This window comes from Pedobacter suwonensis, from assembly GCF_044762335.1.
Classification (GTDB): Bacteria; Bacteroidota; Bacteroidia; order Sphingobacteriales; family Sphingobacteriaceae; genus Pedobacter.
Genome location: NZ_JBIWEB010000005.1, coordinates 162,331 through 277,673, shown reverse-complemented (window position 1 = coordinate 277,673; position 115,343 = coordinate 162,331). Strand labels below are relative to the sequence as shown.

Below are 115,343 nucleotides of genomic sequence, written 5' to 3'. Positions count from 1 at the left end.
TCTTTTGTTCCATCTTTATAGGTAAACTCTACAATAATAGGCATTACCAAACCACCTTTATTGCTAAAACTCAGTTCGTATAAAAACTGGTTGGCATATTTACCTTGATCAGCTTCTGCAACCGCTTCTATAGGTGGTGTCATATCCATTTTCGTGGCAACAGTTGTATCAACCGTAACCAATCCTCTATCGTATTTATAATAAAAATCCTGAGCCGCTGTGTTTTTATCTACGTAGAAGCTGATTTTTTTGTCTTCGCGGTTTCTGATTTTAGAAATATCCTCAAAAGCATTTACGGCAGGCCTCTCAATTTTAACCATTCTCGATCTGGCAGCAGGAACTTCTTTAGGAAAATCGGCTTTTGCAAATTTCACGCTGTCTAAAGATATATCACATGGATCGGTTCCGTAAAACCATCCCCTCCAAAACCAATCTAAATCTTCGCCACTGGCATCTTCCATGGTACGGAAAAGATCAGCAGGCTGAGGATGTTTAAAGGCCCATCTTCTCGAGTATTCCTTAAATGCATAATCGAAAAGTTCTCTGCCCATAATGGTTTCGCGGAGAATATTTAATCCTGTAGCTGGTTTTGAATAGGCATTTGGACCAAAACGCGCAATATTTTCAGAGTTAGTCATAATGGGTTCCAACTCATCTTTAGGCAATTTCATGTAATCAACAATGGTATAGGCCGGTCCTTTTTTACTTGGAAATTTATTATCCCAAAGCTCCTCGGTCAAATACTCCACAAAAGAATTCAAACCTTCATCCATCCAGGTCCATTGGCGCTCGTCGCTATTTACAATCATTGGGAAAAAGTTATGCCCAACTTCATGAATAATAACCCCTAACATACCATTTTTAGTGCTTTCGCTATATGTTCCGTCTGCATCGGTACGTCCATAATTAAAACAGATCATCGGATATTCCATTCCATTTGCTGCCTCGATACTTTGCGCAACGGGATAAGGATATGGAATGGTGAAATCTGAATAGGTTTTAATGGTGTGCGCTACTGCACGCGTAGAAAATTTACTGTATAGGTTATAAGCTTCTTTTCCATAAAAACTCATGCACATTACGGTGTTGTTATTGGCCTGAATTTTTTGAGGCATGGCATCCCAGATAAATTTGCGGGAAGATGTCCACGCAAAATCACGGACATTATTAGCATTAAAAACCCAGGTTTTTTTAGCCGTAGATTTTTTGGTTTCTGCCAGTTTCGCTTCGGCCAGGGTCTGGATTTCCACAGGCGCGGCAGCCGTTTTTGCTGCATTATATCGGCTCAACTGTGTTGGGCTTAAAACGGCGCTATAATTAATACACTCTCCCGTTGAACCCACAAGATGATCTGCCGGAACAGTCATTTGTACTTTAAAATCGCCAAAGGTTAAGGCAAATTCGCCCCTGCCAGTAAACTGGTGGTTTTGCCATCCCTGAAAATCGCTGTATACGCACAAACGCGGGTACCACTGGGTCATGGTAAACAGGTAGTTTCCATCTCCCGGGAAAAATTCATAACCACCTCGTCCACCAACACTCATCCGGTCGGAAATTTTATAATTCCAATTGATGTTGAAGTTAAATTTCTGCCCGGTTCTCAATGCTACCGGCAAATCAACCCTCATCATCGTTTTGTTAACGGTGTAAGGTAAGTTTTTACCGGCCGCATCGGTTAATTTCGTAATATTGATACCATAGCCATTGTTACCAGTTGTACTTAACTGGTCTAACATTTTAGTGGTGCCTATTGCGGGCATCTTTGTCGCATCCTGATAGTTTGCATTTCTATCTGTGCTATGCTCATTCTCATCAAGCTGCAGCCAGATATAAGTTAAAGGGTCAGGAGAGTTGTTGGTGTAGGTGATGGTTTCAGTTCCTGTTAACAGCAGGTTTTTCTCGTCCAGCTCACATTTGATATTATAATCGGCACGCTGCTGCCAATATTTAACACCGGGTGCCCCGCTGGCTGTACGCTGTTCGTTAGGGGTAGGTAAAATAGTACCCAACTGCTCAAACTTATTCCCATGGTTGCTGCCAGGGTTATTCTGAATATTTTGCGCCATAGCCAAACCTCCGGAGAAGATAAGCAGGCCGGTTAAAGTAAATAGTTTATTCATTGTTATATTTCATTAAAAAGGAATTCGCTCTAAAGCCATTTTTAAAGCCAGGCTAAATACGGCTGATGATATAAATAAAACCCAACTCATTCGTTTTATGCGGGTATAATTAAAAATTAAAAAGGTAATTAAAAGAATAATAATGACCATAAAAACCTGCCCGGCCTCTAAACCTAAGTTAAAACCAAACAGGCCCCAGCCAATTTGCTGATCTTTGGCCAGCATGATTCGGATGGAATTTGCAAAACCCATTCCGTGGATAAGCCCGAAACCCAATGCCAAAAAGTAATTGATCTTGATTGATTTCAAAGAGAAATTTTTCCTGAACAGATTGCTGATTGCCGTAATGACGATGGTACAGGGAATCAGGAATTCTACCCATTTACTATCAAACCTGATGATATCCAAAACGCTTAAAAGTAAGGTGAATGAATGGCCAATGGTAAAGGCCGTAACCAATATCAGCACCTGTTTTAAATTAACATAACTATAAATAGCCACCAGGGCTAAAATAAATAGCTGGTGATCTAAAGCATCGGCACTGATAATGTGCGCCCAACCCAATTTAAAATAAAAAATAAAATCTTGTAAGGGCATGAATAATAAGCTAACTATTGGAACTAAAATAGTTTACAACAGTTAAAATTAGATTTTTTAATGATAAATCCCCAAATATCCGTCAAACAAAAGCATAAATACTAAATTTGTTACGGTCTTAGCTATTTAAATCTATTATCTTCCTTAATTTTAAGTCATAACTTTGTACTTCTTAAAAAAAACCGATGCATAAATTAAAATATCTCCTGCTGTTTTTGTGCTGTGCTTTTTTTTCTGTTAAAGCAGGCACTAAACATCCCTTGCACGTAAGCACAACCGAAGTTAACTTTAATGCAAAGGATAAGACCTTAGAAATAAGCTGTAGAATCTTTTCTGACGATTTCGAGGCCATTCTGGCCAGATTATACAAACAAAAAACTGATCTGAGTAATCCGAATATGAAAAGTGCCATGGATGTGCTGGTAAAAAAATACCTGCTTGCTCATTTACAGCTCAAAGCCAATGGCAAGGCCGTTTCAATGAATTATATCGGATTTGAGATCGATCATGAAGCCACCAATATTTACCTGGAAGTTGAAAAAGTGCCTACCTTAAAATCTGTTGAAGTTAATGACAGTATTTTATACGATATGTTCGATGATCAGATGAGTATAGTTCATGTAGTAAAGGGTAATAACCGCAAAAGCACCAAAATCCTTTATCCTGAAAAGAAATTCACGGCAAACTTTTAACTGTAATTTTTGTATTAGATAGTGTTCCGGTGTTAAATTACCGTTAATTTTTAATGGTCAATATTTTTAGGTTAATATTAGGCTAAGATATATTTCTTGTACTCTTTTTTTAAATACCGCGTTATTAAAATAAAGTTATGCACCTGATCATCTTTTCCAACATATTAACGCCCAGAATTAAATATATCTTCAATTTCATTTTTAAAGATGTTCTTAAAGCAGAAATAGAATTTACAGGCAACAGCCAATATTTTTTGCAAAGTACCCACATCAAAATCAGTTATGGCGATGAGCCTTTGGGTGAAGAACTTTTCTTTAAAAGCACCCCCTTGCTTTTCTCCAACAAATTAGAGGATATTAAACCAAAAACTTTATCATTTGGTGAATCTCAGGTACCGTTTCCTGTCGATCGGTCTGCCTTACCATTCGATGTTTTTGCGGCCTCCTTTTTTATAATCAGCCGTTACGAAGAATACCTTCATCATCGAAATACGGAAGATGCCTTTAAGGCATCAAAAAGTTACCAGCATAAATGGCGGGTGTTGGATAAGCCGATTATCGATGAGTGGGCATTGATGATTAAAAGTATCATCAGGAAAAAGCATCCGGACTTTAAATTTCAGGAAAAGAAATTTCAGCACTGGCCCACCATCCATTTTAGTATGTTAACCCATTTGCCTGAAGGTTTCCTGAACAGGACCAAATTTATTTTCAGTGCGCTTTTTAAAAAGGAAAATAATTACCTGAATGCTAAATTTGACAGGTTAACAGGAATCGGAATCAACAACGAACAAGTACTTGAGCAGGTAAACGAAATGTTTGCTTCAAAGAAAAATAGTCCCCTTTATTTCGTCGATTTTCCTGATGTTCCAATCGATTACATCAGAACAAATGATATTTCTAAAACCTTGAATAACCAATCGGTTGGTTTGTTGAGGCCCTGCGCCAGCGACAAGCAGAAAATGACTGAAATTAAAGAAGGTTTGGTGAAGCTAAAAAAGATAAACCCAAACCTCACCAAGCTAACCAGCCAGCAGCTGGATGCGTTAAGATTCCCAATATGCTATTTAAATCTCCTTAACTCCGGCATCACTTCTGATTATTCTATGGGTTACGATCATGTGATGGGGTTTCGGGCAGGAACATGTACACCATTTAACTGGTATGACCTTCAGTTGGAGAAAGTAACACCACTGGTAGTCAATTCATACTGTTTAACTGATCATATCCTGCAATTTCTAACCCGACCAGCAGCAGTAAAAGAAATGCACCAATATATTGATGCAGTTAAGGTGGTAAACGGAACTTTTTACAGTAGCTGGAACTTGAAAAGCTTGTCGGATCATCCCAAATACAGGAAGTTGAAGTCACTTTTCGAAGAAATGCTTCGTTATGCGGGGAACTGACTTTAATGAAACATAATTTAACCGGGAATTGCTACATTTAGTGATTAAACAATTTGCCGCAAATCTATAATATTTACGTAACACCATGATTTTCGATATCAGCAAGACAAAATCTATTGCCAATACTTTCATTGCAGAACTTCGTGACGAGCACATCCAGAAAGACTCGATGCGTTTTCGCAAAAACATGGAGCGGCTTGGCGAATTTTTCGCCTACGAGATCAGCAAATCATTGAAATATACCGACAAGGATATCGTAACTCCCTTAGGTGTATCAACTTGTGGTGTTTTGGCCGAGCAGCCCGTCCTGGCTACTATACTCAGGGCCGGACTTCCGCTTCAGCAGGGACTGCTCAACATCTTCGACAAAGGCGAATGCTGTTTTATCTCTGCTTATCGTAAAATGGATCAGGGAGAAGATTTTATCATTCAAATGGATTATATTTCTACTCCGGATCTGGATGGAAAAGTATTGATTATGGCTGATCCGATGCTGGCAACGGGACAAAGCATGGTGATGTGCTGTAAAGAGCTGATTAACCGCTATAAAATTGCCGAGCTTCATATTGTTGCTGCAATAGCGAGCGCCGAAGGTGTTGCCCACGTACGTGCCAACCTGCCTAAAGCAAAACTTTGGCTTGGCGCAATAGACCAGGAAATGACCAGTAAATCTTACATTGTGCCAGGCCTTGGCGACGCGGGCGATTTAGCTTATGGAGAGAAGGTTTAGGTTAGTCCTCAGTCTAGAGTCTTTAGTCCGGAGTCTGTAACGTTCAATATAAATGAATATCCTCTTTGTTTGCAGCAGAAACAAATGGCGTAGCGCAACTGCCGAAACCATGTATAAAAATCACCCCGGGCATCAGGTAAGATCAGCCGGAACGGAACCATCAGCAAGAATTAAAATCAATGCAAAACTGATTATCTGGGCTGATCTGATTTTTGTGATGGAGAAAAAACACAAACAAAGAATTACGGAACGTTTCCCTCAGGAAGTTTATGAAAAAGAAATAATTACTTTGGATATTCCAGATGATTATCAGTACATGGATGAGGCGCTTATAGAAGAAATTGATTTAAAAGTTGCCCATTATTTAGCCGAATTTGGATGATCATACTATCGGTTGCTGTCGCACCGGCCGAGATAGGGTTTGGAAATGAGCATGCAGTAATCCTTGGCGGTGGATAGCCCCGCTTTTCACTTTACTCCGTTTCACTTCGTGTTCGCTTCAATCGGGTTTGGCAACAAAGGCTACTGCACCCAATACCCCGAAAATGAAATGCAGCTGTAGCCATTTACCCCGGTTGCAGCGGTACCGTGCAAGCAACGAGGAACGAGGCAGCGAAGCGTATAAGCGGAAGGCGGGAGGAAATTTTATGTGCCGTACTGACTCTGCGCTGCTTTCAATAAGAATATTATACTATGGACTGGTGTCGCACCGACCGAGATAGGGTTTGAAAATGAGCATGCAGTAATCCTTGGCGGTGGATAGCCCCGCTTTTCACTTTACTCCGTTTCACTTCGTGTTCGCTTCAATCCGGGTTTAGCAACAAAGGCTGCTGCACCCAACACCCCGAAAATGAAATGCAGCTGTAGCCATTTATCCCCGGTTGCAGCGGTACCCTGCAAGCAACGAGGAACGAGGCAGCGAAGCGTATAAGCGGAAGACGGGAGGAAATTTTATGTGCCGTACTGGCTCTGCGCTGCTTTCAATAAGAATTAAGAATATTATACTATGGACTGGTGTCGCACCGGCCGAGATAGGGTTTGAAAATGAGCATGCAGTAATCCTCGGCGGTGGATAGCCCCGCTTTTCGCTTTACTCCGTTTCACTTCGTGTTCGCTTCAATCGGGTTTGGCAACAAAGGCTGCTGCACCCAACACCCCTAAAATGAAATGCAGGTGTAGCCAGATAGCCCCGGTTGCAGCGGTACCCTGCAGCAACGAGGAACAAGGCAGCGAAGCGTACAAGCGGAAGACGGGAGGAAACTCAGTGTTTTGTACTAAACCTGCGCTCCTTGCAATAAGAATATTATACTATAGGCTGGTGTCGCACCGACCGAAATAGGATTTGGAAATGAGCATGCAGTGGTCCTTGGTGATGTGTAGTCCCGATCATTTCAAATCCTCGCTATGTGAAGAAACTGGTTGTTTTATGAAGGTCTTCCGCTCCAATAAACAAGTTTAATGTATGCGTAATTTACTACATTAGACATGGTAGTAAATATAAAGCTTATCGAATCGGTTTAGGAACAAAGGTTGCTGCATCACAGTAGGAGAAAAAATGAAAAACGGCAATAAATAATCAAACTTAGGTTTATCTGTAAATCAGAGATCATTAAGTTACCTTTGTGAAAACATCATAAATGAAAAAACACATCTTCTTCGACCTAGACCATACTATTTGGGACTTCGACCGCAATGCAGAAGAAACACTAAATGAACTTTATCATACTTATCAGTTAGAAACACTTGGACTTAAATCCTGTGCCGATTTCATCAGTACTTACACCCAAAATAATCATCAGTTGTGGGCTGATTATCATCTAGGTAAAATCACCAAGGATTTTTTAAGGTCAGAACGCTTTAGCAAAACTTTTATTCAACTGGGTATTCATCCTGACGCAGTGCCGCATCAGTTTGAAGATGATTACGTCAGTATTTCACCTACCAAAACCAATTTATTTGAAGGTGCAGAAAATGTTTTAAGTTATCTACAGCAAAAATATACCCTTCATATTATTTCAAATGGTTTTAAGGAAACCACCTTAACCAAAATGAACCTTTCAAATCTTAATCCATATTTCGAAAATGTGATTATTTCGGAAGATGTAGGTGTAAACAAACCTAATCCCATCATTTTTGAATATGCCTTGGATAAAGCACAAGCGATCAAAGCAGAAAGCATCATGATAGGTGATAGCCTTGAAGCCGATATCTACGGCGCACTCAACTTTGGTATGGAAGCCATCTTTTTTAATCCTTTGCAAAAGGAAAAACCTGAAGATGTAAAACAGCAAATTGTTCATTTGAAAGAGTTATTAACAATTTTTTGAATACTGCTCTTTTTTGTTTTGGTTTTGGCATTTGTTTCGCATTAATTCAAAACACACACAAATGAAACCTTAATTAAAATGAAAAAAACCATCTTTTTAGGAGTGGCTGTGCTTTTTGCTACCCTAAGTTTCGCTCAAAACAACCGCAGATCTGCCGAAGTTTTCCTGGAAATCGTTAATCCGGGCAGGTACACCGTATATCTCGACGAAGAATTCGTTTCGTCTGCTACCGGCAGATTCCGTTTTTATGATGTCTATAATTCTGCACCCATACTATCTATTATTCAGGGCAATACGGTAATCTTAAAACAGCAGATCAGCGTGACCCCGGAACAAAGGCTTGTTTTAAGCTTGGATAATAGAAGTTTAATTACGCTGAAACAGCTGAATATCTTTCGAAACAGGCAGTACGCACTTGATGATTTTGATGATTACACCGGAGCTTTTAATACAGGCATTGTTCCGGCAATGCCGCCACAACCTGATCCTTACTACCGTTTATTATCTCCGGAGGCTTTTCAGGAATTTTATACCAGTTATAAAAGATCCAATTTTGACAGCGAAAGGGTAAGATTGATCAATGCGATCAGTAAAAATGCTTCGTTTTCCAGCAGTCAGAGCAAACTTATTCTTAAAACATTCACATTTGATGAAGAACGGTTAAAAATTGCCAAAAGCCTCTATCAAACCGTTGTAGATCCGCAAAATTATTTTACGATTGCCGAGATATTTGAATTTCCTTATTATAAAGATGAATTTTTAAAGTATTTGGAGAAACCGTAATTCGGCTTACCTTTATTAAATGACGGCTGCAAAAGTTAAGGCATCGATCCATAGGGTGGTCGATGCCTATAAATCGAAATTATCGCGTTACCCTGAAGATATTTTCCAGACTATTCCACCAATTTCCGGCTGGAGTTATAGCGAAGTATATTCACATATATTTGATTCGAGCCTGCTTTCGCTAATCGCCCTGGAAAATGCGGCAAACGGCAAAGGAGAAAGCAAACCCACTCATTTTATAGTAAAGCTGATATTATTGTTGGGCACATTACCTCCGGCACAAAAGTATAAAGTGCCTAAACGGCTGGAAGAGCGCGTAAAAAAAATCAGTAAAAAAGAAGCACTCGATTTTATTTTAGAATTTGAAAATGCTTTGGACGATAATTACCATTTGCTTGCACATGCAAAATTCACCAGCAAAACAAAACACCCAAGATTAGGGTATTTAAATGCTAAACACTGGCTTAGGTTTATAGAAATACATTTAAAGCATCACTTAAAACAGTTGGAAAGAATAGAAAAGAGCTTTCAGACCTAAATTAATACCTGGCTAATCCTAAAATCTGTGACCATAAATACGTTTTTTACCCTCCAATGCCTGCAATACATTTTGCCTGTTACGGTAGCAACAAAAAGAAGTGGTTAGCTTGTTATTCCTACGACTGATACTAAAAACAACTGAGACAAAGGCGCTGGAAACAAAAGAAGGGATAGTTCTAAAGACCATAAAATATTTTGAATTTTCAGCACCTTACTTAACACACATTTTTTTACATCTTTGCGTTAATGAAATTACCCACCATAAAAGGTTTTGACGAAGAAGCATTTAACAAGTATTTAAAGAATACCGGGTGGGTGATTTTCGGCAAAGGCCTGAGTTTGATTGTAAATGTTTTAATTACGCGTTATCTCGGCCCAATTCTATTTGGAGATTTAAGTTTTGGACTGTCTTTAGTTGCCATACTTGCGGCGGTGGGCGCTTTAGGCCTCGATACTTTCATTATCCGTGAAATTATTCAGGCCCCCAATAAACGCGATGAAATTCTTGGTACATCGCTATGGCTACGAATCGTGACAAATGCACTGCTCATTCCCATAGCTATTGGAATTTATCTCATCAGCCACCATCTGTCTTTTAAGCCAGGGCAACCTTTAACCTTATTGGTTGGTCTGCTCGCTTTTGCTTCTTTTTTTAAATCTTTTAATGTTATCGATGCCTATTTTCAATCGCAGGTACAGTCAAAGTATGTTGTGCAGGTTCAGAATCTATGTCTCATTATCATTTCCATTGTTAAGGTTACTATTATTGTATTGGGCCTGCCCTTAATTTATATTGTTTTTGCTTATGTTTTGGAAGGCTTAATCTTAGCATTAGGTTTGATTATCATTTACCAAAAAAGAGGGTTTAGTATTTTCGATTGGAGTTTTAACAAGGAAAGAGCAAAATCTCTGTTAAAAAAATCTTCTCCATTGATCCTTTCAGCTGTGATGGTCTCCATCTACATGAAAATCGATGTGGTAATGCTAAAAAGCATAGGTAGTAAGGCGATCGGGATCTATAGTTCTGCCCAGAATTTGAGTGAAGCCTGGTATTTCATCCCCGTTGCCATTGTCACCTCCGTATTTCCCGCATTATTAAATGCCAAAAAAACAGATTTAAACCGTTATCAAAAACGTCTTAAAAATCTCTACGATCTGCTTGTTTTTATAAGCCTGCCAGTTGCATTATTCATCAGCTTTTTTGCAGCAGACATTATCCATTTAATTTACAGGGGGAAATATGATGGAGCTGGTCCTATGCTTTCTATTCACATCTGGTCGGGTATTTTCGTGTTTCTTGGCACAGCAAGTTCCCAATATTTAGTTGCAGAAGGCTTCACCAAAATATCATTTTACAGAACTGCTGCGGGCGCAGTTGTAAATATCCTTCTAAATCTCTGGTTAATACCCAAATATGGTGGCATAGGCGCATCAGTTGCGACCCTTATAGCATGCTTTGTATCCACATTTTATCTTTTATTAATTCCAAAAACTCGGCAACAAGGCATAATGATGTTAAAATCACTATTTTTGGTCACCGCATTTCAAAAAATATTTAAACGTTGAGTACTCTTAAAGCATTAAGCACATTAATTGCAAAGCCAAGCAGGCTTAAGGCACTATTATCATACGGACATAAGGGCTACCTGAACAGCATTGGCTGGTTTACGGCCTTTGATAAAAAACAGGCTGTAGACGGAAAAGGTAAGGCTTTGCCTTGGGTAACCTATTCTTTTATCGATTTTATTAAAGAACGGATAAACAAATCACAGCATATTTTCGAATATGGTTCTGGCAGTTCAACCATTTTTTATGCTGAAAGAGCTGGCTCTGTAACTTCGGTTGAGCACGATAAAGGTTGGTTTGATAAAGTTAAAAACACAAGTCCGGGAAATGCTGAAATGATATTCTGCCAGCTGGAGAAAGATGGAGAATACGCGAAAAAAGCAACGCTGATTGGCAAAAAATTCGATATTATTATTGTTGATGGACGCGACCGTGTAAACTGTTGCAAATATAGCGTTGATGCCCTTTCAGCAAATGGCGTACTTGTTCTGGATGATAGTGAACGTGAGGTTTATCAGCCTGCCCGCACCTTATTAAAAGCCAAAGGTTTCAAAGAGATCAGCTTTAGCGGCATTTCGCCGGGGCTTTTCTATGAAAAAGCGACCTCTGTTTTTTATAAACAGGATAATTGCCTAGGTATTTAACCCATCAGAACCATGTTAAGCGAAGAAGTAAAAACAGCCTACGATAATTTTTATACCAATAGCGATGTAGCATGGAGAATGCTCGGCGCAAAATATAAAGCCCAAAACATTGTCGACGTATGCAAAGGACTAAAACCTAAAAAAGTACTGGAGGTTGGTGCCGGAGATGGCAGCATTTTACATTTTTTAAATGAATGGCATTTTGCGCCAGAACTTTATGCCTTAGAAATTGCCCAAAGCGGTGTTGACCTTATAAAAAGCCGTAAACTTTCCAGTTTAAAAGAAGCCCAAACTTTTGACGGTTACGAAATTCCTTATCAAGACAATACATTTGACCTGGTTATTCTTGCGCACGTTCTGGAGCATGTAGAACACGAAAGGCTACTCATCAGGGAATTAAAACGCGTAGCAAAATACATAGTAGTAGAAGTACCCAAAGACTACCGTTTTGATGTAGACAAACGCATGAAACACTTTCTGGATTATGGGCATATTAACATGTACACTCCAACTTCGCTCAGGTTTTTACTGCGAAGCGAAGGGCTGGAAATTTTAGCAGATAAGGTATCGATGACAGCTACTGAAACCGTAAAATTTAATGAGTTTGTGAACAGAAAAGTACCCAAAACGTTTACTAAAACGCTAAAAATAGAGCTTGAATACCGGATAAAGAAAACCTTAGGTAATTTATTAGGGAGGAAAAAGCAGGAACAGTTTGCCAACGCTTATACCGTGTTAACTCAAAAATCAGATCAAGAGTTACATATATTTTAGTAGTTAAGGATATTATTTAAGTTTGCCGTACTTTCGAAAAGTAGTTTTTTAAAAATCAATATGATTGACAGTAGAATTAACCTTCATGAAATCGTCATTGCGAGAAGGCTTTTTCAGCCGACGAAGCAATCTTTAAAACAAGAATCACTAGCCTGAAATGTTACTTTCTCAACGATTTGAACAAGCTGTTCCCCTATGCATCCGACAGCTATTAGGATGACGATCATTGGGTTATCGTCTGTTAATCATATAAAAGTGAACCCGAGATGTGATGCAGTAAGCAAAGCTAAATCTTATAAAAGATTTCTCCATTCCGCGGTGCTCCAGTCTAAATGACGTATTGAAAGTATAACTGGCCAGTTTATTGTAAGCTTAATAGAAATAAAACAACATGCAAAACCTTGCTCCGATCGCACTTTTCGTATACAACCGTCCGCAACATACTGAGCGAACATTACAATTTCTACAGCAAAATGAGCTTGCAGCAGAAAGCCATTTGTATATTTTCTCTGATGGTGCCAAAACCGATACCGATAAAGAAAAAGTTGCCGAAGTAAGAAAAATCATTAAAAAAGCTGATGGCTTTAAATCTGTTAAAGTAATTGAGAGTAAGATTAATGCAGGCTTAGCCAATGCCATAATTACAGGAGTTACCCAATTAATTGAAGAGTACGATCAGGTAATCGTATTTGAAGATGATCTCATTACTTCTCCACATACCCTGGCCTACTTTAATAATGCCTTAAACCATTACCGGGAAGAGGAAAAAGTGATGCATATTGGCGCTTATATGTATCCTTTAAAAGCAGATGCTCTCCCTCAGTCCTTTTTCTACAGGGCAGCAACAAGTTGGGGTTGGGCAACTTGGGGAAGGGCATGGAAAAATTTCGAACCGAATATTGATGTTCTTCTTAAACAGTTTGATAAAAAGAAGAGCGCTGCATTTTCAATTGATCATAAAATGAATTTCTGGAAACAGATGCAGGAATTTAAAAAAGGAAAAAACAATAGCTGGGCCATAAGATGGTATGCCTCGATCTTTTTAAAAGGCGGTATAACACTTAACCCGTCGCAATCACTGGTGAACAACATTGGCCACGATGGCACGGGTGTACATTCCGGAATCAATGATATCTATAACGTTATTATCAATCCTAAACAAATTGTTGAATTCCCAACCACAATAGCTGAAGACCCAATTGCATATCAAGCCATCAAACGCTTCTTAACTAAGCGAAAAGGCAATATGATTACACGGGTGAGACGTTTTGTTAAAGAAAAGCTTACACAATATTTCTCCAAAAAATAATAACAGTTCAACTATTACTCTTTTAGTTAATACGCTCACCGTTGTAAGCAATTAAAAAAATGACAAACCTTTTTTAATTGCTCATGTTGATTTTATAACATCGAAACTATAAAAAATAAAGACATGAAAACGACAACAGAAACAGCAGAGGTATTGAACGATCTGATCCAAATTAATAACGATCGAATTGAAGGTTATGAAAAAGCACGTCAGGAATTAAAAGATGAAGATGCCGATTTGAAGACATTATTTTTAAATATGATAGGCGAAAGCCAAAAATATAAAATGGCGCTGGCAACAGAAGTATCGGCTCTGGGTGAAGATATTGAAACAGGAACCACCAATTCCGGTAAAATTTACAGGGCCTGGATGGATGTAAAAGCACTATTTACCGGCCATGACCGCAAAACAGTTTTAAACAATTGCGAGTTTGGTGAGGATGCAGCACAAAATGCATATAAAATGGCTTTAGAGGCAGATGATATCCCATCAAATATCAGAGAATTAATTTCAGACCAAAAAGCAGCTTTAAGAGTGTCGCACGATGAAATTAAAAGATTACGTGATGCTCAGGCTTAAGTAAATTAAATATGAAAATAAAAACTCCTTCGATATGTGCGAAGGAGTTTTTTTATTACAGCGGTCATTTCCGCACAGTTGGGAATCTATAAACTTATTGGGTCACGATTTCCAATCAAGTTGGGAATGACGATAACTGACAGAATAAATCAGTCAATAAACTACGATTCCAATTCCCGGTCTAAATGCTCTGTAACACGCTGAATCGTATTATCGATCGTATTACTTAAAATGGTTAGATAAGAACCTTTTTTAGCCGCATTAATGGCCATCTGTAAACATGCGGTACTTTTATGGTTTATAATAATTTCCTTATCAGGATCGACTTCTTTGATGCCTTTGATTAACAAATCAACCAGTTCCTGCTGCTGTCTGCCGCGGAGATATTTTTCCTGGCAAATGTAGATCTTATCAAACATCTGTGCAGAAATACGGGCGGTTTCCATAATATCCTCATCTCTTCTATCTCCTGTTGCCGAAATAATCCCAACCTGCTCTGTCGCCTCAACACCTTGAAGAAAAGCTTTTACACCATTAAATCCATCAGGATTATGCGCAAAATCAACCAGTACATTGAAATCTTTGAATCTGAAAATATTCATCCTGCCTGGTGTATGTGCTGCCGAGGGAATAAAGGTTTCTAAAGACAAACGGATATCCTCTGGTTTATAACCCCATAAATAGGTTGCTAAAGTGGCAGCAAGTACATTTTGGATCATAAAATTTACGGCACCACCGAAAGTTAAAGGAATGTGTGTCACTTTATCTACCCTTAATTTCCAATCACCGGTTTTAATGGTGATGTACCCATTTTCATAGATGGCAGCAATTCCGCCTTTTTTACAATGTTCTTTCACTACAGGATTATTTTCATCCATACTAAAATAAGCAACATTGCAACGGGCATCTTTAGCAATACGGACACAATAACCGTTATCGGCATTTAATACGGCCCAGCCTTTGCGGCGTACAGACCCAATCACAACGGCCTTTACCCGTGTTAAATCGTCAAGATTATGGATATCAGAAAGCCCCAGATGATCTTCCTGTATGTTGGTAACCACACCTATATCACAGGCATTAAATCCTAAACCTGCCCGTAAAATTCCGCCGCGAGCAGTTTCCAATACGGCAAATTCTACTGTCGGATCTTTTAAAATAAACTCCGCGCTCACCGGTCCGGTGGTATCACCTTTCATGAGCATGGTATTGTGTACATATACCCCATCACTGGTGGTAAAACCTACACGTTTGCCATTACTGCGGATAATATGCGCGATTAAACGGGTGGTGGTGGTTTTTCCATTGGTTCCGGTTACGGCAATGATCGGGATCTGAGACAACTTACCCTGCGGATAAAGCATATCAATTACCGGTGCCGCAACGTTACGCGGCAAGCCTTCGCTCGGCGCCAGGTGCATTCTAAAACCAGGAGCAGCGTTAACTTCCAATACCACTCCTCCGTTTTCGGTTAACGGCTGGGTGAGGTTCTGCGCCATGATATCAATACCGCAGATATCTAATCCGATTACCCTCGAAATCCGCTCACAGATAAAAATATTCTGTGGGTGAACAATGTCTGTAACGTCAATAGATGTTCCTCCTGTACTTAAATTAGCGGTCGATTTTAAATAAACCACCTCTCCCTTTTCCGGAACGGTTTCTAAAGTATATTCTTTTTTAGCCAATAAATCCAACGTATCGCGATCAACAGCTATTTCGGTTAACACATTCTCATGGCCGTAACCACGGCGCGGATCTTCATTTTCCTTGTCAATTAATTCCTGGATGGTATGGATCCCGTTTCCTTTTACATGTGCCGGATCTCGTTGAGCGGCAGCAACCACTTTATGATCGATAACCAGCACACGGAAGTCAAATCCGGTAATGTATTTTTCAATAATAACTCTTCTAGAATACGTTTTGGCATATTCAAAAGCCGCCACCGCATCTTCCATTGTTTTAACATTAATGGTTGCACCTTTACCATGGTTACCATCAAGTGGTTTGAAAACAAGAGGAAAGCCAACTTTTTTTACAGAAGCTTCCAGATCGTCAGGATTTGAAATCGTTACTCCTGAGGCTACCGGGATGGCAGCTTCTGTAAGCAACCGTTTCGTTTCTTCCTTATTACTGGCAATATCCACGGCAATACTGCTGGTTTTCTCAGTCATGGTAGCCCTAAAGCGCACCTGATTTTTACCATAGCCCAACTGTACCAGAGAACTTTTGTTCAATCGTATCCACGGAATGCTTCTTTTTACTGCTTCTTCTACAATCGAACCTGTACTTGGGCCTAAAGCTTCGAGTTCACGTATTTCCTTCATCCTTCGGATATCGTGTTCCAGATCATACTCTTCATCGTTGATCAAAGCTTCGGCAATCCTTACTGCTGCTTCGGCGGAGTAAACCCCTACCTTTTCTTCCAGATAACTAAAAACCACATTATAAATGCCTTCAGTTTTGGTCATACGTGTTCTGCCAAAGCCAGTTTCCATACCGGCAAGTGTCTGAATTTCGAGCGCAATGTGTTCTATCACATGTCCCATCCAGGTGCCTTCCTTTACACGGGTAAAAAAGCCGCCTTCAACACCTTTCGAACAACGGTGAGTAAACATGCTTGGCAGCAGTTTCTCCATCCTTTCGCTAAACCCTTCAATTACGTTGGTTGGTTTTTGTTCTAAATCTTCCAGGTCCAGTCGCATCTGGATCAATTTCTTCCTGTTAATGGACCATATGTTTGGTCCTCTTAATACTTGTATATTTAATATCTTCATGTAATGTTTTGTTCGTTTTTTTTGGCAAAGAGGAATCTTAAGAATCGCTCTTTATACTCCATATCAAGAATGAAATTGATGACTGTAAATTATGCATTTATTTTGAAAACAGACGTTTCATTTAGCTAAATCAATTTTAAGGCGTATTTGTTTTATTTTCAAGGGCAATCCTGTTAATTTTAGATTAAAATATTTCAACTTTTGTTAATAAATTGAATATTCTTTACAAAAAAAGTCGTGTTTTTTATCTTAAGCCTATATATTTGGGTTTTTCGATACAATTATAATAACACAAAGAATGGTTCCGAAAGGTAAACTCATCATCATTGGTGGCGCAATAAATACAGGTAGTTTTGCAGAGACTCAGTTTGGGTTACCTGAAAATATGAATTTCTTCGAGCGTGGAATCTTAAAACGGATTACTACAGAATCATTAAGAGATATTCAATCCCGTTTCGAGATTATTACCACAGCATCATTAATGCCAGAAAAAGTTGGTGAGGAATATATAAAAGCTTACGCACAACTAGAGGTGCATAATGTTGGCGTTCTTAATATTACTAACCGCGAAGAAGCCAATTCTGATGAAAATTACGAGCGTATCAAAGCTGCAGACGTAATTATCTTTACCGGTGGCGATCAGCTCCGTCTTTCTTCCATCTTCGGAGGAACCAAAACCCATCAGATTCTATTGGAAAAATATAGAAACGAACCTGTAGTTATTGCAGGAACTTCGGCAGGAGCTGCTGCAAGCTCCAAAAATATGATTTATCAGGGCAGCAGTAAAGACGCCTTACTAAAAGGAGAGGTTAAAATTACCGGAGGATTAGGCTTTATTGACGATGTAATTGTAGACACACATTTTGTTCAACGCGGCAGAATTGGCCGTTTGTTGTATGCTGCGGCCAGTAATCCTGGCATTTTAGGGATCGGACTCGGTGAAGATACCGGGCTTTTCATTTCTGATGGCCATAAGATGGAAGCCATTGGATCTGGAATGGTAATTTTAGTAGATGGCCGCACCATGGCCGATACCAATTTAACCGATGTAGAAATGGGGCAACCTGTTTCCATTAAAAACATGGTGGTCCATGTAATGTGTGATGGAGATGTATACGATTTAACAGACCATAGTCTGTTGATCCATCATCCAAAGGTTGTACCTGTAGCCTAGAGAGGTTTAAGGTGGAGGGCTTAGGGTGTATGGTTTAGCGTTCAAGATCTTACTTACCCTGTAAAATTCATTGAGGTTAGCTTAGTGTCTCATATCTATTGTCTCATATCTTTATCATACATCTCAATACTCAAATCTAACTCATGAAACTAATCATACATGGCGGTTTCTTCAGCGAATCGTCTACCAATCAGGAAACGAAAAAAGCTAAACAAGATGCTTTAGCATCAATTGTTATGCTCGGACATGAATATCTAAAAACACATACAGCTTTAGAAACCGTTGTTTATACGGTTGCGCTATTGGAAGATAACGAACTGTTTAACGCAGGTATAGGTTCACAGATCCAAAGTGATGGAAAAGTAAGGCTAAGTGCGGCCCTGATGGATGGTAAAACGGAGAAATTTAGTGGTGTAATTAATGTTGAAGAGATTAAAAACCCTATACAGGTTGCACAAAAACTACTCACGTATGATGACCGGGTATTGAGTGGTGACGGTGCCCGGCAGTTTGCCAGAACAAACGGATTTGAATACTTCAATCCGATTACCCCGCAACGCCAGTCAGAATACGAAGCTAAATTAAACCAAAAGAACAACAAAGGAACAGTGGGTTGCGTAGCACTTGACGCAGACGGAAACTTAGCCGCAGCAACCTCAACCGGGGGAAAAGGATTTGAAATTCCTTGCCGGGTGAGCGATTCAGCAACCGTAGCTGGCAACTATGCCAATCAACACGCGGGTATTTCATGTACCGGAGTAGGAGAAGATATTGTAAGTGGCGCTTTGGCTGCAAAAATTGTAACCCGCGTTACCGATGGTTTTTCTTTAAAAGAAGCATCTGATAAATCTTTTGCCGAGCTTAAGGCTTTTGATGGCTTTGCAGGTATTGTAGGTATTTCTGCAGCAGGTGAAGTTTACCACTGCGACTCACACCCTTACATGGTTTGGGCATCTTTTGATGTTAATTTACAGGTATTTAGCTAAAATTAGATTTAAAGTATTATTTTTGTTGCATGACCAAAATTGTATTGGCTTTATTTGGCCTTTTTGCAGCATTACAACTACAAGCTCAAAATCTAGATAAATCTGAGATCCAGGAACCTAATGGTAGTGCGATCAGAATAGCAGTTTCTAAATTTGAGCTGGAGGATGGGAATTCCTTTTTCGAGGAAGCCGAAGATTTTGAGCGAAAAGGCGACTACAATGAAGCGCTCACCTTATTTGGCAAAGCAGCTTTTGAATATAATTCCGTAAAAAACTTCAACAGATATGGGCTGGCCGTTATCAAGATGAGCAATATGCACTATCAACTTGGCCGTTTTGCCGATGCAGAGCAAATTCTCTTGAACGTGGCGCTAAAAAATTATTCCAAAACCGGGAACAGGGCAGGAATAATGAACACCTATAACCTTTTAGGCAAAGTTTACCTGGCCAACACCAAGTATACACAATCCATGTGGTTCTATACCCAGCAAGGTATCCTGGCAAAACAGTTAAAAAGCAACAATGCCTATATCGAATCTATTTTAGGCATTGTTCAGGTAAAAATTAAAAAGAAAGACTTTACACTCGCGCTGAGAGATTTAAAATCGGCCGAATGGCTGGCTAATTCCATCAAAACCACTCAATATAAAGCACAGATTAAAGATGCAAGGGAAATGATTGCCAATAAAACCGGCAAAAAGGTAAATCCAAGCTAATAAGCAACATATTCTGTAAATTCTCCTCTATTTGTTTTAAGATAGCCAGAAGCGGCTGTAATCAAATAAATTTTGTGTTTGGGTTAAAACAAAAAATAATAGTCAACGTTCTACATAAGAAATTGTTAAATAAAGAGCTTTTAGTTAGATTTGATAAAATTTTAACAAGAGACGGTAATAATGCTGTCTCTTTTTTGTTTTTTTGCTAAAATGGTATCATATTGGCTATATAGAATTGGAAATGGATTTTAAATCATTTAAAGAAATGTTAAAGAGGATATTTTTTGTAATTTTTACTGCGGCAGTACTTGCTTGTCATGCTGCCCCTAAAACTCAGCCAATGGTTGAGGGGGTTACCAATGTGAAACCTGATGAGCAGCAGCAACTTGTTATTAAAGAGGTGGTAAATTTGATTGAAAGCTATAATTATAAAAAAGTTAAGATCAACGATTCTATTTCATCGATTGTTTTAGATAAGTATATCAAATCTTTAGATCCGGGTAAAAATTATTTCCTGGCCTCGGATATCAAGGACTTTGAGAAATACAGATATACCTTAGATGATGATTTTAAAAACGGCGACTTAAGTGGTCCATTTTTTATCTATAACGTTTACGCTAAGCGCCTTAATGAATATTTTAATTATTCACTCGCACAGATTAAAACCAAATTTGATTTTAACCAAAACGACACTTATGTTTACGACAGAGAGAAACAGCCATGGGCAACTTCCTCCACAGCATTAAATGATAACTGGAAAAAAAGGGTAAAATACGAATTGATTAATTTGAATCTGGCCGGTACTGCTGAAGCAAAGAATGTAGAGACATTAACCAAACGTTATAAAAATTTACAATCACAAACTTCAAAAACCAATAATCAGGACGTTTTTCAAATTTTGATGGATGCTTTTACCGAATCCATTGATCCACATACCAATTATTTTAACCCAACCAATGCCGCAGCATTTAACGAAGACATGTCACGCTCTTTTGAAGGTATTGGCGCCCGCTTACAGTTGGAAAATGAGGTAGTTAAAATTTCTGAAATTATTGCCGGCGGACCTGCATTTAAAGGCAAACAGCTAAGTGCAGGCGACCGTATTATTGCGGTAGCGCAGGGCGATGGTGAGTTTGTGGATGTTGTGGGATGGAGATTAGATAACACTGTTTCGAAAATCAAAGGTCCGAAAGGGACAAAAGTGCGGTTAAAAGTGATACCGGCAGGGAAAGAAATGTCATCCAAACCGGTAATTATCGAATTGGTTCGTGATCGAATCGTTTTGGAAGAAACATCTGCCAAAAAGAAAGTTAAAACCATCAACAGTAACGGTAAAGAATATAAAATCGGGATTATTACCTTACCTGCATTTTACGCAGATTTTAAAGCTGCAAATGCAGGCGATAAAAATTACAAAAGCACCACCCGTGATGTTAAAAAGTTAATCGACTCGTTAAAGACCTTCGATAAGGTAAATGCAATCGTAATGGACTTACGTGGAAACGGTGGGGGTTCATTGGTTGAAGCTATTTCGTTAACGGGATTATTTATCGATCGGGGGCCTGTTGTACAGGTAAAAGATTTACGTGGCAAAATCGAGGTAGATGAAGATGAAAATAGTGGTGTAGCCTGGGATGGTCCATTTGGCGTAATGGTTGACCGTTTAAGTGCATCAGCATCAGAAATTTTTGCAGGGGCTATACAGGATTATGGACGTGGAATTATTATGGGCAGCCAAACCTATGGTAAAGGTACCGTGCAATCTTCAATCGATTTAAATAAACTGGTTAACCCTGGCATGCTGCAGAGATTAGCAGGATTAATTGCTAAAGATAAAACCATTGGAACTTCTCCTAACAGTACCAACCCTGCAGATATTAATTTAGGTCAGATTAATTTAACCATGGCGAAATTTTATCGTGTGGCCGGTAGCAGTACGCAGCACAAGGGTGTAACTCCTGATGTTGCTTTTCCTTCTGTTTATCCGATGGATAAAATCGGAGAGGATACTGAATCATCCGCTTTGCCATGGGATGTTATTCCTAGTTCGAACTTCAAAGCAGTTGCCAATTTGAGTGCTGTTAAAGCGCAATTGATCAAAAACAGCGAGCAGCGTGTTGCAAACTCATTGGATTTTAAATACCTGAAACAAGATGTTGCAGACCTTAAAAAACGTGATAGCGAAGTTTCTGTGACGTTGAACGAGGCTAAACTTAAAGCAGAGCGAGATGCACAGGAAGCTAAAACCCTTGCCAGACAAAATGAATTAAGGGCATTAAGAGGATTGCCAGCGCTTAAAAAGGGCGCCAAAGTTACCAAGCAGGATGCATTCGATTTCATTGAAGATGAATCACTAAAAGTAATGGGCGATTTCATGCAACAATCAGGGAATTATGTGATGAATCTGGGTATAACACCGTCAAAACTTTAATAAACGGGATTTATACAGAGCGAGCTATCTTATTGAGGTAGCTCGCTTTTTTTTCATTTCAATTAAATGATTGTCTGAATGCTGAAGGGGTAAGGTTTGTTTTTGATTTGAACAGTTTTGTAAAAGATTGTAAATGTTCGAAACCGAGTGCATAAGCAATTTCACTAACTGAAAGATCTGTTGTAGAAAGCTTTTCTTTTGCTAAATCAATCACTTTCTGATGCAAATATTGTTGGGTGTTTTGGCCAATAAGCGTTTTCAATAATCCAGATAGATATCCCGGCGAAACATTGAGCCTTTGGGCAATGTAAGTTACTGTTGGTAATCCCCTGTTACCATAATGATCGTCTGCAAAATAGCCTTTAACAACATGTTCCAGTCGATCAAGCAGCTGGTGATTAACCGCTTTACGCGTTATAAATTGACGGCCATAAAAGCGTTGTGCGTAGTTAAGAAGAAGCTCTATTTGTGCTATTATAACATTTTCAGTAAAATGATCGATATTGTTATTGGTTTCATTTTCCACCAATTTGGCGATCGAATTAAGTAATGCTTCTTCATTTTCAGAAACATGTAAAGCCTCAGACAGCGAGTAGCTAAAGAAATCATAATTCTTAATTGCTTTGGCTAAATGAGTGTGCCAAAGTAAATCCGAATGAAAAAGTATCATCCAGCCCGTTGGGCGATGGGTTTTATTCTGATCAGTTTCGACCGTAAACACCTGCCCCGGAGCCATGAAAAATAAAACACCATTGTCAAAATCACTGATTTTTTGCCCATATTTAATTTTCGCATCAGGTACTCGTTTAAGCGCTATGGAGTAGAAATCAAAAATTATAGTTTTTAATCGGCCAGCAGATGGCAGATTAACCTCTTCCATATTAACAACACTAACTAACGGATGAACAGGTTGAGGCAACCCTGCAAGTTTATGATAAGCTGATATTGTTTTAAAATGGTAACGGTTCGAAATTTCCATGATACAATTTACTTAAAAATAAATGCCACGCTCCAAATCTTCAAGCAAACCGGAACATTGAGGTTCCCAATTTAAAAGTTCGCTGGTTAAACGCCCGGAAGCCGGCCCATCTACCGCTGCAAAATGCTCAAACCAACCAAAATGTCCGGCTGCCTCCTTTTTAGGTATAGAAACAACCGGTAAACCGAGCTGTTTGCCAATGGCCTCTGCTATTGCTTTAAAGGGGATTGATTCTTCAGCTACGCCATGAAAACGTGTTCTTGGCGTAGCTTGTTCTAACGCCAACCTATAAAGTTTCGCGGCATCAAGCCGGTGGATACCTGTCCACCTGTTTTCTCCGTCACCAATATAAGCCGATAAACCCGTTTTTCGGGCGATATCAATCAGCATGGGGACGAAGCCATGATGATCACCTTCACCATGTACAGACGGCGATAAACGAACCACCGATACACGAATATCTTTCGTCGCAAGTGTATCAACAGCCTTCTCAGAAGCTAGCCTGGGATTTCGACCATTATAATCAGGCAGCATATCTTCTGTGGCCAATATGCCGGGATTAACCAAAAGCGTTGCGGAAGTTACAATAAAGGGTTTATTGGTTCCTGAAAGCGAGTTCCCAATAGCTTCTATGGCAAGCCTATCGATTTCGCAAACCGCTTCGAATCGTGAAAAATCATGTATAAAGCCAGTGTGAATAACACCGTCAGCCAATTTTGCACCCTCCTGTAAACGCTGTAAATTTTCCAAATCCCCTTTGTGTACTTCGGCTCCGGCAAGTACAAGCGCCTTTTCAGCTACCTCATTCCTCGCTAAACCTAAAACCTCATAACCTGCGCTAATTAACTCTTTTACTACTGCAGAACCGACAAATCCGGTTGCACCTGTGACAAAAACTTTCATCGTGATTAATTTAATTTTAAATAGTGTACAATAATTACATTCCGATTGATATCAATCGCATTTCATGATCACTCAAAATTCAATTAATTTAATGGTAACAATTTAGGCTAATCAATTCTTCATTTAGCCAAAACGAATAATTAAGGCAAAAAAAAGACTGCTACGCTTTGCAACAGTCTTTCGGTATCAAAAATACGCTAACCCTTCTTCGGAGGATTCTGCCCCAGCTGCATGGCCATCATTTCTTTCATGGTTTTATTCATGCCCTCGGTACTGCCATCTAAGAAAATGATATTTCCATCGCCATATTCTGCAAATTGTTTAATGGCCTCTGTCCACATGGTAAATAAGATTACCGAAGTATCCAGATTTGCCTGTTGCATTTCGTGCGCAGCATTTGTCATACCTTTTGCCACTTCTTCCCTAAACAATGCGATACCCTGACCGCGTAATTGTGCAGCTTCGCGCTCTGCCGTGGCAGCAATTTTAATAGCGTTACCATCAGCCTCTGCAGCTTTGGTTTTGGTGATCAATAAAGCCTGTCCTTCGTTTTCGGCAGCAGCCTTTAAGTTGTTTGATGCTACCACCCGGCTCATGGAGCGCATAATCTCCTCATCAAAAGTGATATCGTTCAACTGAAGGTCCTGAAGATGGTAACCCCATCCATCCAATACCTGATCAATCTGTTCCTTAACATGAAGTACAATTTCGTTTCGCTGGGCCAATACGTTAGCTTGCTTTTGCGTAGCTACATATGCCCTGATCGAACCTTCAATAGTTCTGATCAACGCCTGCATTAAATTAGTGGCATCAACAAATTTAAAGGCTACATTTTTGATGGTTTCTTCATCCTGGTTAATTACTGAGTAAAGCAACATGGCCTTGAAATAAACATTGGCCTGGTCCTGCGTTACGGCCTGGAAAGAAAGTTCAACCGAGCGGTTTTGGATCGATATCCGTGAATAAATCTGTTCTATTAAAGGAATTTTAAAATTTAAACCTGGCCTTAAAAGCCTTTGGTACTTACCAAAAACCGTAACAACCGCAATAGTGCCTTGTTTAACGGTGACGAATGAACTTAGCAGTATTATAACTCCTATTACTACTAAAATATAAACGGTGTATTGCATAATTAGATTTTTTCATGAAGGTATAAAAATTCATACAAACTACACCAGGCATTTCGTAGCTTTAAGTTTTTTCAAACTAACTTATATCAATCGAAAACATCAGGATTTTTCAAACCCTCCAGTGGTATGAATAAATATGATAACTTAAAAAACAAAATTTATACAGATGAAAATTAAATTATTTCTTCCAGCGGCAGGCATTTTGCTATGTGCGGCATGTCAGAATAAAAGCCATCAGGAAACAGATATGGCAAATATACGTACCGTTTTTTTTGATAAGGCTGGCATGGACACCACTGTAAAACCAGGTGACAACTTTTTCCTTTATGCCAATGGAAAATGGATGAAAAACACGGAAATACCTAAAACCGAAACAGGGTGGGGTTCTTTTTACACCTTATATAATGATAACCTGAAGAACCTGAAAAACATTCTTGAAAATGCTTCCAAAGCGAAAGCAGCCAAAGGAAGTGCCGAACAGAAAGTTGGCGATTTTTACACCAGCGGCATGGACACGCTTACTATTGAAAAATTGGGTATCGAACCTATAAAGCCGCTTTTAAGTAAAATAGATAAAATTAAAAATGATCAGGATTTAATCAGTTTCATTGCCGAAGGCTATAAAAATGGTGAAGGTGATTTATTAGGCTTTGGTGTTGAACCAGATGACAAATTAAGTGTTAAAAATGCACTGTCATTCACCCAGGCTGGCATTACCTTACCAGATCGCAGTTATTATCTCGAACAGGATGATAAAGCAAAAAAGATCAGATCAGAGTACATCAAATACATCACAAAAATCTTTACCCTTTCAGGCGATTCGGCAAACGCAGCTAAATATGCCGCTGATATCTTAAAACTGGAAACAGCTATTGCCCAGTCCCATTCAACACCTGTTGAACTGCGCGATCCACAGAAAAACTATCACAAAATGACGATTGCTGATTTTCAAAAACTGACCCCAAATATGGAGTGGAAATCTGTTCTAAACAAACTAGGTGCAAGCACGGATACCGTTATTGTCAGGCAGCCGAAATATTATCAGACATTATCAGTTCTTTTGAAAAGTCAGCCTATAGAAATCTGGAAAGAAAAGTTAAAATTTGATGCACTGAACGAATCGGCAAATGCTTTTACCAAAAAATTCAGAGATGCCAGGTTTGACTTTTTTTCTAAAACACTGTTTGGTCAGCAAGCGCCTACAGAAAGATGGAAAGCGATTGTGAATGCTACCGATCGTAATTTAGGCGAGCTTTTAGGCCAGTTATATGCCGAAAAGTATTTCAAGCCAGAGGCTAAAGAGCGTATGCTAACCTTGGTAAACAATTTACAGAAAGTATATGCAGAAAGAATCCAGAAAGTAGACTGGATGACACCAGATACCAAAAAGAAAGCTTTGGAAAAACTAAATGCCTTCATTAAAAAAATCGGTTATCCTGATAAATGGAAAAAATACGATGACGTAGAGATTTCGAAAAACACTTATTATGCCAATCTTCAGTCGGCAAGCAAACATGCTTATAAAGAAATGATGGATAAGCTGGGTAAAAATGTAGATAAAACAGAATGGGGCATGACGCCACCTACTGTTAATGCCTATTACAATCCATCCTTCAACGAGATTGTTTTCCCCGCTGGAATTTTACAGTTTCCATTCTTTGATTTTAGCGCAGATGATGCCATTAATTATGGTGCAATCGGTGCAGTAATTGGTCATGAAATGACACACGGTTTCGACGATCAGGGCCGCCAGTATGATGCAATGGGTAATTTAAAAGAATGGTGGACAAAAGCCGATGCTGATCAATTTAAAGCGAAGGCTGGTAAAGTAGAAAAATTTTACGACAACTTCTCGCTATTAGACAATCAGCACGTAAACGGTTCATTAACATTGGGCGAAAACCTGGCTGATATTGGTGGGTTGAACATTGCATATGATGCTTTTAAATTAACAGAACAAGGAAAAGCTGACAAAAAGATTGATGGTTTTACACCTGATCAGCGTTTCTTTTTAAGTTTTGCCCAGGTATGGCGAATCAAAACCCGCGATGAAAGTATGCGCGTAAGGTTGAAAACAGATCCGCATAGCCCGGAGATGTTCCGTGTGAACGGGCCCGTTTATAACATGGAAGCCTTTTATAAAGCATTTAACATTCCTACAACCGCAAAAATGTATATTGCACCAGCCAGCAGGTTAGGCGTTTGGTAAAATTTAAAAGCATAATTTTAAAATATACGTTTGCAAACTATGATCCCGGAATTGATCAACTCGTAAATTCCGGGATCAGCTTTATTTTGCAGTTGATATTATTGCAACAACCTCCACTCACTTAATTGCAAATCTACGCTCCCGTTATTGGCAGTAATAAAGAGTTTATAATATTTGTATGCGGTAGTGTTTGAAATCAACATTTTTTTTGTTTGCCTTCTTAAGCCAAAAGTTTCGTTACTTCGGATATCGAGTTGAGTATAATTCGTACCATCGTTAGATCCCATAAGTTTCCAGCTTTTCGGATCACGATCCGGTGCATCGTTCCCCGCAGTAATTGTATATCCTTTTACCACCTGACTGCCAGGAAAAGTGAGTTGTGCCCAAAAAGTGTTAGGGTAAGCTCCCAAAAAGAACTTGGTATTATAATAGCTATCAGAAAGTTTAGCAGAACCTTCAGCTGCAGCAGCACCGCCAGCATTTTCGTTACTCACACTCACAACTGCCTGGCTGCTTATATCTTTCAGGTATGTTACACCGGGAAAGGCGGTTTTTGCCGCATTCAACTGTGCCACCCAATCATTGCCCTGCTCATCCAGGTTACCAAAAGCGCTTAAGGCAAGCGGCTTTAAATCCATCCCTGTTGCGCCGCTCCAGAAGTGGATAAACTCGCCATAATTCATTGATCTTGAAAAGCGCTGTATATTGGTTTGCCCATTATTTACGGTTTGTTTAGGAAAATACTGTGCCAGCAGGCTGAAATACTTATTCAGTGAAGAAGCATCGCCCTGTTGCGAGTAGATAGGGAAAAACCAGTCTCTAAACCAATACGTTTGCGCACGTGGATAGCTTTCCGATCCATTGGCAACCAAATTATACCAACGTTGCACATCAGCCGAACGGTTAAGGCCAATGTAAACATCATAAATGTAAATTTCCATCCATTTACTATCGTGCCAGATACCAAAGGCAGGCGAATTAAGTACATTACGCGAAGCACCTTCTACAATATGCCCCACCTCATGTGTGGTAAGATCCAGATCGTTCCCTGTCCCACTGAGCCAGGCACTTGTGCTCGAGGATCCCACATCGATTACATTTCGGTAATCGTGGCTGGCATCCATGTAAGTGCTCGGATGCCCCCCGCTATATTTTCCGGTATGAAAAATGGCCCATAAGCGAGAGTCAGTACCAAACGACCCATATTTACTTTTGGTATAATTCCAAACCTGAGCTAAATACGTATTGGGCCAGGTAACCGTACTGCTTACATCATTATCGTGGTAAACTACAATGCTCGTATCGTGGTAAAACCGTTGCAATACCTGCACATGGTCAAACCAATGTTCTTGCCAGGTAAGCGGAGGATCGGCAAGCAGGGTGTTGTTTACATTTGCCACGGCATTTTTTGTGATTGCAGGTTGAGATTCTTCCAGTCCTTTTTTGGAACAAGAGAGTAAAGCTGCAAAAATCAGCATGCCCAAGAGGATAGTCCGTTTGTTTTTCATCTGTTTAGATTGTTTTAATGTTAGAAGGGATCTCTTAAAGTGGTTAGTAAGATCACAGTCTATTTCATTGGGGTTAATATTTAGGTTGAGTTGATTCCTGAAATTAAGTAATTGTGTTTCCCCTGCTGTTCTCTATTCACAAAATGATAAAAGTGATATATCTGGTTATAATAAAACGTTTTAGTAATAATTAAAAATTTAATCCACCTGTTGTCAGGTGGATTATACCTAAAGTTAGACTTTCGGATTACAAAGTCATTACTGTAATTTAAATATTACAATTAAACAAAATAGAAACTACTCCGTAAAATTTCGTCAAACAAAAAGTTTGAATTCCTTGTTTGATGTTAAAAACAGATCATGAACGTAAAACGAACCTTTGGAACAATATTAACCATTTTAGGAATTATCGGCCTAATTTATGCCGGATATGGATTTGTAAACCACAATCAAAATACGAGGGGATTGATGGTTTATGGAATAATCGGATTAATTTTCTTTGTGTCCGGAATTGGTCTGGTAAAAAATACAAAGGATGAAAGCTAGATTAAACTTTCATCCTGAATATTGGCACACCAAAATTTAATTTAGCCGTTAGCATCCAATTGAAGTAATGTCACTGCTTTTTCTTTTGCTTGATGATCTGGTACTGGCTAAAGGCAACTAAGCAACCCGCCAGGATAATAATGCCGGCAGACATAAGGTTTTTAGGATTTTGGTTGATATAGTAAGCTGCTGCCAATACTAAAATTGCAGCAGCAATGCCTATAATATAGTGAAGTATTAATCCTGTTTTCATCCGACAAATATTCTGAAATAATTTGAAATTGATGTCGCAGAAGATTAATCTTTTACACTAATCCTGTTATCAGCAAATTTCAGTTGATGACCAATAAAATCAACATCCGTCAGTTCTTTAATGCGTTTAAATGCCTTATGGTCATCATCCAGGGTTAAACGATTAATTTTATCCTGTTTAACCGATACCACATCGGCATAGAGAAAATCGCCTTTCGCGTTTATTTTTAGCTGAAGCAGGGGTGCAATGCCATTATTGCCTTTTAAGCTGAACATTCCGTAAGTACAAAAATTTCCTAAACTGTAGGCTATGAATTTATTTTTATAAACTTCAACAGCCCGGGTTACATGCGGACCATGTCCTAACACCACATCTGCACCAGCATCGATCACTGCATGCGCAAAGGCATAAACATTTCCTCTGTTTTCTTTATAAAATATTTCATTCTTACGGGGAACGTGTTCAAACCTGGCACCTTCACCTCCTCCGTGAAAAGAAACGATTACGATATCAGCCAGTTGCTTTAATCGGGCCACAAGTGCTTTTGCACTATCAATTTTATTGATCGATACTGTATTTTCATTGGGGGCAAAGGCACAGAATGCATACTTTACGCTATCCTTTTCAAAAACTTCAAAAGGTTTGTTTAGCTGTCCGGCGTAATGGATCTGGAGGGAATCTAAAATCCTGGCGGTGTTTTTCCTTCCCATCGTATCAAAATCACCAACATGGTTATTGGCAATACTCAACACATTAAATCCTGCGCTCTTATATATCCCCGCATAGCGCTCCGGCATTCTAAAGGCGTAACAATTATTTGGATTAATGCCATTACATTTATTCGAACGGCCTGAGTTCAGAAAGCAACCTTCTAAGTTGCCAAAAACAATATCTCCTTTCAATAAACCATCAACTGCCTGGAAACTGTTTACCGCATCGTCAGGAGGGAGGTTAGTTTTGGTGGGAAAAGCAGAGCCCAGCATGATGTCGCCAACAGCGGTAATGGATATGGTATCTTTAATTTTCCTGATTAAGGTATCCTGCCTGGTTACCGGTATTGTAACCTGTGCATTATTGTTCGTGCAACTGATCAGGATTATAACAACGAAGGGTAAGGTTAAGATGGTGTTGATGAGCTTCATAAGGTGTTTATTATAATCGTCGTCTCGATCCGAGCCTTCGGGTCCGCCCGAAAGGACGGATTGGACTTGTGTTAAACAAAAAATCCTCCAAAATTTCTTTAGGAGGATTGTATTCTTTATTTAGGCAACTGTTAACTGATATCGTGAACTGTTAACTGCCAACTGAACTATTCTACTGTAAATTCTTTCTTAAAAGATTCTAAAACGCGGCCGCCCTTGTAAAAGTAACGGCTGTAATAAGGCTCGTTAAGGTTGCTGATAACTACACCGCGAGAACTTGACGCATGTGCAAAGCGGTTATCGCCCAGGTAAATACCTACATGTGAAATGCTTCTGCTTTTAATTTTGAAGAAAACAAGATCGCCTTCTTTTAAATCTTCTTTTGATAATGGATCTACCATGCTGAAAATATCGCGTGAATTTCTTCTGATGGTCGTGTTGAAAACTTTATCGTAAATGGCTTTAGTGAATGCCGAACAATCGATACCTCTTTTTGTGTTTCCACCGTAACTATATGGCGTTCCGATCCATTCGTAAATAAACTTGTACAGTTTTAAATTTGATGTTGCATCTACCGCCACACCCATTACCTGCGAAAAATATTGCGACGCCAGGTTGTCGGGATCATTTAATTCTTTACCAGATTCTTTTGTTTTTGTCTGCGCAAATGCGGCTGAGAGCGAACAGATAGCAATTAGAGTAGAAAACAAAAATTTTTTAATCATGTTATACAGTTATGTTTGGGTATTCACTTACACATTAACGTACACCACATGGGCTTATTGTCGGTTGCCAAAAGTATTAATTATACAAATGTTATCCAAATGTAATCTTAGAAAAAGTGAAAGTTATCAACATTTCCTTTTTTTATCCACGATTTTTGATCCAAATCTTCATAAAAAAAGGGCTGTCTTTCAAAAAAAGTTTTCTCTTAGTTACGTACTATTCAATGAAAATACTTTATTTTTAAATTACGGATATAAGCAGATTCACAGAATTAAATTTCAGAATAAATTGATTCCATATTACGATAAAGGGAATTGATTTACTTATAAAAAATCGATGTTAACGCAATATTGAAAACAGAGGTTTACATTTAATTGTAAAACAACTGTTAAATCTAATTATAACCCTAATACTATGATGTTTTTACACTAAAAAGTGTCAAAAATTACAATAAAAAAATTAGATTTGCTGTCGCAAAAAAACAAATACCCTAAAATGAGTGCAGTAGAAATAAATAAAGATACCTGGTTAAAGTGGTTCGAGTCGATGTTGCTGATGCGCAAATTCGAAGAAAAAACTGGCCAGTTATACGGACAACAAAAAATACGTGGCTTTTGTCATTTATACATTGGACAAGAAGCTGTAGTTGCAGGTGCAATATCTGCAATGCAAAAAGGTGATTCAATGATTACAACATATCGTGATCATGCTCACGCCTTAGCTTTAGGAGTTAGTGCTGATAGTATTATGGCAGAAATGTACGGTAAAGCTACAGGTTGCTCTAAAGGTAAAGGTGGTTCAATGCACATGTTCAGTAAAGAGCATAACTTCTACGGTGGCCACGCAATTGTTGGTGGTCAGATTCCGCTAGGCGCCGGCGTTGCTTTTGCAGAAAAATACAAAGGAACTGATAACGTAAACATTTGTTATATGGGCGATGGTGCAGTGCGCCAGGGTGCATTAAACGAAACTTTTAACATGGCTATGCTTTGGAAATTGCCTGTTGTTTTTGTTTGCGAAAATAATGGTTATGCAATGGGTACTTCAGTACAACGTACCACTAACATGACTGATATCTATAAAATAGGTTTAGGTTTCGACATGCCATGTGCACCAGTTGATGGTATGGATCCTGTTGCGGTACATAATGCTATGGACGAGGCCATCCAGCGCGCACGTAAAGGTGAAGGACCTACTTTCTTAGAAATGAGAACATACCGCTACCGTGGTCACTCGATGTCAGATCCGGCAAAATACCGTACTAAAGAAGAATTAGAAGATTATAAAGCAAAAGATCCTGTTGAATTGGCCAGAGAAACTATTTTGAAAGAAAAATATGCAGATCAGGCCTGGATTGAAGAAGTAGAAGCTAAAGTAAAGGGAATTGTAGATCAGGCAGTAAAGTTTGCTGAAGAATCTCCTTGGCCTGATGCATCTGAGTTATACAAAGATGTATATATGCAAGAGGACTATCCTTACGTAATGGACTAATATTAATAAGATTTCAATTAATTAGATATAATGGCTGATGTAATTAAAATGCCCAAAATGAGCGACACCATGACCGAAGGGGTTTTGGCGAAGTGGCATAAAAAGGTGGGCGATAAAGTGAAAAGCGGCGATGTTTTGGCAGAAGTAGAAACTGACAAGGCAACAATGGATATGGAATCTTATTGGGATGGTACCCTTTTATACGTTGGCGTAGAAGAAGGTCAGGCTGTTCCTGTTGATGCCATCATGGCCGTGATTGGTAAAGAAGGCGAAGATTATAAAGCGGCTTTAGAAGCAGAAAAGTCAGGAAGCCAGGATTCGGCAAGTCCGAAAGCTGAAAGCAAAGACGATGCTCCAAAAACAGAAGATAAAAAAGAAGAAGCTGCCGCTACCCAGGGCGGAGGCTTAAGCGAAGAAGAGTTGGCTGCTAAAGGTGTTACGGTAATCCGCATGCCTTTACTGAGCGATACCATGACCGAAGGCGTAATTGCCGAATGGCATAAAAAAGTGGGTGATAAAGTTAAGGATGACGATGTACTTGCTGATGTAGAAACCGATAAGGCTACAATGGAAGTAATGGGTTATGCAACCGGAACTTTATTGCACATCGGTGTAGAAAAAGGCCAGGCTGCCAAAGTAAACGGAATTATCGCTATCGTTGGTCCTGAAGGTACTGATGTAAGCGGAATTTTGGCAGGTGGTTCAGCTTCAGCGCCCAAAGCTGAAAGCGAAGCACCAAAAGAAGAAAAACAAGCTGCAACTGCTGATTCAAGTTCATCTGCTCCTGTTGCAGAAAGTTCTTCAGATAGCCGCGTTAAAGCATCTCCTTTAGCTAAGAAAATTGCTAAAGATAAAGGAATCGATTTAGCTCAGGTTGCAGGGAGTGCAGAAGGTGGCCGTATCATTAAAAAAGATATCGAAAACTTTAAACCAGCTGCAGCGCCGGCAAAAACAGAATCTGCATCAGCTCCGGCTGCTGAGAAATCTGCTGCACCAGCACCAGTTATTCCACAATTTGTAGGTGAAGTCAAATTTACTGAACAACCAGTTTCGCAAATGCGTAAAGTAATTGCAAAACGTTTGGCAGAAAGTTTATTTACAGCACCACATTTCTATTTAACTATCAGCATTGATATGGACAACGCAATGACTGCACGTACAGCTATTAACGCAGTTGCTCCTGTTAAAGTTTCTTTCAATGATATCGTAATTAAAGCCGTTGCGGTTGCTTTGAAAAAACACCCGGCTGTTAACTCATCATGGGGTGGCGATAAAATCAGATTTAACGAACATACTAACATTGGTGTAGCCATGGCCGTTGAAGATGGTTTATTGGTACCTGTTGTGCGTTTCGCAGATGGAAAATCTTTATCACACATTTCTGCAGAAGTAAAAGATTTTGGTGCTAAAGCAAAAGCTAAAAAATTACAGCCAGCAGATTGGGAAGGTTCTACCTTTACTGTTTCTAACTTAGGTATGTTTGGTATAGATGAGTTTACTTCCATTATCAACTCGCCTGATGGTGCAATTTTATCAGTAGGTGCAATTCAACAAGTACCTGTGGTTAAAAATGGTGCTGTTGTTCCTGGTAATGTAATGAAACTAACTTTAGGCTGCGATCACCGTGTAGTAGATGGTGCAACCGGAGCAGCTTTCTTGCAAACATTAAAAGGTTTATTAGAAGAACCGATCAGGTTATTAGCATAAACAGTTAACTGTTTTAAGTTTATACTGACTACATATTAAAAGCCATCCTTTGGGGTGGCTTTTTTGCGTTTAAGTTTTGATAAAAATTTCCCGCAGATTTCGCAAATAACGCAGATATTCAATTATGCGATTTAGAAGCAATCAGCCAGAACGTTATCAAAGTCATCGTGTGAACACATCTTTTTTAAGAATGGTATGGGCATTTTGCTAACCAACTCTAATAAAGCACAGATTTTAGCTAAGGACGCTGTCAATCCCAGAAACCGGGAAATCAAAAAAACAGTAGTAATCCAGATAAACCTGCACTAGGAAACCTGAAACGCAGTGGTTTTGTGTTCATGACGAAGATTAATTTTTTAAAAAAAATTGAACACAAACCCCGTAAGGCTCAATCAGACCAAAGAAAACACAAACAATAACTGACTAAACGAAGTTCCGCTGTTTTTTTGATGTGCATGGAATTGTGCAAAAGGCTCACTGCTGGATCCGATTGTTATCGGATGAAGAAGCGCTTTGGGTACTTTGGCGCTCCAAAATGCGTAGCATTCTTGAACACCGCTAAAACAACAAAAATTGCGAAAAACTACCATGCCCCGCGGCATAGAGCGGAAGAAAAATACCGTAATTAATTGCGTCCACACGATAGGTTTTCACGGGAATGAACGAGATCAGCGATTGTATCGCCCATCAACTCGTGTCCGAGCTTCTGGAAAGCAGTCTTTATAGTAAGACCCGCTAGCAGGAAAGATCTCTCCATTTCGCGTAGCTTCAGTCGAGATGACGAAAACTATATGCATATAATCTGCAGGGTAATTAAAAGCTATTCCTCAAATCCCGAAACCCTTTTCGAATTACATTGTTAATTATTGAAACATCCTAAAATCATGGACAAAGAAAAACTGATACAAGAAGCTTATCTGGTTGCACATAAAATTGAAGAAAATGGCAATTTCCCCAACAATCCCAATTTGCCATTGATGATATACAAAGGTACATTCAGGTTGCATCCTGATGATAGTGCAGAGGTAATAAAAAGAGTTTTTGCGCAAAACGGTTATACCAACTCCTGGGTAGATGGCATCTTCGATTATCATCACTACCATAGCAATACACACGAAGTAATGGGGGTATTTTGCGGTAAAGCAGATGTACAATTTGGCGGCGAACATGGTGTTTGCATCGAATTGGATAAAGGTGATGTCGTGATTATTCCAGCAGGTGTAGCCCATAAAAAACTGAACTCAAGTGATGACTTTACGGTTGTTGGTGCATACCCGAATGGCTTAGATTATGATATTAAATATGGCCAGGCAGAGGAGCGTCCTGAAGCTGATAAAACCATTTCTATGGTAAAAAATCCGGATAGTGATCCCGTTTATGGAAGCAAAGGACATTTATTTGAGTGCTGGTATGGCCAAAATTGCGAAAATGTGTAAAACTCTTTTGTTGCAACCGTCTAAAATTCTTTAATTTTCGGGTTTTAAATACACTATCCCCAGTATAAATGAATTTTCGATATATATGTTCAGCATTAGCCCTCTCCGCAACTTTACTAACTGCCTGCTCAGGCAAAAAATCTGAAGAAAAAAAGGAAGCTGATAAAAAAGTCCGTACCAAAGAAGATGATAAGGCGGACAGCCTTTTATTAGTATATAATCCCCAAAAAGGCGATAAATGGATTGCTGATTTTGTTGACAATCTCCATAAAAAATACGGTTTTAACGGAAATATGCTGGTGGCAAAAGATGGCAAAATTCTTTATGAAAAAGCGATTGGCTGGGCCGATTACCTCCATCGCGATAGCTTAAAGATCAATTCGGAATTCGAACTGGCCTCCATTACCAAAACTTTTACCGGCACAGCCATTATGCAACTGGTAGAAGCCGGCAAACTTTCGTTAAATGATGATGTAAAGAAGTTCTACCCTAATTTCCCCTATGATGGCATTACGGTAAAGCTATTACTTTCGCACCGTAGCGGGATGATGAACTATGTTTATTTTATTGATGATATCTGGCGTAAAGAAAAACGCAACATGAAAAAAGGCGTTACCAACCAGGAGGTAATGAACGTTATTGCGGAGCGCAAACCCAATCCATATACCAAACCCGACAACCGATTCCATTATAACAATTCAAATTTTATGGTTTTGGGGGCCATTATAGAGAAGGTAACCGGCCAGCGTTATTCGCAATATATGATGGAGCATGTATTTAAACCCGCCGGATTAAAACATACACATGTATATAGCACAACCGAATATGAAAAAATTCCTGTTGATGTGGTTGGTCACGACCGTACCTGGCGCTATTCGGTGGCTCAAAACTTTTTGGATGGTCCTGTAGGAGACAAAGGTATTTACAGTACGGTACATGATTTGGTATTATTTGATAAATATTTAAAGAATGGTAGATTACTAACTAAAAAGAGCCTCGATTCTGCTTATTTAGGCCGTAATAAACCTGTAAATGGTCATTTTAACTATGGTTATGGCTGGAGGATGTTTGACGGCGAGAATATGGACAAAGTGGTATACCACACGGGATGGTGGCACGGTTTCCGCCATATTTATGTAAGAGACTTAAGCAAAAATATTCTGGTTATATTTTTAGGCAACTTAACAAACGGTAGTTTAATGCATTTGGATGACCTTTACAAGCATTTAAATATGCCCGTTATACGTAAAGGTGCATACCACGGCAACGGCAGTTTACCTGGATCAGACGAAGACTAAAATTATGGCAAAAACAAAATGGATAATCGGACCGGATACATTAACCATCTATCCTAAAAGAAATTTAAGGATTATTGGCATTATTTTTTTTGTACTTTTTGCGGCCTTCATTTTCTTTTTGTTCAGATCAATGCCGGGTTATTCTACGGGTTTTACCTTGGGATATTATGCCATCTTTTTGTTGATTCCTCTAATGTTAATTTTTGCTGCCGAAACAAAAGTAATTTTTGACGGAAGCAGCAGGGTTTTATATAAAAAGGTTGCTTTTTTGCCTATTGGGTCAATCCCCTTCGATGATATTGCTTCTGTTGAACCATACGAAGTATTAGGGAGTGGCTTTAATTATAAACTGTTTAGAAAAAGTAACCGGCACGGCAGTGGTTTATTGGTTTCTGCCGGATATAGTAAACCTAATGATGTCAACCTAATTGCATTTCAGCAGGAGGTATTGCCAAAAATTGATGAACTCGTTTTCGCTAATGCGCCCATAATTCCTAAACAGGCCATTTACGACTTTAAATTTTTCAGAGAACAAGGTAGTGTTTACCAATTGCTCGATAACAAAACGGGAAGTTTTATTTTTGGATTGATTTTCATCGGTGCTACCGTTGCCATATTGTTTAGTCCTGATTTTCTTTCAGGAGAAGGATTCTTTCAAAAAATACTGTTGACATATTTCCCAGCGATAATTGGCTTTGCTTTACTTTTCGCGGCAACCTCCAATATCCGATTTGATAAAAACCAGAAGAAGATTATCCGTTCAACCTTTGCCGGTCGTTTTAATAAAGAATATTCCTTTGATGAACTAATCCGCTTTCAGGTGATCCGTAAAACCACTAATTTTATTTATTCTGGCACCGAAGTTAGGGCAGAGATTTTTTTGCCGGCTAAAAACAAAACAACCGTCTTAAACCTTAAAAGCTTTATAGGCACTAAAAAGATTGAGCGCTTCCTTGATGAGGCCAATACCATTTTAGGCCGGATTTAGTTTCATTATAAAAGAAAACGATTATGTTCGATAAATTATTTGCGGCACAACAAAAAGCCGAAGAAATTAAAAAACGCCTGGATACCATATCCGTATACGGCGAAGTTGAAAATGGTGCCATCAGAATTACTGCAACGGCAAACAAGGCCATCACTGCAGTTGCCATTGATGAAGAATTTTTAAAAGGTGCTGATAAAGAAGAATTGGAAGAACTGTTGCTAACCGCTATTAACAAAGCAATGGCAAGCGCAGAACAAGTAAGCGCAGCCGAAATGCAGGCATCAGCACAAGATATGCTGGGTGGCTTAGGTGGCATGTTTGGCCAATAATATATCATCAAATTATCTTGATACTCAAATCAACCTACTTGATACTAAAACTATGAAATATACTTATTACGGCCAATCTTGTTTCCTGTTGGAAACAGCTGGTAAAAAATTATTATTCGATCCGTTTATATCGCACAATCCATTAGCGAAAAACATAGACACTAAGGCGATTGAGGCTGATTATATTTTGGTAAGCCATGGTCATGCCGACCACGTAGCAGACTTGGTTGAGCTGGCTAAACAAACTCAGGCGACGGTTATTGCAATGCCGGAGATTATCGATTGGGTTTCTAAACAGGGCATAGAGAAAGTACACGGAATGAATTTTGGCAAATTCACCTTCGATTGGGGAACCGTACGCATGGTACCTGCCACACATTCATCTAGCCTACCCGACGGAAGTTATGGCGGAAATCCTGCTGGTTTTGTGCTTGAAGTTGACGGTAAACAAATTTATTTTGCAGGCGATACCGGTTTAACCATCGAGATGAAAGTTTTAGCGGATATTTATAACCTGGATTATGCCATCTTACCGATTGGTGGAAATTATACCATGGATGTTGATGATGCTTTGATTGCAACAAAATATTTCGATTGCGATAAAGTAATCGGCGTTCATTATAATACCTTCCCGGTGATCGAAATTGATACCCAGACCGCGTTAGATAAATTTGCACGTGAAAAGAAAACCTTATTATTACCAGAAATTGGTGAGACAATAAGTTTATAGTTTCGGCGAACCGTCATTCCCAACTTGATTGGGAATCTTAATGCAGTAAGCTTTAAGATTCCCGACTGTGCGGGAATGACGACCTTTTTCATGGACTAGTCTCTGATACTACTTTCAATCTGTTGCAATTAAAACAAAAAAGGGCCTCCAATGAAATTGGAGACCCTTCAAATTATAAACCTGAACCTAGTTCTTTTTAGCAGCAGCTTTATTTGCTTTGTAACGCATATCTGCTGTACCGTCTTTTTTAGTTGGGCCAGCAACTTTGGTTACTGCTTTGGCTTTATTTTCTTTAAAACGCATATCTGGTGTACCATCTGCTTTTACTTTAGCAGCGGTAGTAGTCGTTTTAGTCTCTACTTTTTTAGCTTCCTGTTTTGCTCCTGCTTTAACTGGTGCTGTTGTTGTTTTAACTTCTTTTTTTACAACGGTTTTAGCTTTAGCTGGAGTGGCTGTTGCTGGTGTTTGAGCAAATGCTGTTGTTAAACCAAATGCTGCGATTGCGATTAAACTCAATAACTTTTTCATAATTTTTAGATTTTTTTTAATTGTTATGAAGCTTCTTCGTTTCACTCCGAGGTTTCATAATTTCTGATTTTTTATTTTACTCGTTTATTTTGTTGATATAAAATTCTAAAATCGATATGAAGTTTTAATGAAGATAATAAACATTTTGATTTAAGATAAGTCTGCACCAATTCATTATGAATTTAATGTGCCTCAAGCCAATTATTCCCCTCACCAATTTCTACCACGATGGGTACAGTTAATTTAATGGCATTGGCCATCTTATCCTGGATAATTGCCTTCATTGCCTCTTTTTCCGATTTAAGCACATCAAAAACCAACTCGTCATGTACCTGCATGGTCATGGTTGATTGCAGATTTTGTGCTTTCATCTCTTTATGGATATTGATCATGGCAATCTTAATCATATCTGCCGCAGAACCCTGGATAGGTGCGTTGATGGCATTTCGTTCAGCAAAACCCCTTACGGTCTGGTTGGCCGAATTAATATCTCTCAAATAACGTCTTCTACCCATTATGGTTTCTACGTAGCCATTCTCTCGTGCAAAATTCATGGTATCGCTCATGTAACGTTTAATACCAGGATACTGGGCGAAATACTGCTCAATGATTTCAGCCGCTTCTTTACGCGGAATACCTAAGTTCTGCGATAAACCAAAGGCAGATTGGCCATAAATGATCCCAAAATTAACTGCCTTAGCATTTCTGCGTTGCGTTCCATCCACTTCTTCAATACTAACGCCATATACTTTGGCTGCTGTTGCCGTGTGGATATCAATCCCTTTGCTAAAAGCATCAAGCATGTTTTCTTCCTTGCTTATCTCTGCAATAATGCGCAACTCTATCTGCGAATAATCGGCCGATAACAAAATGTGGTTTTCATCTCTTGCAATAAAAGCTTTACGCACTTCTCTTCCCCGCTCCGTACGGATCGGGATATTCTGTAAATTGGGGTTGTTGGAACTCAATCTTCCGGTTGCGGCAACGGCCTGATTATAAGAAGTATGCACCCTCCCGGTTTTAGGATTAACCATAAGTGGCAATGCATCCACATAGGTTGATTTAAGTTTTTGTAACTGACGGAAATCTAAAATATCCTGTACAATATCACTTTTACTGGCCAGGGCCATTAAAATATCTTCTCCGGTTTGGTACTGACCGGTTTTTGTTTTTTTGGCTTTCGGATCGAGCTGAAGTTTATCAAATAAAACCTCTCCCAATTGCTTTGGTGATGCGAGGTTAAATTTAATTCCGGCTTTGTCGTACACGTTCTGTTCAAACTTGATGATTTCGGTCTCCAGCTCTTTAGAATAGGCCTGTAAAGTTTCGATATCAATGCGAACACCTTCTTTCTCTATATCTGCCAATACGTAAACCAATGGATTTTCAATTTCATCGGCAAGTTTGGCTGCATTTAATTCTTTTAATTTGGGTTCAAAAATGTAGGCCAGCTGCAAAGTTACATCAGCATCTTCAGCAGCATAATCTACCACATCCACTACCGGAACATCACGCATCGTGAGCTGGTTTTTACCTTTTGCCCCGATCAGTTTGGTAATCGAGATTGGTGAGTAACCAAGATAGTTTTCCGATAGAACGTCCATTCCATGACGGGTATCGGGATCAATCAGGTAATGCGCCAGCATGGTATCAAAAACTTTTCCTTTTACTTCTACACCATACCATTTTAATACCAGGATATCGTATTTGGTATTCTGACCGATTTTCTCGATAGCTTCATTTTCCAATACAGTTCTAAATTCATCAATAATTGACTGTGCCTCTGCTCTTTCGGCAGGAACCGGAATATAATAGCCTGTTCCAGGTTTAATGGAAAACGATAGCCCCACCAAATCGGCCATGTTTGCATCGGTACCTGTAGTCTCAGTATCGAATGATATCCGCTTTTCGGCAAGCAACAATTTAATCAGGTCAGCACGCTGTTCGGCAGAATCAACCAATTGGTAATCATGTTCCGTGTTTTCAATGGTTTTAGCTGGTAATTTTTCTGCTGGTTCTTCCTCCAGCGTATTGGTATATTGGATGGTTTCTCCAGATTGATTGCCAAACAAATCGGTTTGAGTACCTTCCTGAAAGCGGGCTGTGGTGACCGAGAATTCATCACCAAATACCCTGCGACCTAGAGTCCTGAATTCCAATTCGGTAAATAATGGCTCCAACAAATCGCGGCTTGGATCGCAAAGTTCTAAACTGGCTTCGTCCAGTTCAACCGGAACATCTAACAGAATAGTGGCTAGTTTTTTGGATATTAATCCCTGTTCTGCAAAATTTTCTACGTTCTCACGTTGTTTTCCTTTTAGCTCATGTGAATGGGCAATAATATTCTCCATAGAACCGTATTGCTTGATCAGGGCCTTTGCAGTTTTCTCCCCAATCCCCGGAATACCCGGAATATTATCTACGGCATCACCCCATAATCCCAGGATATCAATAACCTGTAATACATTTTCGACTTCCCACTTAGCCAATACTTCTTTTACACCCAATATTTCCATATCGTTGCCCATGCGGGCTGGTTTATAAATAAAGATATTTTCAGAAACCAACTGGGCAAAATCCTTGTCAGGCGTCATACAATAAACCTGATAACCTTTTTGTTCCGCTTTTTTAGCCAGTGTACCTATAATATCATCAGCTTCGTAGCCATCAGATGTAATTACCGGAATATTAAAACCTGTAATTAATTTAAGTACATAAGGCATTGCTGCAGCCAGGTCTTCAGGCATGGCCTGGCGGTGTGCTTTATAGGCCTCGAAAGAAGTATGCCTTTCTGTTGGTGCGTCCGTATCGAAAACTACGGCAATATGTGTCGGTTTTTCTTTCTTCAAAACATCCAGCAAGGTATTAGTAAAGCCCATTACTGCAGATGTATTGATGCCTGTTGAGGTAAAACGCGGATTTTTACTGAGTGCAAAATGCGCCCTGTACATAAGCGCCATACCATCGAGGAGAAAGAGTTTTTTCATATTATGATTTCACTGATTAAATGATTACATCGATAACCCACCAATACAATTATCCGATGAGAAATTAATCAAAGTTAATAATCTACGGAACTATAACACGAAATTTTATGAACTGTATCTTAAAACCAATTAAATTGCGTTGTTTTTAAAATCGCATAGATATGAAAAAAGCCACAGCCCTGTTATTACTGATTTTTGCATCGGCATCTACAATTTTTGCTCAGGATTTTATTGTTAAAAACAATGATGACGTCATCCGTGGGACGATAAAAGGCACGGATTATTTTTCTGTTTTCATCAGTGCCAACGATGAAGCGGATGTAATTTTGCCAGCAAAGGATATAAAAAACTTCTTCTGGAATGGGGATAGCTTTGTAAGCAAAGGATTTGCCAATGGCCGCAATTTCGAATATCGTTTTGTAAAGGTCATTGAAATGGGAACGGTTAATCTTTACTCTTTTGGCGGAGGTACACTCGTGCCACAGGTGAAAGAGAAAAAGGTAAAATTCAGACCATCAATTGGGATTGGAACAGGCACCGGAGGTTTTGGAGGCATGGGTATGGGCGGTGGCATTAGTATTGGCGGCGGACGAAACTCAGCTCCGGAAAGACCTGCTGGTGCACCTGCTGTTCGCTATTTTATCGAAAAACCTGGCGCAGGGCCTTTACAAGAGGTGCCGATGAAAGCAATAACTGAGGAGGCTAAAAAGTTAGAGGTTAAAAATATCCTGCTGCAGAAAATAGGGGATCAGCCGGAATTAAAAGCCAAAATTGAAGCGGGAACAGATTTTAATAGCAGGGATGTTATTGAATGGGTTAAGGAATATAATGCGGCAAAAAAATAAAGCCAGGATTAATAATAGATTTTTAGGATTATAGGATCGTTTTGCATAAAAATCATCTTGCACAACAATTTAATAAATGATCGTTCACCATCCCGGTTGCCTGCATAAATGCATAACAGATGGTGGTGCCAAAAAACTTGAAGCCACGTTTTTTCATGTCTTTACTGATTTGGTCGGACAGTTCCGTTCTAGGCGGAACATCGCTCATTTCCTCAATGTGGTTTAAAATGGGCTTACCACCCGGAACAAAACTCCACATGTATTTAGAAAAGCTGCCAAATGCTTTCTGGATTTCCATAAACAATTTGGCATTGGTAATGGCACCAGTCACTTTTAAACGGTTACGAATAATGCCTTCATCGTTCATCAGTCTCTCTACGTCTTTTTCAGTAAAAGCCGCTACCTTCTTTACATCAAAATCTGAAAAGGCCTTACGGTAGTTTTCGCGTCTTCTGAGGATGGTAATCCAGCTTAAGCCAGCCTGAGCACCTTCGAGTATCAAAAATTCGAATAAAATCTGATCATCGTAAACAGGTTTTCCCCACTCTTCATCATGGTATTTAATATAAAGCGGATCGGAACCGGCCCAGGAGCAGCGTATAGTTGAGTTTGGAGTTTTTAGCTGGGAGTTTGGAGTTTCCATACAAAATGCTAAGCAGCTTTAACAAAAAATTTTTCTGGATTATTCATCATATAAACCAAAAGTTTTGCAACTTCCTCAGCTTGATCATTTAACCTGTTAAATTCGTCATCAGAAATGTAACTACAGGCAAAAGCGAATTCCAGCCAGGTTTGAGTTTCACCATTTTCTGTATCAGCATCTGAAATCTTACTCACAAAATGGTTTGGATATTTCCTTTTTCTATAGGCTTCTGCCAGGTTTGCGCAAACACTTCTCGAACATCTTCTGATTTGATCTGTCAAACTATATTTTTCTTCTGACGGAAACCTTTTAGAAATATGGAAAATTTCCATGGAAAGCTTAAATCCTTTCTGATAAGCTAATAAATCTTTAATCGTTCCCATATAATAAATATAAAAAAATTCAATGTTATATTCTTATATCTAAATGCATTCGCTTTCGAAACTCCTGACTTCAATCTGGAACAGGCAAGGAAACTCCAAACGCTAAACTCCTAACTCCGAACTTAATTCATCCCAATACTCTACAGCTCTCCGATAATGCGGTATTACAATGCTACCACCTACCAGATTGGCGATCATGAAAATTTCGTTCATTTCATCATGGTTTACACCGGCATCGAAACATTTGCCCAGGTGGTATTTAATACAATCATCGCAACGCAAAACCATTGAGGCCACCAGACCCAACATCTCTTTCGTTTTAACGTCCAAAGCTCCATCAGCATAAGTGGTTGTATCAAGCGCAAAAAAACGTTTGATATTTGTATTTGCCGTTTCCATAATCCTATCGTTCATTTTTTCACGATAGCCGTTAAACTCTTCTACAAGCTTTCCTATAAATAATTAATTATTGAATAAATGATTTTTTGAGTGAGCGCATGACGTTAATTTTATTCAATCAAAGTTGATTTCTTCCAGCGGATTCCAGAATACTTTTTTAAAGTTTACCACTTTATCGTTCTTCACTTCAATGCCTTCTTGTTTCAACAATTCTTCCATTAGTTCCGGTGGATTAAAATGGAACTTTCCGGTAAGCAGTCCACTGCTGTTTACTACCCGATGTGCAGGTACCTGGGGATGGGCGGCGCCGGCATAAAGCATGGCATGCCCTACCATTCTTGATGATTTTGCTGCACCTAAACTTTTCGCGATGGCTCCGTAAGAAGTTACCCTTCCTTTCGGAATTAACCGGGCAATCTCATAAACCTGTTCATAAAAGTTGGTATTCATTATTCAAAAGAGAACTGAATATAATTAATATTTTTATCGTGTAGTAAATATTTCTTCTCGTAATAGGTTTTGATCGATAGTACCTCATCAACCAAATCTGAAGTATACAAATGATCGGTATTTTTATGGACAGGCAGGTTTAATTCTGCAACCTTTTCGCAAGTGTAAGCATATAACTGGTCATTATCTGTTTTCAGATTAACATATCCACCTGGTTTTAACACCAATTTATAACGGTTCAAAAATGCCGGAAAAGTTAAACGTTTTTTCTCACGGCTATCCTGAGGCTGTGGATCCGGAAAGGTGATCCAGATTTCGTCGATTTCTCCTTCATTAAAATAATCCAGTATGTTTTCAATCTGTATCCTTAAAAAAGCAACATTATCTATTCCATCTTCAATAGCCGTTTTGGCTCCGCGCCAGATGCGGTTGCCCTTGTAATCCACCCCAATAAAGTTCTTCTCCGGAAATAGCCGCGCCAGATTTACCGAGTATTCGCCCTTTCCACAGGCCAGTTCCAGTATAATAGGGTTTGCATTTTGAAAATGCGCTGAAGCCCAATTGCCCTTTAAAGCTTTTCCTTGTTCTAATTGATATACGTTTGCAAATGTTTCTATTTCTGCAAAACGCCTAAGTTTATCTTTACCCAAAAGTTTTTTTTCTGCAAAAATACAATTAAATCAATAATCGGGGTTTCTTTTGCCGCAAAGATTGGTGCCAATTTTATTTAGGAATCGTATTTTTGTGCCTTATAAAAATTACCGTGGAAAAAAACGCAAAAATATATGTTGCAGGCCATCGTGGTATGGTAGGCTCGGCCATTTACCGCAAACTGCAAAAAGAGGGTTACGAAAACATCATTACCAGAACTTCATCAGAGCTTGATCTGCGCAGCCAACAGGCGGTTACTGATTTCTTTACTGAAGAAAAACCGGATTATGTCTTTCTTGCAGCAGCAAAAGTTGGCGGTATCATAGCTAACAACACTTACAGAGCCGATTTTCTTTATGAAAATTTAGCCATCCAGAATAATGTTATCCATAACGCGTACTTAAATAACGTTAAGAAACTGATGTTTTTGGGTTCGAGCTGTATTTACCCAAAAATGGCTCCGCAACCTCTCAAAGAAGATTACCTCTTGACAGGCACTTTAGAACACACCAACGAGCCTTATGCCATTGCCAAAATTGCAGGGATTAAAATGTGCGATGCCTATCGCGATCAGTACGGCTGTAATTTCATCTCCGTAATGCCCACAAATTTATATGGCTTTAATGATAACTATCATCCTCAAAACTCACATGTTTTGCCCGCTTTGATCCGTAAGGTGCATGAGGCAAAAGTTAACGATGAAAAAGAAGTTGTGGTTTGGGGTTCGGGTTCACCCATGCGCGAATTTTTATTTGCAGATGATTTAGCTGATGCCTGCTATTTCTTAATGCAAAACTATAACGAACCAAACTTGATCAACATTGGTACCGGACAGGATCTAACCATCAAAGACCTGGCTTTGCTAATCAAAGATGTCTTGGGATTTGATGGGGAACTGGTATTCGATGCCACAAAACCAGATGGCACCCCACGCAAATTAATGGATGTTAGTAAACTTCATCGTTTAGGCTGGAAACATACAACTGAGCTTAAAGAAGGTATTGCCCTGGCTTATCAGGATTTCGAAAGCCGATATTAAATAAATTTGCAAGGGCGTTTATTATACCGTCTCGCCCTTGTATTTTGCGGCTTATTTTGGATGAGCAGGATTATAAATGGCTACTGCTACCCGGCTATCTGCACAGCCATAATATAAAAACCACTTCTTTTTGAAATAGACCAAACCCTCCATAAAAACCGTACCGGAAGGGTATTGCCCGCTTTTTTCGAAAGGGGCTGTAGGCACAAAAAAAGGTTGATCGAGCCGCGCAATCACTTTTGAAGGATTTTTAAGATCGAATAATACCTGTCCGGCCGAATAGGTATTGGCTACATAATTGGTATCCCTTCTGGCATCGCCCCTGTTTTTGCCATTATAAAGTACCAATATGCCCTGGTCGGTAACAATCGCCGGCGGGCCACATTCTGTTAAATCGCTATCGAAATAGTGTTCCCTGGGCTTCACAATCATATCCAGTTCATTCTTTGCGTTTAATGCAGGCTCCCAGTTAACAAGGTCTGTTGAGGTTGCAATATTCATGAAACGTTCGCCCCAGTACATCATGTATTTACCGTTTATTTTGGCAATTACCTGTTTACCGTTTTCTAACTTCGTAACAATTGAACCAGATTTACATTTGAGGTTCTTAAATTTACCATTATAGGCTTTGCCAAACGCAGGACCGTGTTTGGTCCAGTGTTTTAGATCTTTGGAAGTGGCCACAGCGAGGCGGAATATATTGCGGTTCCATTGTGTATATAACATTACATATATACCCTCTGCAGTAACAGCAATACGTGGATCTTCGCAACCACCCGGCCATTCGTTTGCTTTCTGCTCATCTTCACCAGGATAGAACACCGGCTCCGGACTACGTTTCATTTTAATGCCGTTACTGCTTTCTGCCATTCCTATCCTGGAAGTACGCATACCTATTCCATTGCCAGAACGATCTTCACTACGGTATAATACATAGATCTTATTTTTATGTACAGCGGCAGCGGGATTAAAGACATCGCCTGCCTCCCAAGCTATTTTTTGCCTGAGTATGGGATCAATAAAAACACTTTCTGCTCTTGGTGAAATAATGGGATTTACATTTTCTGGCCGCAGAAACGGCCCAAGTGCCCACTCGGGAAGTTTATTCTGTGCATTTACCGCAATGGCTAGCGGAAGAAATACCACAAGAAGAAATAGGCGTGACAGGGTTGTTTTCATAATAACTAAAATACTAATTAATCTGCTAAGCTGTGATAGTATAATTACCCTAAATTAAATCAATCAGTTTAAAGTAGCTGTTCAACCTTTTGTTTAAACGATTCATTTTAACAGCAGCTTTTAAGCTTAAAACATTCCAATCAACCATGCACAAAGGCAGATCATTTTTAATTATAGTTAAAATTGATATATTTGAAGTGATCAATCAATTTTGCCTATATGACTTTAGTTCAGCTCGAATATATTGTTGCCGTAGATACTTATAGAAGTTTCGTAACTGCAGCCGAAAAGTGTTTTGTAACCCAGCCTACCTTAAGTATGCAGGTACAAAAATTGGAGGAATTAATCAGCGTTAAAATTTTCGACAGGAGCAAACAGCCTGTAAGTCCGACAGAAATTGGTGCGCAGATTATTGCCCAGGCAAGAATTATCTTACAGGAAAGCGGAAAAATTAAAGAGCTGATTAGCAGTCAGCAGCAGGATGTAATGGGCGAACTTAAAATCGGGGTGATCCCAACTATTGCCCCATATTTATTGCCAGAGGTGATTTCGGCCATGCTGGATAAATACCCTGAATTAAAGCTTTTAATCTGGGAATATACCACCGAAGACATCATCCATCACTTAAAAACCGGTGTGCTGGATTGTGGTATTTTAGCTACGCCGCTAACCGATCCAAACATTACAGAAACTCCTCTATACTATGAAAATTTTGTAAGTTACATCAGTAAAAACAGCAAGCTGTACAAAAAGAAATCACTTGATGCCGAAGACCTGAACGACGAAAATATCTGGCTCTTAAATGAAGGTCATTGTATGCGAAACCAGGTATTGAACATTTGCCGTTCTACAAAAAACAACAGGCTACAGGGACTCGAATATAATACAGGTAGTGTAGAAACCCTCGTGCGTATGGTTGATTTAAATGGGGGTGCAACACTATTACCCGAATTGGCCATCGCACAACTGGATGCGAAACAAACCAACAAGGTACGCCATTTTAAATCACCAGAACCTGTACGAGAGATTAGTTTGGTGACCCATAAAAACTTTATTAAGAAACGGATGCTTAACGCGTTAAAAGATGAGATTTTAGCCATTATCCCAAAAGCGATGAAGCAGAAAAAGAAAAAAGATGTGGTGGGGATTTAACTTCGAACTTAATCCGCGATCGTCATTTCGAGCGGAGTGCAACGTAGCCGAGAACCCGAAGGCTCAGCGAAGCTAAATCTGCCTAGATAGATCTCTCCATTTCGCTACGCTTCAGTCGAGACGACTCTTTACAGGATTGATTCTGTGATTGATTGATTTCGTAGCCTTCTAACTTAATTCCCTATCCTTATCCACATGCTCTGCCAGTTTACAGTTTACAACCTGTTGCAGCAGGATTTTTATATTCTAAAAAAGCTCAGATAATTAACAAATTACTGATTTTGTTTTTCTACGGGAGGAGCAGATAGCAATCCCCTGATATCACTCTCCACTTCTTCCTCTTCGCCTTTTTTCTTTTTCTTGTTTTTTGATTTTAAACCTTTACCACTTAAACGCTCCTCAATAATTTTATCATATTCGGTTTGTTGCTCTGGCCTTAAAACGTTGCGGATATTTTTCGAGGTTTCGTTCTGAAGCTTATAAAATTTATCTACATCCTCCTCGCGTGAGTTACCGGCCTGTTGTCTTTTAATTAAATCAGCTTGTTCTTTCGCCTGGTTATAAGTATAACTATAAATGACACTTTTTTGTGTACCATTTAGTTTTAATCGTTTTTCCAGATCATCTACATTCTTTTGAGCAATTTCTGCCGGGGTAGGCATTTTATTCTGTTGTGCACGTACCAGCACATTTACGCCAACAATAATTAAAAATAAAACTACAAGCCTTTTCATTTTGAATATTTTATATGCGAAGTTACTTAAATATCTTAAAACAAGAAAGTCCCGATCTACACCGGGACTTCTCTTGAATTTTATAAAATGTCTCGCTTACAACGCTTTTTTGTAAAGTTCAGCAACTGCATCCCAGTTGATTACATTCCAGATTGCGGCTAAATAATCAGGGCGTTTGTTTTGATATTTTAAATAATAAGCGTGCTCCCAAACATCAATACCCAAAATTGGCGTTCCTTTTACTTCGGCAATATCCATTAAAGGATTATCCTGGTTCGGTGTAGAAGAAACCTGAAGTTTTTTATCTGCACCTACAGATAGCCAGGCCCAGCCTGAACCAAAACGGGTAGCACCAGCCTCCTGTAACTTAGTTTTAAGCTCAGCAAACGACCCAAAAGTTTCATTAATTGCTTTAGCTAAATCGCCGGTTGGCTCACCACCTTTGTTTGGACCTAAAATGTTCCAGAATAAAGAGTGATTATAGTGGCCGCCGCCATTGTTTCTAACAGCTGCAGGGTATTTTGAAATGTTTTTAACAATTTCCTCGATGCTTGAATTTGCCTCTGGCTTACCTTCTAACGCTTTGTTTAGGTTGGTAACATATGCCTGGTGGTGTTTATCATGGTGGATTTCCATGGTAGTTTTATCAATATGCGGTTCTAATGCATCGGTTGCGTAATGTAACGCAGGTAATTCAAAAGCCATAGTTTTATGTTTAAAGATTAAAAAAATATTTCTGTAGCAAATATAACATTACAACGTTAAGATTTGTTCATGTTATTATCATCAAATCACTTTCTGGGTTAATGTTGTAATGTTAAGGCTTTAATGTTGGAAGGTTTTTTGTAAAATTAGCATCGTCCTCCTTTACAACGAAGGATGCTCAATATCGGCGATTGAATCGCTATACCAGCGCTTAAACGCATTACAAATATGCACCTCAATAATGCTCATTAAAAACGAGGAAAATTAGACTAACTACCTCTTCTTTGCAAAGAAACCTTTCATCAATGCGCCACATTCCTCTGCCATTACACCACCTTTTAGTTCTGTTTTTGGATGAAGCAGGTTCACATTTTTCGAGATAAACCCTCTTTTTTCTTCCCTTGCCCCATACACAATACGACCAATCTGGGTCCAATAACTTGCGCCGGCACACATTACACAAGGCTCAATGGTTACATATAAAGTACAATGCCTTAAATATTTACCTCCAATGTTTTGTGCGGCAGAGGTAAAAGCCTGCATTTCCGCATGTGCGGTCACATCGTTAAAACGTTCGGTTAAATTATAGCCACGGCCTATAATCCTATTCTTACTAACCACGATTGCCCCGATCGGAATTTCATCTTCAGCCAGAGCCTTTTTTGCCTCTTCCAAAGCCAATTTCATATAATGGATGTCTTCTTCTTCAGGATCGTTATTTTCGAAATTGTAAAAACTCATGGCGCAAATATAGCGTAATAAAGACCAAAGACTTCTGAAGTTTAAGCTGAAATCTGGTTAAGTTTTGGAGCGCAATGTCACTTCTTATATGCTTCCTCAGTCCTGCTTTCTGTTCCAAGTACGTCCTGAATTACCTGATGCCTCATTTGCGCTATCTACTTCATCCGAGGGATGTCGGATCAGAGCTATTTAACGAGGCCTGAGCTAAATACTTCCGAAGTTTTTGGCGCTGTGCCGGCAAAACTTCGGAAGTCGGCTACACCAGTTTACTTCCGTTCGGCAATTTACGCTCCACCGTAGTTAATACAATATCTCCGTTTTCATCAGCGAAACCGGTTACTAAAAATTCTGACATAAATTTCCCGATTTGTTTTTTAGGGAAATTGATCACCCCGACAATCTGTTTTCCAGGTAATTCTTCCAATGTATAATGTTTGGTAATCTGCGCGCTGCTCATTTTAATACCATATTCGCCGAAATCTACCTTTAATTTATATGCTGGTCTTCGGGCTTCAGGAAATTCGAAAGCCTCAAGAATAGTACCCACCCTTAATTCAACCTTTTCGAAGTCACCCCATGTAATTTGTTCCATATGATTAATGTATATGACGCAAAAATATAAAATATTAAAGCATTAGGCACAGCTTCAAGTTGATGAGAATTAATGTAACCTTGCATTAAACGCAACAGGAATTTATAAAAAATTTGTGTTTTATATTTTTACCACTATCTTTATGCAACCGTTTGCATAACCAAATATTAAATTAAGATGAAAGCATGTATTTATTAGGAATTGATTTAGGTACCTCATCCATTAAAGTTGCAGTTGTTGATGCTGCTACGCAAAAAAATATAGCCACCGCTCAATATCCGGAAAAAGAAACAGCCATCAAATCTTTACAATCAGGCTGGGCAGAGCAGTCGCCCGATGAATGGTGGGAAAATGTTCAGCAGGCCATCCTCAAATTAAATTCAACCGGTCTTTTTGATCCCAAGGAAATCAAGGCCATTGGCATTGCCTATCAAATGCACGGACTTGTTGTGGTAGATCAAAATCAGCAGGTACTCCGTGATAGTATTATCTGGTGCGACAGCAGGGCTGTTGAACTGGGCAATAGCGCTTTTGACGCTATCGGTCACGAAAAATCTTTAAAACAGCTATTAAACTCACCTGGAAATTTTACAGCATCGAAACTGGCCTGGGTAAAAGCAAACGAGCCCGATATCTATAACTGCATCGATAAAATCATGCTTCCCGGCGATTTTATTGCAATGAAATTAACCGGAGAAATCACTACAAGTATTTCGGCCCTATCCGAAGGTATTTTCTGGGATTTTGAAAACCACGAAATCTCTAAAGATGTAATGGATTATTACGGCATCTCCAGAAACCTGATTCCAACCGTAAAACCTCTGTTTTCGGAACATGGTTATTTGAAAACGGATATTGCAAATGCATTAAATTTAACTGCCGGCATCCCGGTAGCTTATAAATCTGGCGACCAACCCAATAATGCGCTTTCCTTAAACGTGTTAAAACCTGGAGAGGTTGCCGCTACAGCCGGAACATCGGGGGTAATTTATGGTGTAAGCGATGAACTTACTTATGACAAGCAATCAAGAGTGAATACCTTTGCGCACGTAACCTATTCAGGAGAAAAAAAGCATACAGGAGTTTTGCTCTGTATTAATGGTACCGGAAGCATGTACCGTTGGGCAAAACATAATTTCGCGCCACTGTCTAGCTATGCTGAACTCAATATACAGGCCTCGAAATCACCAATAGGCAGCAATGGTCTAAAAGTACTTCCTTTCGGCAACGGTGCAGAACGGATGTTAAATAATCAATATACAGGTGCAGAGTTATTGGGCATCGACCTAAACCTCCACAATCAATCAGACATCTTCCGGGCTATACAAGAGGGGATTGCTTTTGCTTTCCGTTATGGATTGGATATCATGCGGGAAAATGGCATGCAGCCTAAAGTTATCCGTGCCGGAAAAGCCAATCTCTTTTTAAGTGAGGTATTTGCACAAACGTTTGTAGATGTTACGGGCATTCCGGTTGAACTTTATGAAAACGACGGCAGTGTGGGCGCAGCCTTGGGTGCTGGTATAGGTGCCAGCATTTTCAAAAGCGCAGAAGAGGCTTTTAGCAATCACAAAGTCATCAAAACTTTAATGCCTCAACATTCAGCTGAGTATGAGCCGGTCTATCAGGATTGGAAAGAAATATTAGAAAAACAATTAGCAACTGGTTAACGGTTGATCGCTTTATCGTGAGTTTTTATCACGAACCATTGACCAACAAACCATCAATCAAAAAACAAAAAAACATGACAAAATTAGTAACCGGAGCAACGGAATTTTTCAAAGGCATTGAGCAGATCAAATTTGAAGGCCTGGAAAGTGATAATCCATTAGCATTTCGATGGTATGACGCCAACAAAGTAGTCGCTGGCAAAACCATGAATGAGCATTTTAAATTTGCTTGTGCTTACTGGCATTCATTTAATGGTAATGGAGCAGATCCGTTTGGAGGTGCAACACACGTTTTCCCTTGGGATGAAAAAAAAGATGCAGTAGAAAGGGCTAAAGATAAAATGGATGCAGCCTTTGAATTTATCACGAAAATGCAGATTCCTTATTATTGTTTCCATGATGTGGATGTGGTAGATTATAGCGATGACGTTGCCGAAAACGAGCGCAGATTACAGGCACTTGTTGAATATGCAAAACAAAAACAAGCAGATAGCGGCGTAAAACTGCTATGGGGAACAGCGAATTTATTTAGCCACAAGCGTTATATGAATGGTGCATCTACCAATCCTGATTTTCATGTACTGGCACATGGTGCTGCTCAGGTTAAAGCTGCTTTAGACGCTACCATTGCCCTTGGTGGTGAAAATTATGTTTTCTGGGGTGGAAGAGAAGGCTATATGAGCTTATTAAACACCAATATGAAACGTGAGCAGGAGCATCTGGCAAAATTCTTACATACGGCTAAAGATTATGCACGCAAACAAGGTTTTAAAGGAACATTTTTTATTGAACCGAAACCATGTGAGCCTTCTAAACACCAATACGATTACGACGCGGCAACAGTAAAAGGCTTTTTACAGGAATACGATCTGTTGGCAGACTTTAAATTAAACCTTGAGGTAAACCATGCTACACTTGCCGGCCATACTTTCCAGCATGAGCTACAAGTTGCGGTAGATAATGGCTTGTTAGGCTCTATCGATGCAAACCGTGGAGATTATCAAAATGGATGGGACACCGATCAGTTCCCAAATGATATTAATGAACTAACCGAAGCCATGTTAATCATTTTAGAAGGTGGTGGTTTGCAAGGTGGCGGTGTGAACTTCGATGCGAAAATCCGCCGTAACTCTACTGATCAGAAAGACTTGTTTTATGCACATGTAGGCGGAATGGATATCTTTGCAAGGGCATTGGTTACTGCTGACGCCATTCTTCAGAAATCTGAATATAAAAAGGTAAGGGCCGACCGCTATGCCTCATTTGATAGCGGAAAGGGAGCCGAATTTGAACAAGGAAAATTAAGTTTAGAAGACTTAAGGAATTACGCTGCAGAAAACGGCGAACCAGAGGTGCGCAGCGGAAAGCAGGAATATCTTGAGAACCTTATTAACCGGTATATTTAATTCATTTTTATAAAATGTAATCTCCGTGGTCTGTGTCCTCACAGACCACTTGCGTTTGATTTAATTAGCATAGTCTGTGGAGACACAGACCATGGATTAAATTAATAAACGTCATTTTAACATTTTTTAATTCAAAAAAAGCGGAGATTAATTTATGATTTTGCTACATTTAGATTTCTAAACCAAATAACTTAAATGAAAGTCACAGATTACATTATTTTTTTAGCCTACTTTGCCATTGTGGCAGTTTATGGCTTTTGGATTTACCATCGTAAAAAGCAGAAGCAGATGAGCAGCAAGGATTATTTCCTTGCAGAAGGTTCACTCACCTGGTGGGCCATTGGTACCTCTTTAATTGCCTCTAATATTAGTGCCGAGCAATTCGTAGCCATGAGCGGCGATGGATTTAAAATGGGATTAGCCATTTCTACTTACGAATGGATGGCAGCTGCAACGCTTGTAATTGTAGCCACATTTTTTATTCCCGTATATCTTAAAAATAAGATCTACACCATGCCACAATTCTTGAGTCAGCGTTATAATGGCACGGTAGCCATGATTATGGCTGTGTTTTGGTTGTTATTGTATGTTGTGGTAAACTTAACCTCTATCTTGTACCTTGGTGCACTCGCTGTAAGCAGTATTTCGGGTATTGGCTTTTGGTATTGTATGATCGGCCTCGCCATTTTTTCTGTAATCATAGCGTTGGGTGGCATGAAAGTAATTGGTTACACGGATGTAATTCAGGTGGCATTTTTAATTTTCGGCGGTTTAGCAACTACTTATCTGGCACTTAACTTGGTGAGCGACCATTTTGGTGGCCATGGCGTGTTAGATGGTTTATCGTTTTTAAGGGAAAAAGCACCCGATCATTTCCACATGATCTTCAAAAAAGATAGTGCAAATTATGCCTCATTACCAGGTATGACGGTATTGCTTGGCGGTATGTGGATTGTAAACTTAAACTATTGGGGCTGTAACCAGTACATCACTCAACGTGCTTTAGGTGCTGATCTGAAAACGGCTAGGGCAGGTATCTTATTTGCCGCATTTTTAAAGCTTTTAATGCCATTAATTGTGGTACTACCGGGTATTGCAGTATATATGTTATATACAGAAAAAACTGGTATTGATGTAAATTCAATGATGCCGGGTGGAGAACTTCGTCCGGATAGGGCTTACCCAACTTTATTGAATATTCTGCCTACAGGCCTTAAAGGTTTATCTTTCGCGGCCTTAACCGCAGCAATTGTTGCTTCACTGGCGGGTAAAATCAATAGTATCTCTACTATTTTTACCCTGGATATTTTTAAGAAACACATTAATACGGCAGCCTCTGAAAAGAAACTGGTAGGTACCGGACGCGTAGTTGTTATTGTTGCAATGGCTATCGCAATTGCCATTTCTCCTTTCTTAGGTATTGATAAAAAAGGTGGTTTCGAATTTATTCAGGAATATACAGGTTTTGTAAGTCCTGGTATTTTTGCAATGTTTATCTTAGGCTTCTTCTGGAAAAAAACTACTTCTAATGCAGCTTTATTTGCCACTATAGGTGGTTTTGGTTTATCGGTATTGCTAAAATTCTTGCCAGGAATGATGGATTTATCTTTCCTTCACAATTTTGGATTCTCGGTAGCCAATGCAGACGGAGTTTATGAAATACCTTTCCTGGATAGAATGGGAATTGTATTTGTAGTTTGTATAATAGTGATGTTTGCCATCAGTATGTTCGAGAACAGCAAAGGCGATAAATCTAATGGTTTAGAAGTAGATTCAAGCATGTTCAAAGTTCATCCTTCGTTTGCCGTTGGATCACTGATTGTATTCGGAATTTTAGTTGCGCTTTACTCTACCTTCTGGTAAAATTAAAAATAGTATACAAAAGGCTCGCGATGAAAATTGCGGGCCTTTTTTGTTTTTCTAATAATATTATAATAATGCTCAATTTTTCACCTATCCGTAGAGACGCTGTGCTTAGCTCTACGGACAGGCAGGGGACTTATAACGGAAAGTAGCACTGCAATTACCAGTCAGTATTGCAATTGTGGCTCAAAAAATACAATAAGACTATGTAATAACCAAACCCGGCTTACCCGAGCTTAATCGAAAAATTGAACTCTGTTTATCTGAAATATTGAGTTTGAAAAAAAAATCCTATTCATCAGCCCGTAGAGACGCTGCGCTTAACTCTAAGGACAGGCGGGGATCGCGGACTTATAACGGAAAGCAGGACTGTAATTAGTCAGCATTTCAATTGCGCTTCAAAAAATAGAAATGATAAGACTATGTAATTAACGAAACCCAGCTTACCAGAACTTAATCGATAAATTAAACTCTGTTTAACTGAAATATTGAGTTTGAAAACCCAACTCTATTTATTAATTCGTAGAAACGCTGCGCTTAACTCTACGGTTAAAAATTATTGTGCGCAGGGTCCGTCTGGAATTTCTTTGCTTATTTTGATCACTTTAGTAACCACCAGGGTAGAATCGAAATCGGCCGCAACGGTAGCGGTATCGGTTTTGGTAAAATAACCTTCGAGTTCTACGTATACCGGCTCATAAGGCTTTTCGAAACCTAAATTACTGTACGATAACTCTAATTTTTTAACACTGTCTGTAACCCAAAATTCGCGGGTATCCTCACATAGCGTAATTGATTTCATTTCAGGGCCAAATGTATACAAACCCTTTACAATTTTAAGATTGTTCTTTTCTCCCTCGGCTTTATCATTCCTGTTACAAGCTGTAGCGGCTACGCCAAGGAGCACAACAAGTACAATTGCTTGCTTAAATAACTTCATTTTATATCGTTTGATTAATTTGATCTATCTTTTTAACGCTTAAATTGGATGACAAAGCAGATGCCAAAAATGAGAAGATACCTACTGTAATAAAAACTAATACAAAATCTTTCCATTTTAATGCAATCGGATAAGAACTTACCAATGTTTTATTTACTTCATCGCCCATTTTAATCAACCCATAGGTATGTTGAAAATAATAAAATATAATTCCTATGATTAGCCCCAATACACAGCCAGACATGGTAATCATCATGCCTTCAAATAAAAATATACGTTTGATTAATTTCTTTCCTGCGCCTAAACTGCTTAGAATGGCCACATCCTTTACCTTATCGATTACTAACATGGTTAACGACCCTATGATATTAAATATAGCAATAATCAGGATAAAAGTAAGGATAATATACACAGCCCATTTCTCGGTATTTAAGATATGGTAGAGTGACTTATTTTGTTCGGCCTGATTTCTGACTTCATAATCTTTTCCGGCCTTTTCGATTATTTCATTTTTAAAATCATCTACATCAACACCTGGTTGCAGATTAATTTCGATAGCAGATACATTTTTATCTTCCCCTAGCAGCTCACGTGCAAAATCGAGTGGAACAATAATCCCATTGTCAAAATCTTGTTGCACTTCAAAAACACCGCTAACCCGGATATTTTTGACCACAAAATCATCAGCCGGATTGATCGTATTTACAGCGATATCCTTTTTTGGCGAATAAATTTCCAGCTCGGTAAAAGGATCAACTGTATTAACAGCCAAATAACTTTGTAATGCAGAACCGATTACCGCATTATCACCGCTTTTGTTATGCAATATAAAACGGCCTTCCTTAATGGTACTGTCTAGTTTTGTGTTCTTTAAGTAATCTAAACTTACCCCTTTTACCATTCCCACAGCCTGCTTATTGTTGTATTTCAACAATGCATTTTCCTGCAGCACTTCGGTAAAAGCCGCCACATCTTTATTTTTTCTAAGCTGATTAAAATAACCTGTATTCGGATCAAAAGTCTTCCCCTTAGCTGGTGTAATCGCAATTTGCGGTGTAATGGTATCAAACATATTCAGCACCACGGTTTCTAACCCATTAAAAACCGACAAGATAATAATCAAAGCTGCGCTGCCAACCATTACTCCTACCATTGATATGCCCGAAATCAGATTAATGGCATTGGTTGACTTTTTGGCAAAAAGATACCTTTTGGCAATGTAAAACGATGTATTCACAGCAGTAAATATAGTTAAAATGTAAGATGGCAGTAATGTGAGATGGAATATGTAAGATGTGAATTACATCATCCCTTATCCATTTTCCATTTTACATCAAAAAAACGGGTTATGTTGTTTTTCAAAACCAATGCTCGTTGCTGGTCCATGGCCAGGATAAACTTTGGTTTCATCAGGTAAGACAAAAAGTTTATCAGAAATGTTTTGAATTAATTGCTGATGGTTACCGCCTGGCAGATCGGTACGCCCGATACTCCCATAAAAAAGCACATCACCTCCTATTAACATATGATCAGCCGCACTGTAAAAACAAAGGTGTGCCGGCGAATGTCCCGGAGCAAAAATCAGTTCCAGTTTGCTACTACCAAAAGAAATTGTCCCTGTTTCAGGCAAAAAGGTATCTGGCAAAGGAGATACTTCATAACGGGTAAAGCCCATTGATGGTGCATAACCTGGAACGGCATTTAAAATCGGCAATTCACCTTTATGAAACTGTGGTTTTAAACCATAGGTTTCAGCCACAAATTTATTGCCGAAAATATGATCAAGATGGCAATGTGTATTAAGCAACAAAACAGGACTCAACTCTTCCTGTTTAATGAAAGCGGCCAATTCATTTTGCTCAAAACCTTCATACATACCTGGATCAATAATGGCACATTCCTTTGTTTCATCATAAAGCACATAGGTATTTTCGCTGTAAGCGTTAAAAGTGAAGGTTTTTACTGTAATCATAAGTATTTAGAAAAAGTCTGTTCAAAGAACAGAAATAATAAACTAATTTTTCCACCTGAAAGTAGAAATCAAGGTATCGATATCTTTTTTAATAAATTTAACAACGGGTTCAATAGAATCGTATTGTGGGCGTTCATTAAAGTATAAAGCTCCTCTAAAATAATGTTTAGCACTATCTGTTAAAAAAAACTGAACGGAAGATGCCGTATTTCCTTCAATGGCATAGTAAATGCCATAAACGTTATGGTCAGGGTAATTAATCATTTTTTGATCTATCGCACTTGCTTTTATGGTGTGTTTAAAGGCAAGCTTCCTGGCATCTTCCACCATTTCATCATACTCACTTTTCCCTGAAACATCATAATAAGTTAAATGCAGAAAGCCGTTAAATTTTTTAAAGTGCAAATTGTACCAGTTTTTTTGAGCATCGCGGCTTTGATCTTGCTCTACAGTAGCATAAGTCGGGTATTTAAACGTAAAGGGAACTGCTTTGGTAAATGTGGTATAATCTTTTTTAGGGAATACAATCCTGAAATAGGCTTTTGGTTTCGGGCTGTAATCGTGGTTTTGACAAGCTGTTACGCATAAAAGCAGTGCAAAGAGTAAAAAAATCAACTGGTTTATTTTCATTCCTCAAAAAATCTGCTTACTGGTTAACAGGATAAAGATAAGCTAAATTATTTATTCCAGATGGCCCAGGCTTTTTCAGCTTGCTGATGCAACATTTCAAGTCCGTTTTTTGTTCTTGCACCGCCAGCAGCAGCCTTAACCAGAAATGCAGTTTCGAGTGGGTTGTAAACCAGGTCGTAAGCCAGGTGTCCAGGCCCGATTAAACTGTAATCAATATCCGGAAAGGTATCTACATTTGGTGACATGCCCAACGGCGTGGTATTGATTAATAATTTATGCGAAGCCAAAATTTCTGGGGTAATCTCCGAATATAATATGGTTCCTGAAGTTGCCTTACGCACCACTGCCTGGTATTCGATATTCAACTTTTCCAAAACATACTTTACCGCTTTTGCTGCGCCACCATCGCCAAAAATAAGCGCTTTGTTATGTTGCGGCCCTAACAATGGCTTTAGCGATTCTTCAAAGCCATAAGCATCGGTATTATAACCTTTCAAATAACTTTCACCTTCAAAGCTTCTGATTGAAATACAATTTACAGCACCAATTTTTTCTGCGGCTTCATCTACTTCATTTAAATAACACAGCACATTAACCTTATGCGGAATGGTTACATTAAGGCCAAAAAGTGATGGATTTTCACTCAGCAGGTCAGGCAACGATTTTATATCTGCGATCGGGAAAAGCTCATATTGATGATCGGTAATGCCTTCATTGTGAAATTTTTCCGTGAAATATTTTTTAGAGAACGAGTGGGAAAGTGGGTAACCGATTAAACCGTATTTTTTCATATTGATATAACAAGCAAACCTTACAGGCTTTTGAAACCTGTAAGGTTTATTTAACTATGCGCCTCGCAATGACGAATTTTGTCTTTATTTTACCTTATTCAGGAAATAATCGAAAGTATCACCTCGTAATCCTAAACGGATGGTTTCTAGCGGAATTACTTCTGCCGGAGCAATATTACCCAGGTTTACATTACTGCCAATCAACTTAATGAACCAAACCTGTTGTTCTTTTTGAGGAGCTTCCCAGATAATGGTTTCTTCCGGAATCTGCGTTAAAATTTCATCAACCAATCCTTCGCGTACTTCACCGCTTCCGCGGTAAATACCAACGTTACCACCCTCGCGGGCCTCTGCAATTACTTTCCACGAGCCTGCCTCAATTTCGGCCTGCATTAATTTGATCCACTTGTAAGGGGCAAATATTTTAGCGGCATCTTTACTGCCTACTTCAGAAATAACGGTAACCTGTTTAGCCAGTTCGCTAATGAATCCGCATTTTTTGTCGTGCTCAATTTCGATAGACCCATCAGATACTTCTGCATATTCCATTCCGTATTGATCTAAAACACGCTGGTAATCTGAAAACTGGTTACGGATAATAAAAGCTTCAAATAATGTTCCACCAAAATAGGTAGGAATGCCTGCGCTTTTATATAAAGCCAGTTTTTCTTTAAGGTTCGGCGTAACATGCGATGTTGCCCAACCTAATTTTACAATATCTGTATGTATGCCGGCAACTTCAATAAAATCTTCAACCTGGCGTAGGCTCAATCCCTTATCCATAACCATTGTTAAGCCCTTTTGGCGCGGTTTAGTCGGACGTTCGGGAACGTTTAATAAAGGATAATTCATATGCGTACAAAAGTGAAAAAAAATTTCAGATTTATTTGTTAAATTTTTCTCACAAGGTCGTTACCTTATATATCGGTTTATAACACTCAAAATGGCACTATTATCCTGTAATTGCGGTAGGTATTCAAACAAAATATAATGTTTATCTGGGTCAGTTGTTAAAGCGGTTTCCAAATAACCCAATGCATCAGCATAGTTTCCTATGGCGAAAAGATAGGCTACCATCCTATAATACAGTTCTGCAGCTTCAGGGTTATTTTTAATTGCCTCTGCCATTGTTTCCGCTGCTTCACGCAATTTTCCCTGTTCATAGAGCACAGTACTAAAATCCAGCCAGGCTTCAACATCCAAAGGATTAAACTCCAGTACTTTTTCATATGCTTCGATCGACTCATCAATCTGGCCCAGCTTATAATAAGCATCGGCCATGGCGAACCAGAAATCTGCATTCTCCGCTTCCAGGTCTATCGCTTTTTTATAAAAGTGCAATGATTCGAAATAACGTTCCTCGAAATTAAGTGTAACCCCGATCCCAAACCATGCATCAGCCATTTTAGGATCCATTTTTACCGATTTTTTATAGTAAGAACGGGCCTCATCCATTTTCTCCAGTTTCTCGTAACATTCGCCAATGGCACAATAAGTATCGGCATTGGGCTGTTCGTACTCAAAAGTCTGTTTATAAACTTCTATCGCCTCATCATATTTATCAAGCTGCACCAGCGCATTTCCTTTGTTAAAATAGGCTGAACTGAAATCTTCTTTAATCAAAATGGCATAGTCATAAGCATCGATTGCTTTTTCGAAAAGATTTAACTTATGGAAACTATTGCCCAGATTGTACCAGGCCGCATAAGAATACGGATCAGTATCAATATATTGCTGATAAAATTTGATACTTTCCTCTTGTTTGTCTAATACATCATAACAGAAAGCAAGCTCATACAAACCATCCTGGTTTTCCATATTCTGCTCTAAGCTAAGCTTGATATAGGTAATGGCACTTTCATAATCGCCCATACTCTGGTAAACATAAGCCATCTGCAGTAATATCTCATCCGTACTTTCGGCCAGTCCCAAAGCTTTTTCATAATTTTCCAGAGCCTCGTCAAAACGTTCGGTATTCTGGAAAATATTACCGCGGAGCAGATAAATATCTGGTTCAGATGGTTCTAAAAGTTCAGCTTTTTGCAAAGCAATAAAAGCCTTTTCGCTATTGTTCGTTAAGATGTAGAGGTGAGCCTGTTTAATTAAAAAAATTGTGGCATAAGGGTGTTGACTGATTGCAAAATCAACTACCTGCAAAGCTTTGACCGGATCATTTTTCTCAATGTAAAAATCTACAATGTATTCGAATGCCCCTGCATCGAAAAAATACTGATCCTGGTTCCGCAGCATTTCTTCGTAACGTTCTACTGAGCGTTGTGCATCTTCGTTGGATTCAAAAAAGAATTCTTCTTCCATATATTATACTATTAAAGAACCGTGCCAATAAGCAGAAAAACACCTTATAATTTTAGCAATTTTAATTATCCGTTTTTAAAATAATTATTAACATCAATAGCCGCAAAAGCGCTAAACAGCTGAATATAAAGCCTGTTAACTATAGTTAAGATGTGTGGATAATCGACAAGATTTGTTGCAGCATCGCGGTTCCTTTTCCCTTCTTTCACAAAAATACTATAAATTTATGGCATATACTAATGAAGAGGGATGAAAGGATTAACCGTGTTTGCCCTGTTTTTGTCTGCTTTATTATAAGGGGGTTTGCTCAAAGCGATGAAGAAACCATGACTGGCAAACCGTTTACGTTATTGATACGGGGAGAAAAGCGCCTGTAATTAATTCTTAGACGTCAAGAGTTTTATACAGATCTCGCGCTTACAGAGACCGTCATTGCGAGAAGGTACGACGAAGCAATCTTTCATGCTGGATACGAATCTTCCCTTATGATTGCTTCATCGGCTGAAAAAGCCTTCTCGCAATGACGAATGCCTGCTCATTATTCCTTTCCTAAATCGGCAGCTCCTTTTTTAAATAACTCCGCCTGCTTATTCAATTTGGCTTTTTCTTCTCCGCTTGCGCCATTTGCCTGTTTAGTTTTGCCCTGGGCAGTAGCATTATAAGCACCAGCAAGTTGTTTGTTTAAATAAGGCTGCAATTTTAATCTTTCAATAGCATTACCAATATTCGTTATACCTTGCTCGGTAACTGCAGGGTTAGTATTGGCTCTTAAATACTGAAAATACTGACCAATTACACCAAATATCTTATCCCTATCACCTGTAAGCATAATATTATCATAAAATGCCTGATAGTCATCCTTTGGATCGCTGACATATAAGGTAGCGATTGACGGTGCGATATGCGTCTTCGTCTCTTCATCTAACGCTGCTATGGCCGACGTCGTTTCCTGCGGTGCCAGTTTAGCCAAACCATCAACGCCCGCAGCAATTACCCTGTAAGATCTGTCTTTTAAACTTTCTGACATTAAAGCTTTATAGGCCTGGTCTCCGGTTTCAGCTAATTTCACAATTGCAGCTGCTCTGGCATCTGTATTTTTATCTGTTTTGGCAATCTGAAGTAAAACAGGTAACGCTGCTGCTTTAATCTGGGCATCTTTTAAATTAATGCCGGCAATACTCAATGCGCGTAAATCTGCCGATTTATCTTTCAAACCTTCTAATAGCACCATTTGACCGCTGTTGGCTTTGCTCTGCATAATAAACTGTATAGCATCAATCCTATTGGCATAACTTGGCGCATTTTTGTATTGAAAATAATAATTTTCGGCCGTTTTATTGTCATTGGTTTCGCCAACTAAAATTTTATCCACATCAAAATCGATTAAATCTGGTTTTGCACTTACCTCAAAACTAAAATCCTGCTCACGGCTATTGATCAGAATTTCTTTCCTGATTTTTTTACCTCCTGCATAAATATCAAGTTTAACCGGCAACGTAAAGGTTTGTACGCTGGTATCCTGTGTTTGTTTAACTTTAATGGTTGCTTTTCCATTTTCATAACCATAATCGATACTTAAAATCGGGTGGCCACCATTGTAATACCATTGATTAAAATAAGGACTCCAGTCTTTTCCGGTAACATCTTCCATTGCCAGACGCAACTGGTGCGTTTCGCCATTTTTAAAGGCATTGGTAGTGAGGTAGCGGTTAAGCGATTTGTAGAAAGCTTCATCGCCCATTTGGTTTTTTAGGGCATATAGAATGACCGAGCCTTTGGCATAACTGATATTATCGAACATGTCTTCCTTATCATTGTAATAAAAGCGGGCCAAAACCGGGCTTTCACCTTTTTTAGTAGAACCAAGATAAGACTGTAATTTTTCGTAACGTGACTTATCTTCCGCATCCTTACCGGCATCACGCCCATGCCAGATGATCTCGCCAAAAGTGGCGAAAGATTCATTCATGGTTAAATTAGACCACGATTCAGCGGTGACATAATCTCCAAACCATTGGTGAAAAAGCTCATGTGCAATGGTACCTTCTTCGTTTCCATCCAACAGCTCACGGTCTGTTTTTTGTACCTGTTCGCCATGTAAAGTGGCTGTAGTATTTTCCATCGCCCCTGAAACATAGTCTCTGGCTACCACCTGCGCATATTTATTCCATGGATAATCCACACCCAGTAAATTGCTATAAAACTGGATCATATCGGGCGTCTTACCAAAAATCTGTTTCGCGTATGGCGCATACTTCGGCTCCAGGTAATAACTAACTTCTTTACCTTTATAATTGTCTTTGTTGATTTTAAAATCGCCTATCGCCATCATAAATAAGTATGGCGAGTGGGGTAAATCCATTTTCCAGGTATCGGTTCTTGTACCGTCGGCATTATTTTTTTGGCTTACCAATTTCCCGTTCGACAGGGTAGTGTATTTCGATTTTACCGTCATCGAAATTTCCTGGGTTGTTTTCTGATCGGGTTTGTCAATTGTTGGAAACCATGCCGATGAAGATTCTGTTTCGCCCTGCGTCCAGATCTGGGTAGGCTTGTTTTTATCGGTACCATCAGGGTTGATAAAATATAAACCTTTGGCATCGGTTATGGCCGCACTTCCCTTTACTTTCAATTCGTCAGGTTTCGCTGTATAGGCGATGTATATTGTATATTTTTCGTTATTGGTATACTTTTTATTTAAATTGATATACAACTTATTATCATTATAAGTGTACTTAAGGGGGGTATTTGCTTTGGCTCCAACCAGCGCAACGGTTTTAATGTCCATCCCCTGCGCATCTAGTGTGAGTGAATCGGTGGTGTAAAAATGTGGCTTTAAAGTTATCCAGGCCTTACCATACAGGTAGCGCTTGGCGTAATCAAATGAAACATCTAGTTTGGTATGCACCAGATCATTGATTTTGGTTGGGGTTACCCGATAAACGCCCAGGTTTGATTTTTCTACGGCTTTTTCCTGCGCCAAAAGCGGATTACTTGCAAAAACCGCTGCCAATAGTATGCCACAGGCAATAATTTTTTTATTCATTTTTATGATTTTAATAAGTCAGTATCTTGAAGGCAAGATATTAAGAATTGTGGTAATTACCATTTACTTTTATTGGTTGCTATCGGTTTTAAGGTATAACCTTTAGCCTGCAGTCCCTTTATCAAGCCATCGTTACCCACTAAGTGACCGGCGCCAACGGCAATAAACAACGATTCCTTTTCCATCAGGGCAGGGAGCTGATCCAGCCAGCGTTGATTCCGGTTTTTAAGCATCTCGGTCATAAACTCTTTAGTTTCTTCATCCTGTGCTTTAAAGAACTGGGTTAATTTATCGATATCCTGCGCCAGGTAATAACCCGTTAGTTCCTGCAATTTAATCTTATTCCTATCCGATTCCCTGACTGATTTAAGCAGGGCTTTTTTCTGTTTTTGCAGATCGTCATCAAATAACAATGCGCCCTGATATTCGGCCGTTTCTAAGCCGTGTATAGATTTAGCGTTGTCTTTTGCATATTTCTGAAAGCTTTCGTCTATGCCATTCGTCAGACTTCTCATTTCGGGGTTGTCAAGAAGCATAATCAGCACACCAACCATTGCTGGCTTAAATCGGTTTAATTGCTTTAAGTTTACAGCCGGATTTCTGGCTTTAATATAATCGTCTACTTCTTTGTATTCGGCAGGGGTAAATACACTGTCAAGTGTATTGTTTTTCATTACTAAAAATGGGGCCATCCGGCCCTGTAAGGTTCCATCCATTACAATTTCGCCCACCACACCATTAACCGATTTTAATTTCTCCTGTAAAACCTGCATCGTATCTGCAAACTCTTTGTTTGTAAAATGATGTGTTCCAAATAAGTAAGAAGGTTTCTTTAATCCATTTCCTGATACTTCCCAAAGCAGGGTGTTGGTAGCCTTTTTTGGCTGCGCATTAAGATTGAGTACGAAGCATAAAAGCGCAACCAATAATAGTTTAATGTTTTTCATTTAATACTGGTGATGAGTAAAATTAGGGTAAGATATTAAGAATTGTGATAAAGTTAAGGGTAAAATGTAGCCTGCTTCCCTTATTTTTTTGTTTTTTTGTGTAAACCGTTAGAAATATGGCTACAGATATTCAATCTATTTTAAACAGACTAGGCGTAAAAGCAGAAAATGCAGCCTACAGCACAGGAAGTAACTGGGGCGGGGCTGCAAACGCAAAAACATTGGAAAGCTATTCTCCTGTGGATGGCAAACTGATTGCTTCGGCTAAAGTTGCCAGCGCAGCCGATTATGATATTGTTGTAACCAAAGCACAGGAGGCATTTACGGCCTGGCGTTCGGTTCCAGCCCCTAAAAGAGGAGAAATGGTACGCCAGTTTGGCGATGCACTTCGTGAAAATAAAGATGGCCTGGGTACATTAGTTTCTTACGAAATGGGAAAGAGTTTACAGGAAGGCTTAGGCGAAGTGCAGGAAATGATCGATATCTGTGATTTCGCCGTAGGTTTATCCAGGCAGCTGTATGGTTTAACCATGCACAGCGAACGCCCCAACCACCGGATGTATGAACAATGGCATCCACTGGGAATTGTTGGCATTATCTCGGCCTTTAATTTCCCGGTAGCGGTTTGGAGCTGGAACGCAGCCCTGGCTTTGGTTTGCGGCAACGTATGCATCTGGAAACCATCAGAAAAAACACCTTTAACCGCTATAGCCTGCCAACATATTATAGCAAAAGTTTTTAACGATAATGATATAGCTGAAGGCGTATGCAGCCTGGTTTTAGGCGATCGGGAAATTGGCGAACTCATGACCAACGATGGAAGAATTCCTTTAATTTCTGCTACAGGATCAACACGCATGGGCAAGGCGGTAGGTGCTGCTGTGGGCGCAAGACTAGGGAAAAGCCTTTTGGAACTCGGCGGTAATAATGCTATTATTATTTCAGAACATGCCGATTTGGATATGAGTTTAATCGGTGCGGTATTTGGCGCGGTTGGTACTGCAGGCCAGCGGTGTACTTCAACCAGAAGGTTAATTATCCACGAAAGTGTATATGATGCTTTTACCGCAAAGCTGGTTAAAGCTTACGCACAGTTGCGCATCGGTAATCCCTTAGATCAAAATAACCATGTAGGACCATTGATTGATACTGACGCGGTTGCTGCCTACTTAGATTCGATAGCTAAATGCAAGGCCGAAGGCGGCCGTTTTGTGGTAGAAGGTGGCATTTTAGCCGGCGATGACTACAAAAGCGGATGTTACGTAAAACCATGCATTGCCGAGGTTCAAAATGATTATAAAATTGTTCAGCACGAAACCTTTGCACCCATTTTATACCTGATTAAATATAAAACATTAGACGAGGCCATTGCCTTCCAAAATGCTGTTCCGCAAGGATTATCATCAGCCATTATGACCTTAAATTTGAGAGAGGCAGAACAGTTTTTATCAGCAAATGGATCTGACTGTGGTATAGCCAACGTAAACATCGGCACATCAGGCGCCGAAATAGGCGGGGCTTTTGGTGGCGAAAAAGAAACAGGTGGCGGCCGTGAAAGTGGATCGGATGCCTGGAAAGCTTATATGCGCAGGCAAACCAACACCATCAATTATTCGAATACCTTACCATTGGCGCAGGGTATTAAATTTGATCTCTAATTAAATGCTGGCCGGAATTTATAATCCCGACCAGCTACATCCTAAATTAATTAATTTATAAAGAAATATATAGCTGTGGTAGAGATGGTAAGTTTATCCAGGTTTTTAAAAAAGATAGATCTTTAAGCACTGCCATGAAGCATATTTTTTTGTTAAAAAAAGTTAAACTATTATAAATAACTAATGCATTAGTTTATATTCGGGAAACAAAACCAAATCCTGTCTATGAAACGTCTACTGCTCTCGCTATGCTTTTTTATTTTTATCACCACTTATTCCAAAGCGCAGGGTCTTCACAGCATTAAAGGCCGAACAATTGACACCGCATCTACAACGCTTTTATCAGGAGCATCAATAGCCATTTTAAATGCAAAAGATTCTACTTTGGTAAAATTTACCCGGGCAGCAGAAAATGGCACATTCGAACTTACCGGAATTAAAAACGGAAAATTTATTTTACTGGTTTCCTATCCGAAGTATGCCGATTTTGTAGACCATTTCACACTCGACTCTACCACCCATGTAAAAGATTATGGCAAGATTAATCTTACCGGGATGGCCAAAATACTCGCGGATGTAATTATTAAGGGAGAAAAAGCCGCTATTAAAATTAAGGGCGATACGACAGAATTTAATGCTTCAAGTTACAATATTCAACCCAACGATAAGGTAGAAGATCTGTTAAAGAAGCTGCCCGGCATACAGATAGATAAAAATGGAAAGATAACCGCCCAGGGTAAAACTGTACCAAAAGTACTGGTGGATGGTGAAGAGTTTTTTGGTGATGACCCGACCCTGGTGACCAAAAATTTAAGGGCAGATATGGTAGATAAGGTACAACTTTACGAAAAATCAAGCGACCAGGCGGCATTTACCGGAGTTGATGACGGGCAGAAAACACAGACAATCAATATTAAACTAAAAGAAGATAAAAAAAGCGGTTATTTCGGAAAAGTTGATGCGGGTTATGGTACGCATGATTTTTATAAGGGCCAGGTATTGTTCAATCGCTTTAAAGCAAAACAGAAGTTTTCTGTTTATGGCACAGCTGGCAATAATGGTACAACGGGACTAAGCTGGCAGGACAACAATAAACTGGGTACAGGAAACGATAATATGCAAATGGGTGATGATGGAAGTATCTGGTTTAGCTATGGTGGCGGAGATGAAATGGAAAGTGGTAATTATTACGGAGAGGGTATACCAAGGGCAATAACCGGGGGTGCACATTATGATAATAAATGGAACAATGATAAGGAAACGATTAATACCAATTATAAACTGGGTGCTTTAGGTATTAAAACTACCAAAAATATCATCAGCCAAAATAATTTACCAGACGGGATTATCAATACCACCACAGATGAAAATTCTGACCGGAATGTATTCAGGCAAAAATTGGATGCCACTTACACCGTAAAGTTGGATACTACAAGTAATTTAAAGGTATCCGTTGATGGGATGCTTAAAAACAGCGACAATACTTCTAGTTCAAAAAGTGAGGGATTAAGAGGCGACAACTCTAAGTTAAATAGTAATGACCAGAAGAACAGCAATGATGGTAAAGAGAAAAATTTTAACATCTCTGCACTTTATACCAGGAAGCTTAAAAAACCTGGGCGTAATTATTCGGTTAACATCAGCCAAAAGATTAACCAGATCAACAGTGAAGGTTTTTTATATTCGGATGTAAAGTATTTTGATGAGGCAGGTGTAAAAAAAGGCGGTGAACTAACTGATCAATTTAAAACGAACAGTACCCGTAATGCTGTCCTTAGCACCAATTTAACCTATAACGAGCCACTGAGCAAGTCGTTAGCTTTAGTTTTGAATTATGGATTTGGTCTTAATGACAGCCGATCTGACCGCAAATCCTTTAATCAATCTACACCAGGAAATTATAATGTGTTGGATAAAGAATTTAGTAATGATTTTAAAGCCACACAATACATCAATCAGGGTGGAGCCGTTTTTAATTATAAAACCACAAAAACAACCATTAGTTTAGGGAGTAAGTTAAGTGCTGTCAATTTCGATCAGCTGGAGCAGCTTTCCGGCCAACGTTATAAACGAAATTTTGTTAACTGGTTGCCACAGGCCAGTTATCAGTATAAATTCTCTGCACAAAAATCTTTCCGCATCGGCTACAACGGAAACACCAACCAACCAACGGTAGACCAGTTGCAGCCTGTAAAAGTAAATGATAATCCACTGTATCAACCTTTAGGCAATCCTAACCTGGCCCCATCATTTAATAGCCGCGTTAATGCAAGTTATAATTCTTATAAAGTATTAAGCCAACAATCAATATACATAAGCGGCGGTTTCGGGTTTGTGAATAAAGCCATTGTTAGCAATACACAAACTGATAGCACTGGAAAAACAATTGCCCAGTCTGTTAATCTCTCCGGAAAAACACCCATCAATTACAATATCTACAGTAGCATCAACAGAAAGCTGAAATTTTTATTTGATTCGGATATAGGCTTAAGTTTAAATGCAGGTGGTAGTACCAGTTACAGTTATGTAAAAAGTCAGTTCAGCAATGAGGTAGAATTAAACCAGATAGTGAACACCAATTTTAGTCCTTCATTAAATATTAACCGATACAAAGATAAAAGTGAAATCTATTTGAGTTTCGGCCCCAGCTATAATGCACAGGTTGCTTCGTTACAAAAAGAACGGTCTAATAAAGGATGGGGCTTACAGGGTTGGGGAGGCATGAGCTTTACTTTACCGAAGAAAATCAAACTCCAGGCCGATGGCGAATATACCTATACCCCAAAATCGCAGGCATTTAACACCAGTTTTGAGCAGATTATCATTAATGCTTCGATTACAAAATCGTTCTTTAAAAAGGAAGATTTGAAATTCACCGTTCGTGGCAACGATTTATTTAACCAAAACCGAGGCTTCAGGCGATCTGCTTATTCAAATATGATTACCCAAACCAATTACAATAATATCAGCCGGTACTTTATGTTTTCTTTAGTTTGGGATTTTAATAAAATGGGTGGAGGAGCACCTCAGAAATAATTTGCATCGCTATCATAGAAACAATATAAAACAGATCTTTTAAAAAAATTTAAATGAAACTGAAACACGCTATACTCATGCTCATTTGCACCATAAATTATGCAATGGCACAAAATGCCAGGTTTGTACACCAGGGGATTATTGAATTTGAAAAGAAGATCAATATATATGCTTTGCTTAAAGATCAGGCAAAGCGCTACCCTGACAATTTTTGGAGTACCCAGGCTTTAGAACAATATCAAAAGAATAATCCGCAGTTTAAAACGTTAAAAAGCGAGCTTGTTTTTAAAAACGAACAAACACTCTTTACTCCACTTGCAGATGAAAGCACCACTAACAATTGGGCCAACAATTTTGCATCCGCTAAACAGAGTAACATTATATTAACAAATTTAAAGACGGGTACGAGCATCAATCAAAAATCAGTTTACGAAGAAACCTACCTCGTCAAAGATTCCATCCGTAAGATAAACTGGAAAATAACGGACGAATTCAGAACCATTGCTGGTTACGATTGCCGCAGGGCAAATGCTTTGATAATGGACTCGATCTATGTGGTCGCTTTTTATACAGAAAGCATTCCGGTATCAGGAGGACCAGAAACTTTTAATGGGTTACCAGGTATGATATTGGGTGTAGCATTGCCCCGCGAGCATATTACCTGGTTTGCTACTGCGGTAAAAGATGTGGAAATAGCTGATGCCAGACTTAAAGCACCAGCTAAAGGAAAACCTGTGAATAAAAAGCACCTGAGCGATATTTTAAAGGGGGCCTTAAAAGACTGGGGCAACTATGCAAACGATATTTTGAAAGCTGCAGATATGTAAGCCGTTAAAGATTTACAGGATCTTGCTTATGCTTTAAACTTTATCCTCAATTGAATTGAGCTGAATCCTGATGGTTATCCTTATTTTCGCATAATTAATAATCAGCCATGGCTAGCGCACTTTACAAGCACATTAATAAATTCATAAACCTGAATAAAGATGAGCAGGAAGTACTGGCGCCTTTTCTGCAACCTCTATCTGTTAAAAAGAAAGGTTTTTTACTAGAAGAAGGACAAACCTGCAGGGCAAATTATTTTGTAGTAAAAGGCTGTTTAAGGCTATATTTCATCGATATAAAAGGTGCTGAACAGACCACTCAGTTTGCTATAGAAAACTGGTGGATTACCGATCTAACCAGCTTTCTTTTTCAGGAGCATTCTGAATTTTATATACAGGCGGCGGAACCAACCGACGTAATTGCCATTGGAAACAACCAATATGAGGAAATGTTCCATCAATTGCCCAAGCTGGAACGGTATTTTAGATTAATACTCCAAAAAAACCATCAGGCTTCGCAACGCAGGATAAAATTCCTCTATAGCCAAACAGCGGAAGAAAGATACCGCAATTTCAATCGTTTATTTCCTGAATTTGTACAACGTGTGCCACAATATATGCTGGCTTCTTACCTGGGTTTTACCCCCGAATTTTTAAGTAAAATCAGGGCAAAGAAGTGATTTACTCTTTTTTAACCACGAAGCCCGCGGAGTATGACACAAAGCACACTGAGTTGGTTGCAATAAAAATTCACTTAGTGCCACTCGGTGAAAACCTCATTTTACTATGTGGTTAATTTATTAATGTGGTAGTGTTGGAGGATAAAAGTATAGCTCTTTGTTTAGCTCCGCGCAAAACCTGGCGGCCTTTGCGGTTAAATAATCATTTCTTAAACTACATTAAGTTTTTTCGATAACGGAATCAGGAACTTTACAACGTAATCAAAAAACAAATAAAATGGAAAGTAGAATTGACGTCGCAAAAGCAGAACCCGCAGCTTACCAGGCCATGTATGGTTTGGAGAAATATTTATCAACCAGCAAACTGGATCCAATTCTTCTGGAATTGATTAAAATGCGTGCATCGCAGATTAATGGCTGCGCATTTTGCTTAAATATGCACGCAACAGATGCCCGTAAAATAGGCGAGACTGAACAACGCTTGTATTTATTAAATGCCTGGCGGGAAACGACCTTGTTTACCCCGAAAGAAGAAGCCGTTTTAGCTTTAACAGAAGAAGTGACCTTAATCAGTCATCATGTTTCTGATGCGACTTATCAAAAAGCGTCCAGCTTTTTTAACGAACAGGAATTGGCGCAGATTATTATGGCTATAGTGACCATTAATGCCTGGAACAGGTTGGCCATTACGGCTAAAGTGATGGTTGGATAATCAGGTATTGATTTCAATTTACTACTAAGACACCTAATGCCCGTTATATTCAAAGTAACTTCAGGCTACTTGTCTTAGTAGTTAAAGTAGTTTGCATGACTTAAAGCACCCTTAACAACAATCCTTTCAAATATTCTCCTTCAGGAAAGGAAATCCGTACGGGATGATCTTCTGGTTGGCAGAATTGTTTAATAATCTGCACTTCTTTGCCCGCATCAAGCGCTGCCCAGGCAATAATCTGTTTAAAGGTTTCGATATCAACGGCACCAGAGCAGGAGAAAGTTGCCAAAAGACCACCTTTTTCCAGCAATAGCATACCTAAACGGTTTAAATCTTTATAAGCCCTCGCTGCACGATCTAACGCCGAACGCGACGGCGCATATTTAGGGGGATCAAGCACAACCACATCGAACAACTGGCCCGCTTCTTTAAAAGCCCGGAGTTGTTTATTCACATCCGACTGGATCGCCGTTACTGTTTTGACATCAAATTGGTTGAGGGCAATGTTTTGCTTTAGGGTTTCAATGGCCAGGCCCGAGCTATCAACACTGGTAACACCTGCAGCGCCATTTGCCAGGCTGTTCAGGCTGAAACCACCACTATAACTAAAACAGTCTAAAACTTTCTTCCCTTTTGTATAACTGGCTAAAATGTTTCTGTTATCACGTTGATCGCAGTAAAAGCCTGATTTTTGCCCTTCGGCTATATTAATGTGGTAAATAATTCCATTCTCTTTTACCTCCAAAAACGCTGGTGGATTTTCTCCCCAAAGTAATCCATTCTCAACAGGCAAGCCCTCATGGGTACGGGCGGTGGCATCACTTTTATCGAATATTCCTTTTGGATTTAATTCAGTTTTTAAAATTTCTACGATTTCTGCTTTTACTTTCTCTATTCCGGAACTTAAAATCTGCAACGAGAGGAAATCGGCATACTGATCAACGATTAAACCCGGCAGAAAATCAGCCTCACTAAAAACCAAACGGCAAGTATCGGTTTGTTCGTTTAAAATGGATTGACGTGATGCAATGGCCTGTTTTAAGCGGTTTTGATACCAGCTGCGATCAATCGTTTGCGCTTCATCCCATTCTAACAAACGAACGGCAACACGCGAATTGCTGTTGAAGTATCCATAGGCGAGAAATTCATGATCGAAAGCAAAAACTTTTACCACATCACCGTCTTCGGGTTTTCCCTTAACTTTTTCTAATGCTCCTGAAAATACCCATGGATGCCTTTGTAGTGCTGCTTTTTCTTTACCCTTTTTTAATATGATTTCTACCATACTGCAAAGGTAATAATTAGTTTGGAGTTGAGGGTTGGGAGTTTGGAGCAAAGCATTTGGAGGCTTAGGGATAGCGTTTTATAAGCGCTATACGCCCCGCGCCACCCGCTTAACACCAGTTGCTCACCGCTTCGTCATATGTACCAGCTCCGTATCCAAAACCTTAGTTTCGAACTCGGTAACAGGCCTTTTCGCTTCAATCATTGAAATTAATAATTCGGTTGCTACCCGTCCCATTTCAAATGCGGGCTGCTTTACAGAAGTGAGAGATGGCGAAAACAAATCGACTAGATTAGAATTGGTAAAACCTGCAATGGCAAGTTTATGCGCCACATCAGGATTGGTTTTCTTTAGCGCCATTATACAGCCTGTGGTTAAGCGGTCGCTCGAAATGAAAATCCCATCGGGCTTAAGTGGCAACAATTCTTTCACTGCTTGTTCCAGTTCTGCGCTATGCATGCCGCCATGCTGGCAATATTTCACCAATTCTGGCCTGAATTCGATATGATATTTGGCTAAAGCTGCTTTATAGCCCGCTAATCTTTCCTTCGTTATAGAGAGGTTTTCGGAATTGGTTAAATGCGCAATGGTCCTTTTTCCTGATAAAATAAGGTGTTCTGTAGCATCAAAAGAACCTTTAAAGTTATTGGCAATTACCTTATGGGTTTCAAAATCCCCCGGCACACGATCAAAGAACACAATGGGTAAGCCTTTGGCATATAATTCTCTTAAATAATCAATATCCTGCGTTTCAGACGAAAGTGCAATCAGCAAGCCATCAATAGAGCGTGATGCCAGGTGCTCTACGTTTAGCTTTTCCTGCTTGTATGATTCGTGGCTTTGTGAAATAATCACATGATAATCCTTATCATAGGCTATCGATTCGATACCGTTAATCACCTGAGAAAAAAAGTTGTTGGCAATTTCGCTCACAATAATGCCGATAGAATAACTTCTGCGTTCTTTTAAACTTCGTGCAATGGGATTGGCACGGTAATTAACCTTTTCGGCATAGGCCAAAACCAGCTTTTTAGTCTCTTCACTTATTTCGTAACGGTCTCTTAAAGCACGGGACACTGTTGAAGTTGACAGTCCAAGTGCTTTAGCAATATCCTTAATGGTAGATGTTTCAAATCTCATGTTCGTATTGCGTACAAGTTACAAAAAATATTTTTTCAAGGCGATTTGTACCGCAATATTATAAACGTTAACTCAACGTTTTTGGGAACGTTTGCACACTTTTTTAGTTAAATCTGGTTTCAATTGCTTTTTAGTTTGTAAAATTGTTAATCTAATGTAACCAAATATAAACCAACTATAACATCTCAAAATAGAATTATATTCTACATGCAAGCGATTGCAACAGCTTAAATAACCAAATCACTTTCAAATAAATAAATTATGAGCAGAGTTCTACTCTTTTTAGCATTTTTCTCTTTTTTTGGATTATATGTAACTCATGCCCAAACCAGGCAGGTTACCGGTACCGTAAAAGATAAAAAAGACGGCCAGCCGCTGGTTGGCGTAAGTGTTACCGTTGCTGGCACAAAAAATGGAGCCAGTACCGATACGAATGGTACTTTCAAGATCAGCATGCCTACAAATGCTGCAGTTTTAACTTTTACCTACATTGGTTATAAAACCAAAAATGTTTCGGTCACAAATGAAACCAAACTATCAGTAACTTTAGATGAAGATGCCAACAATCTTCAAGAGGTAACTGTTAATGTTGGTTACGGCATTGTGCGTAAAAAAGACTTAACAGGCGCCGTTGGTTCTTTAGGTGCTGATGTAATTGCCGCCGCTCCGGTATCTTCTGCGCTCGAGGCCATACAGGGCCGGGTAGCTGGTATTAATATTTCTTCATCAGAAGGATCGCCGGATGCACAGATCAACGTAAGGGTAAGAGGAGGTGGATCTATTACGGGAGATAACTCCCCGCTTTATATCGTTGATGGCTTTCCGGTAACTTCAATAGCCGACATTGCCCCACAGGACATCGAATCAATTGATGTGTTAAAAGATGCATCATCAACAGCCATTTATGGCTCAAGAGGGGCTAACGGTGTAATACTGGTTACCACCAAAAACAGTAAAGACGGAAAAACCAATATTACCTATAATGTTTTCGGGGGAATAAGAAAATTAGCCAAAAAACTGGACGTACTGTCCGCTTCAGATTATGTACACTGGCAATACGAACGCGCATTATTGGATGGTACCCTAACAGATTACACTCAATATTTCGGGAATTACCAGGATATAGATTTATATGATAATATTGCTGAAAACGATTGGCAAGACCTGGTATTCGGACGTACAGGAACCACTTTTAACCAGAATTTAAGCATCACAGGTGGAAGCGACAAAACCAAATACAGCCTAAGCCATAGCTTTGTTACCGATAAGGCCATTATGCAAATGTCTGATTTTAAAAGACAGAACATTAATTTTAAATTAAACCACAGATTGTATGATGCCTTAACGTTAGATTTTGGTTTTCGCTATGCCGACACCAAGACCAGTGGTGGTGGAGCAAATGAGCAAAATGAAAAATCTTCAGCCGACTCCCGTTTAAAATATGCCATTCTATACCCAGCCTTTCCGGTACCGGGCTTAACGGCATCGACAGATACCAATGACGAATTTAATTTATACAATCCACTGGTAGCCATTTCTGATAATGATCAATATATTCACCGTAAAACCTATAATATCAACGGAGCAGCAACTTATGAAATTATCGATAATTTAAAACTTCGGTCTGAAGTAGGTTACGACGGATTTAGGAATGATCAGGACCGCTTTTACGGCATTACAACTTACTATGTAAAAAACCTTGCCGATTATCCTAATCTGCCGACGCTGAACTCCATGAACACCACCAGAAATAGTTTTAGAAATACGAATACGCTTAATTATAACTTTAGTAAGATTCTTGGCAAAAGCCATAACCTTAATATTTTATTAGGTCAGGAATTTATTAAAACGGAGCAGAATACCTTAACTACTGAAGTGCATGGCTTTCCTAAAACATTTGGATTCGAGCAAACCAGGGTATTAACCACTCAAGGTAAAGCTTCGATAATCGATAACAATTTTTTGCCTGATGATAAATTGTTTTCGTTTTTCGGCAGGGCCAATTACGATTATAAAGGCAAGTACCTGTTAAGTGCAACATTCAGGGCGGATGGTTCTTCTAAATTTTCTGCCGAAAACCACTGGGGCTACTTTCCATCGATTTCTGCCGGCTGGAGAATCTCTCAGGAAGACTTTATGAATGGTACAAAATCGTGGTTAACAGATTTAAAATTACGGGGAAGTTATGGTGCTGCAGGTAACAACAATATCCCTCCAGGGCAAATTACCCAATCGTTCCAAAACTCCACTACAACCTGGATAAATGGTTTCAACAATTATTGGGCGGCATCTAAAATTATGGCAAACCCTGATCTAAAGTGGGAGACAACCATCACCAGAAACATCGGACTTGATTTTGCCTTATTTAATTCTAAAGTTACGGGAACAATTGATGCCTACTTAAATAAAACAAAAGACCTCCTCATCTTATTCCCGGTTGGAGGTACCGGCTATGATGCACAATACCGTAACCTGGGCCAAACACAGAATAAAGGTTTAGAATTCTCTGTAAACTGGAACGCCATAAAAGAAAAAAATTTCGACCTAACGGTTAATGCGAACATCAGTTTTAACCGGAACAAGGTGATTTCTCTAGGCTCGGTTAAAAACATTAATGGTACCTCGGGATGGGCATCAACAGAAATTGGTGTAGATTATCTTGTAGAGGAAGGCGCATCAATTGGCCGGATTTACGGATATAAAAGTGCCGGAAGATATGAAGTCTCTGACTTTACAGGTTATAATGCCACCAGCGGCAAATGGATATTAAAACCAGGCGTAGTTGATGCTACTGCATTTGTAGGCACCGTACGCCCAGGTACAATGAAAATTGAAGATATCTCCGGAGATGGAAAAATTGATTTATCTGACCGATCCATCATCGGTAACACCAATCCGTTAAATACTGGCGGTTTCTCGCTTAATTCGAGAATTTACAATTTTGATCTTGGTGCATATTTTAACTGGAGTTATGGAAACGATGTGTATAATGCCAATAAGATCGAATATACCTCTACCAGTAAATACGCTTCCAGAAACCTGATTTCGATTATGGAAAGCGGACAGCGCTGGACAAACTTAAGGGCAGACGGAACAATAAGTAACGATCCTGCTGAATTATCTGCCATGAATGCAAACACCACCCTATGGTCGCCATATACCAGAACTTTTGTTTTAAGCGATTGGGCTGTGGAAGATGGTTCATTTTTAAGGTTATCGACACTTACCCTTGGGTATACTTTACCTGAAAAAATATCGCGCAAGTTAAAGATGAAAAAATTAAGGTTTTATGCTTCTGCTTATAACGTTTGGTTATGGACTAATTATACCGGTTTCGACCCAGAAGTTTCGACGAGACGAAATACACCACTTACACCCGGAGTTGATTATTCTGCTTACCCAAGAAGCAAGTCTTACTTATTCGGACTAAACGTTAATTTTTAGAAGACCATTCAATTTCAAGAAAATGAAAAAAGTTATATATACGTTATTTGTAATTGCAGGAATAACATTTGTTAGTAGCTGTAAAAAAACGTTAGATGCACCAACAAAATCTTCATTAGATGAGTCTGTTATTTTCTCTACCCCAAGTTTAGCTGAAGGCTCTATAGCTGGCGTACTTCAATCATTCGGGGAAACCAATTCGTACAGGGGCCGTTTTTTAGTATTCTACGGACTTAACAATGATACAGAAGTATACAATACATTAAAATCGGTTGACGATGACAAAGCTAAACTCTCTAATTACAACTGTAATGTGAACAATAGCCAAATGAATACTACCGATAATGCATGGGCTAAATTTTACGAAGGTATTGAAAGAGCTAACCTGGCCATAAGGGGCATTAGAACCTATGGCAATATAGAAAGTAACCCCGCAATGGCGCAGATCCTCGGTGAGATTTTAACCTTGAGGGCTGTGATATACAACGACCTTATAAAAGGCTGGGGCGATGTGCCGGCACGTTTTGAACCCATTACTACTGCAACAGCTTATCTGCCCAGAAGCGACCGTGATGTCATCTATAAACAGTTATTAGCTGATTTAAATGAAGCTGCCGGTTACCTGCCATGGCCAGGCGAGAACACCACAACAGCGAGAGTTGAGCGGGTAAACAAGGCTTTTGCAAAAGGTTTAAGGGCGCGTTTGGCATTAGCCGCAGGAGGTTATGCGCAGCGCCTTGATGGAATGGTTAAATTAAGTTCTGATCCTGAATTATCGCACGATAAAATGTATGCCATTGCCAAAAAAGAGTGCCTTGATATTATCAACAGTGGCAAATTAAGGCTTCTTGGATTTGAAGAAGTTTTTAGAAAACTGAATGAGGAAACCGGTGCGGCAGGTTTGGAGTCGATGTGGGAAATTCCATTTAGCGATGGCCGGGGACGCGTAATTTTTGATTTGGGTGTAAGACACATTAAAACAGACCAGTACACAGGCCAGAATAAAGGCGGAACTGACGGACCGAATCCTATTATGCTGTACGAATATGATAATGATGATGTACGCAGAGATGTAACTGTTGTGCCTTATGAGTGGGACGGTGGCGATGGAACAAAAGGTGCGATACAGGTGCCTTCGTCGCTTGGCCGTTTGTATTTTGGCAAATACCGTTACGAGTGGATGAAAAGAAGGGTAACGGCAACCAATGATGATGGGTTAAACTGGATGTACATGCGTTATGCCGATGTGGTGCTCATGGCTGCTGAAGCCATTAACGATCTTGATGGGCCGGCAGCTGCTGCGCCATATCTAAAAATGATCAGAGACAGGGCCTTCCCTACAGCGCCTAATAAAGTTACCGCTTTTATGGCCACGGCAACTGCATCTAAATCGGCCTTTTTTGAGGCAATCGTGAATGAAAGAGCCCTGGAATTTACAGGTGAAATGTTGAGAAAAAGTGACCTGATCCGCTGGAATTTGCTGGGCACAAAACTGGCTGAAGCCAAAACTAAATTACAGCAGTTAGAAAACAGGCAGGGTAAATATGCTGCCCTACCCGCCAAAATCTATTACCGGACAGCTGCTAATGGCGAAACGGTAGAAATTTATGGGTTGAAATTTGGAGATACCGACGCGCAGGGAGTTGCTTTAGGATACACTTCAAATAAAGCCTGGACGATGGTTACAACCGGAGAAACAGTTTCATACTGGAACGCCCTCTATACAAAAGACCCTAATCTTCAGCAATATTGGCCAATATGGCAGGTATTTTTAGATTCATCTAACGGAATGTTAAATAATAAGCCTTTAAACTTATAAACCAGAGGTTATGAAAAAGATTAATAGATATATATACCACTTCTTACTCATGGCGACAGTTTGTTTATCGGCATGTAAAAAAAATAACTTAGAAGAAATTACCAAACTTGAGGTTAACCGGGTTTTTTCTACCCCTGGTTTAACAGCGACCATTGTAAATAAAACTGGTGTTAAATTAACGTGGAACGCTGTACCGAATGCAACATCTTATACCATTGAGGTATACGATAATGCTGATTTTACGGGTACTCCGGTGAAATCTATAACCAGCATTACCGCTGCACAATTACCCTACACCATTACCGGATTAATAGGCGATACGCAATATGCAATCAGGGTGAAAGGTGTTGCACAGGGCATTGCAGATTCCAAATGGGTAAGCACATCTGCAAAAACAGATACTGAACAGATTTTCCAAACGGTAAACCAAACCAAACTAACCGCAAGTTCAGTTGTGCTCAACTGGACCCCTGGCGAAACAGCAACAACAATTACCATATTACCCGGAAATATCACACATACAGTTACCGCAGCAGAGATTGCTGCTGGGGAAGCAACCATAACAGGCTTAACCGGAGAAACAGATTACTCCGCAAAATTAATGGCTGGTACAAAAGTTAGGGGAACGGCAACTTTTACCACACTTTATAATTTTACAGGTGCAACCCTGGTAAGCCCGTCAGATAACCTGGCCACCCTGATTGCAAATGCCACTGCCGGGACTGTTTTTGGGCTTGCACCAGGAACTTATACCGTAAACGCAGATGTTATTGCATCAAAATCAATTACCATCAGGGGAACAAAACCAACTGACAGACCGATTATTAACGGCATGGTTCTGAGATTAAAGTCCAATGCAGGTTTAACGGTGAAAGATGTAATATTGGATGGCACCGGATCGTTAAATGGGAATCAAACTTTTATCTACGATGAAGCATCTGATAACGCTTACGGGAATTTCGTGCTGGAGAATTCAGTTGTAAGAAACTATACCAAAGGGCTTTTCTATGTAAATTTAAAGGTACTTATCGAGTCGGTAACTTTTAAGGGAAATATCATTAACAATATCGAATGTAATGGCGGCGATTTTATCGATTTTAGATCGGGTTTGACCAAAACATTAAATTTCACCAACAATACAGTTTATGCTGCTGTTCTGGCCAGAGATTTTATCAGGATGGACCCTGCAGGCTCGACCAATTTCCCTGGCATAATATCCGTTATAAATGTTGTTACCAATACCTTAAATGGAATTAGCAATGGCGCTTCAAACAGGTTGTTTTACGTTCGACTGGCGAAACATGAGATCTACTTTTCGAAAAATATAGTAGCCAGCTCTGGTGGCATTTTAACCAACCAGCTTTCTACAAATATTGTAGCGGGCAATTTTACAGCGAACAACTATTTTGCTGCCCCAACTTTTATTTCGGGTAGTGCAACTGCCGGTGCTAAATATGATGCCGGAACATATACGACGCTTAATCCTGGTTTTACATCGCCTTCTACAGGTAATTTTACCATCAGTCAGCAAGATTTAAAAACAAACGGAATTGGCGACCCGAGATGGCGAAATTAATAACCTTCTTTAGAAGAGGAAGTATCATTTTGTAATTTCACCCCTAATTTGTCACGTTGAGCCTGTCGAAACGCCTTAAAAACATTTCAAGAGTTCCTTCGACAAGCTCAGGATGACAATTTATTTATGATACAGCCTCTTTTTTTGAAATTTAGCGTTAAGAATTTTCCAATCAAATGACGAAATCAACATTAATCTACATCGCTACTGTTGTTTTTCTATACATCAGCGTTTGTTCAAGCGTTTATGCTCAGGATCCCAAATATCCATCAACCATAACCGTTGCTCAGGATGGAAGTGCAAATTATAAAACCATACAGGAAGCCGTAAATTCGATAAGGGATTTAGGGGAGAAAGAAGTTAAGATTTATGTGAAAAAGGGAATTTATAAAGAAAAGTTGATTATCCCATCATGGAAAACCAAAATTGCTTTAGTTGGCGAAAGTGCCGAAAACACCATCATTACCAACAATGATTATTCGGGGAAGCCAAATCGGACTGGCAAAGACCAATTTGGCAATCTTAACTTTAGCACATATACTTCTTTTACCGTATTGGTCCAGGGGAATGATATCCACCTTGAAAATTTAACCATTACCAATTCATCCGGAAGCGTTGGACAGGCTGTTGCTTTGCATGTAGAAGGCGATCGTTTTGTAGCAATAAACTGCAGGTTTCTGGGCAATCAGGATACGCTTTATGCAGCAATTGAAAATAGCCGCCAGTATTACCAAAACTGTTATGTAGAAGGCACTACTGATTTCATATTTGGCAAGGCAACCGTTGTTTTTAATGACTGTACAATCAAAAGTTTAAGTAACTCCTATATAACCGCCGCTTCAACTTCTGCACAGCAAAAATTCGGATTTGTTTTTTTAAATTGTAAGCTCATTGCAGATTCAATGGTAACAAAAGCCTATCTCGGCAGACCATGGCGGCCTTATGCAAAAACAGTATTCATTAAATGTGATTTGGGTAAACATATTTTGCCCGAAGGCTGGAACCCGTGGAAAGGCGATAAGATGTTTCCAGACAAAGAATTAACGGTTTTTTATGCGGAATATAAAAGTGAAGGTGCCGGAGCATCACCTAATACGAGATTGTCTTGGACAAGACAGCTCACCGATCAAGAGGCAGGAAAATATACATTAAAAAATATACTGGGCGGAGCAGATCAATGGAATCCAATCAAAAATTAATAAAATGAGAACAAATTGCCTTAAGTTTTTTGCAGTTGGAGCCTTATTCATTTTATGCTCCTTTGCTTTCATGCAAAAGAAAACAAAGCTATACATCATTGGTGATTCTACCGCAGCCAATAAAGAAGAAAAGGCCTATCCTGAAACAGGCTGGGGAATGGCACTACAATCTTATTTTAAAAACGATGTTACGGTTGATAACCGGGCATTAAACGGCAGGAGTACCAAATCGTTCAGGGCCGAAAAACATTGGGATCCGGTATTGGCACAGTTAAATCCAGGTGATTATGTGTTCATCGAGTTTGGACATAACGATGAGAAAGTGGATAAGCCGGCGGTTGGTGTTTCGCTGACCGATTTTAAAATAAATCTGATTAACTATATTAAAGAAACGAGAAACAAAAGTGCCTTTCCGGTTTTACTCACGCCAATCTCCCGCAGAAGCTTCAAAAACGGTGTGCTAGTGGATTCACATGGCGATTATCCGCGCATAACCCGTCAGGTGGCCGATTCACTTCAGGTGCCCCTAATTGATATGCTGGCAAAAACCGAAAGTTTATTAACCCGCCTGGGAGATAAACCCTCTATCAAATTATTCAACTATGTTGATTCGGGAAATGTAAATTATCCAAAGGGCAAAAAAGACGATACGCATTTAAGTCCTGAAGGGGCCAAGCAGGTAGCTGGTTTGGTTGTGAAAGGGATTAAGGAGTTAAGGTTGAGTATAGCGAAGAGTTTGAAATAAAATATACTTTGTCATCCTGAACGCTAGTGAAGGATCTTTTTTACCACTGAGTGCACCGAGAAATTCACTGAGTACACAGCGTTAGGCGTATAATTTCATTATTTGTCATCCTGAACGCCAGTGAAGGATCTTTTTTTAACGATCGAGTATGCCGAGAATAATATCTTCTTAAAAATAAGTTGATCTGGATTCTGCCTTTCATCGTTTGGGGATTCTTCAGAATGACAGTTGAGACTACAAAATTGAAAAATCGTCATTGCGAGGAGGCTTTTTCAGCCGACGAAGTAATCTTACAACGATCGCTATTGGCTTACGCATTAAGATTGCTTCGTTGTTCCTCCTCGCAATGACGATCTATGTTAGTTAACTAGCCACTAGAAAATATACTTCGTGCTTAAAAAGTTTGAATCATCTCCTTTAACAATTTCGTTCAATAACTTTTTATTATCATCTGTAAATTTGGTTGCCACCAAAGAACGGATCGAGAATGAACGCAATGCATCCACTACGGAAAGTGTACCTTCAGCACTGTCTTTACGGCCTGTAAAAGGAAAAACATCCGGTCCGCGCTGGCACTGGCAATTGATATTTACACGGCTTACCTGATTAACCAAAGGATCAATCAACGAAGAAATCACCGCCGCATTATTGCTAAAAATACTGACCTGCTGACCATGTGGCGAATCAATTAAATACTCAATAGGCTCTTCCAGGTCATCAAATGGTACCACCGGAACAATCGGGCCAAACTGTTCTTCGCGATAAAGTTTCATATTACCATTTACAGGATAAACAATGGCCGGATAAACAAAGGTTTCCAAGGTTTGTCCACCATTTGTATTGATTACTTTAGCGCCATGCGAAACAGCATCATCAATACATTCCTTTAAATATTCGGGCTTATTCAGTTCAGGCAATGGCGTAAGGTTTACGCCTTTTTCCCAAGGCATGCCAAATTTTAGTTTTTCTACTTCGGCAGATAAGCGCTTCAAGAATTCCTGCGCCAAACTGCGGTGCACGTAAACGATTTTAATGGCGGTACACCGTTGTCCGTTAAAAGAAAGCGAACCCAGTACCGTTTCGGAAACTGCCAGATCAAGATCGGCGTCTTTAGTGATGATGGCCGCATTTTTGGCATCCAAGCCTAAAATCGCCCTCAAACGGTTTACCTTAGGATGTAATTTTTTCAGTTCATTAGCAACCTTACTTGAACCAATTAAGGTAAGCACATTGATTTTACCAGATTTCATCAAACCTGGAACGATGGTATTGCCGCGGCCATAAATGGTATTCACTACACCTTTAGGAAAACTAGAACGGAAAGCCTCTAACAAAGGATAGTGTAACAGGGTACCGTGCTTAGGTGGTTTGAATAAAAGGGTATTGCCCATAATCAAAGCCGGGATAAGCGTGGTAAAAGTCTCATTTAAAGGATAGTTGAATGGCCCCATGCAAAGTACAACACCGAGGGGAGAACGGCGCACCTGGGCCACAATTCCCTGCTCTATTTCAAAACGTGACGACTGCCTGTCGATATCTTTCAACGCATCAATAGTGGCGTAAATATACTCCACCGTACGGTCAAATTCTTTAACCGAATCGGCATAAGATTTTCCAATCTCCCACATAATCAGTTTGGCAACAATTTCCTTTTGCTCAATCATCTTTTGTGTAAAGTTTTCTACACAGCTAATGCGATCGGCAACACTCATGGTTGGCCACTGTCCGCGACCATTATCATAGGCTGCTACGGCTGCATCTAATGCTTCGGCCGACTCTTTCTCCGTACAAACAGGAAAACTACCAATGCGTTTTCGTTTTAAACCCTCAGGGGTTTTTACGCATACAGGAGAAAACACTTCATTACATGGTCCATTCCATGGCTTCATTTCTCCATTAGAAAGAAACTCCTTTTGATTGATTTCTTTCTTGAGCCTAAATTCATCTGGAATCTGGCTCTCTTCAACGAAAATACTTTCGAGGTTTAGCAATGTACTCAATTTGGGTTTGCGATTAGGTTAAATTAATGTTAAGTCTATAGTTTAAGTATAGATTAGCACTTTAAAAAAGATATCAAAGATTTAAGCACAATTATATTGCCTAAATCTTTTAGGGTTGAATTATTTAACTTCTATTACCTTATATTTTGGAACAAGGGCTTTCATTACCGTCCAGCCGATGAGGTAAGCTACCGCACAGAAAGAGAAAACGATAAAATAACCAGCTTCTTTACCTTGAAACCCCATAAAAGCCATCTGTGTATCGCCGGCGTAGGTAAACAGTACTCCTGAACCTTTGTTAATGAAAAAAGATCCTACACCTCCGGCCATACCACCAATTCCGGTTACGGTTGCAATGGCCTGGCGAGGAAACATATCGCTCACTGTGGTAAATATGTTGGCCGACCATGCCTGGTGTGCAGCACCTGCAATACCGATGATAATTACCGGCAGCCAGTAGCTGTAAAGACCTAAAGGCTGGGCCAACAATGCCAATAATGGGAAAAAGGCGAAAATTAACATTGATTTCATCCTTCCATCGTAAGGGTTCATGTTTTTCTTATCGATAAAATAGGATGGCAACCAGCCTCCGATAATGGATAACAAGGTAATTACGTAGAGTATAAATAGGGGAAAAGCACTTTCGGTACCGCTCATTTTATAAATATCTTTAAGGTATGCGGGCGACCAAAACAGATAAAACCACCAAACACCATCGGTCATAAATTTACCAAAAGCAAAGGCCCAGGTTTGTTTAAATTTAAGGCAATCAACAAAAGATAGTTTTTTTACAGGTGATGCTGCGGTAACCGTTTCGCTAACCTGATCGTGTGCTACAATATCCTGTTGAATATAAGCCAGCTCTGCCTTACTTACCCTTGAGTGGTTTTCAGGTTTGCCATAAAGTAAAATCCAGAAAAGCATCCAGATAAAACCTAAGGCACCGATGATAATAAACGACATTTCCCAGCCATAAGCATCGGCAATGTAGGGAATCGTAACCGGGGCGGCCAAGGCACCAACTGTTGCACCCGCATTAAAAATACTGGTGGCAAATGCGCGGTCTTTTTTAGGAAAATATTCGGCTGTAGCTTTAATGGCTGCCGGAAAGTTTCCGGCCTCACCAAGGGCCAGTACAAAACGGGCAAAAATAAATAGCGAAAGACTGGTTGATAGAATTAATGTAGTATTGCCAACAGTAGATAATGCCTCTTTTGCACCTGCAAAGCTCATCACCCACGAACCGGTAATGATTCCCGAAGTAGCAATACCGCAAAAAGCATGAATACAGGCACCCACAGACCAAATTCCAATTGCCCAAAGAAAACCTTTTTTGGTATCCATCCAATCAACAAACCGTCCTGCCACCAACATCGATCCGGCATAAAAAAGGGAAAATAATGCCGTAATGGTTCCGTAGTCACTATCTGTCCAATGAAATTCGGGAACAAAATAGTCTTTCCATGTAAGCGAGAGTACCTGTCGATCTAAATAGTTAATGGTAGTTGCAACAAATAACAGTGCACATATAGTCCATCTGTAATTGCTGATTTTTGGTTGGCTCATTTCGTTTTTGTGTGGTTAGGGGTTGGGGTTATTTACTTTGCTTGATAAGTTCAAGTGCCAGCTGGGTATTGTCGAAAAGCTCATCGTAAAGCCCTTTGCTCATTACATCTTTACTGATTAGTTTGCTTCCCATGCCAACGGCACAAACACTAGCTTTAAACCAGGTTTTTAGGTTATCAGCATTTATTTCTACCCCACCTGTTGGCATAAACAGTTGTCCGGCAAAAAGATCTTTAATTGATGAAATAAATTCAGGACCCAAAATATTTGCCGGGAAAATTTTAATCAGCATAGCTTTGTGTTCCTGTGCCACACTGATTTCTGTCGGGGTCATACACCCCGGTACCCAAAGCATTCCGATTTTGTTTGCAATTTCGGCAACTGCCGGATTTACAATCGGTGCCACAATAAAATCAGTCCCAGCTTCGATAAAAGCATTGGCATCAGCAGGCGTTTTAATGGTTCCGATACCTAAATAAAGATCGGGCATTTCTGCATCACGGATTTCTTTTAACTTTTTAAAGTTTGACAATGCCGATTTACCACGATTGGTGTATTCGAAAACACGAACACCGGCTTTATACAAGGTGCGTAATATTTCTATGCTGCCTGATTCGCTATCCTGATAAAAAAGCGGTAACATGCCCTGCTCTAAAATGGCATCTAAAATTTTGTGCTTGTTGCTAATCATCTTATTATTCTTTTTTCTATATCAGTTACAGTACTGGTTGTAGCATCGCTTGGAATGTACAATTTATCGTATGCCGCTGCTGTGGCAAAACTTATGGTTTCTTGCGCCGGTAACTGGTTGTAAAAGCCATAAATCAGGCCAGCCATAAAACAATCTCCACTGCCCACCTTATCCAAAATTTCATCAGAAACGTATTCTTCAGAAACCGTTAGTTCGTTATCTGTAAAAATGGCGGTATAATATCGTATTCCCTTTCCATGATCGAACCTGAAAGTATTGGCAACCGCTTTACACGCCGGAAACAAACTTAATATTTCTTTAGAAGTATCAGTTGCCTGTTGCAGTAACGTTTCCTTTGCATAACCCTCTGCCACTTTTAAATCTTCGTGAAGCGCAGTGGCCAGCATTTTATTGGCGGCCCAAACATTCCCCATAATCAGTGTGCAATATTGAGCCAGCTCAGGCAAAATATCAATCGGTTCCTTTCCATATTTCCAAAGCTTTGCCCGATAGTTTAAATCAAGTGAAATGGTAATATTTTTTGCACTTGCTACTTTTAAGGCTTCCAAACAAACGTCAGCAATATTTTGGTTAATGGCAGGGCAAATGGCACTGAAATGGAACCAGGCAACATCTTCAAAAACTTCGTCCCAGTTGATCTGTCCAACTTTTAAACCGGCATAGGCCGAATTGGCCCGGTCGTAAATTACCCCGGCATTTTTAAGGTCTTTCCCTTTAGGCAAATAGTACAATCCTAAGCGTTCTCCATGGTAAACCATAGGTGTGGTATCAATATTGCGTACATTAAGGTATTCCACGATTTCGCGGGTAACCGAATTATCAGGCACCGCCGAAAGGTAGGCCGAAGGTACGTTCCATAAGGCTAAGGCAGTGGCCACATTGAGTTCGGCGCCACCCACGTAAAACGGTAATTTATTTTCTTTTAACCATGCTCCATCCATATCCGGACAGATGCGTAAAAGTATTTCACCAAAGCTTAAAACTTTTTTTCCTTTTGCTGATGAAGCGAATATCTGGGTACTCATTTTATATCTGATCGGCGTATTTCATCCTGTTTTCGGCAACCGAATGAAAATGAAAGGAAAACGATTGAAATGATCTGATTCCAATAAAATACCCTTCTAAAGCCTGATTTTGGTTAAAATTTAAAGTAATTTTTTGCGTTAAAATACGAAATATCCTGCACAATCTTGCCCACCCATTCCAAATCATTAGGCAATTCGCCATTCTCCATATCTTCTCCGAACAGGTTGCAAACAATTCTCCTGAAATATTCGTGACGGGGGAAGGAAAGGAAACTACGCGAATCGGTAAGCATCCCTACCAGGCGGCTTAAAAGCCCCATGTTTGATAAGGCATTTAACTGTTTGATCATCCCATCTTTTTGGTCTAAAAACCACCATGCTGAACCAAACTGCACTTTACCGGCTACAGAACCATCGTTAAAGTTACCAATCATGGTGGCAATCAACTCATTATCTGCCGGATTAAGGTTATAGATAATGGTTTTAGCCAGTTTATCCTGGTTATCCAGGCGATTTAGAAATTTCGATAGCATACGGGCCTGGCTAAAATCGCCGATTGAGTCCCAACCGGTATCAGGTCCCAATTGTCTTAACATTCGGGCATTGTTGTTACGCAAAGCACCAAGGTGATATTGTTGTACCCAGCCCTTTTCATGATCCCATTCTGCAAAATAAACCAGCATAGCCGATTTGAATTTCAGGTTTTCCTGATAGGAAATAGTTTGTTTACTGCGGATTTTATTAAAGATTAATGCAATTTCAGCTTCGGTGTAGTCTTCAGCATAAATCTGCTCTAAACCATGATCGGAAACTGAGCAACCATTTGCTGCAAAGTAATCATGGCGGCCTTTTAAAGCATCAATATAATCCTGTAAACTGCTAATGCTTTTATCGGCAACCGTTTCCAGTTTGTCGATATATTCATTTAAGCCTTCAATATCATCACTGTTCATGGCCTTATCCGGACGGAAAGCTGGCAACATTTTAAGGTTAGCGCCTTCTCTTGCCAGTTGTTGATGAAAGTTCAGGCTATCTAAAGGATCGTCGGTAGTACAAACGACCTCTACATTCATTTTGGCTAACAAACCACGTACTGAATATTCAGGCGTTTGCAGTTTAGCAGCGCATTCATCATAAATTTTCCGGGCCGTTTTGCCCGAAAGCAGGTCGTTTATACCAAAATAACGTTGAAGTTCCAAATGTGTCCAGTGGTATAACGGATTGCGTAAGGTATACGGAACGGTTTCGGCCCATTTTTCAAATTTCTCGTAATCAGATCCTACACCAGTAATGTATTTTTCATTCACTCCATTAGCACGCATGGCCCTCCATTTGTAATGATCGCCGGCAAGCCAAACCTGGCTGATGTTGGCAAATTGCGTATTATTGGCAATCTGCTCCGGTATCAGGTGGTTATGGTAATCGATAATGGGTAGTGATTTTGCAAAATGGTGATAAAGCTTTTCAGCAGTTTTGCTTTGCAAAAGAAAATTTTCGTCTAAAAAAGGTTTCATTCTATGTTATTTGAGACAGTAGATTTGAGATGATCAAAACACTTATCTATTCATGTTCTATTTAGGTTCCGACTATGTCCTCACAGACCGGAACTCAATTTGTATTTTAGCTGTTGGTGGTCTGAGGTAACGCAGTCCCCGGTAAATCGTATATTGTATTCATATTATTATCGTTTTATCCCGGTCTGTGTCCCCACAGACCGGAACCCTATTCATTTTGTGGTCTGTGGGGACACAAACCACGGCGACGCGACACAGGCCACGACAATTAAAATACTTATGTATTTATTTTTTTAACCCCGGTCTGTGTCCTCACAGACCGGGACTCAATTTACATTTTATCTATTGGTGGTCTGTGGGGACACAGACTACGGCAACGGGACACAGACCGCGGCAACTGCAAGCTAAAGGCGATTGCAAGGATAGCCACGCAAACCTCCGACCTCGGTCTTCCGACTTCCGACTACAAACTAACCCCCCTTTTCCATGGGATAAAATCATCCTGATTAAGCAACACCGCTTTAGGAATTACTTCACCGCTAGCCGCTTTAATGCAATATTCCAAGATATCTTCGCCCATTTGTTCGATCGTTTTTTCGCCTTCAATTACAGGACCACAGTTGATATCAATGATATCACTCATTCGCTTCGTTAAAGCATTATTAGTCGATACCTTGATGGTCGGACAAACCGGATTGCCTGTTGGCGTTCCTAAACCGGTGGTGAACAAGATTAAGGTTGCACCTGATGCAGCCTTTCCTGTAGTGGCTTCCACGTCGTTTCCAGGTGTGCAAACTAAATTTAATCCGGGCTTAGTTGCAGGCTCGGTATAATCCAACACATCTTCTACCGGTGAAGTCCCGCCCTTTTTGGCTGCTCCGGTACTTTTAATGGCATCAGTGATTAGACCATCTTTAATATTGCCCGGTGATGGATTCATAAAAAATCCAGAACCTACATTTTCCGCAGCCTGGTTGTAAGCCGTCATTAACTGGATAAACTTACGTGCTGCCGTTTCATATTTAGTGCGATCAATCAACTGTTGTTCAGCGCCACAAAGCTCAGGGAATTCAGCAAGTAGCACTGTACCTCCTAAAGCCACCAACAAATCGGAGGTATAGCCCACAGCAGGGTTGGCACTAATCCCGCTAAAACCATCACTACCGCCGCATTTTACACCCAGCACCAGTTTACTTAAGGGCGCTGGCTGACGCTTGATTTTATTGATCTCGGTTAAACCGATAAAGGTTTTACGGATGGCTTCTTTAATCAGCTGTTCCTCGCTCTGCGATTGTTGTTGTTCAAAAACAAACAAAGGTTTATCGAAATTAGGGTTACGATGCTTCAAATCTTCCATAAAATCGTGCACCTGAAGATTCTGGCAGCCTAAACTCAATACCGTTACACCAGCCACATTAGGATGATCGGCATATGCAGCCAGTAACTTACTTAGCACAGCAGCATCCTGACGCGTACCACCACAACCGCCCTGGTGATTCAAGAATTTAATGCCATCAACGTTTTTAAACACCCGGTTGGCAGATGGATTAGCCATACCAATAGATTCCGGATCGGCTTCACCTAAAACTTCACCATTTTTATAGGCTTCAACCAGTTGATGCGCGTATGATTTGTATTTATCTGTTACTGCATAGCCCAGCTCGTTGTGTAAGGCTTCGCGGATGACATCCAGATTGCGGTTTTCGCAGAAAACGGTCGGTATGAACAGCCAATAATTTGCAGTACCTACCCTGCCATCGCTACGCATGTAACCATTAAAGGTTCTGCCTTCAAACTTAGCCACGTCAGGTGCCTGCCATTCGTAATGGTACGGACGAAATTCGAAAGGATCAGACGCATGTTTGGTATTTTCGGTATCCATTAAACCACCTTTAAGGATAAAGTGCTGTGCTTTTCCCACCAATACGCCATACATCATGATGTGATCGCCTGGATTCATATCCTGCATAAAAAATTTATGCTTGGCCGGAATGTCATCCTGTAAAATATATTCCTGCCCATCGTGAATAATGGTTTCGCCTTTTGCCAGGTTTTGCAAAGCAACCAATACATTATCGTTAGGATGGATTTTTAAAATTCTAGTAACCATTTTAAATTGCTGTTTCTGAATGCAAGTTACTTAAAGTTTCTTTTGCACCTTTGTTCTGTAATAAATCAACGTACGATTTTACGGCTGCGTTAAAGCCTGGATAATTATTAAGGTTTTTATCCCACAGGCGCCTGTCGCCTAGGGTATTATCTACAACGGTTTCTGGGTTTTTCCAGTATTCATATAAAATTTCTGCAAATTCATCCTGTATGGGGTAGGTTTTTCCGTTTACGCTTGCTGTGTAAGTGTCACCCTGTTTATCCACATTCATGAAAAGGATGTAGGCAGCTACACCTAAAGCAGTAAGCTGAGGCACTTCATTTTTTAAAGCATAATATCTCCTGATGAGCGGCATATTACGCATTTGCATTTTTGAGGTAAAATTTAGCGTAATGGCCTGCCACTGGTGTGCTAAAGATGGATTGCTAAAACGGTCGATTACACTTTCCGCAAAGGCAATTGCTTCGCTGTATGTAATATCCTCATTCACCACCACAGGCGCGATTTCATCTTTCATCAGTTTTAATACATTGGCCGAGAAATCTTTATTTGCCATGGCCTCTTTTACGGTATCGAAGCCCGCTAAAATAGCCAACCCGCAGCTAATGGTATGTGTACCATTAAGCAAACGGAGTTTAAGTTCTTTAAATTTATCAATGGAAGGAACAATAAAGATACCTTTATCTGCTTTTGCAAAAGATAATACTTCTTTCACTTTTTCGCTTGATGATTCGATCGCCCAAAGCCGGAAAGGTTCGGCCATAATCATCAGTTCATCTTCATAACCCAGTTCATTTTCAACGGCTTTTTGCGCTGCTTCCGGAAGTTTTCCTGGCACAATTCTATCAACTAAGGTTTTGCAAAAATGATTGGCTGTTTTTAACCAGTTTTCAAAATCCCAGCCTAATTTATTGCGGATAGCCAGATCAAGCAAAATTTCTTTCAGTTTGTCGGCATTATCACTAATGAGTTCTGTTGGCACGATCACCATTCCGCTTTCTACTGACCCGTTAAAGGCTTTATAGCGTTCGTGCAAAAAGGCAAGCAGTTTGCCCGGGTAAGATTGTGGGGGATGATCGGTGATTTTATCTTCGCTTTTTACAATGCCTACTTCTGTGGTATTAGAAATTACGACCTGCATGTCGGGCTGGTGGGCAGCTTTTAAAATTTCTGTCCAATCTTGCGAAGCTGCTAAAACCCGGCTTATTGAAGCATTTATCGAATTTTCTTCAACATTAACCCCATCCTCAATGCCTTTTACACAAAGTGTATATAAATTATCCTGTTTCGAAAAGGCATCAGCACCACCTTTTGCTGTAGATTTAACAACAAGTACACGACCGTTGAAAATTCCTTTCTGATTGGCTTTATCAATAAAATAATCAGGTAAACCACGTAGTAAAACCCCGGTACCAAACTGGATTACCCGCTCTGGTAATGCTAAAATTTCGGGTGTAGGTTTTGTAACCTTTTCGCCGTTAATGTTCTTTAAATTTTCTTTGTTTAAAATCATTGCTAATGTTATTTGACCACCAGGGCAACAAGGCACAAGGTGAATTATATTTCCTTTCCAAGAGTATACTTATCTTTATTTACCATTTGTGGTTAACCACTTCGGGTACTCTTTTTCAATTAATTTCTGCGCCCAGTTGCCATACCAGGCATACCCATTGCGCCTTTCAAGGCTTAATTCTTCTAATTTTGTTTTAATGGCATTGTCGCGATCACCAAAAATCGGGGTATTTTTATCAAGGTCGTAAAAGCGCGCCCAGGCAATTGCCGTTGAATCTTCGATCAAGGCCGCAGCTTTGACATTGGCTTTAGGATTTTTCGGCCTATCAAAACGGAACCCTACAATTTTATAGGTATCGAACCATTTTACTGCTGCGGTAATGGCTTTTTTTTCTGCAACCGAAGGATTTTTGATCCGCATTAAAAAGCGCACAATCCCTACAGATTCGCTGGTACTCAGTGAGGCCGGCTCAAAAGCCCTGGCTTTTGCGGGCAACATCGAATCTTTATCATACTGTGCAGCCCAAATGCTTAACACGCCATTTTGTTTCACCTGCGTTTTTAAAATACAATCAATACCATTCGCAATTGCTTTTCCTGCTTTTTTCATGTAGGCTGGGTTTACCACATCGAAATCGTTTGTTTGCGTGGCAATATCCTGTAATATGTTCAGCACATTGATCATTGCATCATCGTTGTAAGTAATCTCCGATCGGTAAGAAGATTGATCAGGATAATATTGTGGCCAGCCACCATTGGCATACTGTGCCGATAAAATATAATCAAGGCCTTTTTCAGCAGCAGCTAAATAAGCTTTGTTCTGCGTTTTTTTATATGCCTTAACCAGGTAAACAACTTCTCTACTGGTAGCTTTATTATCGAAAGTGGCATGTAAATCTTTAGTTGCCTTTATTTTGTCCAACAAGGCTGGCGTTAAAGCCGCGTCGTAGTTAACTACACTTTTATCTTCCAGTTGCTTTGGCCAGCCACCATTGCCTAATTGATAAACCAGCATTTTATCTGCTGTAGAATCAACAGATTGTTGCGCATAACACGACAATAATAAAGTGCTGCAGATTAGGCTTAACAATATTCTCATTTTCATCATTCTGTTTGTTCCGTGGTCTGTGTCATCACAGATCACTAATTCTATTTTACGCCATGGTTAGTTTTTATCACCGAGACACAGATTAGCACGGAGTACTTTTCCTTCTCTTATGCCATGGTTCGTGTCTCCACGAACCACTATTTATCTGTGTTCATCCACTTCATCTGTGGTTAATAAACCTATTTCTTCCCCGGTACTTGCTTGATCAACCAATTCACCAGATCATTCGTGGCTTTAAAATTTTCAAACTCTGCAGGTAATTTTCTACCATCAATATATTCATTATAAAACCATGGATCACCCACGGCGAAAACTGTTCCTTTGCCATATTTTGCAGTGGCAACAATCACGTCTCCCTTATCGGCTAAAGCAGAAACAGCCGGACTCTTAGCCACAATAGTTGATATTTCTTTGATGTATACTTTTTTAGCTGTCTTGAAAATAGCATTGCCGTCTGGAATTTTTATTGCTCCCTGTTCAAAATTCGCACCCTGAACTTTATTGCGGCTATCTTCATTAAAATGGATTCCGAACCTTTCGGGCAAAACATTGAATTTTGAAATTTCGCAATTGCCTGCATCGTTTAGGAGCAGTACCAAAACCCCACCATCTTTCACCCAGGCTGCAATTTGCTTCGCGTGCTCAGCATTCATATAATTGGGACTGGCCGTTTCTTTTTCAGTATCCGGATCTACAATAATGTAAATATTGCTGCCATTTAAGTTTACAGTTGTTGGCGCAATTTTAAGCGTATTGGTTTTTACACCAGCATCGTTAAACATTTTTCCGAACAGAGAAAATCCATTGTTATCATCTTCTTCCCATAAGTAATGGAAAGGGATTTTATCTCCGGTTGGGCCAGCCATGTACTCATTGTTGAAAAAATTATCAATCGTAACGGTTAATCCTTTTCCCGGTTTTGGCAACTGGTTTATTTCCATTTCAGTAGCAGCACAGATAAATGCGCCTACCCCTTTCGGATCATTGGTAATTACTTTTTCACTAATATAGTAGTCGAAGCTTCCATCTCGGTATTTTGGTTTTCCACCCAAACCGGATACGGAAACTGTTTTAGTCAAATTTATCCTTTCAGTTCCTGCTTTTTCCACAAACTCTTTCTTTAAACCCGCATAACCTTTATTGGCCGCAGCCATAAAAGATGATGCTAACCAGCCTTTACGAACGCCTTTAGCCAAACCATACACAAACATGCTCGATGCCGAACTTTCCAGGTAATTTCCTCTACGGGTTGGCATATCTAGAATATCAAACCAAACACCTGATTTTGGATCCTGGTATTTCACTACTGCAGTTGCCGTACGATTTAAAATAGCCAGTAATTCTTTCCTTTGCGGATGATCTGCAGGAAAATTATCCAGCACATCCACCAAAGCCATGATGTACCAACCCATTGCCCTGGCCCAAAAATTTGGCGAACGCCCGGTTGTCTTATCCGCCCACTGTTCGGTTTTGCTTTCATCATAGCCATGGTAAAGCAACCCTGTTTTTGTATCACGCGAGTTTTTTTCCATCAGGATAAACTGTTTAGCAATGTCATCGAAAGCAACATCCTTTTTCATCAGTTTAGCATATTCAGCGTAGAATGGCTCACCCATGTATAAACCATCCAGCCACATCTGGTTTGGATAAATTTTCTTGTGCCAGAAACCACCCTCCCTGGTACGCGGTTGCTTTTGCAGCTGATCGTATAATTTAGTTGCGGCTAACAGGTATTTCTGCTGCCTGGTAACTTTATACAACAGCAATAATGAGCGGCCATTTTTGATGTTATCAATATTAAAATCTTCCGGTTTATATGTAGCAATGTTGCCTTCTTTATCCAGATAGGCATCCATCGAACTTTGGATATAGTTAAAATACCTCCCGTCGCCGGTATTTCGCCAAACGGCAGCTGCACCTTCCAGAACAACCCCCATGTCGTAGGTCCATTTGGGGCCTTTAGCACCTTTTAGCAGCGTTGTATCCTGAAACAGTTTTTCCATCGCAGTTAAAGTTAACTGTTCAGATAACTTTTTTTGGGCAAACCCACGGTGTGTTAAAATAGAAAAACCAATAAATGCAACTATTGTATATAAGATTGATTGTTTCATCATGTTGTTATTTTGAAATTTCCAGTGCTTTTCTAGCTACGCCTGTACCTAAAACGACAGCTGTTTTAGCTTTAGAAACATCCGTTGCAACAATTTTTACACCTTTTGTTTTTTCGCCGGAAACATCAAAAAGCAATTTGCTGTTATCAGGGTACTTTAAGCTGCTGATATTAATATTTGATCCATTCTGGATCATCACCAAGGGGCTGGTATTTTCTGCAATGATGTTGATGTTCTTCAGGAAAATTCCGGTAGCTTCAATAATTTCGATTCCTTTTTTGGCTTTGATGGTTACGTTTTCCAGGTAAATATCCTTAATATTCATTTCAGGTAAACCTCTGAAAAATATCGCTTTTTCGGCACCATTGGCCACTACATCCTTAATATAAAAGTTTCGGAACTGTGGGGTAGCTTCGGTAACAGGAAAGGTAACGGTTTTAATGGCTTCCCGCTTTTCGCCAGCCAGGGGAACCGGATCAACAGCTGCATAATACATATCGAATAAAATGGCCTCGCCAGGAATATCAATCATATTGATGTTATTGATATAAATATTCTCGACCACACCGCCACGGCCACGCGTAGTTTTAAAGCGTAAACCAATATCAGTACCGATAAAAGAACAGTTGTACACCCAGATGTTTTTTGCCCCGCCACTCATTTCGCTACCGATTACAAAACCGCCATGAGCATGGTAAACCACATTGTTTCTAACGATCACGTTTTCGGTTGGTATACCCCGTTTGCGGCCCGCTTCATCTCTTCCTGATTTAATGCAGATTCCGTCGTCTCCAACGTCAAAAGTGCTGCCTTCAATCAATACGTTTTTACATGATTCTACATCAACACCATCGCCATTTTGTGCAAACCAAGGGTTTTTTACCTGCAAATTTCTTAAGGTTAGATCTTCACAAAGCAAAGGATGTAAATTCCACGCCGGCGAATTCTGAAACGTAACCCCTTCTAAAAGTATTTTTTTACAGCCTGTTAACACCAATAAATTCGGACGGAGAAAATCTTTGATATCATCATAGTCTGCGGCAGTTTTGCCCGCTTCAATTACACCGGCATTTTTGGTATTCGAGCCTTTAAGGGTTTTTTCAGATGGGTACCACATCTTTCCGTCGGCTTTAACGATGCCTCCGGATGCTACGAGATTCTTCCACTGTGTTTCAGTAAGTTTATCTCTTTTAACCATACGCCAGGCACCACCATTCCCGTCGATAATTCCTGTTCCGGTAATGGCAATGTTCTCAAGGTTCATCCCTGAAATCGGACTTTGGTTCCGCCATGCGGGTTGACCTTCCCAGTTTCCCTCTACCAATTTGTATTGATTAAAATCTGCCGTAAATTGTAGGATGGCATCGCGTTTAAGGTGCAGGTTTACGTTGCTTTTTAGTTCGATAGGGCCAGTTAACCACAAACCCGACGGGATTAACACCACTCCTCCGCCTTTTTCACTCACGCTGCTAATAGTTTTATTAATGCTTTTGGTATTTAAGGTAATACCATCGTCTTTTGCGCCAAAAGCAACAATACTCGTGGTATCTTCTTTAAATTTAACCTGCCTGATAATGGGTAAGCCTGGCTTTTGTTGCGCCATGGCAGAACCAGCTGCTGTTAAAACTAAGCAAGCGAGAGCTACTTTAATATGGCATAAACGGCCAGAAATATGTTTCATTATTTGCGCTGTTAAATTATACTTGGTTATTGTAATAACAAGTGTACGTTGTTTGAAGTTAAAACAGAAGAGAAATCTATGCAATCGTTGCCGGAGAATGCGTCGAAAAACTCATTACAGACAGAACTTTAAACACAGTATATCAAAGGTTTACAGCCTTATTTTGCTTCAGGATTCCATCCACGGAAAACGTTTTCTAAAATATAGCCTTTATACTCTTCATCTGTCAGTTGGTGTGACCATTTTACCCTGTTTTTAGGACCGGATCCTTTTCCAGTACTCTTATATTCAGCAAAATAAGCCGTTTTTTCATTGCTTTCTTTATCCCAGTTGTTCCAGCCTTCCGGTCGGATAAAATCAGGTAATTCGCAGTTGAGATAGGCCACTTTTGCGTATGGCCTCCATGGACGGCCCAAATAAAAGCTATTGGCTGGTGCATCGCCTTTGATTGTACATTTGTTGAGAACGTAACCAAATTTTGTGGTATCAGCCGTTGAGGCAGCCGTAATATAACCTGCTTTTTTGCAAAAAATGGTGCAGCTTTCGAACCAGGCCGTCGATGCCCCGAAAATAAAATCAACTGTACCTTCAATATAGCAGTTTTTATAATATTGACGGTTATTGCCTCCATAAGTATAAAGCGTATCCTGAAAGCCCAAAAACCTGCAATTGGTAAAAATTAATTTATCGCCACCTGCCCAAACCGCTACAGCCTGTCCTACAGGGCCTGATGAGTTCTCGAAAGTGATATTTTCAGCTGAAAAGCCTTCGCCATAAATGTAAAAGCTCGATGAGCCGGATGTCCCTTTTTCTTCACCAAAAATATTCTTTTTCCGGGCGTAGTCATCATAAGTTAAAATGGTTTCGTTTAAACTTTCGCCAATAAATTTCACATTCCTTTTAGAGCCAGGTAATACCAATTTCTCCTTATAAATACCCTTTTTGATAAAGATTACGGTTATTTTATTCCTAAAATCAGGCACCGCATAAATGGCCTCCTGTATGGTATTAAAATTTCCACTTCCATCTGCAGCCACAATAAAATCAGGTTTTACATCAGCGGCATTTGCGGCAAATGATAATACAAGCAGAAAGAACAGGCTGATTACTTTCATATCTATTTGGTTAGGCTAAAATTAAAACCGGCCACGTAAAAGGTTAAACTTCATTACGCAGCCGTATTTTAAAAATATATGATGAACAATTTTAAACATTAAAACTCAGCAGAAAGAAGTTTTTTATAAATTAAACATTGCAAACGATGTCGGGAACGATTGCATAGTATTGACTTAATTTTATAGATCTCTTCGTTCTGCACTACTCCGGTTTAAGATAACGACCACATTAAAGAATTCTGCAATGGTGGCGGAGTATAGCGAGCTCAGGGATACCAAGGCCCGGAAGCTAAATCTGTGAGGAGCTTAGCTAAAAAACTACAATTCTCCTGAACTTTCTGGCAGTTCATCGTACTCACCTTTCCAGGCATAAAAGCCAAATATCATCAAACCCAGGCTAATGGGGAGGAAAATAAACAGAATAATTGCCCACTGCAATATGGTATTGGTACGTTCGATATCGGTATGCGTTAAGCCTACCTTATCTATCGCCTGGATAAACAAATAAGTCATCGTTAATGGTCCTAAAACCATCCAAACCAGGCCTAAAAATTTCTTTAACGTATTCATCTTATTTAATCGTTAATTTTTTCGTCTCTTTTATTTGATAAATAGACTGCGCCAATAACCAAACTTAGCGCTGCCACCCCAATTGGATACCAAAGACCGGACAATGGTGTTGCGCCTGAAAAACTTGCAATTAGTGTGGCAATAAATGGCACAAGCCCCCCGAAAACACCATTGCCGATGTGATAGGGCAGCGACATAGAGGTGTACCTGATTTTGGTCGGAAATAATTCGACCAGGAAAGCAGCTATTGGACCATAAACCATGGTAACGAGCAAAATCTGGAAGAAAATCAAGCCAACAAATTTCCAGAATACCGGTGTTGGCAAAACTTTATCTTTTATAATTTCTTTGCCCAAAAGAATCCCCCTTGTTGCAGAAACGGTATCTGTTTGCACCCTGTTAAAGGAAGCTCCGTTTTTAAGGCTTACTTTGGTAGAAACGGTTCGTAAGCTATCGGTTAAATTTTCCATTAAAACAGCAGTTGAGGGAGCTGGGGCGACAGCTAAAATATCAGCTTGTTCAATTTTGGTATAATCGGTATCATCCAAAAAGACCTGATATATTGGCCGGTAAAACAGAATGCCTAAAAGCATTCCACTTAACATGATCCACTTTCGTCCAACCCGATCACTCCAGGCACCAAAAACCACAAAAAACGGCGTAGCAAAAGCAATTCCCCAGAGTAAAATATACCGCGAATCGTTAAAATCCAGCTTACAGGTATTTTCCAAAAAGGATTGTGCATAAAACTGTCCGGTGTACCAGACTACGCCTTGCCCCATTGTGGCGCCAAACAATGCCAGGAGTACCATTTTAAAATTTGCCTTATTGTTAAAACTTTCCTTTAATGGATTTTTAGAGATATTTCCTTCAGCTTTCAGTTTAGAGAACAGGGGCGACTCGTGCATTTTCATGCGGATGTAAATCGATACCACAACCAGTACAATCGATAATAAGAAAGGGATTCTCCAACCCCAATTTCCAAACGTTTCGGCACCCAGGATATTTTTTGTGATCACAATAATCCCTAACGAGAGGAATAAACCCAATGTAGCGGTAGTCTGGATCCAGCTGGTAAAAAAGCCACGTTTGTTTTTTGGGGCATGTTCTGCCACATAAGTAGCCGCACCACCATATTCGCCACCCAAAGCCAAACCCTGGATTAATCTCAAAACTAAAACCAGAATTGGGGCAGCATAACCAATGCTTTTATAAGAAGGGATCAACCCGATAAAAAAAGTCGATCCGCCCATAAGCACCAAAGTGAGCAAAAAAGTATACTTGCGGCCAATTAAATCACCAAGTCTGCCAAAAACCAATGCACCAAACGGACGAACAATAAAACCCGCCGCAAAGATAGCCAGCGTGTTAATTAAGGCTGATGCACCTGCATCCTCCGGAAAAAGCTGGTGACCAATGATAACCGCAAGGCTGCCGAAGATGTAAAAATCATACCATTCGATCAATGTACCCAAAGAGGATGCACCGATTACTTTAAAAATATTGTTCTTGGGTAAATGGTCGCTCATAAATGGTCAGGAATATTTGGTTTACCAAGATAAACATTTACACCATAAACGGCAACCTGTAATCTTCGTTACTTAATTTGTTACATGATCAAACATTTTGGCTTTAGTTTTGTAATTTCATCCGTAGCTCATTCATTTTCCGTCATATTATATGTTGTTAATACAGAATATCAGATTAGGTAGAATTTTAAGAAATACGTGGCAAGTTGATCTGATCATGATTGCCTCCTGCACCGTAGCTTATCTCGTACGCGAATATTTAATCTCACATCATTTCTCTGTTCCATCTATCATCCCAACACTTTTAGGTACAGCCATTGCTTTTTTTATCGGTTTTAACAATAACCAGGCTTACGATAGGTGGTGGGAAGCAAGAAAAGTGTGGGGTGCTTTGGTAAACGATTCACGCTCTTTTACAAGGGCCTTGCTCAATTATGTTGATAAAGACGAAGAAAGCGTAAAACGTATGATTTACAGGCATATTGGTTTTTTATATGCTTTAAAGGCCAATTTGAGAGGAACGATAGATGAGATTTATACCAAATATTTAACCGAGGCCGATCTGAAAGAAATAGAAAAACATACCAATAAGCATAATGCCCTTTTAAATATCCAATCGAGAGATTTACAAAGATTATCAAAATCAAATGCTATTGATGGCTTCCGTTTTATTGAAATCAATGAAATGCTGACCAGATTTTCGGATTCAATGGGCATGAGCGAGCGTATTAAAAACACCATTTTCCCTACTACCTATTCTTATCTGACTAAAGTATTTATCTGGCTGTTTGTCGTAACATTCACCCTGGTAATCAGTCAGGATGCTGGGCCTGCATCTATATTTTTGGGTTGGTTGATCGGTTTCGTATTTGTTTCTACGCAGATTAATGGAATGAGCCTGGTTAACCCTTTCGAAAACAATTCGGCTGGTGTTCCGCTTAACCAAATTACAAGAACGATAGAAATCAATCTCCTGCAAATGCTTGAAGAAGAAGAAATTCCAGAACCCGTTAAACCTATAAATGACGAATACGTTCTCTAAAATTTCAGGTTTCTTACTTCAATCCTGCTCTTCGACTAATAACGATTTTAATTTTTCTTCAAAAAGAGCCGATTTAGCTTTAAATTGCGGATCGCAAAAAGAAATGTTGGCTGTGGCATAAACAATCTTACCATCCTTCCCAACCAAAACATTCGACGGAAAACCGTGATTGATATTTAATTTTCTAATCTCATCTTTGCTTAATGATACAATTTCATATTGGTAACCGCTGCGCTTTTGAAATCGTTTGGCACTGGCAGGGCCATCATGTGTAATGCCAATAAACCGAATGGACTTTTTACCATATTTATCCACAAAATTATTCAATTCTGGCATTTCGGCTATACAGGGTGGGCATTTTTCAAACCAGAAGTTAATCACTACCACCTGGTTTTTAAGGTCGGTATTGGAGAACGGCTTGTTATTGACCGTTACCCCATTAAAAGTGGGTAAGCTTTTCCCAATCAGATCTTCAAAAAAAGTTTCCTGTGTAGCCCACTTAACCGGGGCATCTTGGGCCAGCGCGGTAAAAGAATAGATATTTAACAGAATGATCAGGTAAATTTTCATCGGCAATAAATATAAAAAAGTCTCCCTTAATAAGATGAGACTTAATCATTTATTCGGTGTTGACTATTTTATCTTTTTATTGAGGTAATCAAGTGCGGTGTTCAAGGTTACATCTTTATTGGCAATACAATCCTTTAGCGTTGGGATTACTTCTATATCCGGTTTTACACCATTACCAACAAACTCCCGGCCGTCTGGATAAGTATCCCTTTTTGTGCAAACTCTTGCACTTCCACCACCAGGTAAATCGAAGAGGTAGGGTTGTCCGGTACTTCCGAAAGAATTTCGCCCAATCTTTATCATATGCTTTTGATTGTCAGCATAAATCAAAAAGTCTTCAGCGGCCGACGCAGTATTATGGCCAATTAATAAAACTGTAGGTACTACAATCCGCTTTGCCGAGAGTGTATTTTTAAGCGGATAATAATCAAAATTATAGAAATAATTATCCTGATAGGTCAGAAATGCCTTTTTATTCCATTCGCTATTTACCGTATCTTTTGCAGAGGTGTATTTACCCCAGGCCTTGAATGCAGAAGTGAGTTGTCTGGTAGAATAGCGCGAGCCATAAAGTAAGCTGTCATTGGTTAAATATTTTAATATATAACTTCCAATTCCTGTACTTCCGCCTCCATTGTTCCTTAAATCAATCACTATTGCTTTGGCTTGGTATAAATCCGGCAACTTAGTAAGAAAAAGAGAATCAATTTTCTCCTCTCCAAAGGAGTTTAGCGCAACATAAGCTACCTGATTAGGATACCACTTAAAATCAAGAAGCGACGATACTGCAGGAAAGGCCGGATAAATTTCTTTTTCCGCTGTGTGCCCGTGTGTTAATTTTAAACTTAAAACCTGTCCTCCTGGTTTTTTAATTTTAATTTCAAACTGGCTGCCCTCAATCCCCTGAAGTAATTTACTGATCCCCCAATCCTGTAAAACATAGTCAGTAGAGGAAGAAATATATGGAGAAACGTTTTCAGCTATATATTTGGCCGTGGCCTTTCCATTTACCGCTATTATCTCGCTTCCAACCGGGATCTCATCTTTCTTGCTCAGGTTAACATGTGTAATGATTGCTTTATTTTCTACATTCTCAATAAACAAACGATAATCGCCGAACATGGTATTCAGCGGTTCGAAATCCTTGCCGCCCGGCATGTAAATATTGGTATGCCCATCTTTAAGCATCGCGCAAAATCTTTGCATTTCCCGATAGTACTCATAGTCATTAGGCGTTTCAGGTATCGTATTAATTAATGCTTTATAAGTACTATCCCATTTCACCCGGTCTATTTTGTTTATATAAACGAAGTTATAATTTACTTCCTGCCAAAATTTCGATAGTCCATAAATTTTATCTGCTTTGGTTAATTTATTAGATTGAGCTAAAGCAGCCAATGGCAAAAGCATCAATAAAAGAATTTTTTTCATTATTTGTTTTATTTTGTCTGGTGTATTCAGGGCTTCAATTCTTTTGCCAATAAAAAAAGTATCGTCTTTACAAAATTTAGACATTATATTAAAAAAGCCCTGCCAATGCGGCAAGACTCCTTGTTTGTTTGGTTTATGAGGTCTTATTTAAAGGTAATGGAACCATATTCAGATTTTATGGATACGTTTGCAGCGCCACCGCTACCGATTTTGCCCGTATACCGCTTGGTTTCATCATCTTTGCTAACCAAACTTGATGTTACGTTTGAACCATATTTAAAGCCTGCATAAGAAGTAGAAACATTGAAATTACCATTATAACGATCTGCAAAGCCCAATCCAACATTTGCATATTCACCCCCGAAAGTGAAGTTTTTACAGGCCGGAGTAATTTCGTTCACAGTTAAACGGTTGTAATCCATTTTGATAGTGGCATCACCATTCAATGTACCTAAATTAACATTCGAGTATTCTGCATTAACTGCAATTTTACCTGCTGATGCAATATTCAAATCGCCGTAAGCTTGTTTCACTACCGCGTTTCCTTTGACTGTATTGATGTTGACTTTGGCATATTCGGCACCCAGGAGCAAGTTCCCACCAATAGTGCCAACGGTTAAGCCTCTTCCATACTCTACTTTAAGATCCGCAGATTTTCTGATGGTATTGATGTTTACGGCTACGTATTCCGCAACGAGTTCTAAAGTCCCTACAGCACCAATGGTTACAGGTCCGTTATATTCGTGCTTAATCACAGCTGCATTTAAATCCTGAATATCACATTTCCCGTACTGAACATTGATATAGTTGTTGGTACTGCTGAGGTTTCCGGCTACAAGATTGCCGTATTCCACTTTTAGTGAGGTTGGACCTGCAAAATTACCCATTTCAACATTACCATATTGTTGTAGCACAGTTAAAGGGTTTACTGCCGGCATAAACACCGTGTAATTCACCTTTACTTCCCTTCGCCAGGTAGTTACTCCATTTTTTATCCCACGTCCATAACGTCCGTTTCTGTCGCCCATGTTAGTTTTGAATGAAACCACATCGCCATTTTTAGTAGCATCGATACTTACGCCATCGATCAATTTCTGTACATCGCCATCTGAGTTGGCATAGGCTTTAATATCTATATCCACACGTACCTCTTTTTTATCCCAGGTTTTAATCAAAATAGATCCGAACTGGTTATTTAAATTTACCTTATCATTTCTATCCACATTAAAACTTTTGCTAAATGATTTTGAACGCTCCGCATCGCTGCCCGCTTGCTTATATTTTGAGTTATTTACCATCGCTATCAGCGATGATTTCTCCACATTTTTTACAACCACGCTCTCCGATGGACTATTCACCATCGCTTCTTGCGCACTGGTTTTTACGGCAATTAAAGCCAAAAAGGCCAAAAATATTTTTATTGTTTTCATGTTGTTAAATATTAAACACCTGTATGCTTAAAACCTGCCGGCTGGCCTTAAACTTTCGATGTGGTGAGCGTTCTCCTCTTAGTATCAAGTGTGTTGAATCAAGTATCAAGACCGATTTCAGTATTAGAGCTGTTTTATTCGCCCTGTATTAAATCTGGTTAACTCTTTTGTAATCGTCAACCTGGTTAATAATTAATAATTGTTGTTTTAATAACTGTAATTGTATTTCACGGTTTTTAACCATAGCCTTTACCACAAAAGTCTGGTTGGGCGAAGTTGGCAACTCTGCTTTTAATTTTTCGTAATCTTCATCGAGTTTTCTTAAATCAGCCGTAAATTTTTTATAAAGTTCCGGATTTGCAGAGGCAAAAATGGCTAAGCTATCCCTCTTTTCGGTAATTAGACCAGTAAAATGGACTTCCTTTTTGGCATATGAAGCACTAACGTCGGCTATTTCTAAATCTTTGTTTTGCAATTTCCCTACGCATAACCAGACCAAACCAAAAACGACCACTACAGCTGCCGCTGCGCTCATCCATAAATACAGTTTTACCGGTTTTTTTTTCTTTTTGTTATCTAAACCCTGTTCAATTTTTGCCCAAAGATCTGCCGAAGGCTCCATGATATCGAAAGCCTTTCGGTTTTCTTTTACAAAGGTTTCTAATCTATTATTCATCTCTCATCCCTTTCATTTCTAAAATACTCTTTAACTTTTTTTTAGCCCTCATGTACTGTGTACGGCTGGTATTTTCGCTTATTTTTAAAATGTGTGCAATCTCCTCATGGTCATAACCCTCTAACAGGTACAAACTCAGCACCACCCTGTAACCGTCTGGCAAGTGGGTAATGGCCTGCCTTATCTCTTCGGCCTGTAACTGCATTTCACTGTAATCAAAACTATCTTCATCAGGCACTTCCGATATTTCGTCTGTACTTACAAACTCCATCTTGCGCTTACGCAGGTAATTGATGGATTTGTTGATCACTATCTGCTTTAGCCAAAGGCCGAAGGTAGTTTCCTGTCTAAAATCTACAATTCTGGTAAATGCATCTAAAAATGCTTCCTGTAAAACATCTTCCGCCTCTTCCTCATAATTTAAAATGCGCAGTGCCACATTATACATTGCCTTGGCATACAGCTTGTATAATTCAAACTGTGCTGCGCGACTGCCCTGCATGCATTTTTTTACGAGTTCGAGGTTTTTATCGATGTATACGGCTTCCAAAATTTCGAATATTCTGATGATAAGACATCAGTAATTTTAAAACGTTGCATCAAGGTAGAAAAAATTTTAAAATATCTTAATTTCAGGTTAACACTGCGGAAATATCTGAAACATAGTATATTTAAATTATCTCAGGTAAGATATTTTCAATTCTGAATCGCCAATAAATTCAGCATGACGAATACATATAAATCAGGCTCTTTTAAAACACTATTTCAACAGATGACTATTGATTTCAGGTTTTGGAAACAAGGGGTTCTGTGCCTTTGGCATTTTCAGTCCTGCTCTCCCTCCAGCCAATTTGAAGGAAATTGGCGTCCGTCCGATCAGGTTTAATTAACCTAAGCATGTGCTAGAAACCGAAATCTTTAATTAACCATTTAAAATAGCTATTTTGAACAAACCTTTGTTAATAAACCCGACAGCAGCGAGTAGCCCGGAATGGACGGAAACGAAATGAGGACTACAAGCGAATGGCGGGGCGAAAGCACCTATGAAATGCTGCCTTTCATTTCCAAAACATAGAAATACTTTTTAAGTATTGGGAAATGCGGGGTTCTTCACTTTTAGCCATTTCAGTCCCGCTTTGGGTACGAGTTCCGATGAAGGATCGGAAGCGCTCCCCGACAATCGGATTTAGATACAAAGTTTGGTACCACTGAAACAACCCCTTGTTAAATAAACCGATGAAATGCTGCCGCTCATTTCCAGAAAACAAAAGTGATTGATAAGTATCGGCAATTAAATGCCTTTACTTTTTAACATTTATGGAAATTCAGCTGCGAGTTCATCATAAATTTGAAATCCCTGATCCAAACAGCTAACTTCATGGCATGGAAACCGATTTAATCATTTCAGCAATAAACGAAATACATAAAAAAGCAAACCTGGCGCTGGAGAGTAAAGATGTCGTGGCGTATACGGATATGTTCGCCGACGATTTGAGTTTCACACCCTTTGAAAAAACTGCGATAAACAAACGTGATTTTACCATCGACCTCAAAAAATATTTCAGCGGAGCCAAAACCATACAAACCAGTCATTATAGAATCAAATCTTCTGCAGAGAATGATATTTTTACTGAGAAAATTGCACGTAAATCGGTTATTATAAAACCAAACCTACTTATTTTTTCAAAAAAACAGACCGTACAGACTGAAGAAATTTATCATTGGAAAAATATTAAGGGAGAGTGGAAAGTAATTGCGCTTGAAATTGTGCTGGAAGAAAAATATTAAACCTTCATTATGAATATCTTCGAAAAAAATCATGAATCGAATTCAGGTTTCTAAATTCTATTCATAAGAAATCATAAATATTTTTATCAGGTTTGTCATGTTACTTAAATTTAACTTGCTTCATTTTTTGACTTACATCAAAGGTTAAGTTTTTTAATACCCTCAACTTTGATGTATTAAAAAAATCAATATGAAAAAAGAATATTTCAAACACATCAACACACTTTTTGTAGTGATCCCAATGACATTAATTATGGCATTTGTAGGTTTAATGCGAAACTATGGTTTCGGCGAGGATTGGTTCCTCAAATTTTTAAAGGCCTGGAGCGTAATGTTACCCGTAGCTTATCTGGCAGCTTTCATTATTATTCCCAACGCACGTAAACTGGCTGAGAAGGTTACCTCCAAAACCTAAACATTGTTACATTTGGCAGAAGTCATATCATGCAAGAACAGCTTTCTAGTTATATCAGTGCAAAAATTATCATTAGCGATGCGGAGCTCGAACAGGTATTGTCTTTTTTCAAGATGGTGCAGGTAAAGAAAAACGAAATCCTGATCAGTCCTGGGGAAACATGTCAGCGTCTTTACTTTATTGATAAAGGTTGCTTACGAATTTTCTTCTTAACAGCCGGTGGTACGGAAGCCACCCGGCATTTTGCTTTTGAAAATCAGTTTGCCTCAGCGCTGGTAAGTTTCATTACCAATGATATCTCAAAGGAATATGTCCAAGCTGTAGAAGATACGAGGCTATACTACATTTCGCAAAACGATTTTCAACAGTTGCTTAAAATGATCCCGCAGTGGGAGAAATTTTACCGCCATTATCTGGAATATGCTTATGTAACCAATACCAACCGATTAATGTCGTTTATTACACTCAATGCGACCGAGCGTTACCGCCAGTTGCTGGCGCAGAATCCAACTGTGGTAGTGCGCCTGCCTAATAGGATGGTGGCTTCTTACCTGAACATATCACAAGAAACGCTGAGCAGATTAAAATCAAAAGCATAGCTTATTCAAGGGTAACAGTTTTTAAGCATTAGCAGGTTTGTTTTATTTACCTGTTTCTTGGTAATCTCAGGATCTTTGCCTTAAAGCAATTATAAAATCACCAGCACAAAATTTCCTTAACTCTTCTATCCTAAACTTTAAAACAAAATCGGTATTTTTGCCGCTCAATTTAGATTATAGATATGTTAAGAACAGTAACTTGTGGTGCATTAAACCTAAATAACTTAGGCGAAAGTGTTACGCTATGTGGTTGGGTACAAAAATCAAGAGATTTAGGCGGTATGACTTTTATCGACATCCGTGATCGTTATGGTATTACCCAGTTGGTTTTTAACATGGACGATAATCGCGGGCTTTGTGAAACCGCACGTACTTTAGGTCGTGAATTTGTGATCAAAGCGGTTGGTACGGTTGTAGAAAGAAGCAATAAAAACCCAAAAATGCCGACCGGTGAAGTAGAGATTAAAGTTTCTGATTTGGAGATTTTAAACGCGGCGAAATTACCTCCATTCATGATCGATGATGAAACAGATGGTGGTGATGAGTTGCGTATGAAATACCGTTATCTGGATCTACGCCGTAACCCGGTGCGCAATAACCTGGTTTTACGTCATAAAATGGCCCAATCGGTTCGCCGTTATTTAGATGCCTTAGATTTTATTGAGGTAGAAACGCCTGTATTAATTAAATCTACACCAGAGGGAGCGAGAGATTTTGTGGTGCCTAGCCGCATGAACGAAGGTGAGTTTTATGCTTTGCCTCAATCGCCACAAACCTTTAAACAATTGTTGATGGTTTCAGGTTTTGACCGTTATTTTCAGATTGTAAAATGTTTCAGGGATGAAGATTTAAGGGCCGACCGTCAGCCGGAATTTACGCAGATCGATTGCGAAATGTCGTTCATTGAACAGGAAGATATCTTAAGTACTTTTGAAGGCTTGATCCGTACTTTATTTAAAGAAGTACGTAACTATGATTTACCAGAGGTACCCCGTATGCAATATGCAGATGCGATGCGTTTGTATGGTTCTGATAAACCGGATACCCGTTTTGCCATGCAGTTTGTAGAACTTAACCACCTGGTAAAAGGCAAAGGTTTCCCTGTATTTGACAACGCAGAGTTAATTGTTGGTATCAATGCTAAAGGTGCAGCAGGCTATACACGAAAGCAACTGGATGAACTAACAGATTTTATCAAACGCCCGCAAATCGGCGCCACAGGCTTGATTTATGCCCGTCATAATGATGACGGAACTATAAAATCTTCAGTTGATAAATTCTTCAATGAGGAAGATCTTAAACAATGGAGTGAAGCTTTCGCAACAGAAAAAGGCGACTTATTATTGATCTTGGCCGGTTCTACCGATAAAGTGCGTAAACAACTGAATGAGCTTCGCTTAGAAATGGGCAACCGTTTAGGTTTACGCGATAAAAATACCTTCTCTGCCCTTTGGGTATTGGATTTTCCGCTTTTAGAGTGGGATGAAGAAACAGAACGCTACCATGCCATGCACCACCCGTTCACCTCGCCAAAACCTGAAGATATTGCTTTGTTAGATACCAAACCAGGTGAAGTACGCGCCAATGCATACGATTTGGTCATTAACGGAACGGAAGTAGGTGGCGGGTCTATCCGTATCCATGATAGGGAATTGCAAGCCTTAATGTTTAAACATCTAGGTTTTAGCGCGGAAGAAGCACAAAAGCAATTCGGTTTCTTAATGGATGCATTCGAATTTGGCGCACCTCCTCATGGCGGTATTGCCTTTGGTTTCGATCGCTTAACCTCAATTTTTGCTGGTTTGGATTCTATTCGTGATGTGATTGCCTTCCCTAAAAACAATTCGGGCAGAGATGTGATGATTGATAGTCCAAGTACTATTGACGAAAAACAATTGAAAGAACTGAAGATAAAGACGGATTTGTAATAGATCCCGACGTGCTCAAATTATGACAAGTAGTAGTACATTAAATCGTGCCATAATTACTGCATGATTAGCATTTTTAAGAAGATCCTGAATAAATACAACTATCGGATCAGGTAATGAAAAGCATAAAAAAGCCTCATAATTTAAAATCCTGAGGCTTTTTTATCTTCATCTAGTCATTATGTCAATAATGAACTAATTCCGAGTGACACAATGTTAAATAACCTGAACTCGATAATTATTTAGTAAAATACTGTCTTACAAGCACCCTATCCCTGACCGATTCGTCATGCTGAACTTGTTTTACGAGTAGAAATAATATTTTCAATGGCCTTGTAGCTACTCCGTGGTCAGCATCTTTTTAGCAGGGAAGACCCTGAAATGAATTACCTTCGGTGAGCTCGCCAAGGCTCGGTTCAGGGTGACGGTCGATTAATCAAAAATTCAATATAAGCTACCGACAGGTAATATTAATAATCGAATTAGGTTAATAAGTTTCACTATCAGGTGGAATCCCATAGTCAATAAACTTCTTTTCCTTTTTTTCTTTCTTTTTACCGAACCAGCCCTTAACAGAGTTAAAAATTGCCGATAAATGTTCCGCATCAAGCGATTTACCAACCTTACCAGATACGAATCCAACAGCTGCCTTAGTTAA

Annotated in this window: 98 protein-coding genes (2 of these 98 only partly in view); 46 read left to right on the top strand and 52 right to left on the bottom strand. The window is 39.5% G+C overall.

Going from position 1 to position 115,343, the window contains the following annotated elements; translation table 11 throughout:
- Both ACIQXP_RS10845 and ACIQXP_RS10840 read right to left on the bottom strand, forming a co-directional pair.
- On the bottom strand, nt 1-2,120 hold the 5' portion of the coding sequence (locus ACIQXP_RS10845) for a M1 family metallopeptidase (protein ID WP_387505378.1). The gene continues 253 nt to the left of window position 1, outside the view; 2,120 of the gene's 2,373 nt are visible here — the first part of the coding sequence; it begins with the start codon at nt 2,118-2,120; the stop codon falls past the left edge of the window.
- A 12-nt stretch (nt 2,121-2,132) separates the two neighbouring features.
- Entirely contained in the window at nt 2,133-2,717 is a 585-nt protein-coding gene (locus ACIQXP_RS10840) for a HupE/UreJ family protein (protein ID WP_293743960.1), read from the bottom strand.
- 185 nt (nt 2,718-2,902) lie between these two features.
- Here ACIQXP_RS10840 and ACIQXP_RS10835 point away from each other — a divergent pair, with 185 nt between their 5' ends.
- The 12 genes from ACIQXP_RS10835 (at nt 2,903) to ACIQXP_RS10780 (ending at nt 14,067) form a co-directional block, all read left to right on the top strand.
- On the top strand, nt 2,903-3,409 hold the full coding sequence (locus ACIQXP_RS10835) for a DUF6702 family protein (RefSeq protein ID WP_387505379.1): 507 nt from the start codon (nt 2,903-2,905) through the stop codon (nt 3,407-3,409).
- 137 nt (nt 3,410-3,546) lie between these two features.
- A complete protein-coding gene (locus tag ACIQXP_RS10830; RefSeq protein WP_387505380.1) occupies nt 3,547-4,815 on the top strand; it encodes a DUF7033 domain-containing protein in 1,269 nt (422 codons plus the stop codon).
- A gap of 85 nt (nt 4,816-4,900) precedes the next feature.
- Nucleotides 4,901-5,545: a uracil phosphoribosyltransferase gene (gene upp, locus ACIQXP_RS10825; protein WP_293743957.1), complete on the top strand. Its 645-nt coding sequence runs from the start codon at nt 4,901-4,903 to the stop codon at nt 5,543-5,545.
- Nucleotides 5,546-5,597: 52 nt separating this feature from the next.
- Nucleotides 5,598-5,927, top strand: coding sequence for a low molecular weight protein tyrosine phosphatase family protein (locus ACIQXP_RS10820; protein WP_293743956.1), 330 nt, complete (start codon nt 5,598-5,600; stop codon nt 5,925-5,927).
- Between the two features lie 1,255 nt (nt 5,928-7,182).
- Entirely contained in the window at nt 7,183-7,872 is a 690-nt protein-coding gene (locus ACIQXP_RS10815; RefSeq protein ID WP_387505381.1) for a YjjG family noncanonical pyrimidine nucleotidase, read from the top strand.
- Between the two features lie 78 nt (nt 7,873-7,950).
- Nucleotides 7,951-8,655 (top strand): proline and serine-rich protein 1 family protein, encoded by a 705-nt coding sequence (locus ACIQXP_RS10810; protein ID WP_293743954.1) that lies wholly within the window; start codon nt 7,951-7,953, stop codon nt 8,653-8,655.
- A 19-nt stretch (nt 8,656-8,674) separates the two neighbouring features.
- On the top strand, nt 8,675-9,193 hold the full coding sequence (locus ACIQXP_RS10805) for a DinB family protein (RefSeq protein ID WP_387505382.1): 519 nt from the start codon (nt 8,675-8,677) through the stop codon (nt 9,191-9,193).
- Nucleotides 9,194-9,441: 248 nt separating this feature from the next.
- Nucleotides 9,442-10,761 (top strand): flippase, encoded by a 1,320-nt coding sequence (locus ACIQXP_RS10800; protein WP_387505383.1) that lies wholly within the window; start codon nt 9,442-9,444, stop codon nt 10,759-10,761.
- Nucleotides 10,758-11,405: an O-methyltransferase gene (locus tag ACIQXP_RS10795; protein WP_090980899.1), complete on the top strand. Its 648-nt coding sequence runs from the start codon at nt 10,758-10,760 to the stop codon at nt 11,403-11,405. The genes ACIQXP_RS10800 and ACIQXP_RS10795 overlap by 4 nt, the downstream gene beginning before the upstream one ends.
- Before the next feature lie 12 nt (nt 11,406-11,417).
- Entirely contained in the window at nt 11,418-12,179 is a 762-nt protein-coding gene (locus tag ACIQXP_RS10790; protein ID WP_387505384.1) for a class I SAM-dependent methyltransferase, read from the top strand.
- A gap of 391 nt (nt 12,180-12,570) precedes the next feature.
- Nucleotides 12,571-13,488, top strand: a complete 918-nt coding sequence (locus ACIQXP_RS10785; protein WP_387505385.1) for a glycosyltransferase — start codon at nt 12,571-12,573, stop codon at nt 13,486-13,488.
- A gap of 123 nt (nt 13,489-13,611) precedes the next feature.
- Complete coding sequence (locus ACIQXP_RS10780) at nt 13,612-14,067, top strand: PA2169 family four-helix-bundle protein (RefSeq protein WP_090980907.1); 456 nt, start codon at nt 13,612-13,614, stop codon at nt 14,065-14,067.
- 161 nt (nt 14,068-14,228) lie between these two features.
- Here the strand turns inward: ACIQXP_RS10780 and cphA are convergent, their stop codons facing one another.
- Nucleotides 14,229-16,844 (bottom strand): cyanophycin synthetase, encoded by a 2,616-nt coding sequence (gene cphA / locus ACIQXP_RS10775; RefSeq protein WP_387505386.1) that lies wholly within the window; start codon nt 16,842-16,844, stop codon nt 14,229-14,231.
- A 298-nt stretch (nt 16,845-17,142) separates the two neighbouring features.
- On the opposite strand from cphA, the gene ACIQXP_RS10770 reads away from it, so the two are divergent.
- The 4 genes from ACIQXP_RS10770 (at nt 17,143) to ACIQXP_RS10755 (ending at nt 22,151) form a co-directional block, all read left to right on the top strand.
- Nucleotides 17,143-18,018 carry a cyanophycinase gene (locus ACIQXP_RS10770; protein ID WP_090980911.1) on the top strand — a complete coding sequence of 292 codons (876 nt, stop codon included), beginning with the start codon at nt 17,143-17,145 and terminating at the stop codon, nt 18,016-18,018.
- Between the two features lie 143 nt (nt 18,019-18,161).
- Complete coding sequence (locus ACIQXP_RS10765; protein WP_293743945.1) at nt 18,162-19,004, top strand: isoaspartyl peptidase/L-asparaginase; 843 nt, start codon at nt 18,162-18,164, stop codon at nt 19,002-19,004.
- Between the two features lie 29 nt (nt 19,005-19,033).
- Complete coding sequence (locus ACIQXP_RS10760; protein WP_293743943.1) at nt 19,034-19,720, top strand: tetratricopeptide repeat protein; 687 nt, start codon at nt 19,034-19,036, stop codon at nt 19,718-19,720.
- A gap of 265 nt (nt 19,721-19,985) precedes the next feature.
- A complete protein-coding gene (locus ACIQXP_RS10755; protein ID WP_387505387.1) occupies nt 19,986-22,151 on the top strand; it encodes a carboxy terminal-processing peptidase in 2,166 nt (721 codons plus the stop codon).
- Nucleotides 22,152-22,209: 58 nt separating this feature from the next.
- Here the strand turns inward: ACIQXP_RS10755 and ACIQXP_RS10750 are convergent, their stop codons facing one another.
- The 3 genes from ACIQXP_RS10750 to ACIQXP_RS10740 all read right to left on the bottom strand — a co-directional run bounded on the left by ACIQXP_RS10750 (nt 22,210) and on the right by ACIQXP_RS10740 (nt 25,163).
- Nucleotides 22,210-23,130 carry a helix-turn-helix domain-containing protein gene (locus ACIQXP_RS10750; protein WP_387505388.1) on the bottom strand — a complete coding sequence of 307 codons (921 nt, stop codon included), beginning with the start codon at nt 23,128-23,130 and terminating at the stop codon, nt 22,210-22,212.
- Nucleotides 23,131-23,142: 12 nt separating this feature from the next.
- Nucleotides 23,143-24,033 (bottom strand): SDR family oxidoreductase, encoded by an 891-nt coding sequence (locus ACIQXP_RS10745; protein ID WP_387505389.1) that lies wholly within the window; start codon nt 24,031-24,033, stop codon nt 23,143-23,145.
- A 197-nt stretch (nt 24,034-24,230) separates the two neighbouring features.
- A complete protein-coding gene (locus tag ACIQXP_RS10740) occupies nt 24,231-25,163 on the bottom strand; it encodes an SPFH domain-containing protein (protein WP_293743936.1) in 933 nt (310 codons plus the stop codon).
- A gap of 166 nt (nt 25,164-25,329) precedes the next feature.
- On the opposite strand from ACIQXP_RS10740, the gene ACIQXP_RS10735 reads away from it, so the two are divergent.
- Nucleotides 25,330-27,372 carry a M13 family metallopeptidase gene (locus ACIQXP_RS10735; protein ID WP_387505390.1) on the top strand — a complete coding sequence of 681 codons (2,043 nt, stop codon included), beginning with the start codon at nt 25,330-25,332 and terminating at the stop codon, nt 27,370-27,372.
- A 98-nt stretch (nt 27,373-27,470) separates the two neighbouring features.
- Here ACIQXP_RS10735 and ACIQXP_RS10730 read toward each other — a convergent pair whose 3' ends face one another.
- Nucleotides 27,471-28,880: a hypothetical protein gene (locus tag ACIQXP_RS10730; protein ID WP_387505391.1), complete on the bottom strand. Its 1,410-nt coding sequence runs from the start codon at nt 28,878-28,880 to the stop codon at nt 27,471-27,473.
- A gap of 360 nt (nt 28,881-29,240) precedes the next feature.
- Here ACIQXP_RS10730 and ACIQXP_RS10725 point away from each other — a divergent pair, with 360 nt between their 5' ends.
- Nucleotides 29,241-29,426, top strand: a complete 186-nt coding sequence (locus tag ACIQXP_RS10725; RefSeq protein ID WP_113950816.1) for a hypothetical protein — start codon at nt 29,241-29,243, stop codon at nt 29,424-29,426.
- Nucleotides 29,427-29,496: 70 nt separating this feature from the next.
- On the opposite strand, the gene ACIQXP_RS10720 is transcribed toward ACIQXP_RS10725, so the two are convergent.
- The 3 genes from ACIQXP_RS10720 to ACIQXP_RS10710 form a co-directional block, all read right to left on the bottom strand.
- Nucleotides 29,497-29,679, bottom strand: a complete 183-nt coding sequence (locus ACIQXP_RS10720; protein ID WP_293743929.1) for a hypothetical protein — start codon at nt 29,677-29,679, stop codon at nt 29,497-29,499.
- Between the two features lie 44 nt (nt 29,680-29,723).
- Nucleotides 29,724-30,821: a CapA family protein gene (locus tag ACIQXP_RS10715; protein ID WP_387505392.1), complete on the bottom strand. Its 1,098-nt coding sequence runs from the start codon at nt 30,819-30,821 to the stop codon at nt 29,724-29,726.
- Between the two features lie 167 nt (nt 30,822-30,988).
- Nucleotides 30,989-31,546, bottom strand: a complete 558-nt coding sequence (locus tag ACIQXP_RS10710) for a C40 family peptidase (RefSeq protein ID WP_090980930.1) — start codon at nt 31,544-31,546, stop codon at nt 30,989-30,991.
- A 496-nt stretch (nt 31,547-32,042) separates the two neighbouring features.
- Here ACIQXP_RS10710 and pdhA point away from each other — a divergent pair, with 496 nt between their 5' ends.
- From pdhA to ACIQXP_RS10675, 7 genes are all read left to right on the top strand, one after another.
- Nucleotides 32,043-33,038: a pyruvate dehydrogenase (acetyl-transferring) E1 component subunit alpha gene (gene pdhA / locus ACIQXP_RS10705; RefSeq protein WP_090981414.1), complete on the top strand. Its 996-nt coding sequence runs from the start codon at nt 32,043-32,045 to the stop codon at nt 33,036-33,038.
- 30 nt (nt 33,039-33,068) lie between these two features.
- Nucleotides 33,069-34,745: a pyruvate dehydrogenase complex dihydrolipoamide acetyltransferase gene (locus ACIQXP_RS10700; protein ID WP_293743923.1), complete on the top strand. Its 1,677-nt coding sequence runs from the start codon at nt 33,069-33,071 to the stop codon at nt 34,743-34,745.
- Between the two features lie 884 nt (nt 34,746-35,629).
- Nucleotides 35,630-36,181 carry a cupin domain-containing protein gene (locus tag ACIQXP_RS10695; RefSeq protein WP_293743920.1) on the top strand — a complete coding sequence of 184 codons (552 nt, stop codon included), beginning with the start codon at nt 35,630-35,632 and terminating at the stop codon, nt 36,179-36,181.
- Between the two features lie 68 nt (nt 36,182-36,249).
- A complete protein-coding gene (locus tag ACIQXP_RS10690) occupies nt 36,250-37,479 on the top strand; it encodes a serine hydrolase domain-containing protein (RefSeq protein WP_293743918.1) in 1,230 nt (409 codons plus the stop codon).
- A 4-nt stretch (nt 37,480-37,483) separates the two neighbouring features.
- Complete coding sequence (locus ACIQXP_RS10685) at nt 37,484-38,467, top strand: hypothetical protein (RefSeq protein ID WP_293743915.1); 984 nt, start codon at nt 37,484-37,486, stop codon at nt 38,465-38,467.
- Nucleotides 38,468-38,490: 23 nt separating this feature from the next.
- The gene (locus ACIQXP_RS10680) at nt 38,491-38,796 is read left to right on the top strand and encodes a YbaB/EbfC family nucleoid-associated protein (RefSeq protein ID WP_090980942.1); all 306 of its coding nucleotides are present in this window, start codon (nt 38,491-38,493) and stop codon (nt 38,794-38,796) included.
- 52 nt (nt 38,797-38,848) lie between these two features.
- Nucleotides 38,849-39,526: a metal-dependent hydrolase gene (locus ACIQXP_RS10675; protein ID WP_293743911.1), complete on the top strand. Its 678-nt coding sequence runs from the start codon at nt 38,849-38,851 to the stop codon at nt 39,524-39,526.
- A 186-nt stretch (nt 39,527-39,712) separates the two neighbouring features.
- Here ACIQXP_RS10675 and ACIQXP_RS10670 read toward each other — a convergent pair whose 3' ends face one another.
- Complete coding sequence (locus ACIQXP_RS10670; RefSeq protein ID WP_387505393.1) at nt 39,713-40,099, bottom strand: hypothetical protein; 387 nt, start codon at nt 40,097-40,099, stop codon at nt 39,713-39,715.
- Nucleotides 40,100-40,236: 137 nt separating this feature from the next.
- The gene (gene polA / locus ACIQXP_RS10665) at nt 40,237-43,041 is read right to left on the bottom strand and encodes a DNA polymerase I (RefSeq protein ID WP_293743908.1); all 2,805 of its coding nucleotides are present in this window, start codon (nt 43,039-43,041) and stop codon (nt 40,237-40,239) included.
- Between the two features lie 161 nt (nt 43,042-43,202).
- Here polA and ACIQXP_RS10660 point away from each other — a divergent pair, with 161 nt between their 5' ends.
- The gene (locus tag ACIQXP_RS10660; RefSeq protein WP_387505394.1) at nt 43,203-43,886 is read left to right on the top strand and encodes a hypothetical protein; all 684 of its coding nucleotides are present in this window, start codon (nt 43,203-43,205) and stop codon (nt 43,884-43,886) included.
- Nucleotides 43,887-43,938: 52 nt separating this feature from the next.
- Here ACIQXP_RS10660 and ACIQXP_RS10655 read toward each other — a convergent pair whose 3' ends face one another.
- The 5 genes from ACIQXP_RS10655 to trmB form a co-directional block, all read right to left on the bottom strand.
- Nucleotides 43,939-44,529: a DNA-3-methyladenine glycosylase I gene (locus ACIQXP_RS10655; protein ID WP_387505395.1), complete on the bottom strand. Its 591-nt coding sequence runs from the start codon at nt 44,527-44,529 to the stop codon at nt 43,939-43,941.
- 8 nt (nt 44,530-44,537) lie between these two features.
- Nucleotides 44,538-44,912 carry a four helix bundle protein gene (locus ACIQXP_RS10650; RefSeq protein WP_293743899.1) on the bottom strand — a complete coding sequence of 125 codons (375 nt, stop codon included), beginning with the start codon at nt 44,910-44,912 and terminating at the stop codon, nt 44,538-44,540.
- 102 nt (nt 44,913-45,014) lie between these two features.
- Nucleotides 45,015-45,368, bottom strand: a complete 354-nt coding sequence (locus ACIQXP_RS10645; RefSeq protein WP_265851142.1) for a carboxymuconolactone decarboxylase family protein — start codon at nt 45,366-45,368, stop codon at nt 45,015-45,017.
- Nucleotides 45,369-45,425: 57 nt separating this feature from the next.
- On the bottom strand, nt 45,426-45,761 hold the full coding sequence (locus ACIQXP_RS10640; protein WP_145858585.1) for an MGMT family protein: 336 nt from the start codon (nt 45,759-45,761) through the stop codon (nt 45,426-45,428).
- Nucleotides 45,761-46,411, bottom strand: coding sequence for a tRNA (guanosine(46)-N7)-methyltransferase TrmB (gene trmB / locus ACIQXP_RS10635; protein ID WP_387505396.1), 651 nt, complete (start codon nt 46,409-46,411; stop codon nt 45,761-45,763). Before trmB ends, ACIQXP_RS10640 begins: the two co-directional genes overlap by 1 nt.
- Nucleotides 46,412-46,524: 113 nt before the next feature.
- Here trmB and fcl point away from each other — a divergent pair, with 113 nt between their 5' ends.
- On the top strand, nt 46,525-47,451 hold the full coding sequence (gene fcl, locus ACIQXP_RS10630) for a GDP-L-fucose synthase (protein ID WP_387505397.1): 927 nt from the start codon (nt 46,525-46,527) through the stop codon (nt 47,449-47,451).
- A gap of 51 nt (nt 47,452-47,502) precedes the next feature.
- Here fcl and ACIQXP_RS10625 read toward each other — a convergent pair whose 3' ends face one another.
- Nucleotides 47,503-48,630 carry a glycoside hydrolase family 130 protein gene (locus tag ACIQXP_RS10625; RefSeq protein ID WP_387505398.1) on the bottom strand — a complete coding sequence of 376 codons (1,128 nt, stop codon included), beginning with the start codon at nt 48,628-48,630 and terminating at the stop codon, nt 47,503-47,505.
- A 219-nt stretch (nt 48,631-48,849) separates the two neighbouring features.
- Between ACIQXP_RS10625 and ACIQXP_RS10620 the strand changes: the two genes are divergently transcribed.
- Entirely contained in the window at nt 48,850-49,782 is a 933-nt protein-coding gene (locus ACIQXP_RS10620; protein ID WP_387505399.1) for a hydrogen peroxide-inducible genes activator, read from the top strand.
- 272 nt (nt 49,783-50,054) lie between these two features.
- Here ACIQXP_RS10620 and ACIQXP_RS10615 read toward each other — a convergent pair whose 3' ends face one another.
- From ACIQXP_RS10615 to ACIQXP_RS10600, 4 genes are all read right to left on the bottom strand, one after another.
- Nucleotides 50,055-50,516, bottom strand: coding sequence for a hypothetical protein (locus tag ACIQXP_RS10615; RefSeq protein ID WP_293743882.1), 462 nt, complete (start codon nt 50,514-50,516; stop codon nt 50,055-50,057).
- Between the two features lie 96 nt (nt 50,517-50,612).
- The gene (locus tag ACIQXP_RS10610) at nt 50,613-51,221 is read right to left on the bottom strand and encodes a superoxide dismutase (RefSeq protein ID WP_387505400.1); all 609 of its coding nucleotides are present in this window, start codon (nt 51,219-51,221) and stop codon (nt 50,613-50,615) included.
- Nucleotides 51,222-51,494: 273 nt separating this feature from the next.
- Nucleotides 51,495-51,962, bottom strand: coding sequence for a nucleoside deaminase (locus ACIQXP_RS10605; RefSeq protein ID WP_387505401.1), 468 nt, complete (start codon nt 51,960-51,962; stop codon nt 51,495-51,497).
- Nucleotides 51,963-52,218: 256 nt separating this feature from the next.
- Nucleotides 52,219-52,554, bottom strand: coding sequence for a tRNA-binding protein (locus ACIQXP_RS10600; protein WP_387505402.1), 336 nt, complete (start codon nt 52,552-52,554; stop codon nt 52,219-52,221).
- A 185-nt stretch (nt 52,555-52,739) separates the two neighbouring features.
- Between ACIQXP_RS10600 and ACIQXP_RS10595 the strand changes: the two genes are divergently transcribed.
- From ACIQXP_RS10595 to ACIQXP_RS10585, 3 genes are all read left to right on the top strand, one after another.
- Nucleotides 52,740-54,224 (top strand): xylulokinase, encoded by a 1,485-nt coding sequence (locus ACIQXP_RS10595; RefSeq protein WP_387505403.1) that lies wholly within the window; start codon nt 52,740-52,742, stop codon nt 54,222-54,224.
- Between the two features lie 74 nt (nt 54,225-54,298).
- Nucleotides 54,299-55,630, top strand: a complete 1,332-nt coding sequence (xylA, locus tag ACIQXP_RS10590; protein WP_293743873.1) for a xylose isomerase — start codon at nt 54,299-54,301, stop codon at nt 55,628-55,630.
- Between the two features lie 195 nt (nt 55,631-55,825).
- Nucleotides 55,826-57,493, top strand: coding sequence for a sodium/sugar symporter (locus ACIQXP_RS10585; RefSeq protein ID WP_090980983.1), 1,668 nt, complete (start codon nt 55,826-55,828; stop codon nt 57,491-57,493).
- A gap of 556 nt (nt 57,494-58,049) precedes the next feature.
- Here the strand turns inward: ACIQXP_RS10585 and ACIQXP_RS10580 are convergent.
- From ACIQXP_RS10580 to ACIQXP_RS10540, 9 genes are all read right to left on the bottom strand, one after another.
- The gene (locus ACIQXP_RS10580) at nt 58,050-58,433 is read right to left on the bottom strand and encodes a hypothetical protein (RefSeq protein ID WP_090980986.1); all 384 of its coding nucleotides are present in this window, start codon (nt 58,431-58,433) and stop codon (nt 58,050-58,052) included.
- Between the two features lies 1 nt (nt 58,434).
- Nucleotides 58,435-59,670: an ABC transporter permease gene (locus tag ACIQXP_RS10575; RefSeq protein ID WP_387505404.1), complete on the bottom strand. Its 1,236-nt coding sequence runs from the start codon at nt 59,668-59,670 to the stop codon at nt 58,435-58,437.
- 96 nt (nt 59,671-59,766) lie between these two features.
- Complete coding sequence (locus tag ACIQXP_RS10570) at nt 59,767-60,405, bottom strand: MBL fold metallo-hydrolase (protein ID WP_387505405.1); 639 nt, start codon at nt 60,403-60,405, stop codon at nt 59,767-59,769.
- A 42-nt stretch (nt 60,406-60,447) separates the two neighbouring features.
- A complete protein-coding gene (gene gldD / locus ACIQXP_RS10565; RefSeq protein WP_387505406.1) occupies nt 60,448-61,035 on the bottom strand; it encodes a gliding motility lipoprotein GldD in 588 nt (195 codons plus the stop codon).
- A gap of 47 nt (nt 61,036-61,082) precedes the next feature.
- Entirely contained in the window at nt 61,083-61,826 is a 744-nt protein-coding gene (locus tag ACIQXP_RS10560) for a shikimate dehydrogenase family protein (protein ID WP_387505407.1), read from the bottom strand.
- 84 nt (nt 61,827-61,910) lie between these two features.
- The gene (locus ACIQXP_RS10555; protein ID WP_090980997.1) at nt 61,911-62,678 is read right to left on the bottom strand and encodes a phosphosulfolactate synthase; all 768 of its coding nucleotides are present in this window, start codon (nt 62,676-62,678) and stop codon (nt 61,911-61,913) included.
- A 60-nt stretch (nt 62,679-62,738) separates the two neighbouring features.
- Nucleotides 62,739-64,142, bottom strand: coding sequence for a tetratricopeptide repeat protein (locus ACIQXP_RS10550; RefSeq protein ID WP_090980999.1), 1,404 nt, complete (start codon nt 64,140-64,142; stop codon nt 62,739-62,741).
- Between the two features lie 538 nt (nt 64,143-64,680).
- The gene (locus ACIQXP_RS10545) at nt 64,681-67,188 is read right to left on the bottom strand and encodes a M1 family aminopeptidase (RefSeq protein WP_387505408.1); all 2,508 of its coding nucleotides are present in this window, start codon (nt 67,186-67,188) and stop codon (nt 64,681-64,683) included.
- Nucleotides 67,189-67,244: 56 nt separating this feature from the next.
- A complete protein-coding gene (locus tag ACIQXP_RS10540; RefSeq protein ID WP_387505409.1) occupies nt 67,245-68,135 on the bottom strand; it encodes a TraB/GumN family protein in 891 nt (296 codons plus the stop codon).
- A gap of 116 nt (nt 68,136-68,251) precedes the next feature.
- Between ACIQXP_RS10540 and amaB the strand changes: the two genes are divergently transcribed.
- The 5 genes from amaB (at nt 68,252) to ACIQXP_RS10515 (ending at nt 75,045) form a co-directional block, all read left to right on the top strand.
- Nucleotides 68,252-69,793 carry an L-piperidine-6-carboxylate dehydrogenase gene (amaB, locus tag ACIQXP_RS10535; protein WP_293743855.1) on the top strand — a complete coding sequence of 514 codons (1,542 nt, stop codon included), beginning with the start codon at nt 68,252-68,254 and terminating at the stop codon, nt 69,791-69,793.
- A gap of 225 nt (nt 69,794-70,018) precedes the next feature.
- Complete coding sequence (locus ACIQXP_RS10530) at nt 70,019-72,829, top strand: outer membrane beta-barrel protein (RefSeq protein WP_387505410.1); 2,811 nt, start codon at nt 70,019-70,021, stop codon at nt 72,827-72,829.
- Nucleotides 72,830-72,882: 53 nt separating this feature from the next.
- A complete protein-coding gene (locus ACIQXP_RS10525; protein WP_387505411.1) occupies nt 72,883-73,656 on the top strand; it encodes a GLPGLI family protein in 774 nt (257 codons plus the stop codon).
- Between the two features lie 107 nt (nt 73,657-73,763).
- On the top strand, nt 73,764-74,333 hold the full coding sequence (locus tag ACIQXP_RS10520) for a Crp/Fnr family transcriptional regulator (RefSeq protein WP_387505412.1): 570 nt from the start codon (nt 73,764-73,766) through the stop codon (nt 74,331-74,333).
- A 277-nt stretch (nt 74,334-74,610) separates the two neighbouring features.
- Nucleotides 74,611-75,045, top strand: coding sequence for a carboxymuconolactone decarboxylase family protein (locus ACIQXP_RS10515; RefSeq protein ID WP_293743847.1), 435 nt, complete (start codon nt 74,611-74,613; stop codon nt 75,043-75,045).
- Nucleotides 75,046-75,145: 100 nt separating this feature from the next.
- On the opposite strand, the gene ACIQXP_RS10510 is transcribed toward ACIQXP_RS10515, so the two are convergent.
- Both ACIQXP_RS10510 and ACIQXP_RS10505 read right to left on the bottom strand, forming a co-directional pair.
- The gene (locus ACIQXP_RS10510; RefSeq protein WP_293743845.1) at nt 75,146-76,330 is read right to left on the bottom strand and encodes a class I SAM-dependent rRNA methyltransferase; all 1,185 of its coding nucleotides are present in this window, start codon (nt 76,328-76,330) and stop codon (nt 75,146-75,148) included.
- A 123-nt stretch (nt 76,331-76,453) separates the two neighbouring features.
- The gene (locus ACIQXP_RS10505) at nt 76,454-77,470 is read right to left on the bottom strand and encodes a LacI family DNA-binding transcriptional regulator (protein ID WP_387505413.1); all 1,017 of its coding nucleotides are present in this window, start codon (nt 77,468-77,470) and stop codon (nt 76,454-76,456) included.
- Nucleotides 77,471-77,731: 261 nt separating this feature from the next.
- On the opposite strand from ACIQXP_RS10505, the gene ACIQXP_RS10500 reads away from it, so the two are divergent.
- The 5 genes from ACIQXP_RS10500 (at nt 77,732) to ACIQXP_RS10480 (ending at nt 86,253) form a co-directional block, all read left to right on the top strand.
- On the top strand, nt 77,732-80,914 hold the full coding sequence (locus ACIQXP_RS10500; protein ID WP_387505414.1) for a SusC/RagA family TonB-linked outer membrane protein: 3,183 nt from the start codon (nt 77,732-77,734) through the stop codon (nt 80,912-80,914).
- Nucleotides 80,915-80,936: 22 nt separating this feature from the next.
- The gene (locus ACIQXP_RS10495; RefSeq protein WP_293743841.1) at nt 80,937-82,733 is read left to right on the top strand and encodes a RagB/SusD family nutrient uptake outer membrane protein; all 1,797 of its coding nucleotides are present in this window, start codon (nt 80,937-80,939) and stop codon (nt 82,731-82,733) included.
- Between the two features lie 10 nt (nt 82,734-82,743).
- Nucleotides 82,744-84,309, top strand: a complete 1,566-nt coding sequence (locus ACIQXP_RS10490) for a DUF4957 domain-containing protein (RefSeq protein WP_387505415.1) — start codon at nt 82,744-82,746, stop codon at nt 84,307-84,309.
- A 176-nt stretch (nt 84,310-84,485) separates the two neighbouring features.
- A complete protein-coding gene (locus tag ACIQXP_RS10485) occupies nt 84,486-85,508 on the top strand; it encodes a pectinesterase family protein (RefSeq protein WP_387505416.1) in 1,023 nt (340 codons plus the stop codon).
- 4 nt (nt 85,509-85,512) lie between these two features.
- Entirely contained in the window at nt 85,513-86,253 is a 741-nt protein-coding gene (locus ACIQXP_RS10480; protein ID WP_391527765.1) for a rhamnogalacturonan acetylesterase, read from the top strand.
- A 374-nt stretch (nt 86,254-86,627) separates the two neighbouring features.
- On the opposite strand, the gene ACIQXP_RS10475 is transcribed toward ACIQXP_RS10480, so the two are convergent.
- From ACIQXP_RS10475 to ACIQXP_RS10415, 13 genes are all read right to left on the bottom strand, one after another.
- Nucleotides 86,628-88,253, bottom strand: a complete 1,626-nt coding sequence (locus ACIQXP_RS10475; protein WP_387505418.1) for an NADP-dependent glyceraldehyde-3-phosphate dehydrogenase — start codon at nt 88,251-88,253, stop codon at nt 86,628-86,630.
- A 120-nt stretch (nt 88,254-88,373) separates the two neighbouring features.
- Nucleotides 88,374-89,819 (bottom strand): MFS transporter, encoded by a 1,446-nt coding sequence (locus ACIQXP_RS10470; protein WP_090981014.1) that lies wholly within the window; start codon nt 89,817-89,819, stop codon nt 88,374-88,376.
- Between the two features lie 28 nt (nt 89,820-89,847).
- Nucleotides 89,848-90,510: a bifunctional 4-hydroxy-2-oxoglutarate aldolase/2-dehydro-3-deoxy-phosphogluconate aldolase gene (locus ACIQXP_RS10465; RefSeq protein ID WP_387505419.1), complete on the bottom strand. Its 663-nt coding sequence runs from the start codon at nt 90,508-90,510 to the stop codon at nt 89,848-89,850.
- Nucleotides 90,507-91,556 (bottom strand): sugar kinase, encoded by a 1,050-nt coding sequence (locus ACIQXP_RS10460; protein WP_293743830.1) that lies wholly within the window; start codon nt 91,554-91,556, stop codon nt 90,507-90,509. Before ACIQXP_RS10460 ends, ACIQXP_RS10465 begins: the two co-directional genes overlap by 4 nt.
- Nucleotides 91,557-91,669: 113 nt before the next feature.
- Complete coding sequence (gene uxaC / locus ACIQXP_RS10455; protein ID WP_387505420.1) at nt 91,670-93,070, bottom strand: glucuronate isomerase; 1,401 nt, start codon at nt 93,068-93,070, stop codon at nt 91,670-91,672.
- Between the two features lie 463 nt (nt 93,071-93,533).
- Nucleotides 93,534-95,180: a UxaA family hydrolase gene (locus ACIQXP_RS10450; protein WP_387505421.1), complete on the bottom strand. Its 1,647-nt coding sequence runs from the start codon at nt 95,178-95,180 to the stop codon at nt 93,534-93,536.
- Between the two features lies 1 nt (nt 95,181).
- Nucleotides 95,182-96,693, bottom strand: a complete 1,512-nt coding sequence (locus tag ACIQXP_RS10445) for a tagaturonate reductase (protein WP_293743826.1) — start codon at nt 96,691-96,693, stop codon at nt 95,182-95,184.
- Between the two features lie 75 nt (nt 96,694-96,768).
- Complete coding sequence (gene pelA / locus ACIQXP_RS10440) at nt 96,769-97,791, bottom strand: pectate lyase (protein WP_293743824.1); 1,023 nt, start codon at nt 97,789-97,791, stop codon at nt 96,769-96,771.
- Between the two features lie 188 nt (nt 97,792-97,979).
- Nucleotides 97,980-99,914, bottom strand: coding sequence for a glycoside hydrolase family 88 protein (locus ACIQXP_RS10435; RefSeq protein WP_387505422.1), 1,935 nt, complete (start codon nt 99,912-99,914; stop codon nt 97,980-97,982).
- 4 nt (nt 99,915-99,918) lie between these two features.
- Complete coding sequence (locus tag ACIQXP_RS10430) at nt 99,919-101,592, bottom strand: glycoside hydrolase family 28 protein (protein WP_387505423.1); 1,674 nt, start codon at nt 101,590-101,592, stop codon at nt 99,919-99,921.
- A 158-nt stretch (nt 101,593-101,750) separates the two neighbouring features.
- Nucleotides 101,751-102,707 (bottom strand): pectinesterase family protein, encoded by a 957-nt coding sequence (locus tag ACIQXP_RS10425; RefSeq protein ID WP_387505424.1) that lies wholly within the window; start codon nt 102,705-102,707, stop codon nt 101,751-101,753.
- 318 nt (nt 102,708-103,025) lie between these two features.
- Nucleotides 103,026-103,277, bottom strand: coding sequence for a DUF6814 family protein (locus ACIQXP_RS10420; RefSeq protein WP_387505425.1), 252 nt, complete (start codon nt 103,275-103,277; stop codon nt 103,026-103,028).
- A 5-nt stretch (nt 103,278-103,282) separates the two neighbouring features.
- Nucleotides 103,283-104,806 carry an MFS transporter gene (locus ACIQXP_RS10415; RefSeq protein WP_387505426.1) on the bottom strand — a complete coding sequence of 508 codons (1,524 nt, stop codon included), beginning with the start codon at nt 104,804-104,806 and terminating at the stop codon, nt 103,283-103,285.
- 151 nt (nt 104,807-104,957) lie between these two features.
- Between ACIQXP_RS10415 and ACIQXP_RS10410 the strand changes: the two genes are divergently transcribed.
- Nucleotides 104,958-105,848, top strand: a complete 891-nt coding sequence (locus tag ACIQXP_RS10410; RefSeq protein WP_387505427.1) for a bestrophin family protein — start codon at nt 104,958-104,960, stop codon at nt 105,846-105,848.
- Nucleotides 105,849-105,866: 18 nt separating this feature from the next.
- On the opposite strand, the gene ACIQXP_RS10405 is transcribed toward ACIQXP_RS10410, so the two are convergent.
- The 5 genes from ACIQXP_RS10405 to ACIQXP_RS10385 form a co-directional block, all read right to left on the bottom strand.
- Nucleotides 105,867-106,418 carry a TlpA family protein disulfide reductase gene (locus ACIQXP_RS10405; protein WP_387505428.1) on the bottom strand — a complete coding sequence of 184 codons (552 nt, stop codon included), beginning with the start codon at nt 106,416-106,418 and terminating at the stop codon, nt 105,867-105,869.
- A 63-nt stretch (nt 106,419-106,481) separates the two neighbouring features.
- Nucleotides 106,482-107,849: a S41 family peptidase gene (locus ACIQXP_RS10400; protein ID WP_387505429.1), complete on the bottom strand. Its 1,368-nt coding sequence runs from the start codon at nt 107,847-107,849 to the stop codon at nt 106,482-106,484.
- A gap of 143 nt (nt 107,850-107,992) precedes the next feature.
- On the bottom strand, nt 107,993-109,279 hold the full coding sequence (locus ACIQXP_RS10395; RefSeq protein WP_387505430.1) for a hypothetical protein: 1,287 nt from the start codon (nt 109,277-109,279) through the stop codon (nt 107,993-107,995).
- Between the two features lie 148 nt (nt 109,280-109,427).
- The gene (locus ACIQXP_RS10390) at nt 109,428-109,955 is read right to left on the bottom strand and encodes a hypothetical protein (protein WP_293743809.1); all 528 of its coding nucleotides are present in this window, start codon (nt 109,953-109,955) and stop codon (nt 109,428-109,430) included.
- A complete protein-coding gene (locus ACIQXP_RS10385; RefSeq protein ID WP_293743807.1) occupies nt 109,948-110,505 on the bottom strand; it encodes an RNA polymerase sigma factor in 558 nt (185 codons plus the stop codon). Before ACIQXP_RS10385 ends, ACIQXP_RS10390 begins: the two co-directional genes overlap by 8 nt.
- A gap of 833 nt (nt 110,506-111,338) precedes the next feature.
- Here ACIQXP_RS10385 and ACIQXP_RS10380 point away from each other — a divergent pair.
- From ACIQXP_RS10380 to aspS, 4 genes are all read left to right on the top strand, one after another.
- Entirely contained in the window at nt 111,339-111,743 is a 405-nt protein-coding gene (locus ACIQXP_RS10380) for a hypothetical protein (RefSeq protein ID WP_293745144.1), read from the top strand.
- 190 nt (nt 111,744-111,933) lie between these two features.
- Entirely contained in the window at nt 111,934-112,158 is a 225-nt protein-coding gene (locus ACIQXP_RS10375) for a DUF2798 domain-containing protein (RefSeq protein WP_293745143.1), read from the top strand.
- 29 nt (nt 112,159-112,187) lie between these two features.
- Complete coding sequence (locus ACIQXP_RS10370) at nt 112,188-112,757, top strand: Crp/Fnr family transcriptional regulator (protein WP_387505431.1); 570 nt, start codon at nt 112,188-112,190, stop codon at nt 112,755-112,757.
- A 182-nt stretch (nt 112,758-112,939) separates the two neighbouring features.
- Nucleotides 112,940-114,685, top strand: coding sequence for an aspartate--tRNA ligase (gene aspS, locus ACIQXP_RS10365; RefSeq protein WP_387505432.1), 1,746 nt, complete (start codon nt 112,940-112,942; stop codon nt 114,683-114,685).
- Nucleotides 114,686-115,172: 487 nt separating this feature from the next.
- On the opposite strand, the gene ACIQXP_RS10360 is transcribed toward aspS, so the two are convergent.
- Nucleotides 115,173-115,343, bottom strand: the 3' portion of a protein-coding gene (locus ACIQXP_RS10360) for a hypothetical protein (protein ID WP_387505433.1). 267 nt of this gene lie beyond the right edge of the window; 171 of the gene's 438 nt are visible here — the last part of the coding sequence; its start codon lies beyond the right edge, outside the window; the stop codon is at nt 115,173-115,175.

Coding starts and splice junctions, on each gene's coding strand:
- ACIQXP_RS10840 (WP_293743960.1), bottom strand. CDS start 2,717: ATGCCCTTACAAGATTTTATTTTTTATTTTAAATTGGGTTGGGCGCAC.
- ACIQXP_RS10835 (WP_387505379.1), top strand. CDS start 2,903: ATGCATAAATTAAAATATCTCCTGCTGTTTTTGTGCTGTGCTTTTTTT.
- ACIQXP_RS10830 (WP_387505380.1), top strand. CDS start 3,547: ATGCACCTGATCATCTTTTCCAACATATTAACGCCCAGAATTAAATAT.
- upp (WP_293743957.1), top strand. CDS start 4,901: ATGATTTTCGATATCAGCAAGACAAAATCTATTGCCAATACTTTCATT.
- ACIQXP_RS10820 (WP_293743956.1), top strand. CDS start 5,598: ATGAATATCCTCTTTGTTTGCAGCAGAAACAAATGGCGTAGCGCAACT.
- ACIQXP_RS10815 (WP_387505381.1), top strand. CDS start 7,183: ATGAAAAAACACATCTTCTTCGACCTAGACCATACTATTTGGGACTTC.
- ACIQXP_RS10810 (WP_293743954.1), top strand. CDS start 7,951: ATGAAAAAAACCATCTTTTTAGGAGTGGCTGTGCTTTTTGCTACCCTA.
- ACIQXP_RS10805 (WP_387505382.1), top strand. CDS start 8,675: ATGACGGCTGCAAAAGTTAAGGCATCGATCCATAGGGTGGTCGATGCC.
- ACIQXP_RS10800 (WP_387505383.1), top strand. CDS start 9,442: ATGAAATTACCCACCATAAAAGGTTTTGACGAAGAAGCATTTAACAAG.
- ACIQXP_RS10790 (WP_387505384.1), top strand. CDS start 11,418: ATGTTAAGCGAAGAAGTAAAAACAGCCTACGATAATTTTTATACCAAT.
- ACIQXP_RS10785 (WP_387505385.1), top strand. CDS start 12,571: ATGCAAAACCTTGCTCCGATCGCACTTTTCGTATACAACCGTCCGCAA.
- ACIQXP_RS10780 (WP_090980907.1), top strand. CDS start 13,612: ATGAAAACGACAACAGAAACAGCAGAGGTATTGAACGATCTGATCCAA.
- cphA (WP_387505386.1), bottom strand. CDS start 16,844: ATGAAGATATTAAATATACAAGTATTAAGAGGACCAAACATATGGTCC.
- ACIQXP_RS10770 (WP_090980911.1), top strand. CDS start 17,143: ATGGTTCCGAAAGGTAAACTCATCATCATTGGTGGCGCAATAAATACA.
- ACIQXP_RS10765 (WP_293743945.1), top strand. CDS start 18,162: ATGAAACTAATCATACATGGCGGTTTCTTCAGCGAATCGTCTACCAAT.
- ACIQXP_RS10760 (WP_293743943.1), top strand. CDS start 19,034: ATGACCAAAATTGTATTGGCTTTATTTGGCCTTTTTGCAGCATTACAA.
- ACIQXP_RS10755 (WP_387505387.1), top strand. CDS start 19,986: ATGTTAAAGAGGATATTTTTTGTAATTTTTACTGCGGCAGTACTTGCT.
- ACIQXP_RS10750 (WP_387505388.1), bottom strand. CDS start 23,130: ATGGAAATTTCGAACCGTTACCATTTTAAAACAATATCAGCTTATCAT.
- ACIQXP_RS10745 (WP_387505389.1), bottom strand. CDS start 24,033: ATGAAAGTTTTTGTCACAGGTGCAACCGGATTTGTCGGTTCTGCAGTA.
- ACIQXP_RS10740 (WP_293743936.1), bottom strand. CDS start 25,163: ATGCAATACACCGTTTATATTTTAGTAGTAATAGGAGTTATAATACTG.
- ACIQXP_RS10735 (WP_387505390.1), top strand. CDS start 25,330: ATGAAAATTAAATTATTTCTTCCAGCGGCAGGCATTTTGCTATGTGCG.
- ACIQXP_RS10730 (WP_387505391.1), bottom strand. CDS start 28,880: ATGAAAAACAAACGGACTATCCTCTTGGGCATGCTGATTTTTGCAGCT.
- ACIQXP_RS10725 (WP_113950816.1), top strand. CDS start 29,241: ATGAACGTAAAACGAACCTTTGGAACAATATTAACCATTTTAGGAATT.
- ACIQXP_RS10720 (WP_293743929.1), bottom strand. CDS start 29,679: ATGAAAACAGGATTAATACTTCACTATATTATAGGCATTGCTGCTGCA.
- ACIQXP_RS10715 (WP_387505392.1), bottom strand. CDS start 30,821: ATGAAGCTCATCAACACCATCTTAACCTTACCCTTCGTTGTTATAATC.
- ACIQXP_RS10710 (WP_090980930.1), bottom strand. CDS start 31,546: ATGATTAAAAAATTTTTGTTTTCTACTCTAATTGCTATCTGTTCGCTC.
- pdhA (WP_090981414.1), top strand. CDS start 32,043: ATGAGTGCAGTAGAAATAAATAAAGATACCTGGTTAAAGTGGTTCGAG.
- ACIQXP_RS10700 (WP_293743923.1), top strand. CDS start 33,069: ATGGCTGATGTAATTAAAATGCCCAAAATGAGCGACACCATGACCGAA.
- ACIQXP_RS10695 (WP_293743920.1), top strand. CDS start 35,630: ATGGACAAAGAAAAACTGATACAAGAAGCTTATCTGGTTGCACATAAA.
- ACIQXP_RS10690 (WP_293743918.1), top strand. CDS start 36,250: ATGAATTTTCGATATATATGTTCAGCATTAGCCCTCTCCGCAACTTTA.
- ACIQXP_RS10685 (WP_293743915.1), top strand. CDS start 37,484: ATGGCAAAAACAAAATGGATAATCGGACCGGATACATTAACCATCTAT.
- ACIQXP_RS10680 (WP_090980942.1), top strand. CDS start 38,491: ATGTTCGATAAATTATTTGCGGCACAACAAAAAGCCGAAGAAATTAAA.
- ACIQXP_RS10675 (WP_293743911.1), top strand. CDS start 38,849: ATGAAATATACTTATTACGGCCAATCTTGTTTCCTGTTGGAAACAGCT.
- polA (WP_293743908.1), bottom strand. CDS start 43,041: ATGAAAAAACTCTTTCTCCTCGATGGTATGGCGCTTATGTACAGGGCG.
- ACIQXP_RS10660 (WP_387505394.1), top strand. CDS start 43,203: ATGAAAAAAGCCACAGCCCTGTTATTACTGATTTTTGCATCGGCATCT.
- ACIQXP_RS10655 (WP_387505395.1), bottom strand. CDS start 44,529: ATGGAAACTCCAAACTCCCAGCTAAAAACTCCAAACTCAACTATACGC.
- ACIQXP_RS10650 (WP_293743899.1), bottom strand. CDS start 44,912: ATGGGAACGATTAAAGATTTATTAGCTTATCAGAAAGGATTTAAGCTT.
- ACIQXP_RS10640 (WP_145858585.1), bottom strand. CDS start 45,761: ATGAATACCAACTTTTATGAACAGGTTTATGAGATTGCCCGGTTAATT.
- ACIQXP_RS10625 (WP_387505398.1), bottom strand. CDS start 48,630: ATGAAAACAACCCTGTCACGCCTATTTCTTCTTGTGGTATTTCTTCCG.
- ACIQXP_RS10620 (WP_387505399.1), top strand. CDS start 48,850: ATGACTTTAGTTCAGCTCGAATATATTGTTGCCGTAGATACTTATAGA.
- ACIQXP_RS10615 (WP_293743882.1), bottom strand. CDS start 50,516: ATGAAAAGGCTTGTAGTTTTATTTTTAATTATTGTTGGCGTAAATGTG.
- ACIQXP_RS10610 (WP_387505400.1), bottom strand. CDS start 51,221: ATGGCTTTTGAATTACCTGCGTTACATTACGCAACCGATGCATTAGAA.
- ACIQXP_RS10605 (WP_387505401.1), bottom strand. CDS start 51,962: ATGAGTTTTTACAATTTCGAAAATAACGATCCTGAAGAAGAAGACATC.
- ACIQXP_RS10600 (WP_387505402.1), bottom strand. CDS start 52,554: ATGGAACAAATTACATGGGGTGACTTCGAAAAGGTTGAATTAAGGGTG.
- ACIQXP_RS10595 (WP_387505403.1), top strand. CDS start 52,740: ATGTATTTATTAGGAATTGATTTAGGTACCTCATCCATTAAAGTTGCA.
- xylA (WP_293743873.1), top strand. CDS start 54,299: ATGACAAAATTAGTAACCGGAGCAACGGAATTTTTCAAAGGCATTGAG.
- ACIQXP_RS10585 (WP_090980983.1), top strand. CDS start 55,826: ATGAAAGTCACAGATTACATTATTTTTTTAGCCTACTTTGCCATTGTG.
- ACIQXP_RS10580 (WP_090980986.1), bottom strand. CDS start 58,433: ATGAAGTTATTTAAGCAAGCAATTGTACTTGTTGTGCTCCTTGGCGTA.
- ACIQXP_RS10570 (WP_387505405.1), bottom strand. CDS start 60,405: ATGATTACAGTAAAAACCTTCACTTTTAACGCTTACAGCGAAAATACC.
- gldD (WP_387505406.1), bottom strand. CDS start 61,035: ATGAAAATAAACCAGTTGATTTTTTTACTCTTTGCACTGCTTTTATGC.
- ACIQXP_RS10560 (WP_387505407.1), bottom strand. CDS start 61,826: ATGAAAAAATACGGTTTAATCGGTTACCCACTTTCCCACTCGTTCTCT.
- ACIQXP_RS10555 (WP_090980997.1), bottom strand. CDS start 62,678: ATGAATTATCCTTTATTAAACGTTCCCGAACGTCCGACTAAACCGCGC.
- ACIQXP_RS10550 (WP_090980999.1), bottom strand. CDS start 64,142: ATGGAAGAAGAATTCTTTTTTGAATCCAACGAAGATGCACAACGCTCA.
- ACIQXP_RS10545 (WP_387505408.1), bottom strand. CDS start 67,188: ATGAATAAAAAAATTATTGCCTGTGGCATACTATTGGCAGCGGTTTTT.
- ACIQXP_RS10540 (WP_387505409.1), bottom strand. CDS start 68,135: ATGAAAAACATTAAACTATTATTGGTTGCGCTTTTATGCTTCGTACTC.
- amaB (WP_293743855.1), top strand. CDS start 68,252: ATGGCTACAGATATTCAATCTATTTTAAACAGACTAGGCGTAAAAGCA.
- ACIQXP_RS10530 (WP_387505410.1), top strand. CDS start 70,019: ATGAAACGTCTACTGCTCTCGCTATGCTTTTTTATTTTTATCACCACT.
- ACIQXP_RS10525 (WP_387505411.1), top strand. CDS start 72,883: ATGAAACTGAAACACGCTATACTCATGCTCATTTGCACCATAAATTAT.
- ACIQXP_RS10520 (WP_387505412.1), top strand. CDS start 73,764: ATGGCTAGCGCACTTTACAAGCACATTAATAAATTCATAAACCTGAAT.
- ACIQXP_RS10515 (WP_293743847.1), top strand. CDS start 74,611: ATGGAAAGTAGAATTGACGTCGCAAAAGCAGAACCCGCAGCTTACCAG.
- ACIQXP_RS10510 (WP_293743845.1), bottom strand. CDS start 76,330: ATGGTAGAAATCATATTAAAAAAGGGTAAAGAAAAAGCAGCACTACAA.
- ACIQXP_RS10505 (WP_387505413.1), bottom strand. CDS start 77,470: ATGAGATTTGAAACATCTACCATTAAGGATATTGCTAAAGCACTTGGA.
- ACIQXP_RS10500 (WP_387505414.1), top strand. CDS start 77,732: ATGAGCAGAGTTCTACTCTTTTTAGCATTTTTCTCTTTTTTTGGATTA.
- ACIQXP_RS10495 (WP_293743841.1), top strand. CDS start 80,937: ATGAAAAAAGTTATATATACGTTATTTGTAATTGCAGGAATAACATTT.
- ACIQXP_RS10490 (WP_387505415.1), top strand. CDS start 82,744: ATGAAAAAGATTAATAGATATATATACCACTTCTTACTCATGGCGACA.
- ACIQXP_RS10485 (WP_387505416.1), top strand. CDS start 84,486: ATGACGAAATCAACATTAATCTACATCGCTACTGTTGTTTTTCTATAC.
- ACIQXP_RS10480 (WP_391527765.1), top strand. CDS start 85,513: ATGAGAACAAATTGCCTTAAGTTTTTTGCAGTTGGAGCCTTATTCATT.
- ACIQXP_RS10470 (WP_090981014.1), bottom strand. CDS start 89,819: ATGAGCCAACCAAAAATCAGCAATTACAGATGGACTATATGTGCACTG.
- ACIQXP_RS10465 (WP_387505419.1), bottom strand. CDS start 90,510: ATGATTAGCAACAAGCACAAAATTTTAGATGCCATTTTAGAGCAGGGC.
- ACIQXP_RS10460 (WP_293743830.1), bottom strand. CDS start 91,556: ATGAGTACCCAGATATTCGCTTCATCAGCAAAAGGAAAAAAAGTTTTA.
- uxaC (WP_387505420.1), bottom strand. CDS start 93,070: ATGAAACCTTTTTTAGACGAAAATTTTCTTTTGCAAAGCAAAACTGCT.
- ACIQXP_RS10450 (WP_387505421.1), bottom strand. CDS start 95,180: ATGGTTACTAGAATTTTAAAAATCCATCCTAACGATAATGTATTGGTT.
- ACIQXP_RS10445 (WP_293743826.1), bottom strand. CDS start 96,693: ATGATTTTAAACAAAGAAAATTTAAAGAACATTAACGGCGAAAAGGTT.
- pelA (WP_293743824.1), bottom strand. CDS start 97,791: ATGAGAATATTGTTAAGCCTAATCTGCAGCACTTTATTATTGTCGTGT.
- ACIQXP_RS10435 (WP_387505422.1), bottom strand. CDS start 99,914: ATGATGAAACAATCAATCTTATATACAATAGTTGCATTTATTGGTTTT.
- ACIQXP_RS10430 (WP_387505423.1), bottom strand. CDS start 101,592: ATGAAACATATTTCTGGCCGTTTATGCCATATTAAAGTAGCTCTCGCT.
- ACIQXP_RS10425 (WP_387505424.1), bottom strand. CDS start 102,707: ATGAAAGTAATCAGCCTGTTCTTTCTGCTTGTATTATCATTTGCCGCA.
- ACIQXP_RS10420 (WP_387505425.1), bottom strand. CDS start 103,277: ATGAATACGTTAAAGAAATTTTTAGGCCTGGTTTGGATGGTTTTAGGA.
- ACIQXP_RS10415 (WP_387505426.1), bottom strand. CDS start 104,806: ATGAGCGACCATTTACCCAAGAACAATATTTTTAAAGTAATCGGTGCA.
- ACIQXP_RS10410 (WP_387505427.1), top strand. CDS start 104,958: ATGTTGTTAATACAGAATATCAGATTAGGTAGAATTTTAAGAAATACG.
- ACIQXP_RS10405 (WP_387505428.1), bottom strand. CDS start 106,418: ATGAAAATTTACCTGATCATTCTGTTAAATATCTATTCTTTTACCGCG.
- ACIQXP_RS10400 (WP_387505429.1), bottom strand. CDS start 107,849: ATGAAAAAAATTCTTTTATTGATGCTTTTGCCATTGGCTGCTTTAGCT.
- ACIQXP_RS10395 (WP_387505430.1), bottom strand. CDS start 109,279: ATGAAAACAATAAAAATATTTTTGGCCTTTTTGGCTTTAATTGCCGTA.
- ACIQXP_RS10390 (WP_293743809.1), bottom strand. CDS start 109,955: ATGAATAATAGATTAGAAACCTTTGTAAAAGAAAACCGAAAGGCTTTC.
- ACIQXP_RS10380 (WP_293745144.1), top strand. CDS start 111,339: ATGGAAACCGATTTAATCATTTCAGCAATAAACGAAATACATAAAAAA.
- ACIQXP_RS10375 (WP_293745143.1), top strand. CDS start 111,934: ATGAAAAAAGAATATTTCAAACACATCAACACACTTTTTGTAGTGATC.
- ACIQXP_RS10370 (WP_387505431.1), top strand. CDS start 112,188: ATGCAAGAACAGCTTTCTAGTTATATCAGTGCAAAAATTATCATTAGC.
- aspS (WP_387505432.1), top strand. CDS start 112,940: ATGTTAAGAACAGTAACTTGTGGTGCATTAAACCTAAATAACTTAGGC.